We start from the raw sequence: 115,343 nt of genomic DNA on the forward strand, positions 1-115,343 counted from the left end.
CGGCGGCCCCGGCCCCGGCGGCCCCGGCCCCGGCGGCCCCGGCCCCGGCGGCCCCGGCCCCGGCGGCCCCGGCCGAGGGCGGCCTCCTGCCGGGGCAGGCCGGCTCCGGTGCGGGGGCGTCCCCTGGGCCCGCCGCCTCTCCCCGGCCCGTCCCCGCCTCGGACGGGTCGGCGCCCGGCCCCGCGGCCCCCGCTCCGGCGGGGCCGGACCTTGCGCACCCCTCGGCCCCTGCGGCGGTCGGGGAGCGGGAGCCGGCGCCGGGAGGCGCGGCCGCCGCCGGGTACGTGCAGGGCGACGCCGAGGTGCGGGCGGCCGTGGCGTGGGTGCTGCGCGACCACGTCGTGGTCGGGACGCTGGACGAGGCGGAGGAACTCGTCGCCGAGCGGCCCGACGCGGTGGCGGTGACCGTCGACGGCGACGTGCTCGGGGCGCACCTCGCGTCCGGGGGCTCCGCCGGGGTGCCCAGCCTGATCGAGGTGCAGGCCGCCGTCGACGAGGCCTCGGGGGAACTGACCCGGCTGGACGGCCGGTGCCGGGAGCTGGCCGGGGCGCTGGAGGCCGCGCAGGAGCGCCGGCGGGACGCCGCAGCCCTGGTCGAGGAACTCGGCGAGCGGCGGCGGGCCGGGGAGCGGGCCCGGGCGGGGGTCGCCCAGCAGCTCGGCCGGCTCGCCGGTCAGGCCAAGGGGGCCTCCGGCGAGGCCGAGCGGAGCGTCACGGCGGCGGCCAAGGCCCAGGACGCGCTGGAGCAGGCCCTGATGGACGTGGAGGAGTGCGCGGAGCAGCTGGCCGCGGCCGAGGAGAGATCCCCGGGCGGGGAGGGAGAGGAGGAGCTGGACACCTCCGGGCGGGACCGGCTCGCCGCCGACGGCGCCAACGCCCGCCAGACCGAGATGGAGGCCCGCCTCCAGCTCAGGACCCACGAGGAACGGGTCAGGGCGCTGGCCGGCCGGGCGGACTCCCTCGACCGCGCGGCCGGGGCCGAACGCGAGGCCAGGATCCGCGCCGAGCGGCGCCGGGCCCGGCTGCGCCACGAGGCCGAAGTGGCCGGCGCGGTGGCCGACGGCGCCCGGCAGCTCCTCGCGCACGTGGAGGTGTCCCTGCTCAGGGCCGACGAGGAGCGCACCGCGGCCGAGTACGCCAAGGGCCTGCGCGAACGGGAGCTGGGGGAGGCCAGGAACCGTGGGCGGGACCTGCTGGGCGAGCTGGACAAGCTCACCGACTCCGTCCACCGCGGCGAGGTGCTCGGGGCCGAGAAGCGGCTGCGCATCGAGCAGGTGGAGACCAGGGCGCTGGAGGAGTTCGGCGTGGAGGCGGCCGGTCTCGTCGCCGAGTACGGCCCCGACCAGCCGGTGCCGCCCTCCCCGCCCGCCGACGGCGAGAGCCTGCCGCAGGACCCGGAGCATCCGCGCAACCGGCCGGGCCCCTACGTCCGTGCCGAGCAGGAGAAGCGGCTCAGGGCGGCCGAACGCGCCTACCAGCAGCTCGGCAAGGTGAATCCGCTCGCGCTGGAGGAGTTCGCGGCGCTGGAGGAACGCCACCGGTTCCTCAGCGAGCAGCTGGAGGACCTGCGCAAGACCCGGGCCGACCTGCTTCAGGTGGTGAAGGAGGTCGACGCGCGCGTCGAGCAGGTCTTCACCGAGGCCTACCGGGACACGGCCCGGGAGTTCGAGGGGGTGTTCTCCCGGCTGTTCCCCGGCGGTGAGGGCCGGCTGGTCCTCACCGATCCCGACAACATGCTCGCCACCGGCGTCGACGTCGAGGCGCGCCCGCCCGGCAAGAAGGTCAAGCGGCTCTCGCTGCTGTCCGGCGGGGAGCGTTCGCTGACCGCCGTGGCCCTGCTGGTGTCCATCTTCAAGGCGCGTCCCAGCCCGTTCTACGTGATGGACGAGGTGGAGGCCGCGCTCGACGACACCAACCTGCAGCGGCTCATCCGGATCATGGAGGAGCTGCAGGAGAGCTCGCAGCTGATCGTGATCACCCACCAGAAGCGGACGATGGAGGTCGCCGACGCCCTCTACGGCGTCTCCATGCAGGGCGACGGGGTCTCCAAGGTCATCAGCCAACGGCTGCGCTGAACCAATTCGTTCAGGAAATGAACACGCTCTCTCTATTCTCCATGGATTGACGCGCTCCTGTCCCCCTGTTGACTTCATAAGATGAAGTCATAAGCTCTGCTGTGCCGCGTCTGACTTCAGGTGGTGGTGCGCAGTTTGCTGTGCGCCACTGGAGGAACACGAACCAGCGGCACGAGCACAGACGGACCCCCCACCCGCCCGCCCCCGGCGCCGGGCCCAGGAGCGCACCTTGACCAGCACAGCGAACGCACCCGCAGGCGGTGGCCGGGCGGCAGCCCCCGACCATCTCGGGCACGTCATCTTCATCACCGCGGCCGCCGCCATGGGAGGTTTCCTCTTCGGCTACGACAGCTCCGTCATCAACGGTGCCGTCGAGGCCATCCGCGACCGCTTCGACGTAGGCTCCGCCACCCTCGCCCAGGTGATCGCCGCCGCGCTCATCGGGTGCGCCCTCGGCGCCGCCACCGCCGGCCGCATCGCCGACCGGATCGGCCGAATCCGCTGCATGCAGATCGCCGCCGTCCTGTTCACCGCGAGCGCCATCGGATCCGCCCTGCCGTTCGCCCTGTGGGACCTCGCCCTGTGGCGGGTCATCGGCGGCTTCGGCATCGGCATGGCCTCGGTGATCGGCCCCGCCTACATCGCCGAGGTCTCCCCGCCCGCCTACCGCGGCCGGCTCGCCTCCTTCCAGCAGGCCGCCATCGTCATCGGCATCGCCGTCTCGCAGCTGGTCAACTGGGGCATCCTCAACCTCGCCGACGGCGACCAGCGCGGCACCATCGGCGGCCTGGAGGCCTGGCAGTGGATGCTCGGCGTCATGGTCGTCCCGGCCGTGCTCTACGGCCTGCTGTCCTTCGCCATCCCCGAGTCCCCGCGCTTCCTCGTCTCGGTCGGCCGCATGGAGAAGGCGAAGACGGTCCTGCGTGAGGTCGAGGGCGAGGGCATCGACGCCGACGCCCGGGTCCGCGAGATCGACCGCGCCATCCACTCGGAGCACAAGTCGACCTTCAAGGACCTGCTCGGCGGCCGGGGCGGCTTCCTGCCGATCGTCTGGATCGGCATCGGCCTCTCGGTCTTCCAGCAGCTCGTCGGCATCAACGTGATCTTCTACTACAGCTCCTCGCTGTGGCAGTCGGTCGGCATCGACCCGAGCGCCTCGTTCCTGTACTCCTTCGAGACCTCCGTCGTGAACATCGTCGGCACGGTGATCGCGATGCTCCTGGTGGACCGGATCGGCCGCAAGCCGCTGGCCCTCATCGGCTCCGCCGGCATGGCGGTCTCCCTCGCGCTCGCCGCGTGGGCCTTCTCCTACAAGTCCGGCACGGGCGACGACATCGCCCTGCCGCACGCGCAGGGCATCGTGGCCCTGGTCGCCGCCAACTGCTTCGTGCTCTTCTTCGCCCTGTCCTGGGGCGTGGTGGTCTGGGTGCTGCTCGGCGAGATGTTCCCGGGCCGGATCCGGGCCGCGGCCCTCGGCGTCGCCGCGGCCGCCCAGTGGATCGCCAACTGGGTCATCACCGTCTCGTTCCCGTCCCTCTCGGACTGGAACCTGTCCGGCGCCTACGTCATCTACACGGTCTTCGCCGTGCTCTCGATCCCCTTCATCCTCAAATGGGTGCCGGAGACCAAGGGCAAGGCGCTGGAGGAGATGGGGTAATCATCCCCGCCAACGCCCCGCTCCTCGATACTGCCCCGGCTCAGTCCCTGAGCCGGGGCAGTACCTGTTCGCACAGCAGGTGCAGGCTGCGCCACCCCTCGTCCACGGGCATCCCGCCGCACAGCGGGTGCAGGACCAGGTTCCCCGCCTCGCCCGCGCCCCGGGCGTACGCGACCGCCTCGTCCGGGGTGAGCACCCGGTACACGCCCTCCGCGCGCAGCTCCGCCACCGAGCGCGCGGCCGACCGTACGGCGCTGCGGATGTCCTTGGACTGCCAGGACGCGTACATGCCCGCCTCGTGGAGGAAGTGCTCGCCGTACTCCGCCCACACCCGGTCCGGGTCCTGCGCGAGGTGCAGCAGGGGGGTCTCGGCCGCGGGCATCATGCAGAAGCCCTCCGTGCCGTACTCCGCCAGCTTCGCCTGGTAGTACGCCTCCAGCTCCGGCAGGTGGGCGCTGGGGAAGAACGGCAGCCCCAGCCGGGCCGCCCGCCGGGCGGCCGCCTCGGAACTGCCGCCGACCAGGAGCAGCGGGTGCGGCCGGGTGAAGGGCCGCGGGGTGACCCGTACGGTGCGGCCGCGGTACGCGAACGGTTCGCCGGTCCACGCCTTCAGCAGGGTCTCCAGCAGCTCGTCCTGGAGCCGGCCGCGCCGGCCCCACTCCACCCCGTGCTGCTCGTACTCCTCCGGCCGGTAGCCGATGCCCGCGACCGTCACGAGGCGGCCCCCGCTCAGCAGGTCCAGGACGGCGATGTCCTCGGCCGCCTTCAGCGGGTCGTACAGCGGGCCGATGATCGCCGAGACGGTGACCGCGATGCGGCGGGTGGCGCCGAAGACGGCGGCCGCGAAGGCGAAGGGCGAAGGCAGCCAGTTGTTGGGGGTGCCGTGGTGCTCCTCGGTCTGGACGGTGTCGATCCCGCGGTCGTCCGCGTACCGGGCCATCTCCAGTGCCGCCTTGTAGCGCGCGGAGAGGGACTCGGGGGTGCCGTGCGGGTCGACGAGATTGAACCGGGCCACGGTGACGGGCATGGAGAGGTCCCCCTTCGCCGGATGTGGGCGGGCGAAGGGGGACGTTAGCTGACGCAGCGTCAGTTGGACAGGGATCCCGCGAGCTCCTGCTCCTCCGCCGGCGCGGCCGCGGCCGGGTCCGCGGTCCGCGGCAGTACGGCGTACAGCAGGCCCGAGGTCAGGATCCCGGCCGCCCAGCCGAGGCCGTTGCGGCCGGTCCAGGTGCCGGAGAGCGGTCCGCTGAACCAGTCCACCGAGGTGAACAGCAGGCCCACCACCAGGGCGAGGGCCCACGCGGTCATCGCCTGCCAGGCGAAGCCGCCCCGGTACCAGTAGGCGCTGGTCCGCGTGGTGTCCAGCAGGGCGGGGCCGTCGTAGGCCGTGCGGCGCAGCATGTCCACGCCGAAGACGCCGATCCACGCGGAGAAGGCCACGGCCAGCAGGGTCAGGAAGGAGATGAAGGAGCCGAAGAAGCTGGTCGCGACCACCATCAGCAGGAAGCCGAAGACCAGGCTGATGACCGCGTTCACGCTGACCGCCCACGCGCGCGGGACCTTGATGCCCAGGGTCTGCGCGGTGAAGCCGGCCGAGTACATGGACATCGAGTTGATCAGCAGCATGCCGACGAGGGCGATGAGCAGGTACGGGACCGCGATCCACGTCGGGAGCAGCTCGCCGATGAAGGAGACCGGGTCCTGGGCGGTCGCCAGGTCCGGCGTGCCGACGGCCATGACCGCGCCCATCAGGACCATCGGCAGGACCACGACCCCGGCGCCGCCGATGGTCGCCCCGACCATGCCCCTGGAGGAGGCGGTGCGGGGCAGGTACCGGGTGAAATCGGGGCCGGAGGGAACCCAGCTGATGCCGCCGGCCGCGATGGTGCCGATGCCCGCGATCATCATCGCCGTGGAGCCGGCCGGCTTGCCGAAGACGGCGGCCCAGTCCGTGGTGACGACCAGGTACCCGAGGACGAGGACGCTGAACCCGCCGAAGAGGTACGTCGACCACTTCGAGCAGACGCGCAGGGCATTGATGCCGAGGCCCGAGACCACGAAGGTGCAGCCCACGAAGAAGAGCAGGGTGACGACGATGAGGGCCGTGTTGCTCTTGATGCCGAAGAGCAGGTCGAGGACGGTCAGGACGGCGTAGGCACCGCTGACCGCGTTGATCGTCTCCCAGCCCCAGCGGGCCACCCAGATCAGCGCGCCCGGGAAGAGGTTGCCGCGCTGGCCGAACACCGCCCGCGACAGGGCCATGCCCGGGGCTCCGCCGCGCTTCCCGGCGATCGAGATCAGGCCGACGATCCCGTACGAGAGCACCGGCGCGGCGGTCGCCACGACGAGCACCTGCCAGATGTTGAGCTTGTTGAAGATCACCAGACCGGCGCCCATGGTGAGCAGCAGCACGCTGATGTTGGCGGCGACCCAGGTGGGGACCAGCTCGCGGACCCGGCCGCCGCGCTCGCTGTCCGGAACGGGTTCCAGGCCGCGGGTCTCGACGGTGCTCTCGGCCGGGGCTGCTATCGCGCCTTCGGCGGGCTCGGCAGGCATGCGTACTCCGTAGGGGCGGGGGAGGGGAGTCGCCCATCATCGTAGATGTGCCGTTAAAACCTCAAATAGAGGCTTCGGACCCTGCCCGGCGGCCCGGGGGCGCAGAGGCTGCCCGTCGGCACGCGTCCCCGCCAGGGAAACGAAGGGCCGAAGGTCAGGTCGCGCATACTGGACGGGCTATGGAAATCCTCATCCTTGTCGTAGTCATCGCCCTGGTCGCGGTCGGCGCGATCAGCGGGCTCGTGGTCGGCAGCCGCAAGAAGAAGCAGCTGCCGCCCCCGGCGCCGCCGAGCACGCCGACCATCACTGCCCCGCCCGCCGAACCCCAGGTGGGGGAGGACGCCGCACCGACGGCCGAAGAGCCGCGCCGCACGATCGAGGAGGTGGGCCTCCCCGACGCGGAGGCCGCCCTCGCCACGCCGGCCGCCGTCGAGGACCCGGTCGTGGAGGCTCCGCCCGCGCCCGTCATCGAGGTGCCCGAGCCCACCGCCGGCCGTCTCGTGCGGCTGCGCGCCCGCCTCGCCCGGTCGCAGAACTCCCTCGGCAAGGGGCTGCTCACGCTGCTCTCCCGCGAGCACCTCGACGAGGACACCTGGGAGGAGATCGAGGAGACCCTCCTCATCGCCGACGTCGGCGTCGTCCCGACCCAGGAGCTGGTCGACCGGCTCCGCGAGCGGGTCAAGGTGCTCGGCACCCGCACCCCCGCGGACCTGCGCACCCTGCTGAAGGAAGAGCTGCTGACCCTGGTCGGCACCGACTTCGACCGCGCCGTGAAGACCGAGAGCGGCGTGGACACCCCCGCCGTCGTGATGGTCGTCGGCGTGAACGGCACCGGCAAGACCACCACCACCGGCAAGCTGGCCCGGGTGCTCGTCGCCGACGGCCGCAGCGTGGTGCTCGGCGCGGCCGACACCTTCCGCGCCGCCGCCGCCGACCAGCTGCAGACCTGGGGCGAGCGCGTCGGCGCGCGGACCGTCCGCGGCCCCGAGGGCGGCGACCCGGCGTCGATCGCCTACGACGCGGTCAAGGAGGGCATCGCCGAGGGCGCCGACGTGGTGCTCATCGACACCGCCGGCCGCCTGCACACCAAGACCGGCCTGATGGACGAGCTCGGCAAGGTCAAGCGCGTCGTCGAGAAGCACGGCCCGCTGGACGAGATCCTGCTGGTCCTGGACGCCACCACCGGGCAGAACGGCCTGACCCAGGCCCGTGTCTTCGCCGAGGTCGTGGACATCACCGGCATCGTGCTGACCAAGCTCGACGGAACCGCCAAGGGCGGCATCGTCGTCGCCGTCCAGCGCGAGCTGGGTGTCCCGGTCAAGCTCGTCGGTCTCGGCGAGGGCCCCGACGACCTGGCCCCCTTCGAGCCGGAGGCGTTCGTGGACGCCCTGATCGGCGACTGAGGTACGGCCCGCACGCAGGTGCCCCCGTGTTCCGGACGGCTGGAACACGGGGGCACCTGCGCGTACGGGGCCGTCTCAGCGGCGGAATCGGTGGCACAGATAGGCGAGCGTGCCCAGCAGCAGCCGGGCCTGCGGCGGGCCCCCGGGGGTGTCGAGCGCCGGAGGGCGGAGCCAGCAGACCGGGCCCAGCCCCGCCCGGTCGGAGGGCGGGGCCGTCACGGACGTCCCCTCGCCGAGGGCCCGCAGGTCGAGGTCGGCGTCGTCCCAGCCCATCCGGTACAGCAGCTGCGGCAGCCCGGCCGCGGCGCCGGGGGCCACGAAGAACTGCGCCCGTCCGTCCGGGGTGCCGATGACCGGGCCCAGCGGCAGGCCCATCCGCTCCAGCCGGACCAGGGCGCGCCGCCCGGCCTCCTCGGAGACCTCGATGACGTCGAAGGAGCGGCCCACCGGGAGCAGGACCGCCGCGCCCGGGTACTCGCCCCAGGCCTCGGTGACCTCGTCCAGGGTGGCGCCCGCCCGGACCGTCGGGGCGAAGGCCAGCGGATGCGCTCCGGGGGCCGGGCACCCCCGGTCCCCGCAGGAGCAGTCGCGGGCGGGTGCCGCGGCGCGGGCGCCGGGCACCACGTCCCAGCCCCACAGTCCGGTGTACTCCGCCACCGCCGTGCATTCCGTGGTCCGTCCGCGGCGCCGGACGCCGGAACGGAACTCCCTGGTGCCGCGGCTGCCGCCGATCGTGAAGCCCATGCCCATGTCCCCTCCAACGGGTCGGACGCGCCGGTGGTTACGACGCCGGCGGGACCTGCTGCCGGAGCTTCCCCGAGGGGTGGCTCCCGGTGCCTCCCGGCGCACTCCTCGCCGCGCACGCCCCGGGGTGCACTCCAGTCCAACCGATCCGGTTCCGCCTTGCTGTCAAGTGAATCGCGCCTGGCCGGTGGCGCGTTCATTCGAAGGGGTGGCGAATGGTGGCGTTTGTGGAATCGACCTCGCCGAGGGGGTGATCGTAGGATTACTTTCGGTGCACGAAGCCCGATGGCGGGCCCGACCGTGGGTATGCCGGTGGCAACGGGTGAAGGACCTGTGAAGGTCCTGACGGCGCTCGTCGTCCCCGCCAGGGTTCCGTGTGAAGAGGCTGAGCGGATGGGGGCGTTCCAGTGGGCGGCAGCGGCGCAAGCGGAACGGGCGGGGAACCAGTCGACCGGAACGCCCAGCTGACCTCGTGGTTCGTCCGCAGCGGTTGGTCCAAGGGGGAGCTCGCCCGCCAGGTCAACCGCCGGGCCCGCCAGATGGGCGCCCACCACATCAGCACGGACACCTCCCGCGTCCGGCGCTGGCTCGACGGGGAGCAGCCGCGCGAGCCCGTTCCGCGCATCCTCTCCGAGCTGTTCTCCGAGCGCTTCGGCTCCGTCGTCGCCATCGAGCAGCTGGGCCTGCGCACCGCCCACCAGACCCCCTCCGTCTCCGGCGTCGACCTGCCCTGGGCCGGCCCGCAGACCGTCGAACTGCTCGGCGAGTTCTCCCGCAGCGACCTGATGCTGGCCCGCCGCGGCTTCCTCGGGACCTCCCTGGCCCTCTCCGCCGGCCCCGCCCTCATCGAGCCCATGCAGCGCTGGCTCGTCCCGGCCCCGGCCGCCGACCCGGGACCGCGCGAGGCGGGGCCGGCGGGCGCCCTCGGCGGCCACCGCCCGCCCCGGCTCTCCGAACCGGAACTCGACCTCCTCGACGCCACCACCGTCATGTTCCGTCAGTGGGACGCCCAGTGCGGGGGCGGACTGCGCCGCAAGGCCGTCGTGGGCCAGCTGCACGAGGTCACCGACCTGCTCCAGGAGAACCACCCGGCCCCGGTCATGAAACGACTCTTCAAGGTCGCCGCGGAACTGGCCGAACTGGCCGGCTGGATGAGCTACGACATCGGCCTGCACCCCACCGCGCAGAAGTACTTCGTCCTCGCCCTGCACGCCGCCAAGGAGGCCGGGGACAAGCCGCTGGGCTCGTACATCCTCTCCGGCATGAGCCGTCAGATGATCCACCTCGGCCGCCCCGAGGACGCCCTGGAACTCGTCCACCTCGCCCAGTACGGCAGCCGCGACTGCGCCGGCCCCCGCACCCAGGCCATGCTGTATGCGATGGAGGCCCGCGCCTACGCCAACATGGGCCAGCCCAGCCGCTGCAAGCGGGCCGTGCGGATGGCAGAGGACACCTTCGGCGACGTCGGCTTCGGCGGAGAGCCCGAACCCGACTGGATCCGCTTCTTCTCCGAGGCCGAGCTCAACGGGGAGAACTCCCACTCGTACCGCGACCTGGCCTACGTCGCCGGGCGCAGCCCCACGTACGCCTCCCTGGCCGAACCCGTCATGGAGCGGGCCGTCTCCCTCTTCGAGAAGGACGAGGAGCACCAGCGCTCCTACGCCCTCAACCTCATCGGCATGGCCACCGTGCACCTGCTCCAGCGGGAGCCCGAACAGGCTGCCGTCCTCGTCGGCCGGGCCCTCGACGTGGCGGGAAAGGTGCGGTCCGAACGGGTGAACACCCGGCTGCGCAAGACCGTCGACTCCGCCGCCCGTGAGTACGGCCACGTCGCCGAGGTGGTCCGGCTCACCGACCACCTCGCCTCCCGCCTCCCCGAAGCCGCGGAGGCCGTCTGACGGCCCTCGCGGCCCCAGGCCCCGGCCGCGGCAGCACCCCGTGAAGCCCGATCAGGCTCCCCCAGCCAGGACATCCCGGGTACTGCCGCGGTCGGCTCCCCCCTTGTGCCCCCGACCGGCGCCGCTCGAGCGGACAGCTGGTTGCGCGTTCACCACGTCGTAACACCACGGACGCCTTCGTCATCGGCGCGAAACACCGAGCGGCGCCGCCGGAAACCGGCCTGCGCGAATCTCAAGGCCAATAACCGGCCAGTCCCGGCCGGCCCCCATCCGGCCCGGACACCCCTTACGCCGCTCAGGCCCCACGATCGCCCGCACGCGAACGTACCGACGACGAGGAGACGCCGATGGCATCAGCCATCACGACCCTCGCGGCAGACGCCCCGACGCTGTCTGCCGCGAACACCGGGTTCATGCTCATCTGCTCCGCCCTGGTCATGCTGATGACCCCGGGACTCGCCTTCTTCTACGGAGGCATGGTCCGCGTCAAGAGCAGCCTCAACATGCTCATGATGAGTTTCATCAGCCTCGGGATCGTCACGATCCTGTGGGTCCTCTACGGTTTCAGCCTCGCCTTCGGCACCGACTCCGGCTCCCTCATCGGCTGGAACTCCGACTACGTCGGCCTCAGCGGCATCGGGATCACCGAGCTGTGGGACGGCTACACCATCCCGGTCTACGTCTTCGCCGTCTTCCAGCTGATGTTCGCCGTCATCACCCCCGCCCTGATCAGCGGCGCACTGGCCGACCGCGTGAAGTTCGGCGCGTGGGCCCTGTTCACCGCCCTGTGGGTGACCGTCGTCTACTTCCCCGTGGCCCACTGGGTCTGGGGCGCCGGCGGCTGGCTGTTCGAAATGGGCGTGATCGACTTCGCGGGCGGCACGGCCGTCCACATCAACGCCGGCGCGGCCGCCCTCGGCGTGATCCTCGTCATCGGCAAGCGCGTCGGCTTCAAGAAGGACCCGATGCGCCCGCACAGCCTCCCCCTCGTGATGCTCGGTGCCGGCCTGCTCTGGTTCGGCTGGTTCGGCTTCAACGCGGGCTCCTGGCTCGGCAACGACGACGGCGTCGGCGCGGTCATGTTCGTCAACACCCAGGTCGCCACCGCCGCCGCCATGCTCGCCTGGCTCGCCTACGAGAAGCTCCGCCACGGCTCCTTCACCACCCTCGGCGCCGCCTCCGGCGCGGTCGCGGGCCTCGTCGCCATCACCCCCGCCGGCGGCGCCGTCAGCCCCCTGGGCGCCATCGCGGTCGGCGCCATCGCCGGCGTGCTCTGCGCCATGGCGGTGGGCCTCAAGTACAAGTTCGGCTTCGACGACTCCCTCGACGTGGTCGGCGTCCACCTCGTGGGCGGCATCGCCGGCTCCCTGCTGGTGGGCCTCTTCGCCACCGGCGGAGTCCAGTCCGACGTGGCCGGCCTCTTCTACGGCGGCGGCCTGGAGCAGCTCGGCAAGCAGGCCGTGGGCGTGTTCTCCGTCCTCGCCTACTCTCTCGTGGCGTCGGCGCTGCTCGCCTTCCTCCTCGACAGGACGATCGGGATGCGGGTCAGCGAGGACGACGAGGTCGCCGGCATCGACCAGGTCGAACACGCCGAGACCGCCTACGACTTCAGCGGAGCCGGAGGCGGAGCCTCCTCGCGGAGCACCGCCGCACCCGTCCCCTCCGCCGCAGCGAGCAAGAAGGTAGACGCATGAAACTGATCACCGCGATCGTCAAGCCGCACAAGCTGGACGAGATCAAGGAAGCCCTCCAGGCCTTCGGGGTCCAGGGACTCACCGTCTCCGAGGCCAGCGGCTACGGCCGCCAGCGCGGTCACACCGAGGTCTACCGCGGCGCCGAGTACCAGGTGGACCTCGTACCGAAGATCCGCGTGGAGGTCCTCGTCGACGACGCCGACGCCGAGGAGCTGATCGCGCTCATCGTGAGCGTCGCCAGCACCGGCAAGATCGGCGACGGCAAGGTGTGGAGCGTCCCCGTGGACTCGGTGGTCCGGGTCCGCACCGGCGAGCGCGGCGCTGACGCGCTCTAGGTGACGGGAGCTCCTGGGTGACGAGCGTCGAAGACACCACGACCGGCGAGTCCGGCGATCCGTCCGGCTCGGGACCCAGCGGTTACGCCGCGGCCCGGCTGCGACTCCTCCAGGAGGGGTCGCGGTCCGGGCCTTCGCGGCGTTCCGCCCTGGCCGCCCTGACCGACGACTGGCTCGGTGCGCTGTTCCGCACCGCCGTGCGCGAGAGCGGCGTGCAGGGCGCCGCCCTGGTGGCCGTCGGCGGCTACGGCCGGGCCGAGCTCTCCCCGCGCAGCGACCTCGACCTGGTGCTGCTGCACGACGGCAAGGCGCAGCCGCGGGCCCTGAGCGCGCTGGCCGACCGCCTCTGGTACCCCGTCTGGGACCTGGGCCTGGCCCTGGACCACTCGGTACGGACCCCCGCCGAGGCCCGCACCACGGCCGCCGAGGACCTCAAGGTGCACCTCGGACTGCTGGACGCGCGGGCCGTCGCCGGGGACGCCGGCCTGCTCGCCGGACTGCGCACCTCCGTACTGGCCGACTGGCGCAACCAGGCCGTCCGCCGCCTGCCCGAGCTGCACTCCCTGTGCCGGGAGCGGGCCGAGCGGGCCGGGGAGCTGCGCTTCCTGCTGGAACCCGACCTCAAGGAGGCCCGCGGCGGGCTCCGGGACGCCACCGCGCTGCGGGCCGTGGCCGCGTCCTGGCTGGCCGACGCCCCGCGCGAGGGGCTGGCCGAAGCCCGGCGGCGGCTGCTCGACGCCCGCGACGCACTCCACCTGGTGACGGGCCGCGCCACCGACCGGCTCGCCCTCCAGGAGCAGGACCAGGTCGCGGCGCACCTCGGGCTGCTCGACGCGGACGCGCTGCTGCGCGAGGTGTACGAGGCCGCGCGCGTCGTCGCGTACGCCGGTGACGTGACCTGGCGGGAGGTCGGGCGGGTGCTGCGGGCGCGCGCGGCCCGTCCCAGGCTGCGCGGACTGCTGGGCGGCCGGGGGGCGCCGGCGGTGGAACGGGCGCCGCTGGCCGAGGGCGTCGTCGAGTCGGACGGCGAGGCCGTGCTGGCGCTGGCCGCGCGGCCCGACCGCGACCCGGTCCTGGCGCTGCGGCTCGGCGCGGCCGCCGCCCAGGCGGGCCTGCCCGTGTCGCTGCACGCCCTGCGCAGGCTGGCGGCGCAGGCCAGGCCGCTGCCCGTGCCCTGGCCGGCCCAGGCCCGCGAACAGCTGCTCACCCTGCTGGGGGCGGGGGAGCCGATGGTCGGCGTATGGGAGGCCCTGGAGGCCGAAGGCCTGATCACGCGGCTGCTGCCCGACTGGGAACGGGTGCGGTGCCGCCCGCAGCGCAACCCCGTCCACACCTGGACCGTGGACCGGCACCTGATCGAGACGGCCGTTCGGGCCGCGGCGCTCACCCGCCGCGTCGGCCGCCCCGACCTGCTGCTGATGTCCGCGCTCCTGCACGACATCGGCAAGGGCTGGCCGGGGGACCACTCGGTGGCCGGCGAGACCATCGCACGCGACGTCGCCGCCCGGGTGGGCTTCGGCCCGCAGGACGTCGCCGTGCTCGGGACGCTCGTACGCCACCACCTGCTGCTGATCGACACCGCGACCCGGCGCGACCTGGACGACCCCGCGACGGTCCGCTCCGTCGCCGAGGCCGTGGGATCCGTCGGCACGCTGGAGATACTGCACGCCCTGACGGAGGCGGACGCCCTGGCCACCGGCCCGGCGGCATGGAGCGCCTGGCGGGCCTCCCTGGTCCGGGACCTCGTCGCGCGGGTCGCCGCCGTCCTGCGGGGTGCGGCGCCGGCGGCCACGGAACCCGAGGTCCCCACGGCCGAGGAGGAACGCCTGGCGGTGGAGGCCCTGCGCACGGGCGAGCCGGTGCTGGCCCTGCACGCCCGCGAGGAGGAGGACGCGGTCGGGGTGGAACTCGTCGTGGCGGTCCCGGACCAGCCGGGGGTCCTCCCGGCGGTGGCGGGGGTGCTCGCCCTGCACCGGCTCACCGTACGGGCGGCGGAGCTGCGGTCCCTGGACCTCCCGGACCGGCTCGGCGAGGTCCTGGTGCTCCGCTGGCGGGTGGCCGCGGAGTTCGGTTCCCTGCCCGAGGCCGCCCGGCTGCGCACCGACCTGGTCCGCGCCCTGGACGGCTCGCTGGACATCCCGGCGAGGCTCGCGGACCGCGAGGCCGCCTACCCGCGCCGCCGCGGGGTGGTACCCCCGCCGCCCCGGGTCACGGTGGTCCCGGCCGTGTCCTTGCTGGCCACGGTCCTGGAGGTACGGGCCCCGGACGCGGTCGGCCTGCTGCACCGCATCGGGCGGGCCCTGGAGGCGGGGGCCGTGCACGTACGCAGCGCGCACGTCTCGACGCTGGGCGCGAACGCGGTGGACACCCTGTACGTGACCACCCCGGAGGGCAAGCCGCTGGATCCGGCGGAGGCGGTGGCCCTGGCCACGGCGGTGCAGGCCGCCCTGTCGTAGCCCGCGGGGCCGTCCCGGGGCCGGTGCCGCGGGACGGCATCGGCCGGATCCGGCCCCGCAGACGATTCGGACCGCCGGGTCCATCCCCGCGGCGCGGCCCGATACCCTGGGGGACGACCACCACGCCCCCGACCCGAGGAATCGCGACCACCGTGTTCGATACGCTCTCCGACCGCTTGGCGAATACCTTCAAGGGCCTGCGCGGCAAAGGCCGGCTGTCCGAGGCTGACATCGACGCAGCGGCCCGGGAAATCCGTATCGCCCTCCTCGAGGCCGACGTCGCCCTTCCGGTCGTCCGCTCCTTCATCGCGAACGTCAAGGAGAGGGCCCGCGGCGAGGAGGTCAGCAAGGCGCTGAACCCCGGCCAGCAGGTCCTCAAGATCGTCAACGACGAGCTGGTCACGATCCTCGGCGGCGAGACCCGGCGCCTGCGGTTCGCCAAGACCGCGCCCACCGTGATCATGCTCGCGGGTCTCCAGGGTGCCGGTAAGACCACCCTCGCCGGCAAGCTCGGCCTCTGGCTGAAGGGGCAGGGCCACGCCCCGCTCCTCGTCGCGTGCGACCTCCAGCGCCCCAACGCGGTCAACCAGCTCTCCGTCGTCGCCGAGCGCGCGGGCGTCGCGGTCTACGCGCCCCAGCCCGGCAACGGCGTCGGCGACCCGGTCCAGGTCGCGAAGGACTCCATCGAGTACGCGCGCACCAAGCAGTACGACATCGTCATCGTCGACACCGCCGGCCGTCTCGGCATCGACCAGGAGCTGATGCAGCAGGCCGCGGACATCCGCGACGCCGTCAGCCCCGACGAGATCCTCTTCGTCGTCGACGCCATGATCGGCCAGGACGCGGTCAACACCGCCGAGGCCTTCCGTGACGGTGTCGGCTTCGACGGCGTGGTGCTCTCCAAGCTCGACGGCGACGCCCGCGGCGGTGCCGCGCTGTCCATCGCGCACGTCACCGGCAAGCAGATCATGTTCGCCTCGAACGGCGAGAAGCTCGACGAGTTCGACGCCTTCCACCCGGACCGCATGGCGGGCCGGATCCTCGACATGGGTGACATGCTCACCCTCATCGAGCAGGCCGAGAAGACCTTCAGCCAGGCCGAAGCCGAGAAGATGGCGGCCAAGCTGCAGAAGGGCCCGAAGGAGTTCACGCTCGACGACTTCCTGGCCCAGATGGAGCAGGTCCGCAAGATGGGCTCCATCTCCAAGCTGCTCGGCATGCTCCCGGGCATGGGGCAGATCAAGGACCAGATCAACAACATCGACGAGCGCGACGTGGACCGCACCGCCGCGATCATCAAGTCGATGACCCCGGCCGAGCGCCAGGACCCGACGATCATCAACGGCTCGCGCCGTGCCCGTATCGCCAAGGGCTCCGGCACCGAGGTCAGCGCCGTCAAGTCGCTGGTCGAGCGGTTCTTCGACGCCCGCAAGATGATGTCCCGCATGGCCCAGGGCGGCGGGATGCCCGGCATGCCGGGCATCCCCGGGATGGGCGGCGGCCCCGGCCGGCAGAAGAAGCAGGTCAAGCAGGCCAAGGGCAAGCGCAAGAGCGGCAACCCGATGAAGCGCAAGGAAGAGGAGGCCGCGGCTGCGGCCCGCCGCGAGCAGGGCCCGCAGGCGATCGAGCCTCCGGCCGGCGGCAGCCCCTTCGGCCTCCCGGCCGGTGGCCAGGGCCAGGACTTCGACCTCCCGGACGAGTTCAAGAAGTTCATGAAGTAGCAGGTGGTACGCGCGCGGGTGCGCGGACGCCGGGCCCCGGCCGGGGACGTGACCAGCAGCGTCACGCGGCCGGGGCCCGTCCGTGTCCTGCGGGGGCGATGATCGGATTTGTCCCTTATGGTCGGCCGGGAGGACGGCTGAAGGAGGCGCTCGTGCCCAGTCCCACGCCCGTACCGCCCCGCGACCGGGCCGACAGGCCCTGGCGTTCGGAGGGGGCACCGTCCGGCCCCGCGCCGAAGAAGCGGATGCCCGGGGGCTGGCGGGGGCTGATCCTCACCGCCCTGATCGTCTACCTGCTGGCCAACCTCGTCCTGTCCTTCTTCAACGAGGGCGACGAGCCCACCGTCTCGTACACCGAGTTCAGCAAGCAGGTCGCGAGCGGCAACGTCTCGAAGATCTACTCCAAGGGCGACGCCATCCAGGGCCAGCTGAAGGCCTCCCGGCCGCGGCCCGACGGGGACAAGGGCACGTACACCAAGTTCGTCACCCAGCGCCCGGCCTTCGCCGAGGACGACCTGTGGGCCGAGCTCACCCAGCAGAACGTGAACGTGACGGCCTCCCCGGTCGTCGTGCAGCGCAGCTTCCTGGCCAACCTCCTGCTCTCCCTCGCCCCCATGCTGCTGCTGGTCCTGCTGTGGGTGTTCATCGCCCGCCGCATGTCCGGCGGGATGGCCGGCGGCATGGGCGGACTGGGGCGCAAGGCCCCGCCCAAGCCGGTGGAGCTGGAGACGGGCGACCGGCGCACCACCTTCGAGGACGTGGCGGGCATCGACGAGGTCGAGGGCGAGCTCAACGACGTCGTCGACTTCCTCAAGAACCCGCAGCAGTACCGGGACATGGGCGCCCGCATGCCCCGGGGCGTCCTGCTGTCGGGACCGCCGGGAACCGGCAAGACCCTGCTCGCCCGGGCGGTCGCGGGCGAGGCCGGGGTGCCGTTCTTCTCGGCCTCCGCCTCCGAGTTCATCGAGATGATCGTCGGAGTCGGCGCCTCGCGGGTCCGCGAACTCTTCACCGAGGCGCGCAAGGTGGCCCCCGCGATCATCTTCATCGACGAGATCGACACCATCGGCCGGGCCCGGGGCGCGGGTGCGGGCATGGGCGGCCACGACGAACGCGAACAGACCCTGAACCAGATCCTCACCGAGATGGACGGCTTCACGGGCTCGGAGGGCGTCGTCGTCCTGGCCGCCACCAACCGGGCGGACGTCCTGGACCCGGCCCTGACCCGGCCGGGCCGGTTCGACCGCACGGTCGTCGTCTCCCCGCCCGACCGCGGCGGCCGCGAGGCCATCCTGCGCATCCACACCCGTGAGATCCCCCTCGCCGAGGACGTGGACCTGGCCCAGGTGGCCCGCAGCACCCCCGGCATGACCGGCGCCGAACTGGCCAACCTGGCCAACGAGGCAGCGCTGCTGGCCGTCAAGCGCGGGCAGCGGGCGGTCACCCGGGCCGACCTGTCCGACGCCCTGGAGAAGGTCCAGCTGGGCGCGGAGCGGTCACTGGTCATGCCGGAGGAGGAGCGCCGCCGTACGGCCTACCACGAGAGCGGGCACGCCCTCCTGGGGATGCTCCAGCCCGGCGCCGATCCGGTCCGCAAGATCACGATCGTGCCGCGGGGCCGCGCGCTCGGCGTGACCCTGTCGACCCCGGACGCCGACCGCTACGCCTACACGGAGCAGTACCTCCAGGGCCGCATCATCGGCGCCCTCGGCGGCATGGCGGCCGAACACGTGGTCTACGACGTCATCACCACGGGCTCCGAGAGCGACCTCGAACAGGTCACCGCCATCGCCCGGGGGATGGTCGGCCGCTGGGGCATGAGCGAACGCGTCGGCCGCCTCACCGCCATCCCGTCCGACGGGCAGAGCCCGTACGGCCTGTCCGCCGCCCCCGCCACCCTCGACGCGGTGGACCACGAGATGCGGCGCGTCGTGGACGACTGCTACGTGGAGGCCTGCCGCCTCCTGCGCCAGCACCGCCCGCAGCTCGACGCCCTCGCCGAGGCCCTCCTCGCGGCCGAGACCCTCGACGAGGCAGCCGCCTACGCCGCCGCCGGGATCCCCCGGCTGACCAAGGGCCACGAGAAGGACTGAACCGGGCCGGGGCCGACCGCCCCGGCCCCCTTACGCCACCCGGGCGATCACGTACCGGAAGATGTTCGGCAGCCAGACGGCCCCGTCGGGCCGCTCGTACGGGTGAAGGGCCTCCGCCAGCTCCTTCTCCGCCACGGCGGGGTCGGCCGCCCCGAAGGCCGCGCCGCCGGCGGCTCCGGCCGAGCCGCCGCACGCACCGGAGTACAGCCCGGTCGACAGCAGCCCGCGCACCGCGCTGTCCACGTCGGCGTACCCGAACGGGCAGAAGACCCGGCCCGACCCGTCCGGCCGCAGCCCGGCCCGCTCCACGAGCGCGTCCAGGTCCCGCGGGGCCGGCCCGCCTCCCAGGACCGCGGGCACCGTACAGCGCTCCGCCGGGCCCCAGTCGGCCAGCACCACGGCGCCGCCGCGCCGGACCGCGGGCAGGGCCGTGGCCAGGACCGCCGGATCCGGGGCGAAGGCGAGCAGCGTGTCGTAGGCCGAGGCCGCGGCGGGCGGGGCCGCCAGTACGTCCAGCAGCCGCTCCCGGGCCAGTTCCCGCCGGGCCGGATCCGCCTCCACACCCGTGGCCACGGCTCCCCGCCCGGCCGCCAGCAGCAGGGCCAGGCCGGCCCCGCAGTCGAGGTCGAGCAGCCGGTCTCCCGGCCCGACCTCCAGCCGGTCGTAGACCGCTTCGTACAGCGGTACCAGCATCCGTTCCTGGATCTCCGCCCAGTCCCGGGCGACGAGCGTCGCCGTCGGCGTCGGTGTCATCGAAAGAGCGCTCCTGATTCCGTCTCGCCCCCTTGCCCCCGTTGCCAGGGAACTCCCCATTCGCGCCCGCGTCCAGAGGAGTGCGCCACCCGATTCACGCTCGGTGCGCCCGGCGCCGTACCATTCGCGCCATGGCAAAGGCACCCGTTCTCACCCCCCAGGCGGAGGATTTCCCCCGCTGGTACCAGGATCTGATCAACAAGGCCGAGCTGGCCGACAACGGTCCGGTACGCGGCACCATGGTCATCCGGCCGTACGGATACGGTCTGTGGGAGCGGATGCAGCAGGAGATGGACGCGCGCATCAAGGACGCGGGCGCCCAGAACGCGTACTTCCCGCTCTTCATCCCGCAGTCTTACCTGACGAAGGAAGCCGAGCACGTCGAGGGCTTCGCCCCCGAGCTCGCGGTCGTCACGCACGGCGGCGGCAAGGAGCTGGAAGAGCCGGTCGTCGTCCGGCCCACCTCCGAGACGATCATCAACGACTACTTCTCCAAGTGGGTCCAGAGCTACCGCGACCTGCCCCTGCTCATCAACCAGTGGGCCAATGTGGTGCGCTGGGAGATGCGCCCGCGCGTGTTCCTCCGTACGAGCGAATTCCTCTGGCAGGAGGGCCACACGGCCCACGTCACGTACGAGGAAGCCCGCGACTACGCCGCCCGGATCCACCGCGACGTCTACGGCGACTTCATGACGAACGTCCTCGGCATCGACGTCGTGCTCGGCCGCAAGACCGCCAAGGAGCGCTTCGCCGGGGCCATCAACACCCTCACCCTCGAGGGCATGATGGGCGACGGCAAGGCCCTCCAGCTGGGCACGAGCCACGAGCTCGGCACCAACTTCGCCAAGGCCTTCAACACCCAGTACCTGTCCAAGGAGGGCAAGCAGGAGCTCGTCTGGCAGACCTCGTGGGGCGTCTCGACCCGCATGGTCGGCGGCCTGATCATGTCCCACGGCGACGACAACGGCCTGCGCGTCCCGCCGCGGCTGGCGCACGTCCAGGTCGTCGTCATGGCGATCAAGGGTGACGAGGCCGTGGCGAAGGTCCGCGAGCTGGGCGCACAGCTGAAGGCCGCCGGCATCCGCGTGCACGTCGACGACCGCGTGGACACGCCCTTCGGGCGCCGCGCCGTGGACTGGGAGCTCAAGGGCGTACCGGTCCGCATCGAGATCGGCCCCCGCGACCTGGAGGCCGGCACCGCGATGCTGGCGCGCCGGATCCCCGGCGGGAAGACCCCGGTGCAGATCGACGCGCTCGCCGACCTGCTGCCCAAGGTGCTCGAAGAGGACCAGGCGCAGCTGCTGCGCGAGTCCCGCGAGCGCCGTGAGGCCCGTACCACCGACGTGGCGACCATCGAGGAGGCCGGCGAGGCCGCGGTCGCCGGCGGCTGGGCCCGGATCCCGTGGGCCGACCTCGGCCCGGAGGGCGAGGCCAAGCTGGCCGAGCAGGCCGTCTCCGTACGCTGCCTGATCGCCGAGGACGGGTCGGTGCCGGAGGCGGACGACGCTCCCGGTACGCTCGCGATCGTCGCGCGCTCCTACTGAGCGAGTTCACCGGCCCCGGCGTGCGGCACCGACCGCGCGCCGGGGCCGATGCATGCCGGTCGACGTTACGTACCGACTCCTCCTGAGATCGGCGCACCCGTCCTCGTCCGGACGCATCAGACTGAACTGACTGGTACGTGCAAAAAATTTGGAATGGCCCGGAATCGGAACACCGGGGCCCCTCGGCTCGTTGTCACGACGTGAGCACGACACCACCTGTTCTCGCCGCAGAGCTGGCGCAGGCGTGGGCCGATATTCAGCGGTACCACCCCGAGCTGCCTGACCTTGCCGCGCCCGAGTCCCTGATCGGAGAGTCCTCGTCCGCCTGCGGCGCCGAGCTCTCCTTCGAGCGACTGCTGCACGAGGCAGTCCACGGCATCGCCGCCGCCCGCGGAGTCCGCGACACCTCGCGCGCCGGCCGCTACCACAACCGCAGATTCCTCGCGATCGCCGAGGAGATGGGGCTGAACCACTCCGAGGATCCGCACGCCAGCAGCGGCTTCTCGCTGGTCACGCTCAATCCCGAGGCGAAGAAGCGCTACCGCCCCACCATGGAGCGGCTGCAGCGCGCCCTGAAGGCGCACACGGCCGCGACGGCCGCCGACACCAAGCGCAGCTTCCGCGGACCGGCCGCCCGGCACGGTTCCTCCGGCGGCGGCGTACGCGTGAAGGCGGTCTGCGACTGCGGGCGCAACGTACGGGTGGTCCCCTCCGTGCTGGCCCAGGCGCCGATCGTGTGCGGGGGCTGCATGAAGCCCTTCCGCATCCCCGAGGTGACCGTCGCGGCAGCCTCCTGACCGTCCGGCCCCACCACCCCCGGAGCCCGGACCGCCCGGGCCACCCCCACCGGGGGCCGCGGCCGGGCCTCGCGCCGCCGGCGGACCGACCCGCCCGGCTGAGCGCGCCGCGGGCGTATGGCACAATGGCTAGCTGTACTCGACAGTCGCATAGGACCCCTCTCTCCTCCGGCTGACGCGTCCATCGGGCATCCGAGTACCGCAACCCCACGTGGCATCTCATGTGCCCAACCACGTCAAGTTCAGGAGACACCACTCCAGTGGCAGTCAAGATCAAGCTCAAGCGCCTCGGCAAGATTCGCCAGCCGCACTACCGCATCGTCGTCGCCGACGCCCGTACCCGTCGGGACGGTCGCGCGATCGAAGAGATCGGTATCTACCACCCGACCTACAACCCGTCGCGCATCGAGGTCAACGCCGAGCGTGCGCAGTACTGGCTGTCGGTCGGCGCCCAGCCCACCGAGGCCGTGCTCGCCATCCTGAAGCTGACCGGTGACTGGCAGGCCCACAAGGGCCTCCCCGCCCCCGCGCCGCTGCTCCAGCCGGTGACGAAGGAAGACAAGCGTCGTACCTTCGACGAGTTCGCCAAGGCCCTCGAGGGTGGCGACGCCAAGGGCGAGGCCATCACGCAGAAGGCGAAGAAGGCCGACAAGAAGGCGGACGAGGCTGAGGCCGCCGCCGAGTCGACCGAGGCCTGAGCATGCTCGAGGAGGCTCTTGAGCACCTCGTGAAGGGCATTGTGGACAACCCCGACGAAGTGCAGGTCGCCTCGCGCAACCTGCGCCGCGGGCAGGTGCTCGAGGTCCGGGTCCACCCCGACGACCTCGGCAAGGTGATCGGCCGCAACGGCCGCACCGCACGTGCTCTGCGTACCGTCGTGGGCGCCATCGGCGGCCGGGGGATCCGCGTCGACCTCGTCGACGTGGACCAGGTCCGCTGAGAAATTGAAGTACCGGCACGGGCCGGGGAGGGCGTTCGTCGCCCACCCCGGCCCGAGTCGTTTCTGCCCGCGGGCAGAGCAACCATGGATCGTGAACGCACGACGGAGAGGCGCCACCCGCGAGAGCGGCGGCGGTTCCCGGCCGCTAGAAGGGCAGAGACACACAGTGCAGCTGGTAGTCGCGCGGATCGGCCGCGCCCACGGCATCAAGGGTGAGGTCACCGTAGAGGTGCGCACGGACGAGCCGGAACTGCGGCTCGGTCCCGGCGCCGTGCTCCGGACCGAGCCCGAGTCGGCGGGCCCGCTGACCATCGAGACGGGCCGGGTCCACAGCGGACGGCTGCTGCTGCGCTTCGCGGGGGTCAAGGACCGCACCGGCGCCGAGGCGCTGCGCAACATCCTGCTGATCGCGGAGGTGGACCCGACGGAGCTGCCCGAGGAGCCCGACGAGTACTACGACCACCAGCTGATGGACCTGGACGTGGTCCTCGCCGACGGCACCGAGATCGGCCGGATCACCGAGATCTCCCACCTGCCCTCGCAGGACCTCTTCATCGTCGAGCGGCCCGACGGCTCCGAGGTGATGATCCCCTTCGTGGAGGAGATCGTCGCCGAGATCGACCTGGAGGAGCAGCGCTGCGTCATCACGCCGCCGCCCGGGCTGATCGACGAGCGCGAAGCGGTCATCGACTCGACCCGTGACGAGGACTCCGGGGACCGGGCCTGATGCGTCTCGACGTCGTCACGATCTTCCCCGAGTACCTGGAGCCGCTGAACGTCTCCCTGGTCGGCAAGGCCCGCGCCCGCGGCCGGCTCGACGTGCACGTCCACGACCTGCGGGACTGGACGTACGACCGGCACAACACGGTCGACGACACCCCGTACGGCGGCGGTCCCGGCATGGTCATGAAGACCGAGCCGTGGGGCGAGGCCCTGGACGCGGCACTGGCCGACGGGTACGAGAAGGGCGCGCGCGGACCCGTGATGGTCGTGCCCACGCCCAGCGGCCGCCCCTTCACCCAGGAGCTGGCCGCCGAACTCTCCGAGCGGCCGTGGCTGATCTTCGCGCCGGCCCGGTACGAGGGCATCGACCGCCGCGTCATGGACGAGTACGCCACGCGGATGCCGGTGTACGAGGTCTCCATCGGCGACTACGTCCTGGCCGGCGGCGAAGCAGCCGTCCTGGTCGTGACCGAGGCCGTGGCCCGGCTGCTGCCCGGGGTGCTGGGGAACGCCGAATCGCACCGCGACGACTCCTTCGCGCCGGGCGGGATGGCCGACCTGCTGGAGGGCCCGGTCTACACGAAGCCGCCGCTGTGGCGCGGCCGCGACATCCCCGAGGTGCTGCTCAGCGGCCACCACGGCAAGATCGCCCGCTGGCGCCGCGACGAGGCGTTCCGGCGGACCGCGCAGAACCGCCCGGACCTGATCGAGCGCTGCGAGGCCTCCGCCTTCGACAAGAAGGACCGCGAGATCCTCTCCGTCCTGGGCTGGAAGCCGTCGCCCGACGGTCGATTTTGGCGCAGGCCGGAGGTCGTGGAAGAATAGGCGGCTGCTGTACGCCCGCGAGCGCCCCTGCCACAGGGGGACCGTCGCCCGCAGGGTGGAACAGCTCCCGAATTCTCTACGGAAACCCGCCCGGCGGCCTGTGGCGTCGTGCGAAGAAAGCAGACGAAGAACATGTCTCACCTGCTCGATGGCGTCAACGCCGCCGCGCTCCGCTCGGACGTCCCGGCCTTCCGCCCGGGTGACACGGTCAACGTGCACGTCCGCGTGATCGAGGGCAACCGCTCCCGTATCCAGCAGTTCAAGGGTGTCGTCATCCGCCGTCAGGGCGCGGGCGTCTCCGAGACCTTCACGGTTCGCAAGGTCTCCTTCAGCGTCGGCGTGGAGCGTACCTTCCCGGTGCACTCCCCGATCTTCGAGAAGATCGAGCTCGTCACCCGCGGTGACGTGCGCCGCGCGAAGCTGTACTACCTCCGTGAGCTCCGCGGCAAGGCCGCGAAGATCAAGGAGAAGCGCGACAACTGAGGTCCCCTCCGGGGTCCCGGGGCGGCCGGATAGGCTCGCTCCCGATGGACACCGAAGCACCTCACACGCAGCGCGGCCACTCTTCCCCCGACGAGGGGGAGGGGCGGCCGCGTTCTGCGTTCTCCGTCCGGCGCCGACGGCGTCCGGCCGAGCGGCCGGGCGGCCTGCGGCGGGCGGGTGTGCTCGGCGTGCTCTGCACCGTCTTCCTGCTGCTGTTCAGCAACTTCGTCGTGCAGCCCTTCCTGATCCCGAGCCGGTCCATGGAGCCGGCGCTCCAGGTCGGCGACCGGGTGCTGGTCAACAAGCTGGCGTACCGTTTCGGCGATCAGCCGCGCCGCGGTGACATGGTGGTCTTCGACGGCAGCGGCTCCTTCGTACGGGAGCGCGCGGACCGCGGCCCGGTCGGCGACGCCCTGCGGGGCGCGGCCTCGGCACTGGGGCTGGCGGAGCCCTCCGACACCGACTTCGTGAAGCGGGTCGTGGGCGTCGGCGGCGACGACGTGGTCTGCTGCGACGCGGGCGGCCGGATCGAGGTCAACGGCGTGGCGCTGGACGAGCCGTACCTGTATCCCGGGGACGCACCCTCGAAGGTGCCCTTCCGAATCGTCGTACCCCTTGGGACCCTGTGGGTCATGGGTGATCATCGTTCCCAGTCCCGGGACTCACGGGACCACCTGGGAGAACCGGGCGGGGGGATGGTGCCGGTGGAGAAGGTGATCGGGCGGGCCGACTGGATCGGCTGGCCGGTCTCGCGCTGGGGTTCGGCCGGCGGCGGGCGTGGGTAGCCGGGGCCGGCCGCGGGGGGCGAGGGAACCGGAGCCGGAGCCCGAACCGGAACAGGTCCCGGTGGTGGAGGGCGGCCGGGCGGAGCGCAGACGGACCGCGCGCCGGGTGCGGCGGCGCCGCCGCACCCGGCGGGTCGGCGAGGTCCCGCTGCTGGTGGTCGTGGCGCTGTGCATCGCCCTGGTCCTCAAGACCTTCCTGGTCCAGGCGTTCTTCATCCCGTCCGGCTCGATGGAGCAGACCATCCGGATCGGCGACCGCGTCCTGGTGGACAAGCTGACCCCGTGGTTCGGCTCCCCGGTCGAGCGCGGCGACGTCGTCGTGTTCAAGGACCCGGGCGGCTGGCTCAGGGGCGAGAGCGCCCGCCCTGCCCCGGACCCGGTCGGCGTCAAACAGGTCAAGCAGGCGCTGACCTTCATCGGCCTGCTGCCCTCGGCGGACGAGCAGGACCTGATCAAGCGCGTCATCGGGGTCGGCGGGGACACCGTCAAGTGCTGCGACGCCAAGGGCCGGGTCACGGTCAACGGCGCGGCGCTCGACGAGCCGTACGTGAACCCGGGCAACGCCCCCTCCGAGATCCGCTTCGAGGTGCGGGTGCCGGCCGGGCGGATCTTCGTGATGGGCGACCACCGGGCGAACTCCGCGGATTCCCGTTACCACCTCGACGAGCCCTTCGAGGGGACGATCGACGAGGACGAGGTCGTGGGCGAGGCCGTGGTGATCGCGTGGCCCTTCGGGCACTGGCGGCGCCTGGAGACCCCCGACACCTTCCGCATGGTCCCCGACCAGGCACGGCAGGAGCGGCGGGGCGCTGCACGGTCCGAGGCACGCGGGCGGCGGAGGCGCGGCGGGGGCGTCCCGTTCGCATAGTGTGTCCTGGGTCTCCCGCGCCTTAGGGAACTCCCGCTCGTTAAGGGAGGGGAGGGCCCGTGTCCGGTCGGAGCGGGCGGCGATCTCGATTGAGGAGTGGATGTGGGGGATGTGGCGGTGGGCGCACGATCCGGACGCGACGAGGGCGAGGAGCGGCCGGACGACGATGCCGTCGAGCGCGAGGCCGAGGAGGACGGTGCCAAGGCCCACGCGCACCGGTCCTTCTGGAAGGAGCTCCCGCTCCTCATCGGTATCGCCCTGCTGCTGGCCCTGCTGATCAAGACCTTCCTGGTCCAGGCGTTCTCCATCCCGTCCGACTCGATGCAGAACACCCTGCAGCGGGGGGACCGGGTGCTGGTGGACAAGCTGACCCCGTGGTTCGGATCCGAACCCGAGCGGGGCGAGGTCGTCGTCTTCCACGACCCCGCGAACTGGCTGTCCGGGGAGCCCACTCCCGAGCCGAACCTCTTCCAGAAGGCGCTCAGCAAGATCGGCCTGATGCCGTCGGCCGACGAGAAGGACCTGATCAAGCGGACCATCGCGATCGGCGGGGACACGGTCGAGTGCAAGAAGGGGGGACCGGTCGTCGTCAACGGCAAGGAGCTGGACGAGCCCTACGTCTTCCCCGGGAACACCCCGTGCGACGACAAGCCCTTCGGTCCCATCACCGTGCCCCAGGGCAAGATCTGGGTCATGGGTGACCACCGGCAGAACTCCCAGGACTCCCGCTTTCACATGGAGGACCTCACCCAGGGCTTCGTCCCCGTCGACAAGGTCGTCGGACGGGCCGTGGTCGTGGCGTGGCCGCTGACCCGCTGGTCCACCCTGCCGGTCCCGGACACCTTCGACCAGCCGGGCATCGGCAAGCAGGCAGGGGCCACCGCCCTCGGCCTCGACGCCTCCGGGCCGGCGCCGGCCGGGCTCGGTCCGGCCGCGCTGGGGCTCACCGGCGCGGTTCCGCTCGTGCTGTGGCGCCGGCAGAGGCTGACCCGCGGGCGTACCGCCGGGTAGGGTGCCGCCCAGGTCGACGATCTCCGAGGTGTGGGGGCGCTGGGATGGGCGGGACACAAGCAATACGCAGTGGCAGGGACGGCCACGGCGGTCTCGGCGACGTGCTGTCGGGGATCGCCGTGGCCGTCGGCTTCGCGCTCTTCCTCGGCGGTTTCGTGTGGGCGGCGTTCCTCTACCAGCCCTACACGGTGCCGACCGACTCGATGATGCCCGGCGTGCGCCCCGGTGACCGGGTGCTGGCACAGCGCATCGACGGCGACGAGGTGCGCCGCGGGGACGTGGTCATCTTTACTGATTCCATGTGGAGCGATTCGCCCATGGTCAAGCGGGTCGTCGGCATCGGCGGCGACACCGTGAAGAGCACCGGCGCGGCCGGCGCGCTGACGGTGAACGGCGTGCCGCTGGACGAGCCCTTCATCGACGCCACCCAGCCCGGTACGGGCCTGCCCACCCCGGCCGGGGAGCCCCCGGCGCCTGGCAGCCCCTTCGAGGTGACGGTGCCCGAGGGGAACCTCTTCCTGCTGGGGGACCGGCGGGGCGCCTCGCTCGACTCCCGCGCCCACCTGCAGGAAGCCGGCCAGGGAACCGTGCCCCGCACCGCCGTCAGCGCCCGCGTCGACGCCCGGGCGTGGCCCTCCATGCGGATGCTGGAGCGGCCGCAGACGTACGCCGCGCTGCCCGGCGGGATCTCGCAGCCCGGCCCGCTGCGCCTCCAGGTGGTGATGGTGGTGGCCGGAGCCGCCCTCGTGCTGCTCGGAGCCGCGTACGGGCCGCTCGTACGGGTCCTGGGGCGGGGGAAGCGGCGGGAGCGGGCCGGTGCCCGCTGACCGGGCCGGCGCGACGGCGCCCGGGCCCGCGGGACCGCCGAGCGTGCGGAAGGTGTCCCGGGTGATCCTGCTGGACCCCGCGGACCGGATCCTGCTGCTGCACGGCTTCGAGCCGGCCGACCCCGCGGACGACTGGTGGTTCACCCCCGGCGGGGGCCTGGAGGGCGGCGAGAGCCGGGAGCAGGCAGCGCTGCGGGAACTCGCCGAGGAAGTGGGGATCAGGGACGTCGAGCTCGGGCCGGTGCTGTGGCGCCGGTACTGCTCCTTCCCCTTCGACGGGCGGCGCTGGGAACAGGACGAGTGGTACTTCCTCGCCCGTACCGCCCGGACGGTGACGGATATGAGCGGGCTCACGGAGCTGGAGCGGCGCAGCGTCACCGGAGCCAGGTGGTGGACCTCCGAGGAACTTCTCGCGGCCCATGAGACGGTGTACCCGACCAGACTCGCCGAGCTGCTGCGCACGCTGCTCGACGACGGCCCTCCGGGTACGCCGGTGGTCCTGGCCCCGGACATCGTCCAGGGGCGCGGGGGCCTGGCGCACAATAGGGGGACGCACGGCTGAAGGGGAACATGCCATGAGTGCCGAGGACCTCGAAAAGTACGAGACCGAGATGGAGCTGAAGCTCTATCGGGAGTACCGCGACGTCGTCGGGCTGTTCAAGTACGTGATCGAGACCGAACGCCGTTTCTACCTCACCAACGACTACGAGATGCAGGTGCACTCGGTGCAGGGGGAGGTCTTCTTCGAGGTCTCGATGGCAGATGCCTGGGTCTGGGACATGTACCGGCCGGCCCGCTTCGTGAAGCAGGTCCGCGTGCTGACCTTCAAGGACGTGAACATCGAGGAGCTCAACAAGAGCGACCTGGAACTGCCCGGCAGCTGAGGTCCGGCCCCCTCAGGGTGACGGGGTCGTCCACAACGGCGGAGTTGTCCACCAAGATCCACAGGGTGGGCGGGGGTGCGCGATCGTCGGTGCCGGAGGTGGTGCCCGATGAACGCGAAGGGCGTGGCACAGCAGGCATTGGGGCGGTACGGCGAGGAACTCGCGGTCCGGCGGCTGACCGAGGCCGGGATGACCGTGATCGCCAGGAACTGGCGGTGCCGCAGCGGGGAGATCGACATCGTCGCGCGCGACGGTGACGCCCTCGTCGTGTGCGAGGTCAAGACCCGGCGGGAAGGCCCGTTCGAACACCCGATGGCCGCCGTACGGCCGGGGAAGGCCGAGCGGCTGCGCCGGCTCGCCGGGCGCTGGCTCGCCGACCACGGCGGACCGCCCCGCGGCGGGGTGCGGATCGACCTCGTCGGCGTCGTGCTGCCCCGGCGCGGTGCGCCCGTGGTGGAACACGTCAGGGGCGTGGCCTGATGGGGTTCGCACGGGCCTGTTCGGTGGCCCTGGCGGGCGTCGACGGGGTGGTCGTGGAGGTCCAGGCCGACCTCGAACCGGGGGTCGCGGCCTTCACCCTGGTGGGGCTGCCCGACAAGACCCTGGTCGAGAGCCGGGACCGGGTGCGGGCCGCCGTAGTCAACTCGGGGGCGGCCTGGCCGCAGAAGAAGCTCACGGTCGGACTCAGCCCGGCCTCCGTACCGAAGTCGGGGGCCGGCTTCGACCTGGCCGTCGCGGCAGCCGTGCTCGGCGCCGCCGAGGTGATCGACCCCGGCGTCATCGCGGAACTCGTGCTCGTCGGGGAGCTGGGGCTCGACGGCCGGGTGCGTCCCGTCCGCGGGATCCTGCCGGCGGTGCTCGCCGCGTCGGAGGCCGGGTACCGGCAGGTCGTGGTGCCGCAGCAGTGCGCCGCCGAGGCCATGCTCGTCCCCGGCGTCTCGGTGCTCGGCGTCCGCAGCCTGCGCCAGCTGATCGCCGTGCTCACGGACGGGGAGGTGCCCGAGGAGGATCCGCCCGGCGTCCCCGGCCGGCCGGACCCGATACTGGCAGGCCTGCTGCTCCCGGGGGCGGGGCCGGGAGCGGGCCTCACCGGCGCCGGCGGATGGGACGCACCGGACCTCGCCGACGTCGCGGGACAGCGGGCCGCTCGGCGCAGCCTGGAGGTCGCCGCGGCCGGAGGCCACCACCTCCTGCTCAGCGGCCCGCCCGGCGCGGGCAAGACGCTGCTCGCCGAGCGGCTGCCCGGCATCATGCCGCCGCTCACCCGGCAGGAGTCGCTGGAGGTGACCGCCGTCCACTCCGTCGCGGGGATCCTGCCGCCGGGGGAGCCGCTGGTCACCGTCCCGCCGTACTGCGCTCCGCACCATTCGGCGACCATGCAGGCCCTGGTCGGGGGCGGCAGCGGACTCCCGAGGCCCGGCGCCGTCTCGCTGGCCCACAAGGGGGTGCTCTTCCTCGACGAGGCCCCGGAGTTCCGGCCCCAGGTGCTCGACGCCCTGAGACAGCCCCTCGAATCGGGGCAGATCGTGCTGGCCCGGGCCGCCGGCGTGGTGCGGCTGCCCGCCCGGTTCCTGATGGTGCTGGCGGCCAACCCCTGCCCCTGCGGGCGGTACAGCCGGCACGGTGCGGGCTGCGACTGCGCGCCCTCGTCGATCAGGCGCTACCAGGCGCGGCTGTCCGGCCCCCTGCTGGACCGGGTGGACCTGCGCATCGAGGTGGAGCCGGTCAGCCGTTGCGACCTGCTCGGCGACGGCGCCCGCGGCGAGGACAGTGCCACCGTCGGCGCCCGGGTGGTGGAGGCCAGGGCGCGTGCCGCCCGGCGCTTCGCCGACACCCCGTGGCGCATCAACAGCGAGGTGCCCGGGCGGGAGTTGCGCACCCGGTGGCAGCCCGCGCCCGGAGCGCTGGGCCAGGCCGAGCGCGATCTGGAGCGGGGCCTGCTCACCGCGCGCGGACTGGACCGGGTGCTGCGGGTCGCCTGGACGGTGGCCGACCTGGGCGGCAGGGACCGCCCCGGGCCGCTCGACGTGGCCGTGGCGCTGGAGCTGCGTACCGGGATCCCGCGCGGTGTACCGCTCCTGACGGGGCAGAGGCCGTGACCGGGGAGGTGGCGGCGCGGGCGGCCCTGACCCGGGTGCTGGAGCCGGGGGACGAGCACGGAGGGCGCTGGCTGCGGGAGTTGGGCGCCGTGGAACTGATGGGGCGGCTGACCGGAGGCGGGACGGAGCCGGCGGCCTTGACGGGGGTGGGCCCGGAGCGGCTGGCCGGATACCGCCGACGGGCGGCGCGGGCCGACCCCGGGCGGGACCTGGCGGCGGCCGCCGAGGCCCAAGTGCGGTTCGTCGTACCCGGGACGCCGGACTGGCCGACGCAGCTCGACGACCTCGGCGACGCCCGCCCGGTCGGCCTGTGGCTGCGGGGCGCGGCGGACCTGCGGGCCTGGGCGCTGCGTTCGGTGGCCCTCGTGGGCGCCCGGGCCTGCACGCCGTACGGGGCACACATGGCCCAGAGCCTGGCCGGCGGGCTGGCCGAGCGCGGCTGGGTGGTGGTCTCCGGGGCGGCGTACGGGATCGACGGCGCGGCCCACCGGGGCGCCCTGGCCTCGGGCGGTGCCACCGTGGCGGTGCTCGCCTGCGGGGTGGACGTCGCCTACCCGCGCGGCCACGCCGGACTCCTCGGGCGGATCGCGGGCCAGGGACTGGTCCTGGGCGAGCTGCCGCCGGGCAGCCATCCGACGCCGAGCCGCTTCGTCCTGCGCAACCGGGTCATCGCCGCCCTCACCCGGGGCACGGTCGTGGTGGAGGCCGCCCACCGCAGCGGATCCCTCGTCACCGCCCGGAGGGCGCAGGGCCTCGGCCGGATCACCATGGGCGTCCCCGGGCCCGCCACCAGCGCGCTCTCGGCCGGGGTGCACGAACTGCTGCGGGGCGAGGCCTTCCTGGTGTCCGACGCGGCGGAGGTGGTGGAGCTGGTGGGCGGCATGGGCGAGCTGGCTCCCGAGCGGCGTGGGCCGGTACTGCCCAGGGACCTGCTCCGCCCGGCCACCGCCCGCGTGCTCGAAGCGCTCCCCGCCGGGCGCCCCGCCCAACTCGACGCGGTGGCACTTGCCTCCGGCATCGGCGTCGATGAAGTCATCGGCAGACTGTACGAACTTCACTCTCTGGGGTTCGTCGAACGGCAGGGCGACGGCTGGCAGTTGAGCAGGCAACGGCCCGGTGGGAGCACGCAAACCGGAGGCTCCCGGCGAGGCGGTCGTTGACCTGGGGCGTTCCGGTGAAAGAGTGAAACCGATGAGAGACGCGGTCTTCCCGGTGGCAGTCGCCGGGACCGAGCGCCAGGCGCCGGTCCCGGGTCGCCCGCGCGAGTCGGGACGCCCCTGCGCCCCCGCGCGATCCCGTACTCTTCGCGCACCGCGACACTTCCGTCACGCTACGCTCCCAAGGAATCCGGCTCCGGCAAAGGCGAAGCATGCCCCAGCACACCTCAGGGTCTGACCGCGCTGCGGTGCCCCCCGCCGCCCGTGGCAGTGTGCGGTCCACCGCGCCCTCGTCCCTGGAGGTGCTGTGGCGCTCGTACAAGGAGTCGGGTGACGAGCGGCTGCGGGAGCAGCTGATCCTGCACTACTCGCCGCTGGTGAAGTACGTGGCGGGCCGGGTCAGCGTAGGTCTGCCGCCCAACGTGGAGCAGGCCGACTTCGTCTCCTCCGGGGTCTTCGGGCTGATCGACGCCATCGAGAAGTTCGACATCGACCGCTCCATCAAGTTCGAGACGTACGCGATCACCCGCATCCGCGGCGCGATGATCGACGAGCTGCGGGCACTGGACTGGATCCCGCGCTCCGTCCGGCAGAAGGCGCGGGCGGTGGAGCGGGCCTACGCCACGCTGGAGGCCCAGCTGCGCCGCACCCCCACCGAGGGCGAGGTCGCCGGCGAGATGGGGATCGGCGTGGAGGACCTGCACGCCGTCTTCAGCCAGTTGTCGCTGGCGAACGTGGTGGCCCTGGAGGAGCTGCTGCACGGCGGCGGGGAAGGCGGCGACCGCCTCTCGCTGCTGGACACCCTGGAGGACACCGCGGCCGACAACCCGGTTGAGGTCGCGGAGGACCGGGAGCTGCGGCGTCTGCTGGCGCGGGCCATCAACACCCTGCCCGAGCGGGAGAAGACGGTGGTCACCCTCTACTACTACGAGGGCCTCACGCTGGCCGAGATCGGCAACGTGCTGGGCGTCACCGAGAGCCGGGTCAGCCAGATCCACACCAAGTCGGTCCTCCAACTCCGGGCCAAGCTGGCGGATGTCGGGCGGTGAGCTTGCGGTACCTCCGTAGAGTGGATGCGTGCCCAGGATTCGAGCGGCCTCCGTGGCCGAGCACCGGTCGATGCAGCGCGGCGCCCTCTTGGACGCTGCGCGTTCCCTGTTGTCCGAAGGCGGGACGGAGGCGCTGACCTTCCCCGCCCTCGCGGAGCGGACCGGGCTCGCCCGATCCTCCGTGTACGAGTACTTCCGGTCCCGCGCGGCCGTGGTCGAAGAGCTGTGCGCGGTGGACTTCCCCGTGTGGGCCGCCGAGATCGAGGCGGCCATGGAAGAGGCCGACTCGCCCGAGGGCAAGATCGAGGCCTACGTGCGCAGCCAGCTGGGGCTGGTCGGGGACCGCCGCCACCGCGCGGTGGTGGCGATCTCGGCCAGTGAGTTGGACGCGGGGGCCCGGGAGAAGATCCGCGCGGCTCACGGAGGCCTCGTGGCGATGATCGTCGAGGCTCTCGGCGCCCTGGGGCAGCAGGAGCCGAAGCTGGCCGCGATGCTGCTCCAGGGTGTCGTCGACGCGGCGGTCCGGCGGATCGAGCTCGGCGCGGCCGAGGACCCGGGCGTGGTGACGGACGCCGCCGTCGCGATGGCCCTGCGGGGCGTCCGGGGCTGACCTGCCGGGGACGCGCCCCGCGCCGCCCCGCGTCTCAGCCTCCGCCCGGCGGGGCGGGAGGAACCGGCAGGAGCCGGGGGGCCGGGGGCGGGAGGAGGCCGAGCGGGTTGAGGTAGGTCTCGCCCTCCAGCAGCCCCCAGTGCAGACACGGGGCCGGACAGTGCGAGCCCTCCGTGAGGACCGCGACCACCTGGCCCGCCGTGACCGCCTCGCCCTCCGAGACCAGCGGGCGGACCGGCTCGTACGTCGTGCGCAGCCCGTTCGGCAGCGCGATCGACAGGACCCCCCGTCCGGCCACCTGCCCGGCGTGGTGCACCCGGCCCGCGGCGACCGCGCGCAGCTCCGCCCCCACCGGGGCGGACAGGTCCACGCCGCGGTGCCCGGCGGCGTACGGGGTCGGGGGCGGGTCCCACCAGCGGGCCACGACCAGGGGCGCGGGCAGCGGGCGGACCCCCGGCAGGCCCGGGGCCGCCTGGGCCAGGAGCAGCAGCAGGCTGAGCAGCAGTGTCGTCATGGACCCAGGGTGGCGCGGGCCGGGCGGGCGGCGGCCGGGCCTGTGGACGGGCCGGGCGGTGTGGACAAGTGCGTCACCCGGCATACCAACCGGTCCCGTACACTTCTTGTGGCGATCCGGGTCACCGGGTCGACTTCGCACGCCCCAGCACCAGCCCGAAAGGGCCAGGTGAAAGCGTCTCTCGGTCCCTCATGGGGCAGGACGCGGCCGGGGCGTCAGGAACCAAACCGAGAAACCAAGGAGATGGCCATGGCCGTCGTCACGATGCGGGAGCTGCTGGAAAGCGGCGTCCACTTCGGTCACCAGACCCGCCGTTGGAACCCGAAGATGAAGCGCTTCATCTTCACGGAGCGCAACGGCATCTACATCATCGACCTCCTGCAGTCGCTGTCGTACATCGACCGCGCCTACGAGTTCGTGAAGGAGACCGTCGCGCACGGCGGCTCCGTCATGTTCGTCGGTACCAAGAAGCAGGCGCAGGAGGCCATCGCCGAGCAGGCGACGCGCGTCGGCATGCCGTACGTCAACCAGCGCTGGCTGGGTGGCATGCTCACCAACTTCTCCACCGTCTACAAGCGCCTCCAGCGTCTGAAGGAGCTTGAGGCGATCGACTTCGAGGACGTCGCCGCCTCGGGTCTCACCAAGAAGGAGCTCCTGGTCCTCTCCCGCGAGAAGACCAAGCTGGAGAAGACCCTCGGTGGTATCCGCGAGATGTCGAAGGTCCCCAGCGCCGTCTGGATCGTCGACACCAAGAAGGAGCACATCGCCGTCGGTGAGGCGCGCAAGCTCCACATCCCGGTCGTCGCCATCCTCGACACCAACTGCGACCCCGACGAGGTCGACTACAAGATCCCGGGCAACGACGACGCGATCCGCTCCGTCACCCTGCTCACCCGCGTGATCGCCGACGCCGTCGCCGAGGGCCTCATCGCCCGTTCCGGCGCTGCGACCGGTGACTCGAAGCCGGGCGAGAAGGCCGCCGCCGAGCCGCTCGCCGAGTGGGAGCGCGACCTGCTCGAGGGCGACAAGAAGGCCGACGACGCCGCTGAGGCCGCTCCGGCCGAGGCCGCCGCCGAGACCGTCGAGGCCCCGGCCGCCGACGCCACCGAGGCCCCGGCCGCCGAGGCGACCGAGGCCCCGGCCGCCGACGCCGAGCAGGCCTGACCCACTACGAGCGCCCGGCGTTCACGCGCCGGGCACTCGCAGCACGGACGATGACGGCGGGGGAGCCGCGCCACAAGCGCGGCGCCTCCGCCGTTCACCCGTAGATCTACGACTTCGAGAGAGAATCACAGACTCATGGCGAACTACACCGCCGCTGACGTCAAGAAGCTCCGCGAGCTCACCGGCGCCGGCATGCTGGACTGCAAGAACGCGCTCGTGGACGCCGACGGTGACGTCGAGAAGGCTCAGGAAGCGCTCCGCATCAAGGGTCAGAAGGGCGTCGCCAAGCGCGAGGGCCGTTCTGCCGAGAACGGTGCCGTGGTCTCCCTCATCGCCGACGACAACACCTCCGGTGTCCTCGTCGAGCTGAAGTGCGAGACGGACTTCGTCGCCAAGGGCGAGAAGTTCCTTGCCGTCGCCAACCAGCTGGCCGCCCACGTGGCCGCCACCTCCCCGGCAGACATCGAGGCGCTCCTCGCGTCCGAGATCGAGCCCGGCAAGACCGTCACCGCTTTCGTCGACGAGGCCAACGCCAACCTCGGCGAGAAGATCGTCCTGGACCGCTTCGCGCAGTTCACCGGCGGTTACGTGACCTCGTACATGCACCGCACGATGCCCGACCTGCCGTTCCAGATCGGCGTCCTGGTCGAGCTGGACAAGGAGAACGCGGACGTCGCCCGCGGCGTCGCGCAGCACATCGCCGCGTTCGCCCCGCAGTGGCTGTCCGCCGAGGACGTCCCGGCCGAGAAGGTCGAGTCCGAGCGTCGCATCGCCGAAGAGGTCACCCGCGCGGAGGGCAAGCCCGAGGCTGCCATCGCCAAGATCGTCGAGGGTCGCGTCAACGGCTTCTTCAAGGAGGCCACCCTCCTCGGCCAGCCGTACGCGCTGGACAACAAGAAGTCCGTCCAGAAGGTTCTGGACGAGGCCGGTGTCACCCTGAAGCGCTTCTCGCGCATCAAGGTCGGCATCTGATTCTGTCCGTACGCCACGGACGCCGGACCCCGGTAGGGTCTGAAGCAGTCGTCCGCGCTTGCGCGAGGCGACCGCAGATCTGACGAGGAGGCCATTGCCGCAGAGGGAACCGCGAGGACCCACCGGCAATGGCCTTCTTCGTATGTGCACGAGGAGATCTCCATGAATCAGGGCGTGGACCCCCACACCGCATCCGACGACAAGAGCGACCAGGACAAGAAGGGCCGCCGCTTCATGCTGAAGCTGTCGGGCGAGGCCTTCTCCGGTGGCGGAGGGCTCGGCGTCGACCCCGACGTCGTCCACGCCATCGCGCGTGAGATCGCCGCGGTGGTCCGCGACGGCGCGGAGATCGCCGTCGTGATCGGCGGCGGCAACTTCTTCCGCGGCGCCGAGCTCCAGCAGCGCGGCATGGACCGGGCCCGGTCCGACTACATGGGCATGCTCGGCACCGTGATGAACTGCCTCGCCCTCCAGGACTTCCTGGAGAAGGAGGGCATCGACTCCCGCGTGCAGACCGCGATCACCATGGGCCAGGTCGCGGAGCCGTACATCCCGCTGCGCGCCGTGCGGCACCTGGAGAAGGGCCGCGTCGTCATCTTCGGCGCCGGCATGGGCATGCCGTACTTCTCCACCGACACCACGGCCGCCCAGCGCGCCCTGGAGATCGACGCCGAGGCCCTGCTCATGGGCAAGAACGGCGTCGACGGGGTCTACGACTCCGACCCCAAGAAGAACCCCGACGCGGTGAAGTTCGACGCGCTGGAGTACGGCGAGGTCCTCTCCCGCGACCTCAAGGTCGCGGACGCCACCGCCATCACCCTCTGCCGCGACAACAAGCTGCCGATCCTCGTCTTCGAGCTGCTCGCCGCGGGCAATATCGCCCGCGCCGTCAAGGGTGAGAAGATCGGCACGCTCGTCAGCGACCAGGGCACCCGGGCCTGAGCGGTCCGCTGCCCGGCCGAGCCCTGCCCGGCTCCGCCCGTCCCGCCCGCCCGAACCATCCATTCAAGACATGCAGGAGCACGTGGTGACCGAAGAGATCCTCCTCGAGGCCGAGGAGAAGATGGAAAAGGCCGTCGTCGTCGCCAAGGAAGACTTCGCCGCGATTCGCACCGGCCGTGCGCACCCGGCGATGTTCAACAAGATCGTGGCGGACTACTACGGCGCCATCACGCCCATCAACCAGCTCGCCTCCTTCTCGGTGCCCGAGCCGCGCATGGCGATCGTGACCCCGTTCGACAAGAGCGCGCTGCGCAACATCGAGCAGGCCATCCGCGACTCCGACCTCGGCGTCAACCCGAGCAACGACGGCAGCATCATCCGGGTGACCTTCCCCGAGCTGACGCAGGACCGCCGCAAGGAGTACATCAAGGTCGCGCGCACCAAGGCCGAGGACTCCAAGGTCTCGATCCGCGCCGTCCGCCGCAAGGCCAAGGACGCCCTCGACAAGCTCGTCAAGGACAAGGAAGCCGGCGAGGACGAGGTGCGCCGCGCCGAGAAGGAGCTCGACGACACCACCGCGAAGTACGTCGCGCAGGTGGACGAGCTGCTGAAGCACAAGGAAGCCGAGCTCCTCGAAGTCTGATGAACGACTCTTCCTGGCAGCCGGAGCCGGTTCCGGCGGGTCCCGCATACGATGCGCAGGCGGGCCCGCACACTCGGCCCATGCCCATCGTGCCCGATGCCGCCGGCCGTGACTTCGACGACCGGGAAGCACGCGATCGGGGGGCCGCCGCGGACCGCGGCCCCCTCTTCCGCGACGAGACGCCGCCGCAGGAGCCCATGCCCAGCCCCCCGCCTCCGCCTGCCCCGCAGCCGCAGGACGCCCCGCCCCCGCCGCCCAGGAAGCGCGCCGGGCGGGACCTGCGGGCCGCCATAGGGGTGGGCGTCGGCCTCGGCGCGGTGATCTTCGCCTCGCTCTTCGTCGTCAAGGCGGTCTTCGTCGGCGTCGTCGTCGTCGCGGTCGTGGTGGGCCTGTGGGAGCTGACCTCCCGGCTGCACGAGAAGAAGGGCATCAAGGCCCCGCTGGTACCGCTCGCGGTCGGTGGCGCGGCCATGGTCATCGCCGGCTACGTCCGGGGGGCCGAGGGCGCCTGGGTGGCCATGGCCCTGACCGCGCTCGCGGTCCTGGTCTGGCGGATGACCGAGCCGCCCGAGAACTACCTCAAGGACGTCACGGCCGGTGTCTTCGCGGCGTTCTACGTGCCCTTCCTCGCGACCTTCGTCGCGATGCTGCTCACCGCCGACGACGGTCCGCAGCGCGTGGTCACCTTCCTCGTCCTGACCGTGGTCAGCGACACGGGGGCCTACGCGGTGGGCTGGCGCTTCGGCAAGCACAAGCTCGCACCGCGCATCAGCCCCGGGAAGACCCGCGAGGGCCTGCTCGGCGCGGTGGCCTTCGCGATGGCGGCGGGTGCGCTGTGCATGGAGTTCCTCATCGACGGCGGAGCCTGGTGGCAGGGTCTCCTGCTGGGACTCGCGGTCGCGGTCAGCGCCACGCTGGGCGACCTCGGCGAGTCGATGATCAAGCGGGACCTGGGCATCAAGGACATGGGCACCCTGCTGCCGGGCCACGGCGGCATCATGGACCGGCTGGACTCGCTGCTGCCGACCGCCCCGGTGGTGTGGCTGCTGCTGGTGGCGTTCGTCGGCACCGGCTGAGCCGTTGACCTGCGAAAAGGCGCCGTGATACGCAGGGCGGTTACTCTTGGAAGGCGCGCTGCTTCTGCGGCGCGCCTTTCGTCTTACAAGGAGTACCTGCCATGGCCCGCCCTGTTCCGGGAGAGCTCACCTTCGTCGCCCCGCGCGGAGCCAAGAAGCCGCCCCGGCACCTCGCCGACCTCACTCCCGAGGAGCGCCGCGAGGCGGTCGCCGCGATCGGCGAGAAGCCGTTCCGGGCCAAGCAGCTCTCCCAGCACTACTTCGCCCGGTACGCGCACGACCCGGCGGAGTGGACGGACATCCCCGCCGCGTCCCGCGAGAAGCTCCAGCAGGAGCTGCTGCCGGACCTGATGAACGTCGTCCGGCACATCAGCTGCGACAACGACACCACCCGCAAGACCCTGTGGAAGCTGCACGACGGCACGCTCGTCGAGTCCGTGCTGATGCGCTACCCCGACCGGGTCACCATGTGCATCTCCTCGCAGGCCGGCTGCGGGATGAACTGCCCGTTCTGTGCCACCGGCCAGGCGGGGCTGGACCGCAACCTCTCCACCGCCGAGATCGTGCACCAGATCGTGGACGGCATGCGCGCCCTGCGCGACGGCGAGGTCCCCGGTGGTCCGGCCCGGCTCTCGAACATCGTCTTCATGGGCATGGGCGAGCCGCTGGCCAACTACAAGCGCGTCGTCGGCGCCATCCGCCGCCTCACCGACCCCGAGCCGGACGGCCTGGGCCTGTCGCAGCGCGGCATCACCGTCTCCACCGTGGGCCTGGTCCCGGCCATGCTGCGCTTCGCCGACGAGGGCTTCAAGTGCCGTCTCGCCGTCTCGCTGCACGCGCCCGACGACGAGCTGCGCGACACCCTCGTACCCGTGAACACGCGGTGGAACGTCCGTGAGGTCCTGGACGCGGCGTGGGAGTACGCGGAGAAGTCCGGCCGCCGGATCTCGATCGAGTACGCGCTGATCCGCGACATCAACGACCACGCCTGGCGCGGCGACCTGCTCGGCAAGCTGCTCAAGGGCAAGCGCGTGCACGTCAACCTCATCCCGCTGAACCCGACGCCCGGTTCGAAGTGGACCGCCTCGCGGCCCGAGGACGAGAAGGCCTTCGTGGAGGCCATCGCCCGGCACGGGGTGCCCGTGACCGTACGGGACACCCGGGGCCAGGAGATCGACGGCGCGTGCGGTCAGCTGGCCGCATCGGAACGCTAGCCTCCATTTACGGCCGGTGACATTCGGCCGCGGGGTACCCTGTGGCCGAACCAATTTCATATTCCGACAGGGGAGCGCCACAGCGCTGAGAGTGCGGGACCGTCATCCGCAGACCCTCTGAACCTCGCCCCGGTCATTCGGGGTAGGAAGTTCGGTCATCACTCAAGCTGTTGCGCCCTGCCCAGGCGACCGCTCCCACCAGAGCGCCGGGCAGGGCCGCGTCTTCTCCTGGTCATCCCAGGAGGAATACACCAGTGAGCACCACCAGGAAGTTCGCGGGGGCCGCACTCGCGGCTGCCCTCGGCGTCACCACACTCAGCGCGTGCGGAGGCGGCGGGGCCACGGACAAGTCCGCGGGCGACGCCCCCGCGTCCAAGACCGTCACGCTCGTCTCCCACGACTCCTTCAACGCGACCGAGGCGGTCCTGAAGGAGTTCGAGCAGCAGAGCGGCTACACCGTCAAGGTGCTCAAGTCCGGGGACGCGGGCGCGGCGCTCAACCAGGAGATCCTCACCAAGGGCTCCCCGCGCGGCGACGTCTTCTTCGGCGTGGACAACACCCTCCTCTCGCGCGCCCTCGACAACGGCATCTTCACGCCGTACGAGGCCAAGGGCCTGGGCGAGGTGAAGCCGGAGTTCCAGCTCGACAAGGAGCACCGGGTCACCCCGATCGACTCCGGCGACGTCTGCGTCAACTACGACAAGGCGTACTTCGCCGAGAAGAAGATCGCTCCGCCGCAGACGCTGGACGACCTGATCAAGCCCGAGTACAAGAACCTGCTGGTCACCGAGAACGCCGCGACCTCCTCGCCCGGGCTCGGTTTCCTGCTCGCCTCCGTCGGCAAGTACGGCGAGGACGGCTGGAAGGACTACTGGAGCAAGCTGAAGGCCAACGGCGTCGAGGTCGTCGACGGCTGGGAGCAGGCCTACAACGAGCGCTTCTCCGGCTCCGCGGGGGGCAAGAAGGCCAAGGGCGACCGCCCGCTGGTCGTCTCCTACGCCTCCAGCCCGCCGGTCGAGGTGCTGTACGCCGATCCGCAGCCGGCCGAGGCCCCGACGGGCGTCGCCACCGGCACCTGCTTCCGCCAGATCGAGTTCGCGGGTCTGCTGAAGGGCGCGAAGAACGAGGAGGGCGGCAAGGCGCTCCTCGACTTCCTGATCGGCAAGAAGTTCCAGGAGGACATGCCCCTCCAGATGTTCGTGAACCCGGTGGCGAAGGACGCTGCCCTGCCGGAACTGTTCACGAAGCACGGTGTGGTGATCGAGAAGCCGGAGAACGTCACGCCGGACACCATCGCCAAGAACCGTGAGCAGTGGGTCAAGGCATGGACCTCGCTCGTCGTGAAGTAGGCGGTACCGCGGGTGCGGGCACGGCGCCGGGGGGCGCCGTGCCCGCACCCGGGCCGGGCTCCGGCTCCGGACCGGGACGCGGGTCCCGGCAGCGGCGCCGGGCCGCCGGGGCGCGGCTCGCCCTGATGGCCGTGCCCCTCGCCTTCTTCGGGCTGTTCTTCGCCTACCCCGTCGCCGCGATCGTCGGGCGCGGACTCAAGAACGGCGAAGGCTGGCAGTTCGGCCGCTTCGGCGAGGTGCTGGCCCGTCCCGACATCGCCGGCGTGCTGTGGTTCACCACCTGGCAGGCACTCGCCTCCACGGGGCTCACCCTGCTGATCGGGCTCCCCGCCGCGTACGTCTTCGCGCGGCTCGAATTCCCCGGCAAACAGCTCCTGCGCGCCGTGGTCACCATCCCCTTCGTACTGCCGACCGTGGTCGTCGGCACCGCCTTCCTCGCGCTCGTCGGACGCGGCGGGCTGCTGGACGAGCTGTGGGGCGTCCGGCTGGACACCACCGTCTGGGCGATCCTGCTCGCGCACGTCTTCTTCAACTACGCGGTCGTCGTACGGACCGTCGGCGGCCTGTGGGCGCAGCTGGACCCGCGCCAGGAAGAGGCCGCCCGGGTCCTGGGAGCGGGACGGTTCGCCGCCTGGCGGCGGGTGACGCTGCCCGCGCTGGTCCCGGCGGTCGCCGCCGCCTCGCTGATGGTGTTCCTCTTCACCTTCACCTCCTTCGGCGTCGTGCAGATCCTGGGCGGACCCTCGTACTCCACCCTGGAGGTGGAGGTCTACCGGCAGACCGCGCAGCTCCTGGACCTGCCCACCGCCGCCGTGCTGACGATGGTGCAGTTCGCGGCCGTCGGCGCGATCCTGGCCGTCCACGCGTGGACGGTCCGCAAACGGGAGACGGCGCTGCGGCTGGTGGATCCGGGGCGCACCGCGCACCGGCCGGCCGGCTGGGCCCAGCGGGCGCTGCTCGGCGGGGTGCTGCTGACGGTGGCGCTGCTGATCCTGGCGCCGCTGGCCGTCCTCGTGGAGCGGTCCTTCGACGCACCCGGCGGGTACGGCTTCGGCTTCTACCGGGCGCTCCAGGACGAGGCCGCCGGGGGAGGAACCTTCCTGGTGCCGCCGCTGGAGGCGATCTGGAACTCCCTGCAGTACGCGCTCGCCGCCACCGCCATCGCGCTGGTCGTCGGCGGGCTCGCCGCCGCGGCGCTGACCCGGCGCGGCGGCCGCTTCGTACGCGGTTTCGACGCCCTGCTGATGCTGCCGCTCGGGGTGTCCGCGGTGACGGTGGGCTTCGGCTTCCTGATCACCCTGGACGAACCGCCGCTGGACCTGCGGACCTCCTGGATCCTGGTGCCGCTGGCACAGGCCCTGGTGGGCGTGCCGTTCGTCGTGCGGACCATGCTGCCGGTGCTGCGGGCCGTGGACGGACGGCTGCGGGAGGCGGCCGCCGTGCTCGGCGCGTCTCCGCTGCGGGCGTGGCGCGAGGTGGACCTGCCGCTGGTGCGGCGGGCGCTGCTGATCGCCGCGGGCTTCGCCTTCGCCATCTCCCTGGGCGAGTTCGGCGCGACCGTCTTCATCGCCCGGCCGGACCAGCCGACGCTGCCCGTGGCGGTGGCCCGGCTGCTGGGGCGGGCCGGTGAGCTGAACTACGGGCAGGCGATGGCCCTGAGCACGATTCTGATGCTGGTGTGCGCGGTGTCCTTGCTGGCGCTGGAGCGGCTGCGTCCCGACAAGACCTCCGGAGAGTTCTGATGACACTGCTCCAGCTGGAAGGGGTGTCGGTCCGCTTCGGTGGACGTGCGGACGGGCACGCCCTGGACGGCGTGGACCTCGCGGTCGCCGAGCACGAGATCGTGTGCGTGCTGGGTCCGAGCGGAAGCGGGAAGTCCACCCTGCTGCGGGTCGTCGCCGGCCTCCAGCAGGTGTCCGGTGGCCGGGTACTGCTGGGCGGCGCCGACCAGGCCCGGGTGCCCGTGCACCGCCGGGGCGTGGGCCTGATGTTCCAGGACCATCAGCTCTTCCCGCACCGGGACGTCGGCGCCAACGTCTCCTTCGGGCTGCGGATGCGGGGCGCCGCGCGCGCCTCGTACGAGGCCCAGGTCGAGCAGCTCCTCGCACTGGTCGGCCTGCCCGGGGCCCGGGGCCGGGCGGTGGCCTCGCTGTCGGGCGGTGAGCAGCAGCGGGTCGCGCTGGCCCGTGCGCTGGCGCCCTCGCCCCGGCTGCTCATGCTGGACGAGCCGCTGGGGCAGCTGGACCGGGGGCTGCGGGAGCGGCTCGTGGTGGAGCTGCGGGGGCTGTTCAGCCGGCTGGGCACCACCGTGCTGGCCGTCACCCACGACCAGGGCGAGGCCTTCGCGCTCGCCGACCGGGTGGTGGTGATGCGCGACGGGCGCATCGCCCAGGCCGGGACCCCGCTGGAGGTGTGGCAGCGGCCGGCCTCCGAGTTCGTGGCGCGGTTCCTGGGCTTCGAGAACGTGGTCCCGGCGGCGGTCTCGGGCGACGCCGCGGCCACCCCGTGGGGCAAGGTGCCGGTCCCCGCCGGGTCCCCGGAAGGGGAGCGGCAGCTGTTGATCCGGCCCGCCGGGGTGCTGCTCGGGGAGGACGGGCTCGCCTGCGAGGTGCTGTCGCGGACCTTCCGGGGGACGCACGTCGCCCTGCTCCTGCGGCCGGAGTCGGGCCCGGAGCTGGAGGCCGAATGCGGACTGGCCGGCGCCCCGGCCGCGGGGGACCGGGTCCGGGTCTCCTTCGCCCCGTCCGAGGTGGTGCTCCTGCCGGAGGCGCGGTCCTAGGCGCTGTCGTCGAAGTGGCGCCCGGCGGGTCTCCCGGCAACACCTCCGAGCCTCCACGGCGGGTCCCGCTGCTCCTGGACGTCCCTGATGTGGCGTCAGAGGCCGTTCGGGGCCGGGTGCGGTGCTCCCCGACCAAGTGCGGCGAGGGCGAACACCAGGCCGGCCCCCGGCCCGCGGTTCGCCGGCGGCGGCGAACTCGCCGTTGGCATCCGCCCCTTAGGAGCGGATGCCGTCGCAGGAGATCGGCAGGTGCCGGGGGCCGCGCAGGACGGCGTTCTGCCGGTACGGGGGCGGGTCCTCCAGCAGTTGCGGGTTCTCCAGCCTGCGGGCCAGTTCGCTCAGCGCCAGATGGGCCTCCTGCCGGGCCAGCGGGGCCCCGAAGCAGCTGTGGATGCCGCTGCCGAGTCCGAGGTGCTGGATGTCCTTGCGGTCCGGGTCGAAGCGGTCCGGGTCCTCGAAGCGCTTCGGGTCCCGGTTTCCGGACGCCAGGATCAGCCACAGGGACGCGCCCTCGGGGATCGTGACCCCGGAGACCTCGATGTCGCAGAGGGTGCTGCGCTGGGGCAGCAGCTGCACGGGAGGCTCGTACCGCAGGAGTTCCTCGACGATCGGCACGGCCAGCTCCGGTGCCCCGCGCAGCCGCTGGAGGACGTCCGGGTGGCGCAGCAGGGTCAGCATGCCGTTGGTGATCAGGTTGACGGTGGTCTCGTGGCCCGCGATCAGCAGCAGCGCGGAGGTGCTCAGCACCTCCATGGTGGTCATCGACCCGTCCGGGCCGTCCGCCGTCGCCAGCTGGGACAGCATGTCCTCACCGGGGTCCTTGCGGCGTTCCTCGATCAGCCCGGCCAGGTACATGCCGAGTTCCATGCGGGCGTCCATGGCGCCCTTGCCGTGCTGGGCGGGGTCCGCGTCCGGGTCGGGGTCCAGGCTGGCGGCGAGGGTCTCCGCCCACACGTGGAACCGCGGCTCGTCCTCCCGGGGCACCCCGAGCAGCCGGCAGATCACCGACACCGGGAACGGGTACGCGAACTGGTCGACCAGGTCGATCCGGTCCAGGTTCCCCGTCCCGGCGATGCCGTCGATCAGCCCGGAGACGAGGCCGCCGAGCTCCCCCCGCATGTCGTGCACCCGGTGGGGGGAGTGCGGCGGCCCGAACGGCCGGTTCGTCATGCGCCGCAGCCGGTCGTGGTCCGGCGGGTCGAGCTTGAGGAACGACGGGGGCAGGGTCGCGCCCCCCTCCCCGGCCTGACCGAGCGGATCCTCCCCGGTGGTCTTCAGGCTGCGCGCGTCGGAGCTGATCCGGGGGTCGTGGAGGAGGCTCTGGATCTCGTAGTACGTGCTGACGACGTACGGGCCGTCCCCGTCGTGGGAGACCGGCGTCCTGCGGAGCTCCTCGTACAGCGGGTACGGGTTCGCGCGGTTCGCGTAGTCGATGATCTCCCGCAGGATGGCTTGTGTCATGACGGGTCCTCGTGATCCTCGGGGGAGGGCGCGGTGGTCAGTGGCGCGCGGGGGTGAAGGTCATCTTCCGGTCGGCCGGCGAGTAGCCGCTGAGGGTGATGGTCGGCCCGTGGCTCGGCACCGAGGGGTCCGGGAAGTCCGCCGGCATCGGCTTGGTCCCCTCCGGCCTGCGGTCCACCGTGGCGAAGGGCGGCGGGAACGGCGCGGTCGACTCGATCTGCTGCTCGTAGAACGGGAGCCACCGGCACTGGTCGAAGGTGACGGCGGCGATGACGCGTCCCTGGTAGCCGTAGACGGCCGCGAACCTGCGCTCGGCGCGCGAGCCCTGGGTGAAGAGGATCTCGGTCCCCATCGGCGGCACCCCGACGGACTTGATGTTCACGCCGAACTGGGAGGACCAGAAGGCCGGGACCCACAGATGGGGGCGGCGGTCCGCGCTCTCGCTGAGCATGTTGTGCGCCGCGGTGTCGGCCTGTGCCACCGCGTTGCCCCAGTGCTCCAGCGACAGGAACTGGTAGCCGAAGAGGGCGTGCGGGGAGCGTGCCACGTCACCCGCCACATAGATGTCGTCGGTGACGATGCCCCGGATGTCGAAGGCCCGGCAACCTGCGTCGCACGCGATGCCCCGGGGGCCCGCGCCGAGGCCCGAACCGGAGAGCCACTCGGTGTTGCGCTGCGCGCCCAGGCAGACGACCACCACCTCGGCCTCCACGGTGGAGCCGTCGGAGAGGTGGGCGGCGCGGACCCGGCCCGAGGGGTCGCCCTCCAGCCGGGTCACCATGACCCCGGTGCGCAGGTCCACCCCGTGCTCGCGGTGCATCTCGGCCGCGACCTCACCGATCACCCCGCCGAGCGCGCCGACCAGCGGCGCGGCGCCCCGTTCGGCGACGGTGACCTCCAGGCCGCGTTCGCGGCAGGCGGAAGCGATCTCGGAGCCCGTGAAACCGGCTCCGATGACGAGGACCCGGCGGGGGCCGGCGGCCAGGGCCCGCTGGAGCCCTTCGCCGTCGTCCCGGGTGCGCAGGACGAAGACCCCGTCGAGGGCGCCCTCGTCCTCGACGGGCCACGGCCGGGCCCGTACGCCGGTCGCGATGAGCAGCCGGTCGTACTCGACCTCGTCCCCGTTGCCGAGCCGGACCCGCCGCGCGGCCATGTCGAGGCCGGTCGCGGGGACCCCGAGCCGCCAGTCGGCGTCGACGGCCCGGCGGCGGGGGAGCGCGGTGTGGTCCGCGACCGCGTTGCCCAGCAGGACCTGCTTGGACAGCGGAGGCCGGTCGTACGGCTCGTACGGTTCGTCGCCGATCATCGTGAGCGAACCGGCGAAGCCCTTCTCGCGCATGGTCTCAGCGGCCCGCAGACCGGCCAGCGAAGCGCCGACGACGACGATGCGGCCCTCCCGCTTGAGCCGCTCCAGGGCCCCGTCGTGCGCTCCCGCACCGGTCACCGCGCGCCTCCGGAACCGGCTCCGGCCCCGGCCGTCCGGGGGACCCTGTCCTCGTCCGTGGCCTCCACGAGGATGGCGCCGACCGGACAGGCGGCCACGGCGCGGGCGACGTTCTCCCGTTGCTCCTCGGCCGCCTCCGGGTTGTACAGCAGCGACTCGTCGCCGTGCATGGCGAACACGTCGGGAGCCAGGAAGGCGCACTGCGCGTACCCCTGGCAGCGGTTGAGGTCGACGACAAGCCTCATGACGGCTCCGCCTTTCGTCGGCGTGACTCGCCCCCGTCGCCCCCGACCCCCGCCCCTCCCTTTCCACCAGCATGCGCGCGGGCCGCGGCGACCGCTTGCTGGACTGGAAAGCAGCAGGTCACATGAGGTCGGGGCGGTTCGGGCCGGTCCCTGCGGACGGTCCGCGCCGGGCTCGCAGGATGTGGATGCTGAGGACCAGTGCCCAGGCCGGGAACAGCAGCTCGGACCACGGCAGTCCGGAACCGACGACGATCAGGACCAGGCCGACGAGCGTGCCCAGGAGGGCCAGCGAGCGGGGGAAGACGCCGAGCATCCGGCCGATCGTCGAGGTCGCGAGGACGAAGACGGCGGCCATGCGCATCGCGTAGGTGGACAGCAGCGTGTAGGCGTAGTGGCGGCCGAAGCCCGAGGGCGTGCCCTCCGCCAGTACGGTGCCCGCCGCCGCGGCGGCGACGAACAGGGTGGCCACGAAGACGAAGCCGCTGCCGAGGAACACGGTGGCGACGAACCGGTCCTCGGCCTCGCCCGTGTGCGCGCGCAGGGCGCCCATGAACCACAGGAAGAAGATGCCCGCGAACGGCACGATCTCCAGAGCCACCTGGATCGCCCAGCGCCGGTCCGGGTCGACGGGGGCGTCGGCGGCGTCCCCCGAGGGGATGGCGATGCGCATCAGGACGATCGCCGCCGCGAGCAGGAGGGCGAAGGCGATCCCGGCCGTCCCGGCGGCCCGCGGTGTCTTCAGCCGGTCGGTGCTGGGCTCCACGGGCCCCTCGCTCTCTCCCCCGGTCCAGCAAGCAGCAGTCACCGCCGCGCCACCACCGGGGACGGCCGGCCGGGTGAAGCCCCCGGCCGGCCGCCGGGTCAGCCGACCGGCTCGGGGACGCGGGCCGGGGACTCCTCCTCGGCGCCGTCGTGATTGCCGAACCAGGCGACGGCCACCGCGCCCGCCACCGCCAGCACGAAGCCGAGCACGGCCAGCCAGGCCAGGCCCGGCCGGGAGGCGTCACCCAGCCACAGGACGCCGATCGCGCCCGGGAGCACCGTCTCGCCGACCACCAGGGCCGCCGTGGCGCCGTTCACCGAGCCGATCTGCAGGGCGACCGTGTGCAGGTACATGCCGCCGAAACCCGCCACGAGGATGGCGTAGAGGGCCGGGTCGGTGAGGAGGGCGCCCAGGTCGAAGGGGTCGATCCCGTTCAGGATGCGGACGCCGACACCCAGGGCGCCGAAGGCCAGGCCGGAGAGCAGACCCGCGAGGACAGCGGCCCGGGCGCCCAGGAAGCGTACGGCGACGGTGCCGCCCACGATGATCAGCAGGGTGACGGCCAGCAGCCACCAGTGCGTGGACATCGGCGCGTGGTGGCCGCCCTCGTGGCCCGCGGCCGTCGCCAGCAGCACCAGGGCCGTGCAGACGACGCCGATCGAGGCCCATTCCTTACGGGTGAGCCTGATGCCGAGCATCTTCACGCTCAGCACGGCCGTGATCACCAGGTTGGCGCTGATCACGGTCTGGGAGAGGAAGAGGGGCAGCATCCGGGCGGCGAGCGCGCCCAGCCCGAACCCCACGAAGTCCAGGATCGTCCCGACGATGAATTCCCAGGTCATCGCCGCCTTGGCGGTGGACGACAGGTTGGGGCCGCCGTGCGCGGTCACCCCGGCGGCGGGCGGCGACATCCGGGCGGCGCGGCGCGATCCCACGGCTTGCAGGACGGACCCCGTGCCGTAGCAGATGGACGCCGCGACAGCGGTCAACAAACCTATGAGCACCGAGGGCTCCGTTCACGTCTGGCAGGTTGTGCAGTACCTCTGCCAGACGTGTGAATCGGCCAGGAAGTTGCCTCTGCGGGTCAACGCATTCCGGCGAGTGCCCCCGGGACCTCGTCCACCGAGTCGACGAGCGCGATCCGGGACTCCATCGCGCGGCCCCGTGCCAGGGCCTGGAGCAGGGGCCACGCCGGCAGGTGCTCCGTCCAGTGGGTGCGGCCGACCAGAACCATCGGCGTCGCCTCGCCGCGCGACCCGTAGTAGTTCGGCGTCGCGTTGTCGAAGATCTCCTGGACGGTGCCGGCGGCGCCCGGCAGGAAGACCACGCCCGCGGTGGACCGGGCCAGCAGCCCGTCCTCCCGGGTGGCGTTCGCGAAGTACTTGGCGACGTGGCCGGCGAAGGCGTTCGGCGGCTCGTGCCCGTAGAACCAGGTCGGGATGCCCACGGAGTCGCCGCCGCCGGGCCAGCGGTCCCGTACGTCGAACGCCGCCCGGGCCCAGTCGGACACCGACGGCACGAAGGAGGGCGTCTTGGCGAGCAGTTCCAGCGCCTCCGGGAGGGCCTCGTCGGGGGCCGGGGCCAGGTAGGCGCCGAGGTTGGCCGCCTCCATCGCGCCCGGGCCGCCGCCGGTGGCGACCGTCAGCCCGGACCGGGTCAGGGCCCGGCCCAGTTCCGCCGCGCCGCGGTAGTCCGTACCGCCGCGGGACATCGCGTGGCCGCCCATCACGCCCACGACCGGGGCGCCCGCGAGGTGCTCGTCGAGGGCGTCGGAGACGGCGTCGTCGTGGATGGAGCGCAGCATCGAGGAGAAGACGTCCCCGTCGGACACGGTCTCCTGGAACCAGGCGTACGCCTGGGCGTCCGGGGTCGCCTCGTACCCGGCGGCCAGACCGGCGAAGAGCTCCTCCGGCGTGTAGAGCAGACCGCGGTACGGGTTGAACGGCAGGTCCGGTACGGGAGGGAAGACCAGGGCCCCGTCGGCGCGGACCTTCGCCGAGGCGTCGGGCTCCATGGCGCAGCCCAGGAACACGGCCACCGAGGTGTCGGCGGACAGCAGCGCGAAGGTCCGCTCCAGCAGGTTGACCGACTGGATCCGGTAGCCGCTGAGCGAGCCGCGGGCGGCGACCTGGTCGAATTCGGCGAGCGTCTCGATCTCGATGTCTGGGTTGACCATTCGGCCCACCCTAAGCGCTGCTTCCGTCAGCGGGTCAACGCCAGCGACGTCAGCTGCGCCACACCCCAGCTGACCGGTACGCACACCGCGATCAGCGCCGTGGCCCGCAAACTCGCGGCCGTACGCAGGACCTTGGCCGGGGCGCCCAGGTCGAGCAGGGCGTCGCGGCCGGCGGCGCGGGCCTGGCGTGCCTCCACCGCGGATGTGAGAAGGGTCGCGGCGGCGCACAGCGCGACCAGCGCGGCGGCCGGCCCGGACAGCGGACCCAGCGGAAGGAGCAGCCCGCCCCGGTCCCGCAGGGCCAGGGCGCTGAGCGCTCCGGCGCCGATCGCGCAGAGCACGCCCAGCGGCGGGCCCAGCCGCGGGGCCTCCTCCTGCAGGGTCCGCCCGGCCAGCAGCCGCAGCCCGCCCGGCCGGGCCGCCGCCATCAGGGTCCCGCCCGCGTAGGCCAGGCCCGGTCCGGCGAGGGCGAGCCCGATCGCGGTCAGGCACCAGCCGGTCAGCATCCCGGCGCCGCCCCGGCCGGCGTACGCCTCGACGGCCAGGCCGCACGCGGTGAGGGTGATGCCCCAGGGCAGCCCGGACTGCGGGGCGAGCGGGCGCCGGGTGCCCGGGCGCAGGGCGAGGGCGGTGGCGGCCGAGGCGGTCAGCGGGACCAGCGCGAGCAGGGTGAGGGCGGCCGCCAGGGGCAGCGGCCGGCCGGCGTGGAGCAGCGGGCCCCCCGCTCCGTCGAAGGGCAGCCCGGCCAGGTCACCGCGCAGGTGGAGGAAGGCGGCCAGGGCCAGGGCGCTGCCGAGGGTGCAGGCGACGGCGGTGGAGATCGCCGCGACCAGGGTGAGCCGCACGGGCCCCAGCCCGGCGGCGTCGAGCCCTTCCCGGGGCCGTGTCGCGGGGTCGGTCCGGGCCACGGCGACGGCGAAGTGGACGGTGGCGGCCAGCGGGACCAGGGCCCACAGCAGGCGAGGGAACGATCCGGCGGGCCGGTCCAGGGCCTCCGCGAGCACGTACAGCAGCAGGAAGCCGGTACCGGCCGAGGCCGCCGCCACCAGCAGCCGGCGCAGCTGGACGAGCGGACGGGAGCCGCGGGCTAGACGGAGAGCCAGCACGCGGCCTGCCCCTCGGTGGTCTCGGAGGCGGTCGGCTCCGCTCCCGCCGTGCCCAGCGCGGCGGCGGCCGCGGCGGGCCTGCCGTCGAGCAGCGGCAGGCGGCGGTCGGCGGCGGCCGCGCTCTCCTCGTCGTGGGTGGCCAGCAGCACGGTGATGCCGTGCGAGCGGGCGGCGGTGGTCAGCGTACGCAGCAGCCGGGAGCGTTCGGCCCGGTGCAGGGGGGCTGTGGGCTCGTCGGCGAAGACCACCGCGGGCTCGTTGACGAGGGCCCGTGCCAGGGCCACCCGCTGGGCCTCGCCACGGGTGAGGGCGGTGGGGCGCTTGCGGGCGAAGCCGCCGATGTCGAGCCGGTCCAGCCAGGCGAAGGCGGCGTGCCGGGCGCTGCGGTGGGAGGCGCCGGCCATCAGCAGCGGCAGGGCCGCGTTCTCCCACACCTTCAGCTCGGGCAGCAGCTGGGGCTCGGGGCCGATCCAGCCGAACCGGTCGCGGCGCAGCCGCTCGCGGGCCGCGGGGGCCATGGTGTGCACGGGGACGCTGTTGAACCAGACCTCGCCCTGCTCGGGCAGCAGCTGCCCGGACAGGCAGCGCAGCAGGGTCGTCTTGCCGCAGCCGCGGGGGCCGGTGAGCGCCAGGATCTCGCCCTGGCGGACTCCGGCGGAGACGCCGACGAGGCCGGGCGAGCCGCTGTGGGAGTAGTGCAGGGACCGCGCCCAGAGCAGGTCTTCCTGGGGTGGGGCGCTGTCGGGCGGGGCATTGTCCGTGGGAGCCACCATGGCGTACACCTCCGTCCGGGGGAACGAAGCGGAACCGGTTCGGTCACTGGCGCCGCACTGAGATGTAAAGAGATGAACGTCTTGGATGCTGACAGCACACGGCCCGGACCCCCGCGTTCTCACTCGAACGGAGGATCCGGGCCGTGTTTCGGGCCGTCGGGCCGGGGCTGAGGGGACCGCTTACAGCTTGGTCCACGCCTCGGTGAGCACGCTCCGCAGGATGCCCTCGATCTCGTCGAAGGTGCCCTGGTCGGCGATCAGCGGCGGCGCGAGCTGGATGACCGGGTCGCCGCGGTCGTCGGCACGGCAATACAGGCCGTTCTCGAAGAGCGCCTTGGAGAGGAAGCCGTAGAGCACGCGCTCCGTCTCCTCGTCCGTGAAGGACTCCTTGGTGGCCTTGTCCTTGACGAGCTCGATGCCGTAGAAGAAGCCGTTGCCGCGGACGTCGCCGACGATCGGGAGGTCGTGCAGCTTCTTCAGGGTGTCGAAGAAGTTGCCCTCCTGGTCCAGCACGTGCTGGTTCAGGCCTTCCTTGTCGAAGATGTCGAGGTTGGCCAGCGCCACCGCGGAGGACACCGGGTGGCCGCCGAAGGTGTAGCCGTGCAGGAAGGTGTTGTCGCCCTTGTAGAAGGGCTCCGCGAGGCGGTCGGAGATGATGCAGGCGCCGATCGGGGAGTAGCCCGAGGTCATGCCCTTGGCACAGGTGATCATGTCCGGCACGTAGTCGAACTTGTCACAGGCGAACATCGTGCCGAGGCGGCCGAAGGCGCAGATCGTCTCGTCGGAGACGAGCAGCACGTCGTACTCGTCGCAGATCTCGCGGACCCGCTGGAAGTATCCGGGCGGCGGCGGGAAGCAGCCGCCGGCGTTCTGCACGGGCTCCAGGAAGACGGCCGCGACGGTGTCGGCGCCCTCGAAGAGGATCTCCTGCTCGATCTGGTCGGCGCACCAGCGGCCGTAGGCCTCGGGGTCGTCGCCGTAGATCGGGGCGCGGTAGATGTTGGTGTTCGGCACCTTGTGCGCGCCGGGGACCAGCGGCTCGAAGGGGGCCTTCAGGGCCGGCAGGCCCGTGATGGACAGGGCGCCCTGCGGGGTGCCGTGGTAGGCGACCGCACGCGAGATGACCTTGTACTTGGTGTGCTTGCCCTGGAGCTTGAAGTACTGCTTCGCGAGCTTCCAGGCGGTCTCGACGGCCTCGCCGCCACCGGTGGTGAAGAAGACCTTGTTCAGGTCGCCCGGGGCGTAGTGGGCGAGGCGCTCGGCGAGCTCCACGGCCTTGGGGTGCGCGTACGACCAGATGGGGAAGAACGCGAGTTCCTGGGCCTGCTTGTAGGCGACCTCGGCCAGTTCCTTGCGGCCGTGACCGGCGTTGACCACGAACAGTCCGGCGAGACCGTCGAGGTAGCGCTTGCCCTTGTCGTCCCAGATGTAGGTGCCCTCGCCCCGGACGATGGTGGGGACGGGGGAGTTCTCGTAGGACGACATGCGGGTGAAGTGCATCCACAGGTGGTCGTACGCGGTTTTGGAGAGGTCCTGGCTCACGGTTATCGGGTTCCCCACATGTAGGTCTGCTTCTTCAGCTTCAGGTAAACGAAGCTTTCGGTGGATCGCACGCCGGGGAGCGTGCGGATCTTCTTGTTGATCGTCTCGAGCAGGTGGTCGTCGTCCTCGCAGACGATCTCCACCATCAGGTCGAACGATCCGGCGGTCATCACCACGTATTCGCACTCCGCCATCGCGGTGAGTGCGTCCGCCACCGGGTCGAGGTCTCCCTCGACGTTGATCCCGACCATGGCCTGGCGTCGCAGGCCCACGGTGAGCGGGTCGGTGACGGCGACGATCTGCATGACGCCCTGGTCGAGGAGCTTCTGTACGCGCTGGCGTACGGCGGCCTCCGACAGGCCGACCGCCTTACCGATCGCTGCGTAGGGACGGCGTCCGTCCTCCTGCAGTTGCTCGATGATCGCCAGGGACACAGCATCGACCGAAGGGGACGGTTGTCTGTTCCTGGAATCTGCGCTTCGACTGACCACGACCTCACTGTGCACGAGGAGTCGTCTGTTCCGCAAGACGGAATCGATGAAATCCGTTGTTTGGGAGTCGGGATCTCACTGATTTCGTAGTTCGTGGCGTCCGGCCCTGTCGAAAGCGTCGGCGGACGAGCTAGGCTGGGGAGTCGTCTCAACCATTGGACATGTGATCAGGAGTGTGGCTGGAGTGACCACCGAACTGCGTCGTCTGCGCAACTACATCGGCGGGGAGTTCAAGGACGCCGCCGACGGGCGGACCACCGAGGTGGTCAACCCCGCCACCGGCGAGGCGTACGCCACCGCCCCCCTCTCGGGCCAGGCCGATGTGGACGCCGCCATGGCGGCCGCCGCGGCCGCCTTCCCGGGCTGGCGCGACACCACCCCCTCGGAGCGGCAGAAGGCCCTGCTGAAGATCGCGGACGCCTTCGAGGCGCGCGCGGACGAGCTCGTCGCCGCCGAGTCGGAGAACACCGGCAAGCCGCTGGGCCTGACGGCCAGCGAGGAGCTGCCGCCGATGGTGGACCAGATCCGCTTCTTCGCGGGTGCCGCCCGGCTGCTGGAGGGCCGCTCGGCCGGCGAGTACATGGAGGGGATGACCTCGATCATCCGCCGTGAGCCCGTCGGTGTCTGCGCCCAGGTCGCGCCGTGGAACTACCCGATGATGATGGCCGTCTGGAAGTTCGCCCCGGCCATCGCCGCGGGCAACACCGTGGTGCTCAAGCCCTCGGACACCACCCCGGCCTCCACCGTCCTGATGGCGGAGATCATCGACTCGGTGCTGCCCAAGGGCGTCTTCAACGTCATCTGCGGTGACCGCGAGACCGGCAAGGCCATGGTCGAGCACTCCACCCCGGCGATGGCCTCCATCACCGGTTCGGTGCGTGCGGGCATGCAGGTCGCCGAGAGCGCCTCGAAGGACGTCAAGCGCGTCCACCTGGAGCTCGGCGGCAAGGCGCCGGTCGTGGTCTTCCAGGACGCCGACATCGCCAAGGCCGTCGAGGACATCGCGGTCGCCGGCTACTTCAACGCAGGCCAGGACTGCACCGCCGCCACCCGCGTGCTCGTGCACGAGTCGATCCACGACGAGTTCGTCTCCGCGCTCGCCAAGGCCGCCGCCGACACCAAGACCGGCCAGCCGGACGACGAGGACGTGCTCTACGGCCCGCTGAACAACCCGAACCAGCTCAAGCAGGTCGCGGGCTTCATCGAGCGTCTGCCCGCCCACGCCAAGGTCGAGGCGGGCGGCCACCAGGTCGGCGAGAAGGGCTACTTCTACGCCCCGACCGTCGTCTCCGGCCTCAAGCAGGACGACGAGATCATCCAGAACGAGGTCTTCGGCCCCGTCATCACCGTCCAGTCCTTCACGGACGAGGCCCAGGCCGTGGAGTACGCGAACGGCGTCGAGTTCGCCCTCGCCTCCTCGGTGTGGACCAAGGACCACGGCCGCGCGATGCGCATGTCCAAGAACCTCGACTTCGGCTGCGTGTGGATCAACACCCACATCCCGCTCGTCGCCGAGATGCCCCACGGCGGCTTCAAGAAGTCCGGCTACGGCAAGGACCTCTCCGCCTACGGCTTCGAGGACTACACGCGCATCAAGCACGTGATGACCTCGCTCGACGGCTGACCGGCAGCACCGGTCACAGCACAGCGCCGAAGGGGCGGGCAGGAGACAACATGTCTATTGCCCGCCCCTTCGGGTTCCCCCGAGGCTGGGCCCATGCCTCAACTCGCCTTCTCCCGCCGTGCCGTGCTGCGCGGCCTCGGTGCCACGGGTCTGCCGGCCGCCCTGACCGGCTGCGGAGTACCCGCCGCGTACGTCCCCGAGGACCGGCGTGAAGGACCCGACCGGTCCGAGCGGGACCGTACGGTCTCCTTCTCCAACTGGCCGCTGTACATCGACACCGACGAGGAGGACGAGGAGCGCAGGCCGACGCTGGAGGCCTTCTCGGAGCAGACGGGCATCGAGGTCCGGTACACCGAGGAGATCAACGACAACGACGAGTTCTTCGGCAAGGTCGGCCCGGCCCTGATGAACCGCCAGGAGACGGGCCACGACCTGGTCGTGGTCAGCGACTGGATGGCCGCCCGCTTCGTCCACCTGGGCTGGGCCCAGAAGATGGACCGCCCGGCGCAGTCCAACGTGACCCGGTACCTGGACCCGCAGCTGCGCTCGCCCGCCTTCGACGAGGGCCGGCTCCACACGGTCCCCTGGCAGTCGGGGATCACCGGCATCGCCTACAACCGCAAGGCACTGGGCCGGGAGATCAAGTCGGTCCAGGACCTGTGGCGGCCCGACCTCGCGGGCAAGGTCACCCTCTTCTCCGGCCTCGACGAGTCCTTCGCCCTGCTCATGCAGGGCAACGGCGTGGACGTGACCCGCTGGACGGATGCCGACTTCCACCGGATGTGCGACCAGGTCGAGGCCATGGTGCGGAAGAAGCACATCCGCCGCTTCACCGGCAACGACTACACCTCCGACCTGAGCAAGGGTGACGTCCTCGCCTGCCAGGCCTACTCCGGCGACGCCATCCAGCTCCAGGCGGACAACCCGGACATCGAGTTCGTGGTCCCGGAAGAGGGCGCCGAACTCTGGGCGGAGAGCCTGCTCGTGCCCAACCTCGCCCGGCACAAGGCCAATGCCGAAGCCCTGATCGACCACTACTACGCCCCCGAGGTGGCTGCCGAGCTGGCCGCCTCCGTCAACTACGTGTGCCCGGTCCCGGCCGCGCGCGAGGTCCTGGCCGGCTCCGAGGACAGGGAGACCGCCGAACTGGCCGAGCATCCGCTGATCTTCCCCGACGAGGACATGCGCCGGCGGCTCGTCGTGGCCCGGGACATCTCCTCCGCCGAACGCCGCTCCCTCGCCAAGCGCTGGAACGCCGTCGTCGGACTCTGACCACGGCCGCCACCACGGGACTGAACAGACTGAACAGGTTCAGGAATATTGCTGAACGCGTTCAGAAACTGCCGTACGCTGTCTCCCATGAGCGAGAGAAGCGCCCTGAAGCGGCGGATCCGTGCCTGGTTGGTCCTGTTCCTCGTCTGCTTGGTACTCAGCGGACTCACGGCCTTCCCCCTGGTCAGCGAGATCCGCTGGGCCAACGCCCTGGTGGACAACGCGTGGCTGCGCCGGGTCGGTGACGGGCTGGACCGGGCCGATGCCGAGTACCCCTTCCTCCTCTACGGCACCGACTGGCTGGCCTTCGCGCACCTCTGCATCGCCGTCTTCTTCTACGGGGTCCACCGCGACCCCGTCCGCAACATCTGGATCGTCGAGGCCGGCATGATCGCCTGCGCCGGCATCATCCCGCTGGCCCTGATCTGCGGCCCGATCCGAGGCATCCCCGTCTGGTGGAGCGTCATCGACATGTCGTTCGGCGTCTTCGGGGTGATCCCGCTGCTGATCCTGCGCCGCATGATCAAGCGCCTGGAAGCCATGCCGGAACCCGGGGCCACGGCCATGGCCGGGCCGGGGCCCCGGACCGCCGTCGCCGCCTGACCCGGTTACTTCGCGAAGGCCGCCATGACAACACCGAGGGCGACCCGGTTCATGTCCTTGCCCTTGGCGTCGGTGGAGTTCACCGAGTAGACGAGGGTCCGCGACCCGTCGAGCGTGCCGCCTATCGCCGTGTTGTAGCCGTGGCGGCCGCCGGCCTTGCCCCAGATCTCCGTACCGTCGGGCAGGACGATCCGGGAGAAGCCGGCTGTGAGCGCGGCGGGCCTGCCGGTCTCGAAGTCGTTCACCGCCGGCACGGCGAACATGGTCTCCTTCAGTAGGGCCTTCGGCACGATCCGCCCGTCGAACAGGGCGACGGTGAAACGCTCCAGATCGGCCGTCGTCGAGATCATGTCGCCCGCCGCCCAGCGGTCCGACGAGTTCCACACGGTCACGTCGCGCAGCTCCCGCGAGCCGTCCGCCCGGGTCAGCGCCTGGTACCCGTGGTTGTGCGGCCCCGGTATGCGGGTCCCGAAACGGCCCGGGAACGAGGTGCCCCGCAGCCCCAGCGGCTTCAGGATGCGCTCCGAGACCGCCCGCTCGTACGTCGTTCCCGTCAGCTCCTCGATCAGTACGCCCAGGATCGTGTAGTTGATGTTCAGGTAGCGCTGGGCCTCGCCCGCGGGGAACTCCGGCCCCTTGGCCAGGGCTTCGGCGATCTGCCGGCGGGGATCGGTCACGTCGAACCGGTGGTCCCACTGCGCCTCGAAGGAGTCGCCCGGCCCGTCCGCCGCCCGGACACCGCTCGTGTAGTTCAGCAACTGCCGCACCGTCACCGGCTTTTCGAAGCTCGCGGGAAAGAGTCCCGGCAGGTACTCCCGCACCGGACGGTCCAGCTCCACCCGGCCTTCGGCCGCCAGCTGCAGCACCACCGCCGAGGTGAACGTCTTCGTCACCGAACCGGCACGGAACCGGCCGTGCTCGATCGCCGCGCGCCCGCTGCGGATGTCCGCGACACCCGAACTCCCCTGCCAGCTGCCGCTCGTGCCACCCACCCGGACCAGCGCGGCGGTCGCGTCCCCGTGCTGCGCGCCGAGCCCCGCGATCGCCTTCTCCAGCGCCCTCGCGTCCGGCGGCGCCGAGAACACGGGCACTCCGGCCGAGACACCGGGCCCGGAGGGTCCCTGGGCGGCGGCCGCCGGGGCCGTCCGTTCCGGTGCCGCGTGTGCGACAGCCGGGCCGGACGCGATCCCCAGGACCAGAGCGGCGGCGATCAGCGTGCGCGTCTTCGCGTTCATGGTGTCCTCCCCCTGTGAGTCATCGGGGCCGTGCCGCCCCGATGACTCAATGCTGCAGGTCACCGGGGTGCTTGCGGATCACCCGCGGGAGGGGTCTTCGCCGGTACGACAACTCCCTCCCGCGAGGGAGGCGCCACGCCGCCCCTCACTCCCCGGCGGGAGTACCCGCCGCGATCAGACCCGTTTCGTACGCGCAGATCACCGCCTGGATCCGGTCCCGCAGCCCCAGCTTCGCCAGCACGTTCCCCACGTGCGACTTCACCGTGTGCTCGCTGACCACCAGCGCGGCCGCGATCTCCGCGTTCGACAGCCCCCGCCCCAGATGGAGCAGCGTCTCCCGTTCCCGCGCCGTCAGCACCTCCAGTACCTCCAGCCGCTCCGCCGCAGGCAGGGAGGGCCGCACCGCCGTCGCCGCCGTGTACTCCTCGATCAGCCGCCGTGCCACCGAAGGCGCCAGCAGGGACTCGCCCGCGGCCACCACCCGTACCGCGTGCACGAGATCGTCCCGCCGGACGTCCTTGAGCAGGAACCCGCTCGCCCCCGCGTGCAGCGCCTCGTACACGTACGCGTCGGAATCGAACGTCGTCAGCATCACCGTCCGGCAGCCGCTCCGCGCCGCGATCGCCCGGCAGGCCTCGATCCCGTCCAGCACCGGCATACGGATGTCCAGCAGCACCACGTCCGGGGCGAGCCGGGCCACCGCCTCCACCGCCGCCGCGCCGTCCCCCACCTCGGCCACGACCTCGATGTCCTCCTGGGCGTCCAGGATCATCGCGAAGCCGCTGCGCACCAGCTCCTGGTCGTCGGCCACCACCACGCGGATCGTCAACTCCCCACCTCCTGGCGCGAGGTTACAAGCACGGCGCTGAGGCAGAAGCCGCGCCCGTCGGGTCCGGGGCCCGTGGTGACCGTCCCCCCGTGCGCGGCCGCCCGCTCCCGGATCCCGGTCAGCCCGTGCCCGCCGACGCCGTCCCCGCCCCCGTCACTGCCGAGGCCGGCCCGCGGCCGACCCCGCCCGTCGTCCGCGACCGTGACCGTCACGTCCCGCGCCGTGTGGTGGAGCCGTACGGACACGCGGCCCGCGGCCGCGTGCTTGACCACGTTCGTCAGGGCCTCCTGCACGATCCGGTAGACGGCCGTGTCCACCGCCGGGGCCAGCGCCCGCACCGCGCCCGTCTCCTCGTACACGATCTGCTGCCCGCCCCGGCGCACCCGGTCCAGCAGCCGCGGGAGCGCGGCCACCCCCGGCTGCGGTTCGCGCGGCGCGGGACCGTCCTCCCGGAGCAGCCCGAGCATCGCGCGCAGCTGCACCATCGCCTCCCGGCCGGTCTCGGAGATGGCCTCGAAGGCCGCCTCGGCCCGCTCAGGGGCCCGTCGCACCGCCACCGGCCCGGCCTCCGCCTGCACGATCATGATGCTGACGGCGTGGGAGAGGATGTCGTGCATCTCCCGCGCGATCCTGGCCCGTTCGCGCGCCACGGCCTGCTCCGCCTCGATCCGGTTGGCCCGTTCCAGCTGCGCCGCCCGGTCCTCGACGGCCGCGGTGTAGGCCTGCCGCGTGTACTGGAGCCGGCCGAGGGCGTAGGCGGCGCCCGCACAGAACAGGGTGAAGGACAGCTCCCTCGCCGCCCCCGTCTCCAGCCCCGTGGCTGCGGACACGGTCAGCACCGACAGGACCCCGACGGCCATCCGCACCCGCGCCGTGCACACCAGGGCGACCGTGTAGAAGGCGATCAGCCCGGCGTAGGGCAGTGGCTGCCCCGGCCCGTCCATGGCCAGCCGGTAGAACGCGCCGACGAGCATGATCACCGCCAGCACGGCGACCGGCCGCCGGCGGCGCCACACCAGCGGCAGCACCGACAGCGTGGTCACCGCGTACGAGCCCCAGGTCGCGGGCGGCAGCGTGGGTTCCCGGGGCAGCACGAAGGGCATCGAGACGGCCAGCTGCACCAGCAGGGTCAGGCCCAGGTCCACGGTCCACGGCCTTGCCCGGCCCAGCCGCGCGGCCAGGGCCCGTATCACCGTCCGAGCTCGGTCCGTACGGCCGCCAGCGCGTCCATCCGGTTGGTCGTGACCGAGTCGACCCCGGCCCTGAGCAGACTGCGCATCGTCCGCTTGGTGTCCGCAGTCCAGGCCGACACCAGCAGCCCGTCGCGGTGGAGGGCGTCCGTCAGCTCGCGGCTGACCAGCCCGAAGCGGTAGTTGAGCCAGCGCGGAGCCACCGCGTCCGTCAGCACCCTGCGCGGCGGAGACAGCGTGGTCCAGGTCAGCGCGATCTCCGCCCCCGGGTCGGCGGCGCGCAGGGCCAGCATGCTCCGGGGGCCGGCGCAGTAGTACGTCCGCTCGCGTGCCCCGCACTCCCGGACCTGGCCGACGACGGTCCGTACCGCCTCCTCCGTGGCGCCGGGCAGGTCGATCATCAGCCGGCCGGGTCCGGCGGCCATCAGCGCGGCGCGCAGGGTCGGGATCCCGCCCTGCGTCAGCTCGTCGAGCTGTGCGGCGGTGACCTCGTCGAGCCGCACGTCGTGACCCCACAGCCGCTGGAGCGACTCGTCGTGGAGCAGGACCGGCACTCCGTCCCGGGTCAGCCGTACGTCGATCTCGACCGCGTCCGCCCCGCGGGCGAACGCGGAGCGGACCGAGGCCAGGGTGTTCTCACGGACACGGTAGGGGTCGCCGCGGTGGGCGACGGCAGTCAGGGTGCGCATGATCCCATTCTCAGGGTGCGCGGGGCCGATCGGGCGTCAGCGCGCGAGCCATTGCGCGGTGTACGTGTCGATCTCCGCGCTGAGCCCGGCCTTGCCGGCCTCGTCCAGGAAGGAGGCCTCGACCGCGTTCTTGGCGAGCTGGGCGAGACCGCGCTCGTCGAGACCGAGGAGGCGGGCGGCCACCGCGTACTCGTTGTTGAGGTCGGAGCCGAACATCGGCGGGTCGTCACTGTTGATGGTGACGAGGACGCCCGCGGCCACCATCTCCTTGACGGGGTGTTCGTCGAGGTCGGCGACCGCGCGGGTGGCGATGTTGGAGGTCGGGCAGACCTCCAGCGCGATGCGGTGCTCGGCGAGGTACGCCAGCAGCTCCGGGTCCTGTGCCGCGCTGGTGCCGTGGCCGATGCGCTCCGCGCCCAGCTCGCGGATGGCGTCCCAGACGCTCTCGGGCCCGGTGGTCTCGCCGGAGTGCGGCACGCTGTGCAGGCCGGCGGCGCGCGCCCGGTCGAAGTACGGCTTGAACTGCGGGCGCGGGACGCCGATCTCGGGGCCGCCGAGGCCGAAGGAGACCAGGCCCTCGGGGCGCAGGTCGACGGCGAGGCGGGTCGTCTCCTCGGCCGCCTCCAGCCCGGCCTCGCCCGGGATGTCGAAGCACCAGCGCAGGATGACGCCGAGTTCGGTCTCGGCGGCCCTGCGGGCGTCCTCGATGGCCTCCATGAAGGCCTTCTCCTCGATGCCGCGGCGGGTGGAGGAGTACGGGGTGATGGTCAGCTCGGCGTAGCGGATGTTCTGCCGGGCCATGTCGCGGGCCACTTCATAGGTCAGCAGCCGCACGTCCTCGGGGGTGCGGACCAGGTCGACGACCGACAGGTAGACCTCGATGAAGTGGGCGAAGTCCGTGAAGGTGAAGTAGTCGGCCAGCGCCTCGGGATCGGTGGGCACCTTCGAGTCCGGGTGCCGGGAGGCGAGTTCGGCGACGATGCGCGGCGAGGCCGAGCCGACGTGGTGGACGTGCAGTTCCGCCTTGGGCAGCCCCGCGATGAAGGGGTGCAGATCGGTCATGGGGGGTGCCTCCGGGCCGGTGAGGATGTGGGTGGTCCGGCCTCATCGTAGGCAGGCCCGGGACTGTCGGCGCCAACGCTTAGCATGGCCGGGAGAGAGGGGGGCCGCATGAGCGAGAACAGTCCCGAGCAGCGAGACCCGTGGGCACCGCCCGAGCGTCCCGCAGGGGGTCGGGGCACGCCGGCCGCGTCAGGTCCGCCGTCCGTGCACGACCAGCCGACGCTCGCCGGGATACCCGGGGCGGATTCCGGCGCTCCCGCCACGCCGCCCCTGCATGCGGACCCGGCGCATCCGAACCCCGGGCAGCCGCCCGCCTCGGCCGCGTACGGCTACCCGGCCCAGCCGGACCCCGGCGGCTACGGCTTCCCCGGCGCACCGCCCGCCCAGCCGGGGTACGGATACCCGGGCGACGCGGGGTACCCCGGCCCGCCCGGCTATCCGGGCCCCGGCGGTTACGCCTCCTACCCGTACGCCGGCCGCCCGCTGAGCAACGGCTTCGGCATCACCGCCCTCGTCCTCGGCGTCCTCGCCGTGGTCGTGGTGTTCGGGTGCATCACCGCCTTCCTGGCGGTCCCGCTGGGCATCGGGGCGATCGTCTACGGCGTGCTGGGCCGCGGCAAGGCGAGCCGTGGCGAGGCGGACAACGGCGGGATGGCGCTGGCCGGCCTCATCACGGGCTCGGTGGGCCTTGCCCTGGGCGCCCTGGTCACGACCGCGATGCTCGCCGGGTTCTGGTTCGACGACTGGGACAGCGACCCCGCCCACGACTACGACGACGGCAGCTCCTACTCGAACTCCCGGTCCTACGAGCGGGTCTGAGCGGCCGGGTCCCCGGCGGCCCACGGCCAGTCGGCGTTCCGGCCGCCCTCGATCAGGGACACCATGCGGAAGGCCGCATCGGTGAGTCCGCCGAAGGTGTGCCGGTTCGCCGAGCCCGAGGGCGCGTGGCCCACCCGGTAGCCGGCCAGGTTCCAGGTGTAGACCGGGACCGACTCCGGCACCCGGGCCGTCGGGTCGCCTCCGTAGTGGTAGTCGGCCTGCTCGTCGGTGACGATCAGGACCCGGTCGTGCCCCTTGAAGTGCTGCCGGACGGCCTCGGAGGTGTTGGTGCCGCCGAGGTCCCCGAACCGCTCCAGCACCTTCAGCACGGACTCGCCGCGCCGGTACGCAACCGCGTGGCTCTTCGTACCGAACTGCACGAGGTCCGCGCGCTCGGCCCGCTGGGCCAGCGCCGCGCCGAAGACCGCGGCCGCGTCCGCCCGGTTGAGCTGGGAGCGGTCCGAGAGCGGGCTCCACATGGACCCCGAGCGGTCGACGAGGATCAGCGTCCGCCCGGGCAGCGCCGGGACGTTGCCCAGCGAGTGGCCGAGCGCCTGTTCCAGCGGGTACGCCCAGCGCAGCGAGGGCGCGTGCTGATAGGCGGCCAGGTAGCGGAAGGGGAACTGCCGGGACCGGGCCACGACCTCCGGGTCGGAGACCTTCGCCGCCACCTGGGCCGCGACCGCGTCCGAGACCCCCGCCTCGTCGAAGTTGCGCAGGTTGCGCAGCAGCGCCATCGGCCCCATGGACGGGATGACCGCCTCCCAGGCGGCCGCGTCCATCGGGCCCTGGAGCCATCCGGCCAGTGCCTCCCAGGTCATGCCCGCCGCGGCGAACCGCTCCGCGCCCTCGGGGGAGACGACCACGGCCCGACGCTCCTCCACCGGCAGGTCCATCAGGGCCCGGTGGGCGACGAGGGTGCGGTTGCCCTCCGGGACCCGCGCGGTCTCCGGGTGGTGCCGCCGGTCGAGGGCGTACCGGAACAGCTCGCCCTGCCAGGCCTTGGCCGGGTCGGGGGAGGCGTGCACGAGGTTGAGGACGTCACCGAAGCGGTATGCCCGCCGGCCCGAGGGGGAGTCGTACTTCAGCAGCGAGGCGCCGTTGTAGAGCCTGCGCACGGCGTCGGCGATGCCTCGCTTGACCGGCTTGGGCACGTTGCGCCCGTACGTGGCCGTCCAGTAGGCCAGCAGTTCGCCGGGCTCGTCCGCGCGCCGCAGTACCGAGTCCACGACCTGGCGGTTCGAGGGCCCGTCGGTGGCACCCGCGTCGAGGCGCGCCTTGACGTACTCGGCTGCTCCGACCAGCGAGGCGGTGCGCATGTTGCCCTCCCCGCGCAGCCAGCCCAGCAGGCCGGCGGTCCACTGCGGGTCCTCGACGGCGAGGGTGCGCACGAGCGCCGCGAAGCGGTCGTCGCGGGCCTCGCCGCTCTCGTAGGCGGTCCGCTGCGTCACGAAGTTGGCGACGGCGAGCAGGAACAGCTCGGATCGCGGATCGCGCAGGTGTCCCCGGCTGCCGTGGTGGTTGGCCGCACGGGCACCGGTGGAGCGGACGGGCGAGGTCGGCGAAGTGGGCGATGCGGGCGCCGCCTTGGAGCGGAGCAGGTTGAAACGAGCCATGTGAATCCCCCCGAATTCATAGGAAGCAGGGGGAGGCGTGACGTGCGGGAGGCCCGAGATCGGAGTCGGCGACGGACTTGTGTCAGCTGCTCTACGCGTCTGAGCTACCGGCCGGAGCCGGGCGGGACTCGAACCCGCGACCCGCTGAACCCGGTGAAGTAACCGTTGCCTGCGCACCGGGCCTCCCGCACGCGTGCCTCCCGAGATCAAGGTGGCGGCGGCATGGTTTCGTGGAAGAAGGAGCCGCAGCCTGCGCACCGGGAGGTGCGTGACGAGTGTCCAGAGATCAGGTTCGGCGAAACCACGTGGTGCTCTACCGACTGAGCTACACCGGCACGAAGCCGGTGACGGGACTCGAACCCGCGGCCGCCCCATTAACAGTGGAAGTAGGTCTCACCTGCGCACCTGGACAAGGATCACGTTAGGGGGCCGGGCCGCGCCGACGCCAGGCATTTACTTCAGGCGCCGTCCTCTTCATCTCGTGCGCGGTCCTCGCGCAGCTCCTCGCGCAGCTCCTCGCGCAGCTGCTCCCGGGCCTCCATCAGGGCGAAGCCCAGCAGGTTCAGACCGCGCCAGCGGGCCGGGTCCAGAGCACGCTGGTCGTCGGCCGCCAGGCCGATGCCCCAGATCCGGTCCATCGGGCTGGCCTCCACCAGCACCCTGTTCCCGGTGGACAGCAGGTAGGACCGCAGCGCCGGGTCGGAGCCGAACTTGTGCACGCTGCCCTCGACCACGAGGGCGAACCGCTCCCGCGCCCAGACCGCGTCGTCGAAGCCGCGCACGAGCCGCCCGGCCTTCTTCGCGGCCGCCGGAGTCGTCGCCTCCAGCGCGGCGCGTTCCGCCTCGGGGTCCCCGAACAGCCGGGCCTTCCCGGCCATCATCCAGTGCTCGGCCGTGGCATAACGGACGTCACCGACAGTGAAAGCGGACGGCCACCACTGGCTCAGGCAGCTGGGGCCGAGCCGGCCGTCCGGCTGCGGGCGATGCCCCCAGAACGGCAGGAACTTCACCCGCTCACCGCGGCTGACCTGCTTGATCAGGTCGTCGATCATTTCCATGCACGCGAGTCTGACAGTCGCCACTGACACTTCGTACGGGATTTCGGGCGTGCCTCGACACATGGTCGACCGATTCCGTCGCGTAATCAAAAGGCAACAACGGAATCACTTGGCCGAGGGCACCACCTCTGCCAGGATCGGCACTCAATTCGAGCTGTAGCTCGAACTGTAGCTACGGAGAGCGTGAGAGCGTGATGGGCAATCGCTTCCAGGTCAAGGACCGCTTCGCGGACGGCGCGCAGTACATCGACGGGCGTCTGAGGCCCGGCACCTCCGGCCGGTCACACACCGTGGTCGACCCGGCCACCGGGGACGAGGTCCTCACCTACGAGCTCGCGAGCACCGCGGACGTCGACGAGGCCGTGGCCGCCGCCGTACGGGCCTTCCCGGGCTGGTCCGGCGCCACCCCCGGCGAGCGCTCGGACGCCCTGCACCGGCTGGCCGCCGTACTGGCCGAGCAGGCGGAGGACTTCGCCGGCGCCGAGTCGCTCCAGTGCGGCAAGCCGATCAAGCTGTCCACGGAGTTCGACGTGCCGGGGACCGTCGACAACACGGCCTTCTTCGCCGGGGCTGCGCGCCACCTCCAGGGGCAGGCGGCCGCGGAGTACTCCGGGGACCACACCTCCTACGTGCGCCGCGAGGCCATCGGAGTCGTCGGGTCCATCGCACCCTGGAACTATCCGCTCCAGATGGCCGCCTGGAAGATCCTCCCGGCCATCGCCGCGGGCAACACCGTCGTGCTCAAGCCCGCCGAGCTGACCCCGCTGACCTCCCTGATGTTCGCGCAGGCCGCCAAGGACGCCGGCCTGCCCGACGGAGTGGTCAACATCGTCACCGGCACGGGCCGGGAGGCCGGGGAGCACCTGGTCGGCCATCCCGACGTGGTCATGACCTCCTTCACCGGCTCCACCGCCGTCGGCAAGCGGGTCGCCGAGATCGCCACCGCCACCGTCAAGCGGCTCCACCTCGAACTCGGCGGCAAGGCCCCCTTCCTCGTCTTCGACGACGCCGACCTGGAGGCCGCCGCGCACGGCGCCGTCGCCGCCTCCCTGATCAACACCGGCCAGGACTGCACCGCCGCGACCCGCGCCTACGTCCAGCGCCCCCTGCACGACGCCTTCGTCGCCCGCGTCGCCGAGCTGATGGAGAGCGTGCGCCTGGGCGACCCCTTCGCACCCGGCACTGACCTCGGCCCGCTGGTCTCGCACGCCCAGCGCGACCGGGTCGCCGGTTTCGTCGAGCGGGCCCGCGGCTACGCCACCGTGGTCACCGGCGGCGAGATCCCGGGCGGCGAACTCGCCGCAGGCGCGTACTACCGGCCCACCCTCATCACGGGCGCCGCGCAGGACAGCGAGGTGGTCCAGTCCGAGATCTTCGGCCCGGTCCTGGTCGTCCTGCCCTTCGACACCGACGACGAGGGCATCGCGCTGGCCAACGACACCCCCTACGGACTCGCCGCCTCCGCCTGGAGCCGGGACCTGTACCGCGCGAACCGGGCCACCCGCGAGATCAAGGCGGGCTGCGTCTGGGTCAACGACCACATTCCGATCATCAGCGAGATGCCCCACGGCGGCTACAAGGCGAGCGGCTTCGGGAAGGACATGAGCGCCTACTCCTTCGAGGAGTACACGCAGGTCAAGCACGTGATGTACGACAACACGGCGGTCGCCGCGAAGGACTGGCACCGCACGATCTTCGGGGACAGATAGCCACCCTGCCGCCGGACCAGCGGCCAGCACCCATCCCGAAAGGGCAACGCGCATGGAGCAGTTCGAGCCCGACCACCTCTCGGCGGCGCAACTCGCCGCGATGCGGCGCAGCCTCACCAGCGGGCGCGGCGCCCTCACCCGCCGCTCGCTGCTGCGCGCCTCCGGAGTCGGAGCGCTCACCGTCGCAGGCCTGTCCTCCCTGACCGCCTGCGGCATCCCGCCCGCCAGGCGCGACGGAACGCCGGTGGCCTCCGACGACCACTCGGAGCAGGAGAAGGAGATCAACTTCTCCAACTGGACCGAGTACATGGACACCAGCGAGGACGAGAAGACCCGCCCCACGCTGGACGAGTTCACCCAGCGGACCGGCATCAAGGTCAAGTACACCGAGGACATCAACGACAACGTCGAGTTCTTCGGCAAGATCCGCCCGCAGCTCGCGGCGGGCCAGGACACGGGCCGCGACCTGATCGTCGTCACGGACTGGCTCGCCGCCCGCATCATCCGGCTCGGCTGGGCGCAGAAGCTGGACCCCTCCCACCTGCCGCACGCCTACGCCAACCTGATCCCGCAGTTCCGCACCCCCGACTGGGACCCGGGCCGCTCCTACAGCTATCCCTGGACCGGCATCGACACCGTCATCGCCTACAACACCAAGGCCACCGACGGGAAGAAGGTCGACTCCGTCACGCAGATGCTCGACGACCCCTCCCTCAAGGGCCGGGTCGGCTTCCTCACCGAGATGCGCGACAGCGTCGGCATGACCCTGCTCGACCAGGGCAAGGACCCGGCGAAGTTCACCACCGCCGACTTCGACGGGGCGATCGGCCGGCTCCAGAAGGGCGTGGACACGAAGCAGATCCGCCGCTTCACCGGCAACGACTACACGGCCGACCTCGACAAGGGCGACCTCGCCGCCTGCCTGGCCTGGGCGGGCGACGTCATCCAGCTCCAGGCCGGCAACCCGGACATCCAGTACGCCATCCCCGCCCCCGGCTACATCACCTCCAGCGACAACCTGCTCATCCCGGTCAAGGCCCGCCACAAGGCCAACGCGGAGAAACTGATCGACTTCTACTACGAGCCCCCGATCGCCGCGCAGCTGGCCGCCTTCATCAGCTACGTGTGCCCGGTCGAGGGCGTCAAGGAGGAGCTGGCCAAGATCGACCCCGCGCTCGCGGACAACCCGCTGATCGTCCCGGACAAGGCGATGGCCGCCAAGGCCCGCGCCTTCCGCTCCCTGAGCAGCGAGGAAGAGACGGCGTACGAAGAGAAGTTCGCCAAGCTCATCGGTGCCTAGCGCTGCCCGGCGCGACAGCGCCCGGCGCCTCCCGCCCGGCGCCCGGCCGGCGCCCGTCCGGAGACCTGCTCCGGGCCGGCGCCCGCCGCGCAGCGCCCGGCCCGCCCCGGCGACCGAGTCCTTGACCCTTCCCCAACCACCCCCGGGACCCACCCATGACTGACAAGACCGCGGGCGGCGACGTCCGCCTCACCGGGATCAGCAAGCACTACGGCACCTTCACCGCCGTGCACCCGCTGGACCTGACCATCCCCCAGGGCTCCTTCTTCGCCCTGCTCGGCGCCTCCGGCTGCGGGAAGACCACCACCCTGCGCATGATCGCCGGACTGGAGGAGCCCTCCACCGGCACGGTCCACCTCGGCGACCGGGAGGTCACCGACCTGCCGCCGTACAAGCGCCCGGTCAACACGGTCTTCCAGAGCTACGCGCTCTTCCCGCACCTGAGCATCTACGAGAACGTCGCCTTCGGGCTGCGCCGGCGCGGCATCAAGTCCGTCAAGAAGCAGGTCGACGACATGCTGGAGCTGGTCCAGCTCGGCCAGTTCGCCCAGCGCCGGCCGCACCAGCTCTCCGGCGGCCAGCAGCAGCGCGTCGCCGTCGCCCGGGCCCTGATCAACCACCCGCAGGTGCTTCTCCTCGACGAGCCGCTGGGCGCCCTCGACCTCAAGCTGCGCCGCCAGATGCAGCTGGAGCTCAAGCGGATCCAGACCGAGGTCGGCATCACCTTCGTGCACGTCACGCACGACCAGGAGGAGGCCATGACGATGGCCGACACGGTCGCCGTGATGAACGGCGGCCGCGTCGAGCAGCTGGGGGCCCCGGCCGAGCTGTACGAGAACCCGGGCACCACCTTCGTCGCCAACTTCCTCGGCACCTCGAACCTGATCGAGGCCGCGGTGGAGTCCGCCGGCTCCGAGGTGGTGGTCTCCGCCTCCGGCACGACGCTGCGGCTGCCCGCGGGCCGCTGTGCGACCACCCCTTCCACCGGCGGGAAGCTGCTGGTCGGGGTCCGCCCGGAGAAGATCTCCCTGGTCCACGCCGACGAGGAGCACACCCTCGCGGCGGGCCGCAACAAGATCCCCGGACGCATCGCCGCCTCCTCGTTCATCGGCGTCTCCACCCAGTACGTCATCGACAGCCCGGTCTGCCCCGAGCTGGAGGTGTACGCGCAGAACATCGAGCGGGACGCCCGGCTCGTCCCGGGCGCCGAGGTGATCCTGCACTGGAACCCGGAGCACAGCTTCGGCCTCGACGCGGCCCAGGACATCGACGCGGGCATCGAGACGGTCGAGGAGTCCGCGTGACCGTGACAGCCGCGCCGCCCCAGGCGCCCGCCCCCGCCGAACCCCCGGTCCACAAGCCGGCCCTGCGCAAGCGGCTGGTCCCGTACTGGCTGCTGCTGCCCGGCATCCTGTGGCTGCTGGTCTTCTTCGTCCTGCCGATGGTCTACCAGGCCTCCACCTCGGTGCAGACCGGCTCCCTCGAAGAGGGCTTCCAGGTCACCTGGCACTTCCAGACCTACTGGGACGCCTTCACCGAGTACTACCCGCAGTTCCTGCGCTCCCTGCTGTACGCGGGCACCGCCACCGCGCTGTGCCTGCTCCTCGGCTACCCGCTGGCCTACCTGATCGCCTTCAAGGCGGGCCGCTGGCGCAACCTGCTGCTGGTACTGGTCATCGCCCCGTTCTTCACCAGCTTCCTGATCCGCACCCTCGCCTGGAAGACGATCCTGGCCGACGGCGGCCCGGTGGTCGCGGTGCTGAACAGCATCGGCTTCCTCGACGTCACGAGCTGGCTCGGCATGACCCAGGGGGACCGGGTGCTGGCCACACCGCTCGCGGTCGTCTGCGGTCTGACGTACAACTTCCTGCCCTTCATGATCCTGCCGCTGTACTCCTCGCTGGAGCGCATCGACACCCGCCTCCACGAGGCCGCCGGGGACCTGTACGCCCGCCCCGCCACGGTCTTCCGGAAGGTCACCTTCCCGCTGTCCATGCCGGGCGTGGTCTCCGGGACGCTGCTCACGTTCATCCCGGCGAGCGGCGACTACGTCAACGCCGAGCTGCTCGGTTCGACGGACACCCGGATGATCGGCAACGTCATCCAGTCGCAGTACCTGCGGATCCTCGACTACCCGACGGCGGCCGCGCTGTCCTTCATCCTCATGGCGATCGTGCTGATCATGGTCACCATCTACATCCGCCGAGCGGGGACGGAGGACCTGGTCTAGTGTCCAAGCCCATCACGCGCAGCCCACTGGCCTGGATCCGGCGCAACCTGGTCGTCATCGCGGGCCTCGGCACGCTCGCGTACATGATCCTGCCGAACCTCGTCGTGACCGTCTTCTCCTTCAACAACCCCTCGGGGCGGTTCAACTACGCCTGGCAGGAGTTCTCGCTCGACGCGTGGAAGGACCCCTGCGGGGTCGCCGACCTGTGCGGCTCCCTCTCGCTCTCGCTCCAGATCGCCCTGTGGTCCACCCTGGCCGCGACCGCTCTGGGCACCGCGATCGCCTTCGCGCTCGTCCGCTACCGCTTCCGGGCGCGCGGCGCGGTCAACTCGCTGATCTTCCTGCCCATGGCCATGCCCGAGATCGTGATGGCGGCCTCGCTGCTGGCGCTCTTCCTCAACATGGGCATCCAGCTGGGCTTCTGGACGATCCTGATCGCCCACATCATGTTCTGCCTCAGCTTCGTCGTCGCCGCCGTCAAGGCGCGGGTCCTGTCCATGGACCCCCGGCTGGAGGAGGCCGCCCGCGACCTCTACGCGGGGCCGGTGCAGACCTTCGTACGCGTCACCCTGCCGATCGCCGCCCCGGGCATCGCGGCGGGCGCGCTGCTCTCCTTCGCGCTCTCCTTCGACGACTTCATCATCACCAACTTCAACTCGGGCAACACCGTCACCTTCCCCATGTTCGTGTGGGGATCGGCCCAGCGCGGTACGCCCGTGCAGATCAACGTCATCGGCACGGCGATGTTCGTCATCGCGGTGCTGGTGGTCCTCGCCGGCCAGATGGCCGGCAACCGCCGCAAGAAGGCACAACCGAAGTAGACCCCTGTAGGGAGTTGGAAGCCATGGCCCCAGTCGCCATGCGTAGTGTTGCGAAATCCCTTTCCGAAGCGAAGCCGGTCCCGTACTGGCTGGACGACCCCGGCAAGCCCGCCGCGCAGCCGGCGCTCACCACCGACGAGCGGTGCGACCTGCTGGTGATCGGGGCCGGCTACAGCGGCCTGTGGACCGCGCTGCTGGCCAAGGAGCGCGACCCCGGCCGGGACGTCGTGCTGATCGAGAGCAAGGAGGCGGGCTGGGCCGCCTCCGGCCGCAACGGCGGCTTCTGCGCCGCCTCCCTCACCCACGGGTTCGCCAACGGGCTGTCCCGCTGGCCGGACGAACTCGCCCGGCTGGAGGACATGGGCGCCCGCAACCTCGACGCCATCGAGGAGGCCGTCGCCCGCTACGGCATCGACTGCGACTTCGAGCGCACCGGCGAGATCGACGTCGCCACCGAACCCCACCAGGTGGAGGAGCTGCGCGAACTCCACGAGGAGGCCCGGCGCCTCGGCCTCGCCGGCGGCTCCGAGTGGCTGGAGGGCGAGGCCCTGCGCGCCGAGGTCGACTCCCCGACCTTCCTCGCGGGCCTGTGGGACCGCGACGGCGTCGCCATGCTCAACCCGGCGAAGCTGGCCTGGGGCCTGAAGCAGGCCTGCCTCGACCTCGGGGTGCGGATCTACGAGAACACCCGCGGCCTCAAGCTGGCCTCCGCGGGCCGCGGGATGACCGTGCAGACCCCGTACGGGACGATCCTCGCCCGCCGGGTCGCGCTGGGCACCAACATCTTCCCGTCGCTGGTCCGCCGCATCCGCCCGTTCACCGTGCCGGTCTACGACTACGCGCTGATGACCGAACCGCTGACCGAGGAGCAGCTCGCCGCCGTCGGCTGGAAGAACCGGCAGGGCCTGGGCGACAGCGCCAACCAGTTCCACTACTTCCGCATCACCCCCGACCACCGGATCCTGTGGGGCGGTTACGACGCCGTCTACCCCTACCGGGGGAAGCTCGACTCCGAGTACGACCACCGCCCCGAGACCTACCTCACGCTCGCGGAGCACTTCTTCACCGCGTTCCCGCAGCTGGAGGGCGTGAAGTTCAGCCACGCCTGGGGCGGGGCCATCGACACCTGCTCGCGCTTCTCGGCCTTCTTCGGCACCGCGCACTCCGGGAAGGTGGCCTACGCGGCCGGCTACACGGGGCTCGGGGTCGGCGCCACCCGCTTCGGCGCGGACGTGATGCTGGACCTGCTCGACGGCCTCGACACCGAACGCACCCGGCTGGAGATGGTGCGGTCCAAGCCGATGCCCTTCCCGCCGGAGCCGTTCGCCTGGACCGGGATCACCCTGACCAAGTGGTCCCTGGCCCGCGCCGACACCCACGGGGGGCGGCGGAACCTGTGGCTCAGGACCCTGGACCGCCTCGGCCTCGGATTCGACAGCTGACCCGTTCATCCGCCGACCCGTTCATCCCCTGTCCGGTTCCTCCCCTGTCCGGCGCCCGCACGCCGGGCGCCCTCCCGTCGATCACCGTGTGACCCGATTCACTGCCACGGAGTAACGGAACCCGCGTCATAGCCGCCCCCGGACCCGCTCTCTCCCGGTGAGAACCCTTCACCGGAGCGCGAGACGAACGGAGGCCGGGCGATGACCGACCCGGAAGCCAGGGTGGCAGTGGAATGGCTGGTGACGGCGGCGCCGGATCCCGAAGCCTGCCGGTGGGAGTGGGAGCGCAACCCCCACGGGGTCGCCCTGCTGCCCGCCGGCCGGCGCTGGGACGTGCTGATCCTGCCCGGGGGCCTCGGGCAGGCCACCCTCGACGTGCTGTACCTGCTCCTCGACCGGCCCGGCCCGGTGCTCGCCGACTTCGGCGACTCCCGGCTGGGCTTCTTCGTACCGGCGGGGACGGCCTCAGGCTGGATCGGCACCGGCGTACGGGGAGCCGGCCGCGGGAGCTGGATCGTGGTCCCGTACCCCGGCCGGGCGACCGGCGGGGTGCGCTGGGTGGTGCTCCCGGACGCGTGGGGGACGCTCACCGACCCGGCCGTACTGGAGCTCGCCCTGCACGAGGCGGCCGCGCGGGTGCTGGCGGAGGAGGGCCGGACGTCTTGACAAGGGCATTGGTCTGGACCATGTTGGGCGCCGCTGACCCCCTCCATCCCCCCACGCCCCGGAGGCAGTTGTGCGCAGAGCCTGGTCCCTCCTTACGGCCGCCGCCCTGGCGGCGGCCGGATTCCTCGCCGCGGGACCGCCCGCCGCGGCGGCCGACGCCGACCTCGTGCGCAACGGCGGCTTCGAGGCCGGCCTCGACGGCTGGAACTGCTCGGGCGGCAGCGGAGCCCCCGTCACCACGCCCGTCCACGGAGGGAGTTCGGCCCTCCGGGCCACCCCGGCCGGCCAGGACAACGCCCGCTGCTCCCAGACCGTCACCGTCGCACCGGACTCCGCCTACACCCTCGGCGCCTGGGTGCAGGGCGACCACGTCTACCTCGGTGCGGCCGGGACCGGTACCACCGACGTGTCGACCTGGACGCAGAGCCCGGGCGCGTGGAAGCAGCTGACCACCAGCTTCCGCACCGGCCCGGCCACCACCTCGGTGACCGTCTGGACCCACGGCTGGTACGGCCGGCCCGCCCACTTCACCGACGACCTCAGCCTGGTCGGCCCCGACCCGGGCGGCCCCGGCCGCCGGCGGCCCCCACCGGCCTGACCGCCTCCGGCGCCACGGTGAGCAGCGTCGGCCTCTCCTGGACGGCGTCCCCCGGCGCCACCTCGTACAGGGTCCACCGGGACGGCGTCGCGCCGCTCACCGTCACCGGCACCACCGCGACGGTGACCGGCCTGGCCGCCGCCACGACCTATGCCTTCCAGGTCAGCGCGGTGAACGCGGCGGGCGAGTCCCCCAGGAGCGCGACCGTCCCCGCGACCACGGCGAGCAGCCCTGGTGACCCAGGTGACCCGGGCGGCGGCCTCCCGGCGCACGCCCTGGTCGGCTACCTGCACACGAGCTTCGCCAACGGCTCGGGCTACGTCCGGATGGCCGACGTCCCCGCCTCCTGGGACGTCATCAACCTCGCCTTCGGCGAACCCACCTCGGTGACCTCGGGCGACATCCGCTTCCAGCTCTGCCCCGTGGCCGAATGCCCCGAAGCCGAGACCCCGGCGGAGTTCAAGGCGGCCGTCAGGGACAAGCAGGCGGCGGGCAAGAAGGTGCTGATCTCGATCGGCGGCCAGAACGGACAGGTCCAGCTCGCCACCACGGCCGCCCGCGACACCTTCGTCTCCTCCGTCAGCAAGATCATCGACGAGTACGGGCTCGACGGCCTGGACATCGACTTCGAGGGGCACTCCCTCTCCCTGGCCACCGGCGACACCGACTTCCGCGCCCCCACCACCCCGGTCGTCGTCAACCTGATCTCGGCCGTGAAGACCCTGAAGGCCAGGTACGGCCCGGACTTCGTCCTGACCATGGCCCCGGAGACCTTCTTCGTCCAGCTCGGCTACCAGTTCTACGGCTCAGGCCCCTGGGGCGGCCAGGATCCGCGCGCGGGCGCCTACCTCCCCGTCATCCACGCCCTGCGCGACGACCTCACCCTGCTCCACGTCCAGGACTACAACTCGGGCCCGATCATGGGCCTCGACAACCAGTACCACTCCATGGGCGGCGCCGACTTCCACATCGCCATGAACGACATGCTGCTCACCGGCTTCCCGGTCGCGGGCAACACCTCCCGGGTCTTCCCGCCGCTGCGACCCGGGCAGATCGCCATCGGGCTCCCGGCCACGACGAACGCGGGCAACGGCCACACCCCGCCCGCCGAGGTGAACAAGGCCCTGAACTGCCTGACGAAGAACACCGACTGCGGCGGCTACCGGACCCACGGCACCTGGCCCGCCCTGCGCGGCCTGATGACCTGGTCGATCAACTGGGACCGCTTCGGCGGCTGGGAGTTCAGCCGGAACTTCGACGGCTACTTCGGCGGCTGAACCACCGCACCGACAGCAGCAGCGGCACGCACAGGAACAAGCTGGCCACGACGTCCGAGGGCCAGTGGAAACCTCGCAGCACCAGCCCCGCGGCCGTAGCCCCCGTCAGCGCGAGGGCTACGGCCGCAGGCCAGTTCCGGCGGGTGTACGGGGAGACGAGCAGCGCCGCCCCCGCGTAGGCGACGACAGCGGTGGCCGTGTGGCCCGACGGGTAGTAGCCGGCCGCCCAGGGCTCCAGCGGCCCCGGCCGGGCGGTCCACGCCTTGAGCGGCACGACCAGGGCCGGCACCAGGGCCATGGCCAGCCCCGCCGCCAGGGCACCGCGCCGGTCGCCGCGCCAGGCCGCGTACGCCATGGCCAGGACGAGGACGGGCACGGCGACCGGGATGTTCCCGAGGTCCGCGAGGCGTTCGGTGACCGCGTCGGGCGCGCTGCGCACCAGGGCGCGGCTGAGGCGCTCGTCGGCGGTCAGCAGGGGGCCCGTGACCAGGACCTGCCAGGTGATCAGGGAGAGGGCCAGCAGGCAGAACGCCGCCGGGAGGATGGCCGGCCGTCCCGGAACAGGGGGGATGGTTCCGGGACGGCCGCCCGGATCGGGTCGCCGTCCGCCCCGGGGGGTTTGGGGCCGACGACCGTCCGATCGGTGAGGAGTGTGCGCGAACGCAGGCCCAGTGCGGCGCTGGGGAAGCCCGGTACTGGTGTCGCCCCCGGTCTCCCGGGAGCGGGGTGTCTCACTCATCTGCAGAAACCGTACGGCAGCGAAAGAGGGACCGACAGCAGGATCGCGTTCCCGCCATCGGCCCCCCACACTCTCTTCACAGCGCCCGCCCGTTACCGGTGGTAGAGGCGGCGCGCCGCGAGCGGGTGTTCTACCCGTTCGCTCAGATGCCCGCGAACGCGGCCTCGATGATGTCCAGGCCCTCGTTCAGCAGGTCCTCGCCGATGACGATCGGCGGGAGGAAGCGGAGCACGTTGCCGTAGGTGCCGCAGGTGAGGACGAGCAGGCCCTCGGCGTGGCAGGCCTTGGCGAGGGCGCCGGCCGCCTCCGGGAACGGGGTCTTGGACGCAGGGTCCTTGACCAGCTCGATCGCGATCATGGCGCCGCGGCCGCGGATGTCGCCGATGATGTCGTACTTCTCCTGCATGGCCGTCAGGCGGGCCTTCATGACGGACTCGATCTTCTTCGCCGCGGCGTTGAGGTCGAGCTCCTTCATGGTCTCGATGGAACCGAGCGCACCGGCGCAGGCCACCGGGTTGCCGCCGTAGGTGCCGCCCAGGCCACCCGCGTGCGCGGAGTCCATGATCTCGGCGCGGCCGGTCACGGCGGCGAGCGGCAGGCCGCCCGCGATGCCCTTGGCGGTGGTGATCAGGTCGGGGACGATGCCCTCGTCCTCGCACGCGAACCACTGGCCGGTGCGGCAGAAGCCGGACTGGATCTCGTCGGCGACGAAGACGATGCCGTTGTCGTTGGCGAACTTCACGATCGCCGGCAGGAAGCCCTTGGCCGGCTCGATGAAGCCGCCCTCGCCGAGGACCGGCTCGATGATGATCGCGGCGACGTTGTCGGCGCCGATCTGCTTGGTGATCTGGTCGATCGCCTGGGCGGCGGCCTCGGGGCCGCAGTTCTCGGCACCGGTGGGCCAGCGGTAGCCGTAGGCGACCGGGACGCGGTAGACCTCGGGGGCGAACGGCCCGAAGCCCTGCTTGTACGGCATGTTCTTCGCGGTCAGCGCCATCGTCAGGTTGGTACGGCCGTGGTAGCCGTGGTCGAAGACGACGACCGCCTGGCGCTTGGTGTACGAACGGGCGATCTTGACGGCGTTCTCGACGGCCTCGGCACCGGAGTTGAACAGCGCCGACTTCTTCGCGTGGTCGCCCGGGGTCAGCTCGGCGAGGGCCTCGCAGACCTCGACGTAGCCCTCGTACGGCGTGACCATGAAACAGGTGTGCGTGAAGTCCGCGAGCTGCGCGGAGGCGCGGCGCACGACGGCCTCGGCGGAGGCGCCGACCGAGGTCACGGCGATGCCGGAGCCGAAGTCGATCAGGCGGTTGCCGTCGACGTCCTCGATGATGCCGCCGCCCGCGCGGGCCGTGAAGACGGGGAGCACGGAGCCCACGCCGCCGGCCACCGTCTCGAGGCGGCGGGCCTGCAGCTCCTGCGACTTGGGGCCGGGGATCGCGGTGACGATGCGGCGCTCCTGCGGGACAGCGGTCATAGAGGGCTCCTGGGGGGTGTTTTCGGACGCACTTGTGTCTTTGTCCGCAGGCTAGGCCCGGGGGAGGGGGTACTGCATGCTCCGTTCGGGAGTGGTGCCCGCGTGTCCTTGTCCGTGACGGCCATAGGAAGGCCGGGCGCCTGTCTTGTGGACAGTGCCCCGCCGGGGGCCCTGCCGCCGGGCACCGGGCACTAGATTGAGCGCCGCAGCGCACGGCACGGTCAGGGGGCAGGGGTTTCATGGACACCGAGGGCACGCACGACGCACGGACCACCCGCGCAGGCCACGTCCCGAGGCCCGCCGACCCGCCGGCCGCGTCTCCTCCGCCGCCCGTGCCCGGCTCCGCCCCGCCGAAGCCCGCCCACGCGCCGGCCGTCGGGCCGTCGCTGGCGGACTGGCTGCGCGCCCCGCGCCCGCAGGCGGAGCCGGGCGTCTGGAGGTTCCGCCACAAGCCCAGGGAGGGCGAGGAGGCGGAGTCTGTCACCGACCGATCGCTGCTGACCGGAGCGGTCATCTCGTTCCTGGCGTGCGTACTGGCCTGGTCCCTGCTGACCAACAACTACATCCCCTACGCCGACCTTCCTTTGAAGCTCTTCACCCCTCGGGACTGGTGGTCGTTCGGCGGTGGAGCCGCCGACCGCCGGGGTATGGCAGCCATCCAGGCCTATGAGCTGCTGCTGACGGGGGCGCTGGTCTTCTGGTTCAGTCGGCTTGGCTCCTGGGGCCTGGCCTTCGGACGTCTCGTCGCGGCGCACGGTGGCGGACCCCGCGTCGCGGGCGCGGCGTTCGTGGCCCTCTTCGTGGCGATGCTGATCTCGACGAAGACCCTCCCCGCGGACCCTCTGGTCTTCGGGTACGTTCCCTTCCGTGAGCTGAGCCCGGTGGTCGGGCTCGTGGTGAACCTGCTGCTGTACGTGGTGCTGTACGGGCCCGTCGTCTACCTCTTCCTCCGACTGGCCGACGGGCGGGGCCCGCGCGGCTCTGCCCAGGGGGCGGCCCACCCCGCCACGGAACAGCCAGGCCAGCACGTCGAGGACCCCGCCGGATGGCCGCAGGTGCGGGCCGCCGGGCTCGGGGAGGTGGCCGAGAGGCTGGGTGGGGAGATCGCTGCCGGGCGGATGAACGACGTGGACTACGCGCGGATCCGGCGCGCCTGGGAGTCCGTGCGCGTCGACCCCGCACGGCTGCGGGCCTTCGCCGAGGCCGTCCGGGACAAGGGCGCCGGCGCCTGCGTCCACCCCTCCGGGGACCGGGACCTGCCCGCCCGGGCCGCCCGGCACGACCTGCTGGCCCGCCAGGTGCTGCTGGGCTCCGCCGTGGACGGGGCGCGGAACCCCTACGCCCGCCGCGGCACCGGCCTGGCCCTGGACCCCGACGTCCTGGGCACCTCCCTGCTGGCCGTCGGTCCCTCCGGCACCGGCAAGACCTCCCGGCTGGTACGGCCCGTCGTGGAGTCCCTCGCCCTGCAGGCGCTCGCCGGCCAGGCCGCCGTCGTGGCCGTCGGCGCGGCCGGGGCCCGGCTCGGCCCGGACTCCGCCTACGACGTCGTGGTCCGCGTCGGGGACCCGGCCTCCGTCTACGACCTCGACCTCTACGGCGGCACCACCGACCCCGACGAGGCGGCCACCCTGCTGGCCGAGGCCTTCGTCGGAGACCTCCCGGGCGTCGACGTACGCCGCGCCGCGACCGCCCTCGCCCAGCTGCTCGGGCCGTTCCGCGCCGCTTACGGCCGCTTCCCCGCCGTGCCCGAGCTGCGCGAACTGCTCGACCGGGTCCCGCCCTCCCTCGCGGGGCTGCGGCGCGCCCTGGAGGACGCCGGGCAGCTCTCCATGCTGCGCGAGCTCGACGCGCGGGAGCGCCAGCACGGCACCGCCGCCGACCCCGGACCGGCTCTCGCCGACCGGGTGGCCCTGCTCGACCGGCCCGCCTTCGCCGCGTTCTTCCACGTGGGCGACGTCGAGGGCACCGGCCGGGGACGCCCCTTCTCGCTGCGCGCCCTGGAACACCCGATCCGGGTCCGCGTCGACCTGCCGGAGCGCGGCCACGCCGACGCCTCCCGCATGCTGGCCCGGCTGCTGCTCGCCCAGTTCAACGCCGCGGCCGCGGCCCGCACCGACCGCTCCCTCTTCGCCTTCCTCGCCATCGACGACGCCTCGCACACCCTGACCCCGGAGACCGTCCGGGGCGTGCAGCGGCTGCGTTCGGCGAACGCGGGCGTCCTGCTGACGCTGCGCACGCTGGACGACGTACCGGAAGCCCTGCGGACGCCCCTGCTCGGTGCCGTCGGCTGCCGGATGGCCTTCTCGGGGGTCACCACCTGGGACGGCAAGCGCTTCGCGGAGGCCTGGGGCACCGAATGGGTGGAGACGCGGGACGTCACGCACCGGACCGTCTTCGCCGACCAGCCGCTGACCCGGGCCATCCACGCCTTCCGCAAGCTCGTCACGGGCAAGGCGGTGACCACGGACGCGGTCACCGTGCGGCAGGTGGAACGGGAGCGCTGGTCCGCCTCCGACCTGGCGCACGCCGTGCCGCCCGGGCACGCCGTGCTGTCGCTGACCTCGATCCGCGGGGAACGGGCCGCTCCGCTGCTCGTCGAGCTGACCGGGACGATCTGAGCCGGGGGCGGCCCCGGACAGCCCCGACCCGTACGGGGTGGCAGAATCGAGGGGAGCCGTTCATACGTCACGGCGAAAAGCGCAGACGGCTGGCGCTTGCTCCTCCCCGACCTCCAGCACCTCAGCACTTCCAGCACCTCCGGCGCCTCCTGCACCTCCGCCGTCCCGCCGCCCCCTCCCGCTAAGGCCCCTGGTAACCGATGCCGCTCACCCTCGCCTCGCTCGTCCAGCACTCGGCGCTCAAGCTCAGCGTCCGGGCGGGGGAGAGCCGCCTCGACACCCCGGTGCGCTGGGCCCACGTCAGCGAGCTGGCCGACCCCGTCCCGTACATGGAGGGCGGGGAACTGCTGCTGATCACCGCCATGAAGCTGGACGCCGAGGACCCCGAGGAGATGCGCCGGTACGTACGCCGCCTCGCCGCGGCGGGGGTCGTCGGCATCGGCTTCGCGATCGGCGTCAACTACGAGGCGGTCCCGGAGGCGCTGGTCCAGGCCGCCCGGGCCGAGGACCTGCCCCTGCTGGAGGTGCCGCGCCGCACCCCCTTCCTCGCGATCAGCAAGGCCGTCTCCGCGGCCCTCGCCGCGGACCAGTACCGGGCCGTGACCGCCGGCTTCGAGGCGCAGCGGGAACTGACCCGGGCCGCCCTGTCCGCCGACGGGCCCGCCGACCTGGTGGCGCGGCTGGCGGCGCACGTGCACGGCTGGGCCGCGCTGTACGACACCTCCGGCGCGGTCGTCGCGGCCGCCCCCGACTGGGCCGCCCGGCGGGCCGCCCGCCTCACCCCCGACGTGGAGCGGCTGCGGGAGCGGCCCGCGCCCGCCAGCGCCGTGGTCGGCGGCTCCGACGACCGGGTCGAGCTCCAGTCGCTGGGCACCGGCCGCCGGGCGCGGGGCGCGCTCGCCGTGGGCACCGGGGCCCCGCTGGGCACGGCCGAGCGGTACGCCGTGCACTCCGCGGTGGCCCTGCTCACCCTGACCACCGAGCGCTCGCGGTCCCTGCACGACGCCGAGTCCCGGCTGGGCGCGGCCGTGCTGCGGATGCTCCTCGCCGGCGAGGCCGAGCACGCCCGGGCCGTGGCCGGGGATCTGTACGGGGCCCTGCTGGAGGCGCCGTTCCGGCTGATCGTGGCCGAACCGGCGCTGGCGGGCACGGCCCAGCCCGAGGGGCTGGCGCTGCTCGCCGACGCGGTGGAGTCGGCGGCCGCCCGCACCGGCGAGGCGCTGCTGGTGGTGCCCGAGCCCGGCCGGCTCGTGGTCCTGGCCGCAGACGGGGGCTCGGCCGTACACGCCTGCGCGGACCACGCGGAGGCGCTGGAGTCGCGGCGCGGGCGCGAGGCCACCGGGCCGGAACCGGACGAGCTGGTGGTCGGCCTGTCCGCCCCCGCCGGGCCCCCGGGCGTGGCGGCGGCCATGAAGCAGGCCGACCAGGCCCTGGCGGTGGCCCGGCGCCGCGGCCGGCCGCTGGTCGAGCACGAGGAGATGGCAGCCGGCTCCGTCCTGCCCCTGCTGGCCGACGAGGCCGTACGCGCCTTCGCGGACGGCACGCTGCGGGCCCTGCGCGAACACGACGCGGTGGGCCGGGGCGACCTGGTGGCCTCCTTGCAGGCGTGGCTCTCCCGCCACGGCCAGTGGGACGCGGCCGCGGCCGACCTCGGCGTCCACCGGCACACCCTGCGCTACCGGATGAAGCGGGTCGAGGAGATCCTGGGCCGCTCGCTCGACGACCCGGACGTCCGCATGGAGCTGTGGCTCGCCCTGAAGGCCGCCTCCACCCCCGGCTGAGCGGTCCGCCGCCCGGGGCACCGGCGCCGCCGGGCACGACACTGACAAACCGGCGCGGCGCGGACGGCGTGTACTACACGCCGGACAAACGCCGAATCCCCGGCGGAGTCCTACGGTGGAGGGGACAAGGACCCGCCCCCAGCCACCGCTGGGAGGTACCGCCAGCACACTCCGAAGGGCCGGGATTCGCATGACTTCCACCCACGCCTTCTGGCTCGCCGGCCGCCAGGCCACCGGCGAGGACAGCTTCGACGTCCACTCCCCGTGGGACGGCCGCCTGGTCGGCACGGTCAGCGTGCCCACCGACGCGCAGGTCGAAGAGGCTGTGGCCGCGGCGTACGCCGTGACGGCGGAGTTCTCCGCGACCCCCGCCCACGTACGGGCCGCCGCCCTGGACCACGTGTCCAAGCGGCTCGCCGAGCGCACCGAGGAGATCGCCCAGCTGATCTCCGCCGAGAACGGCAAGCCGGTCAAGTGGGCGCGCGGTGAGGTCGGCCGTGCGGTGTCCGTGTTCCGCTTCGCCGCCGAGGAGGCCCGCCGCTTCAACGGCGGAGAGGCCCAGCGCCTCGACACCGACGCCGGCGGCGTCGGCCGTCTCGCCCTCACGCGCCGCTTCGTCAAGGGGCCGGTCCTCGGCATCGCGCCGTTCAACTTCCCGCTGAACCTGTGCGCCCACAAGGTGGCCCCGGCCATCGCCGTCGGCGCGCCGATCATCCTCAAGCCGGCCCCGGCCACCCCTCTCTCCGGGCTGATCCTGGGCGAGCTGCTCGCCGAGACCGACCTCCCGGTGGGCTCCTGGTCGGTCCTGCCGGTCGCGAACGACAAGATGCCCGCCCTGGTCAAGGACGAGCGCCTCCCCGTCATCTCCTTCACCGGCTCCGACACCGTCGGCTACGCCATCCAGCAGTCGGTGCCCCACAAGCACTGCACCCTGGAGCTCGGCGGCAACGCCGCGGCCGTGGTCCTGGACGACTGGGCCTCCGAGGCCGACCTCGACTGGGCCGCGACCCGTATCGCGACCTTCTCGAACTACCAGGCCGGCCAGTCCTGCATCTCCGTGCAGCGCGTGATCGCCGACGCGACCGTCTACGACCGCCTCGTCGAGAAGGTCGTCGCCAAGGTCCAGGCGCAGGTCACCGGTGACCCCTCCGACGCGGCCACCGACGTCGGCCCGCTCGTCTCCGAGGCCGCCGCCCAGCGCGTCGAGTCCTGGGTGGACGAGGCGGTCTCCGCCGGAGCCAAGCTGCTCACCGGCGGCAAGCGCGAGGGCGCCTCGTACGAGCCCACCGTCCTCGCGGAGGTCCCGGCGGGCGTCAAGCTCGCCACCGAGGAGGTCTTCGGACCGGTCCTGACGCTGACGAAGGTCGAGAACACCGACGAGGCCTTCGCCGCCGTCAACGACTCGAAGTTCGGTCTGCAGACCGGCGTCTTCACCCGTGACATCCAGGTCGCCTTCCGCGCGCACCGCGAGCTCGAGGTCGGCGGTGTGATCATCGGTGACGCGCCGTCCTACCGCGCCGACCAGATGCCGTACGGCGGCGTCAAGCAGTCCGGTGTGGGCCGCGAGGGTGTCCGCTACGCGATGGACGACTACACGTACGAGCGAGTCCTGGTCCTGACCGGCCTCGACATCTGATCTCGTACGGCCAAAAAGCCGACGGCCGGAGCCTACTGTGCGGGGGCTCCGGCCGTCCCCCTTTTCCACCTCGCCCAGAACGGGTACGACTGACAGGCAGCACCGGCCGGCAGGCCGGTACCACCGACTCCGGCGGCGAGGTGAGCCCCCTCATGTCCGCAACACAGCCCGCACAGCCCGTACAGCCCGGCACGCAGCCCAAGGTGACCGAGCGCGAGGCACGGCAGGTCGCGGAAGCGGCCCGGGAACAGGACTGGCGCAAGCCCAGCTTCGCCAAGGAACTGTTCCTGGGACGGTTCCGGCTCGACCTGATCCACCCCCACCCCCTCCCCGCGGAGGAGGACGTCCGGCGCGGCGAGGCCTTCCTGGCCCGGCTGCGGGAGTTCTGCGAGACCTCGATCGACGGGGCCCTCATCGAGCGCGAGGCGAAGATCCCCGACGAGACGGTGCGCGGGCTCAAGGAGCTGGGCGCCCTCGGCATGAAGATCGACCCCAAGTACGGGGGCCTCGGCCTCACCCAGGTCTACTACAACAAGGCGCTCGCCCTCGTCGGCTCGGTCAGCCCCGCCATCGGCGCCCTGCTCTCCGCCCACCAGTCGATCGGCGTGCCCCAGCCGCTGAAGATGTTCGGGACCCAGGAGCAGAAGGACGCCTACCTGCCCCGGTGCGCCACCACCGCCATCAGCGCCTTCCTGCTCACCGAGCCCGACGTGGGCTCCGACCCGGCGCGCCTGGCCACCACGGCGGTCCCCGACGGGGAGGACGCGTACGTCCTCGACGGCGTGAAGCTGTGGACCACCAACGGGGTCGTCGCCGACCTCCTCGTCGTCATGGCCCGGGTGCCCAGGAGCGAGAACCACCGGGGCGGGATCACCGCCTTCGTCGTGGAGGCCGACTCGCCGGGGATCACCGTCGAGCACCGCAACGCCTTCATGGGCCTGCGCGGCCTGGAGAACGGCGTGACCCGCTTCCACCAGGTACGGGTCCCCGCCGCCCAGCGGATCGGCGCCGAGGGGGCCGGGCTGAAGATCGCCCTGACCACCCTCAACACCGGCAGGCTGTCGCTGCCCGCCATGTGCGTCGGCGCGGGGAAGTGGTGCCTGAAGATCGCCCGCGAGTGGTCCGGCGTCCGCGAGCAGTGGGGCAGGCCGGTCGCGAAGCACGAGGCGGTCGGCGCCAAGATCTCCTTCATCGCCGCCACCACCTTCGCCCTGGAAGCCGTCGTGGACCTCGCCTCCCAGATGGCCGACGAGGACCGCAACGACATCCGCATCGAGGCGGCCCTCGCCAAGCTGTACGGCTCCGAGATGGCCTGCCTGATGGCCGACGAGCTCGTCCAGATCCGCGGCGGCCGCGGCTTCGAGACCGCCGAGTCCCTCGCGGCGCGCGGCGAACGGGCCGTCCCCGCCGAGCAGATGCTCCGCGACCTGCGCATCAACCGGATCTTCGAGGGCTCCACGGAGATCATGCACCTGCTGATCGCACGCGAGGCCGTCGACGCCCACCTGTCGGTCGCCGGAGACCTCATCGACCCCGAGAAGGACCTGGGCGACAAGGCGAAGGCGGGCGCCCGCGCGGCCGGCTTCTACGCCCGCTGGCTGCCGAAACTGGCCACCGGCGCGGGCCAGCTGCCGGGCACCTACCGGGAGTTCCACCCCGGCGGTCACCCGGACCTGGCCACCCACCTGCGCTACGTGGAGCGCAGCGCCCGCAAACTGGCCCGGTCCACCTTCTACGCCATGTCGCGCTGGCAGGGCCGCATGGAGACCAAGCAGGGCTTCCTCGGCCGGATCGTCGACATCGGCGCGGAACTCTTCGCGATGAGCGCCGCCTGCGTCCGCGCCGAGCACCTGCGGGCCACCGGCGACCACGGCCGCGAGGCCTACCAGCTGGCCGACGCCTTCTGCCGGCAGTCGCGGATCCGCGTCGAGGAACTCTTCGGACGGCTCTGGACCAACACCGACGACCTCGACCGCACGGTGGTCCAGGGCGTCCTGTCCGGTACCTACACCTGGCTGGAGGAAGGCGTCCTCGACCCCTCGGGCGACGGCCCGTGGATCGCCGACGCCACCCCCGGCCCCTCCACCCGCAAGAACGTCCACCGCCCCCTTCGCTGATCCCCGCCCGCCTGCGATCATCGCCGCACGCCGACAGGCGTACGCGAGCGGTGACGGGGAATCGGATGCATGTGGACGCTGACCGGGAGAGCAGGCGGCTGGCCTGGTGCGTGGCGCTGCTGCTGCGCCACGCACCGGACGCCGTGGCGGCCGCCCTGCTCGGCCGCCTCGACGCGGCCACCCGCCGCTACCTCTGCCGCGACGAGTACCTGCCGGCTCCCGTCGTCACCCTTCTGCTGCGCGGCGGCAGCGACGAGGACCGCCGCACCATCGCCCGCAACCCCCAGGTGCTCGGCCGTCCTCTGGCCGGGCTGCCGGGCCCGGCGCGGTACGCGGCCCGGCCCGGCCCGGGGCCCGGGCTGCTCGCCACCCTGGGCGCCGAGCTGGGCCGCGGGACCGGGCCCGGGACCCCGCCCCTGACCGGCGCGGAGCTGATCGCCCTGCTGCGCCGCCACGGCCGCCGGCGCCCGCGCGTCCCGCTCGACGTGCTCACCCTGCCGTACGCGCTCGACCCCGCGGCGCTGCTCCGCGAGCACGCCCGCGATCCGCTGCCGCCCGGCTCCGTCGAGGCCCTGCTGCTCGTGGCCGGGCTGGACCGGCGGGACTGCCTGGCCCTGCTCGACACGCGTGCGCAGGGCTCGTACGGCCCCGGCTGGCACCGCCCCGCCGTGCGCGCGGTGCGGACCGGCAGCCTGACCTTCGACGAGCTCGCGGCGGCCGTGGCGCCGGCCCACCGCACCCTGCTGCTCGGCCAGGCCCACGGCACCGGCGGGCTCGCCTGGAACCTGGCCGAGTGGGCCGGGATGCGCTCGGCCCTGCAGCGCGTCCTGCGCCCCGCGCTGGGCGACGACCCGCGCCTGTGGGCCGAGCTGCAGCGGCACGCCCCGGGCTTCACCGGCACCCTGCCCGAGCTGGCGGCCGCGGTGGCGGCCGGGACCGCGCCCGGGCCGCCGTCCGCGTCCACGGCCGGCGCCGGGCCGGACCTCGCCGAGGCCGTGGCGGCGCTGGCTCCGGCCTCCCCGGAGCCCGTCGGCGGCGTGCAGCGCGAGCTGGCCCTGGCCAGCCTGGCCGTGCCCAACGCCATGGGCGACCTGCGCGAGGACGTGCGGTGGGTCCGCGCCTGCCTCGACGCGGGCCTGCTCACCGGCACCGACGTGATCGACCACAAGGCCCCCGCCGCCTGGGCGCTGGACGAGGCCCACTGGCTGGGGGACGTGGACCACCCCGACCGCCACGACCGGCCGCGGGCCGTCCTCGCCGCCCGGGCCGAGGCGGACCGGCTGTTCGCCGACGCCCTCGGCACGGACGCCGACGCCTGGTGGGGCGCGGCCCGCTCCCTGCCCGAGTTCGCCGGGACGCTGCCCGAACTGCTCGCCGGGGTCGTTCACGGGGACTCCGTGTCCAACCGCTCCTGACTTGCGGCAACAATGGGGGCATGAGCGACCGCCAAGCCCCCCTTGCCGATCCGCACCTCCTCTTCGACGGCGCGGGCGGCACCCGGGACATCGTCATCCTCGGCTCCACCGGGTCCATCGGCACCCAGGCCATCGACCTCGCCCTGCGCAACCCGGACCGGTTCCGGGTGACCGCGCTGTCCGCGGCGGGCGGGCGGGTCGGGCTGCTGGCCGAGCAGGCCCGGCTGCTGCGGGTCAGCACCGTGGCCGTGGCACGCGAGGACGTCGTACCGGCCCTGAAGGAGGCGCTGAGCGCCCAGTACGGCCCGTCCGAGCCGCTGCCCGAGATCCTGGCCGGTCCCGGCGCGGCGACCGAGCTGGCGGCCTCCGAGTGCCACACCGTCCTCAACGGGATCACCGGTTCCATCGGCCTCGCGCCCACCCTGGCCGCACTGCGGGCCGGCCGGACCCTGGCCCTCGCCAACAAGGAGTCGCTGATCGTCGGCGGCCCGCTGGTCAAGGAGCTCGCGAAGCCGGGCCAGATCATCCCGGTGGACTCCGAGCACGCGGCGCTCTTCCAGGCGCTCGCCGCCGGCACCCGGGCCGATGTGCGCAAGCTCGTGGTCACCGCCTCCGGCGGCCCCTTCCGCGGCCGCACCCGCGCCGAGCTCGCGGGTGTCACCGTCCAGGACGCGCTCGCCCATCCCACCTGGGCCATGGGTCCGGTGATCACCGTCAACTCGGCCACGCTGGTCAACAAGGGGCTGGAGGTCATCGAGGCGCACCTGCTCTACGACATCCCCTTCGAGCAGATCGAGGTCGTGGTCCACCCCCAGTCCTACGTGCACTCGATGGTGGAGTTCACGGACGGCTCCACCCTCGCCCAGGCCACCCCGCCGGACATGCGCGGGCCCATCGCGATCGGGCTCGGCTGGCCCGAGCGGGTCCCGGACGCGGCCCCCGCCTTCGACTGGACCAAGGCGTCGGCCTGGGAGTTCTTCCCGCTGGACACGGAGGCGTTCCCCGCGGTGGGCCTGGCCCGGCACGTGGGTGCCCTGGGCGGTACGGCCCCGGCGGTGTTCAATGCGGCGAACGAGGAGTGCGTCGAGGCGTTCCTGGCCGGTCGGCTGCCGTTCACAGCAATCATGGATACGGTCTCTGCCGTGGTCGATGAGCACGGCACGCCGGACGCGGGAACCTCCCTCACCGTCCTGGACGTCCTCGAAGCGGAGACCTGGGCCAGGGCCCGGGCACAGGAGATGGCGGCTCGCGCCGCCGTGGAGGCGGGCGCATGACGATACTGCTCACGGCGATCGGCGTGGTCATCTTCGTGATCGGGCTGCTGTTCTCCATCGCCTGGCACGAGCTCGGCCACCTCTCCACGGCCAAGCTCTTCGGGATCCGCGTACCGCAGTACATGGTCGGTTTCGGCCGGACCATCTGGTCGCGCCGGCGGGGCGACACCGAGTACGGGCTCAAGGCCATCCCGATGGGCGGCTACATCCGCATGATCGGGATGTTCCCGCCAGGCGAGGACGGCAAGGTCACCGCCCGCTCGACCTCGCCCTTCCGCTCGATGATCGAGGACGCCCGCTCGGCGGCGTACGAGGAGCTGCGACCCGGCGACGAGTCGCGGCTCTTCTACACGCGCAAGCCGTGGAAGCGCGTGATCGTGATGTTCGCCGGCCCCTTCATGAACCTGGTGCTGGCGCTGGCGATCTTCTTCGGCGTGTGGATGACCTTCGGGATCAGCCAGACGACCACCCAGGTCGCGACGGTCTCGCCCTGCGTCATCAAGCAGAGCCAGAACCGCGAGGTCTGCAAGGACGGGGACCCGGCGGCCCCCGCCAAGGCGGCCGGCCTCCAGGTGGACGACCGGATCGTCGCCTTCAACGGCCGCAAGGTGGAGGACTGGACCGCCCTCCAGCAGAAGATCCGCGACACCGTCGGCCCCGCCACCGTCACGGTGGTCCGGGACGGCCGGGAGCTGACCCTCCCGGTGAACCTGATCGCCAACCAGGTGGCCAGGACGGACGGCCACGGCGGGTACGTCAAGGGCGAGTACGTGACGGCCGGCTGGCTCGGCTTCACGCCCCGGAGCGAGATCGCCGCACTGTCCTTCGGCCAGTCCGTGGACCACATGGGCGAGATCGTGGCCAACAGCGTGCAGGGGCTGGTCCAGCTCCCGGCCAAGGTCCCCGCCCTGTGGGACGCCGCCTTCAACGGCGGCGAGCGCGAGCCCGACTCCCCGATGGGCATCGTGGGGGCGGCCCGGATCAACGGGGAGATCGCCACCCTGGACATCCCGGCCGAGCAGCGGATGTCGATCATGCTCAACGTCCTGGGCATGTTCAACCTCTCGCTGTTCCTGTTCAACATGCTGCCGCTGCTGCCGCTGGACGGCGGGCACATCGCGGGCGCCCTGTGGGAGTCGGTCCGGCGCAACGTGGCGCGGCTCTTCCGGCGCGAGGACCCGGGCCCCTTCGACGTGGCGAAGCTGATGCCCGCCGCCTACGTGGTGGCCGGGGTGTTCGTCTGCTTCACGCTGCTCGTGCTCGTCGCGGACGTGGTGAACCCGATCAAGATCACGTAGTCGCGGCGGCTACCACGGCCGGCCGGGGCCGGGCACGCATCGTGCCCGGCCCCCTACGTTCGGGTGGCACGGCCGTCCGGATGCGTGGGGGCGGCGGCGCTTGGCGTAATCTCGGAGGCTGGAGCCCGCGCCGGTCTCGGGACCTTGATCCACACCTTGGGGTTGCACAGCAGATGACTGCCATCTCTCTCGGAATGCCGTCCGTGCCGACGAAGCTTGCCGACCGCCGGGTCAGCCGCAAGATCCAGGTCGGTTCCGTGGCCGTCGGAGGCGACGCACCCATCTCGGTGCAGTCGATGACCACCACCCGCACCTCCGACATCGGCGCCACGCTCCAGCAGATCGCCGAGCTGACCGCCTCCGGCTGCAACATCGTCCGCGTGGCCTGCCCGACCCAGGACGACGCCGACGCGCTCTCCGTGATCGCCAAGAAGTCGCAGATCCCGGTCATCGCCGACATCCACTTCCAGCCCAAGTACGTCTTCGCCGCGATCGACGCGGGATGCGCCGCGGTCCGTGTGAACCCGGGCAACATCAAGCAGTTCGACGACAAGGTCAAGGAGATCGCGAAGGCCGCGAACGACGCGGGCACCCCGATCCGGATCGGCGTGAACGCGGGCTCCCTCGATGCCCGGCTGCTGAAGAAGTACGGCAAGGCCACTCCCGAGGCGCTCGTCGAGTCCGCGCTGTGGGAGGCCTCCCTCTTCGAGGAGCACGGCTTCAGCGACATCAAGATCTCGGTCAAGCACAACGACCCGGTCGTCATGGTCAACGCCTACCGCCAGCTGGCCGCCGCCTGCGACTACCCGCTGCACCTCGGCGTGACCGAGGCCGGGCCCGCCTTCCAGGGCACCATCAAGTCCGCCGTCGCCTTCGGCGCCCTGCTCTCCGAGGGCATCGGCGACACCATCCGCGTCTCCCTCTCCGCCCCGCCGGCGGAGGAGGTCAAGGTCGGTATCCAGATCCTGGAGTCGCTGAACCTCAAGCCGCGCCGCCTGGAGATCGTCTCCTGCCCGTCCTGCGGCCGGGCCCAGGTCGACGTGTACAAGCTGGCCGAGGAGGTCACGGCGGGCCTGGAGGGCATGGAGGTCCCGCTGCGCGTCGCGGTCATGGGCTGCGTCGTCAACGGCCCGGGCGAGGCCCGCGAGGCCGACCTCGGCGTCGCCTCCGGCAACGGCAAGGGCCAGATCTTCGTGAAGGGCGAGGTCATCAAGACCGTTCCCGAGTCGAAGATCGTGGAGACCCTCATCGAAGAGGCGATGAAGATCGCCGAGCAGATGGAGAAGGACGGCGTGATGTCCGGCGAGCCCACCGTCGCCATCGGAGTCTGATCTTCCACGGCCCGGCCCCGCTCCCCGTCCGGGGAGCGGGGCCGGGTTTTTCGCGGTCCGTGGGACGCGGCATCCTCCAGTGGTGCCGGGTACAGTGCGGAGACCAGCAGACTTGTACGGTGAGGCCCCAGTGTTGACGCAGACCACCACCCGGGTCCTTGAGCCCAGTGATCTCGACGCCGCGCTCGAAGTCCTCGGACGCGAGCCGGTGGCGAACGCCTTCGTCACCTCCCGGGTCCAGGTCGCCGGCCTCGATCCGTGGCGCCTGGGCGGCGAGATGTGGGGCTGGTACGCCGACGGCGAGCTGCGCTCCCTCTGCTACGCCGGTGCCAACCTGGTCCCCGTCTGCGCCGTACCAGACGCCGTGCGCGCCTTCGCCGAGCGGGCCCGCCGCACCGGTCGCCGCTGCTCCTCCATCGTCGGCCCCGCCGACGCCACCCGGCTGCTGTGGCACCTCCTGGAACCCAGCTGGGGCCCGGCCCGCGACGTCCGCTCCCATCAGCCCCTCATGATCATCGAGGAGCCGTCCGCCACCGTCCGGCCCGATCCGCAGGTCCGCCGGATCCGCAAGGACGAGATGGACCTGATCATGCCCGCCTGCGTGGCCATGTTCACCGAGGAGGTCGGCATCTCGCCGATGGCCGGCGACGGCGGGCTGCTCTACCAGGCCCGGGTCGCCGAGCTCGTCGGCAGCGGCCGTTCCTTCGCCCGCGTCGAGGACGGCAAGGTCGTCTTCAAGGCGGAGATCGGCGCCGCCACCGCACGGGCCTGCCAGATCCAGGGAGTGTGGGTGGACCCCGCATTCCGCGGCCGGGGCCACTCCGAGACCGGGATGGCCGCCGTCGTCGCGTACGCCCTGCGGGACGTGGCACCCGTGGTCAGCCTCTACGTCAACGACTTCAACACCGCCGCGCGGGCGGCCTACCGGCGGGTCGGCTTCCGGGAAGTCGGCGCGTTCATGAGTGTCCTGTTCTGACCGGACACCGGCCCCCGCCGCCATACCGGAGCGGCACTACCCCGCAGTAAGGTCGCGGCATGCTGCCAACTCCCGGGGGCGACGACCCCGTCCGCCCCGCCGGCCTCCGGATCGGCCCCCTCGACCTCGCCGCCCGCGTGGACGAGGCCCTGCGCGTGCAGGCGGTCGCCTTCGGCCTCAGCGAGGAAGAGGTCGGCATCCGGCGCTACATCGTCCAGCGCCACATGGCCTGCGGCGGAGCCCGCGCGCTCGGGGCCTTCACCGAGGACGGGTCGCTCACCGGGTTCGTGTACGGGATGCCGAACGACCGCACGTACTGGTGGTCCACCGTCGTCGAGCCCTACCTGCGGGCCGACGGCCTCGACGGCTGGCTCGACCACTCCTTCGTGATCACCGAACTCCACGTCCACCCCGGCTTCCAGGGCCACGGAGTCGGCCGCGCGCTGATCACCCGCATCACCGACGGCGCCGCCGAGCCGCGCTCGATCCTCTCCGCCATCGACACCGACAGCCCGGCCAGACGGCTCTACGGGGCCCTCGGCTACACGGACCTCGCCCGCCGGGTCCACTTCCCGAGCGCGAGCCTCCCGTACGCCGTCATGGGCGCCCCGCTGCCGCTGCGCCGGCCCTGAATCCGGTACCGGGGCCCGGAGCACCCCCGGTAACCTCCCGGTATGTCAACGCAACACGTGCAGCGCATGTCCCGCCTCCTCGCCAAGACCCTCCGCGAGGACCCGGCCGACGCGGAGACCGTCAGCCACCGCCTCCTGGTCCGCGCCGGGTACGTGCGGCGCAGCTCGGCCGGGGTGTGGACCTGGCTGCCGCTGGGCAAGCGGGTCCTGGAGAACGTCTCGCGCATCGTCCGCGAGGAGATGGATGCGATCGGCGCCCAGGAGGTGCTGCTGCCGGCGCTGCTGCCGAAGGAGCCGTACGAGGTCAGCGGGCGCTGGTCGGAATACGGCGACCTGCTGTTCCGGCTCCGGGACCGCAAGGGCGCGGACTATCTGCTCGGCCCGACCCACGAGGAGATCTTCACCCTGCTGGTCAAGGACCAGTGCACCTCGTACAAGGACCTGCCGGTCATGCTCTACCAGATCCAGACCAAGTACCGCGACGAGGCGCGGCCCCGGTCGGGCGTGCTGCGGGGGCGCGAGTTCCAGATGAAGGACTCGTACTCCTTCGACGTGTCCGACGAGGGCCTGGAGGAGTCGTACCGGCTCCACCGAGAGGCGTACGTCCGGATCTTCGAGCGCCTCGGGCTGGATCACCGGATCGTCTCCGCGGTGTCCGGCGCCATGGGCGGATCGGCGTCGGAGGAGTTCCTGGCACCGGCGCCGGCCGGCGAGGACACCTTCGCGGACTGCCCCTCCTGCGCCTACGCGGCCAACACGGAGGCCGTCACCTTCGCCCTGGCGCCGGTCGCCGGGGAGCACCCGGCGCTGGAGGAGGTGGACACCCCCGACACCCCGACGATCGAGACGCTCGCCGCGCACCTGGGGGTCCCCGCCTCGGCGACGCTGAAGAACCTGCTGGTGAAGGTGGACGGCGAGATCGTGGCCGTCGGCGTGCCGGGCGACCGGGAGGTGGACCTCGGCAAGCTGGGCGAGCACCTGGCGCCCGCGGTCGTGGAACTGGTGACGGCGGAGGACTTCGAGGGCCGCTCCGACCTCGTACGGGGCTACGTGGGCCCGCAGGGCCTGGAGAAGGTCCGCTACCTGGCCGACCCCCGCGTCGCCCCCGGCACCTCCTGGGTCACCGGGGCCAACCGGGCCGACACCCACGCCCGGAACGTGGTCTGCGGCCGCGACTTCGAGGTGGACCAGTACCTCGACGTGGTCGTCGTGGAGCCGGGCGACCCCTGCCCCTCCTGCGGTACGGGCCTGCGGCTCGACCGGGCGATCGAGATCGGGCACATCTTCCAGCTGGGCCGCAAATACGCGGACGCCTTCGGGCTCGACGTCCTGGGCCGCGAGGGCAAGCCGGTCCGGGTCACCATGGGCTCGTACGGCATCGGCGTCTCCCGCGCGGTGGCGGCGCTGGCCGAGCAGACGGCCGACGAGCGCGGGCTGTGCTGGCCGGCGGCCGTGGCCCCGGCCGACGTCCACGTGGTGGCGGCGGGCAAGGCGGTCCCGCTCGCGCTGGCGGAGGAGGCGGCCACGGCGCTGGCCGCCAAGGGCCTGCGGGTGCTGTTCGACGACCGCCCGGGCCTGTCCCCGGGGGTGAAGCTCACGGACGCGGAGCTGATCGGCGTCCCGTGGATCCTGGTCGCGGGCCGCCGCTCCGCGGAAGCGGTCGTCGAGCTCCAGGACCGCGCGACGGGAACCCGCGAGGAACTGCCGCTGACGGAGGCCCTCGCCCGCCTGACGTAGCCGGCGGGCCGGGCCCCGGGACGGGCCGGCGGCCGGCCCCGCGCAGCCGGCCGGGCCCGGTCCGGCCGGTCACGCGCGGAGCCGGGCGGCGGCGCTGCGGCTGCGACGGTGGTCGCCAGGGCCCGGCCCGGGCCGCCACGGCTCGGCCGGCCGGTGCCGGGGGCAGTGATCGGCCGGACCCGCCCTAACGGCGCCGGCCGTCCGGGTCCGGCGGGGGCGGCGACGGGGCGTCCAGGTACAGGCCGTCGGCCGGGCCGCCCGGTGCGGCGGCGGGCGGGGACCCACCCGGAAGCAGCTCCGCCGGGGGCGCCGGCGGAGCGTCCGCGGCCCGGCCGGCAGCCTGCGGTCCGTCGACCACGGCCGGCCCGGGGCCCTCGGTGGCCGGGCCGGCCGGGGCCGGGTCCTCGTGCGGGACGGGCGCCGCGGGCGAGGGCGCGGAGCGCTCCAGGAAGCGCAGCAGTTCCACCGGGAACGGCAGGACCAGGGTGGAGTTCTTCTCCGCGGCCACCGCCACCACCGTCTGCAGCAGACGCAGCTGGAGCGCCGCGGGCTGGTCGGACATGACCCCGGCCGCCTCGGCCAGCTTGTGCGAGGCCTGCAGCTCCGCATCCGCGTTGATCACACGGGCGCGGCGCTCGCGGTCCGCCTCCGCCTGCCGGGCCATCGACCGCTTCATCGTCTCCGGCAGGGACACGTCCTTGATCTCGACGCGGTCGATCTGCACGCCCCAGCCCACCGCCGGGCTGTCGATCATCAGCTCCAGCCCCTGGTTGAGCATCTCCCGGTTGGACAGCAGGTCGTCCAGGTCCGATTTCCCGATGATCGACCGCAGTGAGGTCTGCGCCATCTGCGAGACGGCGAACCGGTAGTCCTCCACCGCCACGACCGCGTTCGCGGGGTCGACGACCTTGAAGTACACGACGGCGTCCACGCGGACCGTGACGTTGTCCCGGGTGATGCCCTCCTGGGCGGGCACCGGCAGCGTCACGACCTGCATGTTCACCTTCCGCAGGCGATCCACGCCGGGGACGATCAGGGTGAATCCGGGGCCCCGCACGTCCTCGCGCAGCCGTCCGAGGCGGAACACCAGGCCCCGCTCGTACTGCTTCACCACCCGCGCGGCGGCGCCCACGTAGAGCGCGACGCCCGCGCCGGCCGCGATCACCGCTGTCAGGAGTTCCTCGACCATGACGGCCCCCTGCCGGACATCCGTCCGTACCCACGGTATGCCCTAAAGCCAGGCGGCGAACTCCAGCAGCATCTCCGCGTCCCGGTGCCGCCCCGCGGCCAGCGCCCGGTTCCCCGACTCGACGGCCCGGAACAGCGTCCAGCCCCGCAGCCGGTCCCGGTCCACCTCCAGGGCGTCGGCCAGCTTGTTGACGCGGCGCCGGGCACCCGCCGCCCCCGTCGAGGAGGCCACCTGGTCGTCCAGCCGGTCACGGACCAGCCGGGCCAGGTCGTACGCGCGCTCGCCGACCAGCGGGTCCGGGCCCACCGTCAGCCACGGCGCGCGCTCGCCCGCCAGCACCTTGCCCTGCCGGAAGTTCCCGTGCAGCAGGAGCTCCTCCGGCGGCGCGGCGACCAGCTCGTCCCGGAAGGCCAGGGCGGCCTCGGCCAGCGTCCGGACCTCCGCGGGCGCCGCGCGCAGCGCACGGGACTGGCGGTCCGTGCGCTGGTCCACCGTCTCCCAGCGGTGTCCGGCCGCCGGCGCCACCCAGAGCCTGCGCAGGGTGCCGCAGGCCTCCAGCAGCGCCTTCGCCTCCGGCAGCGACCTCAGCGAGACCTCGGGGTGCAGCCGCTCGAGCAGCAGCGCCCCGTCCTCCTCGTGGTGGCGCGTGTCGAGGACCCGTACGGCCCCGAAGCCGCCCCAGTGGGCCAGCGCGGCCAGCTCCCGGTCCGGGCGGGCGTGCGGCGGGGCGAGCTTCAGCGCGGCCGGGGTCCCGTCGGCGTACCGGACGAGGACGACCAGGCTGCTGCGCCCGCCCGGGGCCTGCACCCGCTGGGCCTGTACCTGGCGCCGGGCCAGCGCGGCCTCGGTGAGCCCGGGCAACTGCCCCAGCCAGTCCGCGTCCTGCGCCGATTCCGGCGTCTCGCCGAGCGCCCGTACGAGCCGCTGCGGCGGTTCGAAAGCCATGCGTGCGTGGTCCCTTTCAGCCGTGCCGGGGCCCCTGCGGCGTGGTCAGCGCTTTTCCGTGAGCCCAGGGAAGGCTACGCCGACACCGCGCCAGCGTGCCGCGCGCACGGCCGAGGCGCTCAGCGCGTCGGCCGCCATGCGGCGCAGCGGACCCTCCGCAGCGCGCACCAGGTCCGAGTACGCGCCCGCCACCCGGTCCTCGATGTCGGCGGCCAGCCGCTCGGCGTCGGCGGGGGTGCGCACCTCGAACGGCAGGGCGTACGCCGCCTCCGAGGGCCGGGGCGCACCGCCCAGCTCCCGCACGGTACGGACGAGCGCGTCCCGCCGCGCCAGGTGGCCGCTGTACGCCTCCCGGGCCTCGGTGGCACGGGCGCCCGCGGTCCGGGCGCCGATCACCCCGTAGCCGTACGCGGCCGCGTGCTCGGCGGCGAGGGCGGCCTGCGCGGCCTCCAGGGCGCCTGCGGAGGAGGCGGACGGCTGGGGCTTCACGACGTGGCTCCGGGGGTCGAGGTCAGCAGGTAGGTGTGGACGGCGCCGCAGGCGGCCACGGAGGCCAGCAGCCGGGCCAGCTCCCCGGGGGCGCCGGCCAGCTCGACGGTCCGGGTCTCCGACAGGCTCCGCTCCGCGTCCGCGAGGGCGGTCAGGGCGTCGGCCTCCCCGGCCGGTACCGGCGCGGGCACCCCGGCCGGGGTCACGCCGGAGGGCGTCGCCGAGGGGGATCCCGAGAACGATCCGGGGGCCGGCTCCGGCCCGGCCAGGGCCGTCACGTGCGCGGCGACGGCGGTGCGCAGCGGCGCGAGCCGCTGGGCCAGGGCCGGATGGGCGGCGGTGGTGGCGTCGTAACGTTCCAGCAGCCGCGCACTGTCACGGACGGCCGCTTCCCGCATCTGCCGTTCGGGTGGAACCGCGGCGCCGGCGCCGCGTGAGTCCCCGCCGGAGCACCCGGTGAGGAGTGCGGCGCCGGCCGATCCGGCGAGGCCGGCGAGCAGGCTCCTGCGCGAGGGGCTCGATGGCAGAGTCCAGGGCACGGCGACGTCCTCGGGGGTGATGGCGGGACAGGGTGTGATCACGGTACCCGGGGCCCCGCCCCGAGGGCGGACGGCAACACCCTCCGCGACCGGATACCCTTTGACCTGACACACGACGGAAAACCACAACAGCACACGCGGCCGAGGAGTCACCCGGATGAGCACCACCCAGAGCGACAGGCTGCGCGGACTGCTGGAGCCGCTCGTCGCCGCCAAGGGCCTGGACCTCGAAGAGATCGAGCTGTCCAAGGCGGGCAAGCGCCGGATGCTGCGGATCATCGTGGACTCCGACGAGGGTGTGGAACTGGACGCGTGTGCGGAGCTGAGCCGTGAGGTCTCCGACCAGCTCGACGCATCCGACGTGATGGGCGAGGACGAGTACGTCCTCGAAGTCAGCTCCCCGGGCGCCGACCGCCCGCTGACCGAGCACCGTCACTACGTACGGGCGACCGGACGTCTCGTGAAGTTTCAGCTCACCGCCGAGGGTGAAAAGGGTGCCGGGGAACTGGTCGCCCGCATCCTCGACGTGGACGACGAGGGTCTGGACCTGGAAGTACCGGGCGTGAAGGGCCGCAAGGCGACCGCCCGCCGCATCGCATTCACCGACATCGCCAAGGCGCGTGTCGAGATCGAGTTCAACCGCAAGGACAAGAAGGAAGAGGAGGCGTAGCCGTGGACATCGACATGAGTGCCCTGCGGGGTCTGGTCCGGGAGAAGGAGATCTCCTTCGACCTGCTGGTCGAGGCGATCGAGTCGGCCCTCCTCATCGCGTACCACCGGACCGAGGGGAGCTTCCGCCGCGCCCGCGTCGAGCTGGACCGCACCAACGGTCACGTGGTCGTGTGGGCGACGGAAGACCCGAGGGACCTCGAAGAGGGCCAGGAGCCCAAGGAGTTCGACGACACCCCGTCGGACTTCGGCCGGATCGCCGCGACGACCGCCAAGCAGGTGATCCTCCAGCGTCTGCGCGATGCGGAGGACGACCTGACCTTCGGCGAGTTCGCGGGCCGTGAGGGCGACGTCATCACCGGCGTGGTCCAGCAGGGCAAGGACCCCAAGAACGTCCTGGTCGACATCGGCAAGCTGGAGGCCATCCTGCCGGTGCAGGAGCAGGTCCCCGGTGAGGAGTACACGCACGGCCTGCGCCTGAAGGCGTACGTCGTGCGGGTGGCGAAGGGCGTCCGCGGTCCGTCCGTGACCCTCTCGCGGACCCACCCCAACCTGGTGAAGAAGCTCTTCTCGCTGGAGGTCCCCGAGATCGCCGACGGCAGCGTCGAGATCTCGGCGATCGCCCGCGAGGCCGGCCACCGCACCAAGATCGCCGTACGGTCCACCCGCTCCGGCCTCAACCCGAAGGGTGCCTGCATCGGCCCGATGGGCAGCCGCGTGCGCAACGTCATGGCCGAGCTGCACGGTGAGAAGATCGACATCGTCGACTGGTCGGACGACCCGGCGGAGATGGTCGCGAACGCCCTGTCACCCGCCCGGGTGAGCGAGGTCGAGGTCGTCGACTGGGACTCCCGCTCCGCCCGGGTGACCGTCCCCGACTACCAGCTGTCGCTGGCCATCGGCAAGGAGGGCCAGAACGCCCGCCTCGCCGCCCGGCTCACCGGCTGGCGCATCGACATCCGTCCCGACACCGAGACGGCCCCCGACGGGGACCGGGCGCGGGACGGGGAATAAAAGCGTTGCCGTCCGGGGCTGCCCGGACGGTAGACAGGTGTCATGACCGCACTGCCGCCCGGGCCGGAACCGGTCCCCGCGGCGGGTCGTGACACGGCAGATCAAGACAAAACGACAGCCGTTCGATCTTTCGCCCGCGACTTTTCGGGGGAAGGGTCGGTGCGGGGAGGTAGACTTAGGCGTGTCTGGCCGGACGCAAGCCCGCGCATGCCCCGAACGCACCTGTGTGGGGTGTCGGGAGCGAGCGGCCAAGAGCGATCTGCTGCGCATCGTGGCGATCGAGGACGAATGCGTCCCCGATCCTCGCGGTACGCTGCCCGGCCGGGGTGCCTACGTGCACCCTGCCGTGGTCTGCCTCGACCAGGCGGTCCGCCGCCGAGCGTTTCCCCGGGCCCTCCGGTCCGCCGGAGCGCTCGACACGGCGGAACTGCGCAAAGCCCTGGCCGCTGAGGCCGGGGCCACACGTAAGACGTAGAACGGCACGGATACCCCGTGCGGTCAGGTACCTCGCGAGTTGGAAGTAGGTCGAGATTGCGATGAGCACTCGATGAGTACGCGATGAGTACGCCCATGAAGTAGCAACGGTCCGGCGTAACCCGGACCTAAAAGGAGCGAAGTGGCTAAGGTCCGGGTATACGAACTCGCCAAGGAGTTCGGAGTGGAGAGCAAGGTCGTCATGGCCAAGCTCCAGGAACTCGGTGAGTTCGTCCGTTCGGCGTCCTCGACGATCGAGGCGCCGGTTGTACGCAAGTTGACTGACGCACTGCAGGGGCCCGGCGGCAACGCCGGCAAGTCCGCTGCAAAGCCGGGCGCGCCCCGCAAGGCCGCGCCCGCCAAGCCCGCGGCGCCCTCCCCGGCCGCCGCGGCACGTCCCGCCGCCCCGAAGCCCGGTGTGCCGGCGGCTCCCAAGCCCGCCGTCGCCGAGGCTCCGGCCGCTGCGACCCCGGTGACTCCGGCCGCCTCAGGCCCGCGTCCCGGTCCGAAGGCTCCGGCCGCCCCGAAGCCCGCTCCGGCGGCTCCCGTGGCGACCGAGTTCTCCGCGCCTCCGGCGGCTCCGGCCGCCCCGGCGCGCACCGAGCGCCCCGCCGCGGCTCCCGGTCCCCGTCCGGCGCAGCAGCGTCCGGCCGCGGCCCAGGGTGGCCAGGCCGGCGCCCGTCCCGGCGCCCCGCGTCCGGCCGGCACCGCTCCCGGTGCCGGGTCGCAGCGTCCCGCGGGCCCCGGCTCGCAGGCCCCGCGTCCGCAGGGTGCCCGTCCGGCGGGTCCCCGTCCGGGCAACAACCCCTTCACCTCCGGCGGCTCCACCGGCATGGCGCGCCCGCAGGCGCCCCGTCCGGCCGGCGCCCCGCGTCCCGGTGCCCCCGGCCCCGGCGGCCAGGGTGCTCCCCGTCCGCAGGGCGGCCCCGGCGGCGCCCCGCGTCCGCAGGGTCAGGGCGCAGGCCGTCCGACCCCGGGCGGCATGCCCCGTCCGCAGGGCGGCGCCCCGCGTCCGGGCGGTGCTCCCGGTGGTAACCGTCCCAACCCGGGCATGATGCCGCAGCGTCCCGCTGCCGGTGGTCCCGGTCCCCGTCCCGGTGGCGGCCCCGGTGGCCGTGGTCCCGGTGCGGGCGGTCCGCGTCCCGGTGGCGCCGGTCGTCCCGCGGGCGGCGGCTTCGCCGGCCGTCCGGCCGGTCCGGGCTCGCGTCCCGGCGGCGGTGGCGGCTTCGGCGGCCCGCGTCCCGGTGGCGGCGGCTTCGGCGGCGGTCCGGCGGGTGCCGGTGGCGGCGGTCGTCCCGGCTTCGGCGGGCGTCCCGGTGGTCCCGGTGCCCGTGGTGGCACGCAGGGCGCCTTCGGCCGCCCCGGTGGTCCGGCCCGTCGTGGTCGCAAGTCCAAGCGTCAGAGGCGCCAGGAGTACGAGGCCATGCAGGCCCCGTCCGTCGGCGGCGTGATGCTGCCCCGCGGTGGCGGCGAGACCGTTCGCCTGTCGCGCGGTGCCTCCCTCACCGACTTCGCGGAGAAGATCAACGCCAACCCGGCGTCGCTCGTCGCCGTGATGATGAACCTCGGCGAGATGGTCACTGCCACGCAGTCCGTCTCGGACGAGACGCTCGAGATGCTGGCCGGCGAGATGAACTACGTCGTCCAGATCGTCAGCCCGGAGGAAGAGGACCGCGAGCTCCTCGAGGGCTTCGACATCGAGTTCGGCGAGGACGAGGGCGGCGAGGAATACCTCATGCCGCGTCCGCCGGTCGTGACCGTCATGGGTCACGTCGACCACGGTAAGACCCGACTGCTCGACGCCATCCGCAAGACGAACGTCGTTGCGGGCGAGGCCGGCGGCATCACGCAGCACATCGGTGCGTACCAGGTCGGTACCGAGGTCAACGGTGAAGAGCGCAAGATCACCTTCATCGACACCCCGGGTCACGAGGCGTTCACCGCCATGCGTGCCCGTGGTGCCAAGTCGACCGACATCGCGATCCTCGTGGTCGCGGCCAACGACGGCGTCATGCCGCAGACGATCGAGGCGCTGAACCACGCCAAGGCCGCCGGCGTCCCGATCGTCGTCGCGGTCAACAAGATCGACGTCGAGGGTGCCGACCCGGTCAAGGTGCGCGGTCAGCTCACCGAGTTCGGTCTGGTCGCCGAGGAGTACGGCGGCGACACGATGTTCGTCGACATCTCCGCCAAGCAGGGTCTGCACATCGACTCCCTGCTCGAGGCCGTCGTCCTCACCGCCGACGCCTCGCTCGACCTCCGCGCCAACCCGGAGCAGGACGCTCAGGGTATTGCGATCGAGTCCCACCTCGACCGCGGCCGCGGTGCCGTCGCCACCGTCCTCGTCCAGCGCGGTACCCTCCGCGTCGGCGACACGATGGTCGTGGGCGACGCCTACGGCCGCGTGCGCGCCATGCTCGACGACAAGGGCAACAACGTCGAGGAAGCGGGTCCGTCGACCCCCGTCCTGGTCCTGGGTCTCACCAACGTCCCCGGCGCCGGCGACAACTTCCTCGTCGTCGACGAGGACCGTACGGCCCGTCAGATCGCCGAGAAGCGTGCTGCGCGTGAGCGCAACGCCAACTTCGCCAAGCGCGTCCGTCGCGTGTCCCTCGAGGACCTCGACTCCGTGCTCAAGGCCGGTCTGGTCCAGGAACTCAACCTCATCATCAAGGGCGACGCGTCCGGTGCGGTCGAGGCTCTCGAGTCCTCGCTGCTCCAGCTCGACGTCGGTGAAGAGGTCGACATCCGGGTCCTGCACCGCGGTGTGGGTGCGGTCACCGAGTCCGACATCTCGCTGGCGATGGGCTCCGACGCCATCGTCATCGGTTACAACGTCCGTGCGGCCGGCCGTGCCGCGCAGATGGCGGACCGCGAGGGCGTCGACGTGCGCTACTACTCGGTGATCTACCAGGCCATCGAGGAGATCGAGGCGGCCCTGAAGGGTCTCCTCAAGCCGGAGTACGAAGAGGTCGAGCTCGGTACGGCGGAGGTCCGCGAGATCTTCCGCTCGTCCAAGCTGGGCAACATCGCCGGTGTCCTCATCCGGTCCGGCGAGGTCAAGCGCAACACCAAGGCGCGGCTCATCCGCGATGGCAAGGTCATCGCGGAGAACCTCACCATCTCCGGTCTGCGCCGCTTCAAGGACGACGTCACCGAGATCCGCGAAGGCTTCGAGGGCGGTATCAACCTCGGTTCCTTCAACGACATCAAGATCGACGACGTCATCGCGACGTACGAGATGCGCGAGAAGCCCCGCGCGTAAGCGCGAGGCGGTTCGCACCGTGTCGTAACGCGTCACACCGGGGCCGGTCGGCGGAATATCCGTCGATCGGCCCCGGCCGTTGCGTGTACGGTTCTGATGACCCTGCCGAGCGACGGCCGGCAGGCCACCGAACCCGCACCGGCGGGATATCCGGAACTGCATGTACGTGGGGACTCTGTCCTTCGATCTGCTCCTCGGCGACGTCCACTCGCTGAAGGAGAAACGCTCCGTCGTCCGGCCCATCGTCGCCGAGCTCCAACGCAAGTTCTCCGTGAGCGCGGCCGAAGTGGGCGACCAGGACCTGCACCGGAGGGCCCGCATAGGGGTGGCTCTGGTGAGTGGGGACGCGGGGTTCCTCTCGGACGTACTGGACCGCTGCGAGCGGCTGGTCGCGGCGCGTCCCGAAGTGGAGCTGCTGTCCGTACGGCGGCGCTTCCACGGTGATGAAGACTGATTGCTTGTCTGCAAGAAAAGAAGGAGACGGACCAGTGGCCGACAATGCGCGGGCGAAGAAGCTGGCGGACCTCATCCGGGAGGTGGTGGCCGAGAAGCTGCAGCGCGGCGTCAAGGACCCCCGCCTCGGTACGCACGTGACCATCACGGACACCCGGGTCACCGGCGACCTGCGGGAGGCCACGGTCTTCTACACGGTCTACGGCGACGACGAGGACCGGGCCAGTGCGGCGGCGGGCCTGGAGAGCGCCAAGGGCGTACTGCGCTCCGCCGTCGGCCGGGCGGCGGGCACCAAGTTCACGCCCACCCTGACCTTCGTCGCGGACGCCCTCCCGGAGAACGCCAAGACCATCGAGGACCTCCTCGAAAAGGCGCGCACCTCCGATGCCCAGGTGCGCGAGGTCTCCTCCGGCGCCAAGTACGCCGGCGAGGCCGACCCGTACAAGAAGCCCGATGAGGACGACGACTCCGACGAGGACGCAGCCGCCCAATGAGCGACAACGCAGGCAAGACTCCGGACGGCCTTGTCATCGTCGACAAGCCGTCCGGTTTCACTTCGCACGACGTGGTCGCGAAGATGCGCGGGATCGCCAGGACCCGCCGCGTCGGCCACGCCGGCACGCTCGACCCGATGGCGACGGGCGTGCTGGTCCTGGGCGTGGAGAAGGCCACGAAGCTCCTGGGCCACCTCGCGCTCACGGAGAAGGAGTACCTCGGCACGATCCGCCTGGGCCAGAACACCCTGACGGACGACGCCGAAGGCGAGATCACCTCCTCCACGGACGCCGCCGGGGTCACCCGGGACGCCGTGGACGCGGGTATCGCCAAGCTGTCGGGCGAGATCATGCAGGTCCCGTCCAAGGTCAGCGCCATCAAGATCAAGGGTGTGCGCTCCTACAAGCGCGCCCGCGACGGCGAGGACTTCGAGATCCCGGCCCGTCCGGTGACCGTCTCCTCGTTCCAGGTGTACGACATGCGCGAGGCGGAGGCCGAGGACGGCACGAAGGTCGTCGACCTCGTCGTCTCCGTCGTCTGCTCCAGCGGTACGTACATCCGCGCCCTGGCCCGTGACCTCGGCGCCGACCTGGGCGTCGGCGGACACCTGACCGCGCTGCGGCGGACCCGGGTGGGCCCGTACAAGATCGACCGGGCCCGGACGCTGGACCAGCTCCAGGAGGAGCTGACCGTCATGCCGATCGGCGAGGCGGCCGCCGCGGCCTTCCCCCGCTGGGACCTGGACGCCCGGCGGGCTTCGCTGCTCGCCAACGGCGTGCGGATCGAGATGCCGGAGGCGTACGAACCCGGCAAGGCGGTGGCGGTCTACGGTCCGCAGGGACAGCTGCTCGGGCTCGTGGAGAGCAAGGGCGGGAAGGCGAAGTCCCTCGCGGTCTTCGCCTGACCGGCTGGCGGCATCCGCGGTCCTTCTCGGCCTCGACGTGGAGCGGTGAGCGCTCATGGACCGCTGCTCACCGCTCCACGACCCCCCTCGGGTAGGTCTTTATCCACCCGGGCCCCCTTATTCACCCGTCCGAGGAGGCGCTCGGAGTGAATGGAGGGAGCGTAGGGGGGCGCGTTCGTCTTGCGTCCTTTTCGTCCTGATCTTCCTCTGCCTACCGTCGTGAGGACGGTGCGTGGCGGGGGAGTGGTGCGGCTGTGGCGACGGACGGGGTCGGTGAGGCGAGCGGTGACGCCGGTGCGGAAGCGGTGGAACTCGTCAGGATCTGCGATCCCGCCGGGGTGTCGCGCGGCAGCGGATTCGTCGCGGACCACGCGGGGACGGTCGTCACCGGCCGGGAGGCCGTCGAAGGCCTGACCGGCGGGGTGCTGCTGCGCGGGCCGGAACCCGGGGGGCGGAGCTGGCTGGCCGGCCCGGACGACGTGACCGTGCTGCCGGGGCTCGCGCTGGCGCTCGTACGGACCGACGGACTCGGGGTGCGGCCGCTGCCGGTGGCGGCGCGCGGGACGATCGCCCCCGGGACCTACGTACGGCTGGCCGCGCGGGGATGGCGGCAGGCACGGGTGCTGGGCGGCGCGGTGGTCGGCTACCCGGCGGGGGGCCGGGACCGGAGCCGTGCCGTACCCGTCGAGCAGGCCGTGGAGCTGGCGATCGGCACGGACGGCCGGGACGCGCTGCGGCTGGGCGGGGAGGCCTGCGGGGGGCCGGTCCTCGATGCCGGAACCGGAGCGGTCCTCGCGGTGCTGGGCACCGCTCTGTGCGCGGAGCACCGGTCCGGGGACTTCGCCGTGGCCCTCGGGGCAGCGGCCGCAGCCGACCCAGCGGGCCCGCTGGCCGCGCTGCTGGAGCGCAATGCCGCGACCGTGCCGGGCCGCGGCGCGGACCTCAACCTCGCCGGCGCCCTGGAACTGACGGCGACCGCCCTGGGCGCCGCCCGCCCGCCGGGCGCCCCCGCAGCCCACCCCGTCGAGCGGCCCGGCATCGCTGCCGCACTGGCGGACTTCACGTCGGCGGACCGTCCGGTCCTCGCCCTGGTGGGCGAACCGGGCACGGGCCGGACCACGGCCCTGGCAGCCCTGGCCGCCGCCCGGGCACAGGGCCCCAGGCCGGCACCCACCCTGTGGCTGCGCGGCTGCGACCTGCGGACCGGGGACCGCTCGGTGGCCGACGCGGTGACGCGCGCGCTGGCGGAGGCGAAGGCGGCCCGCACGGGGGACCGGGCGGCGGGGGTGGCCGCCGCGCCCGCACCCTGCGGCCCGGGAGCCGCGGCCGTCCCGGTGGCGGTACCGGTCCCGGCCCTGTCCGGCGGCCGCACCCCGCACCCCGTCACGGGAGCCGGGGGCCCGGGCCTCGGCGGGTGGGCCTCGCCCGATCCGGCGGGCGTGCCCAGGGCGTCCGCTCCGCCCCAGGGCGACCCCCGGACCGCCGCCGCGGGCGCCGGGCCGGGGGTCGCCGAGCGGGTGGCGCGGCTGGGGGCGGAGGCCGGGCGGGCGCTGCTCGTGGTCCTGGACGCCGCGGAGGAGATGCCGCCGGAGCCGGCGCACCGGCTGGGGCCCTGGACCGCGGCCACCACGGCATGGCTCCGCGCGACGGGCACCCGCATGATCGTCGTCGCCCGCCCCGAGTACTGGGAGCGGGCCGGGGCCCTCTACCCGCCCGAGGCGCTGCACCGCCCGGCCCGCCCGGCCCGGCGGCTGCCGCCCGCCCTCCTCGTCGGTGACCTCGGCGCCGCCGAGGCCGAAGCCGCCCGCGCCCGTCTCGGCGTCCCCGACGGGGCCGTGCACGAGGCCGACGCCCGCCATCCGCTCACCCTCGGCCTGCTCGCCGGGATCCGCGCGGCCGGGGTCACCGACGGCCGCCCCGGCCGCGACGAGGTCTTCGCCGCCCACCTGGACCTGCTCTGCCTGCGCACGGCCGTCCGGGTCGCCGCGGCCGGGGCGGGGGCCGGCTCCGGGCCCGGGTCCGCGGGGGTGCACGGTCCCGGGGTCCGGCGGCTGGCGGCCCGGGTGGCGGGACACGTGCACGAGGCGGCCCGCCGGTGCCTGGGGTCCGGGCAGGGGCAGCTGGACCGGGCCTGCTTCGAGGAGCTGTTCCCGTGGCGCACCGGCTGGGCCTCCGCCGTACTCGTCGAGGGGCTGCTGGTGCCCGCCGGGTCCGGCTACCGCTTCGCCCACGAGGAGCTGTCCGACTGGATCCAGGGCCACCACCTCGACGTCCCGACCGCCCTCGGCTCCCTCGTCCACGGCCCCGCGGACCCGGCCCCCGTGCCCCGGCACCGGATCGGGCCCGTCCTGGAAGCCTTGCGCAGGCTCCCGCAGGACGAGCTGGGCCGCGTGCTCATGGACCTGGTCCACCGCCTCAACGGCTTCGCCGAGCAACCCCCGGCGCAGGCCCCGGACCCGGGCTCCGCGGAACCAGGCGGCCACGACCCGGGCTGGTGGGCCCGCCGGCTGCTGCGCGGGAGCCTGCTCCGGGCTCCCGACGCCCGGCCGCACCTCCCCGTCCTGCACGCCCTCGCCGAGCACGTGGCCCGGGCCGGCCCCGGGGATTTCGGCGGCCGGTTCTGGAACCGGCTCCGGCTGCCCGAGCACGACCGCCTCGACCTGCTGCGCCGCCTGCTCCCTTCCGACCCGGCCGAGGCGCTCCCCGGCGACCGCTGCCTCGACGCCGCCGCCCGCCGGCTGGCCCGCGACCCGCTGCTCGTCCAGCCGCTGCTCTGCGGCTGGTTCACGGACGAGCGGCGGCTGCGCGGCCGCCCGGGAGCCACCGTGGCCGCCGCCGCGCAGGCCCTGCTCCACACCCACCGCGGCCTCGCCGTGGACGACCTGACCGAGGTGCTCGTCGCCGCCGCGCACCCGCGCGCCGACGAGCTGCTGGCCGCGCTCGCCGAGGAGGAGCCCTCCGCCCTGTGCCGGGCCGTCGACCGCTGGGCGCACGACGAACGGCCCGCCCGCCGGGTCGCGGCCGCCGTGTACGGGCAGGCCGCCGCCCCGCACGCGCGCACCCCCGCCGACCGCGACCTGCTGCGCCACGCCGCCCGGGCGCTGCTCGCCCGCCCCGCCGACGCGGCCCTGCACGGCAGCGCGCTCGCCGTGCTGCTGTGCGACCCGCAGGTGCGCGGCCGGTACCTGCCCGAGGCCCTGGCCTGCTTCCGCGACCCGGCACGCGGCTCCCGGCTCCCGGTGCGGACGCTGGTCGCGGCCCTGCCCGTCCTGCCCGACCAGGACGAGGTGTTCGCCGCGCTGCGCGAGCGGGCCGACGGGGAGGTGGTGCGGGCCCTGGCCGCGCTGACGACGCCGGCACTGGCCCGGCGCGCGGGGGACCTCGTACGGGACCACCTCGCGCGCCGCCCCGAGGACGCCCCGGCCGGCGCCGCCTTCGTGGACCGGCGCCTCGAACAGGGCCCGTCCGCGGCTCCCGTGCTGCGTCCGCTGGTCCTGGACCTGCTCCGGTCCGCCCCGGTGGACGTCCGGTGCGAGCTGGCCCGGGTGCTGGCCGCGCCGGGCGGCGCGTCCTCGTACCCGCTGCGGGGCGAGCTGGCCGACGTACTGCTGCGCGAGGAGACCGACGCCCGGGTGCTCGACGCCTTCCTCGGGGCCGTGGCGGCCGGCGCGGGCGCCCGGCCGCCCGGCCGGACGCGGGAGCTGCTGCGGCGCACCGGGCGGCAGCTGTTGCGGGCTCCGGGCGGGCGCGCGGTGTTCGAACGGCGGACGGTGGAGCTGGCCCGCAGCGACCCGGCCTTCGGCGCGTTCGTCGCCCGCTGGCTGGCCGAGGCGGCGGCGGAGGCGGCCGCGCTGCTCGGTCCGAGCGCCCGCAGGACGGTGGAGACGCTCAGCTCCGCGCCCCCCGACGTGACGTGACATGACGGACCCGGGCACGTCCCGGGTCCGGCGCGACGCCGATGCGGGGCACCGGCCACCGGCATGGCAGTCTTAGACCTGCAATCGGCAATCAGTTCAAGGACGACACGGGTTCGGGCGAGGAGCGGTCACAGTGCAGCGCTGGCGTGGCTTGGAGGACATCCCCCAGGACTGGGGACGCAGCGTCGTCACCATCGGCTCGTACGACGGCGTGCACCGGGGTCACCAGCTGATCATCGGACAGGCCGTGGCCAAGGCCCGCGCGCTGGGCGTCCCCTCCGTCGTCGTCACCTTCGACCCGCACCCGAGCGAGGTCGTCCGCCCCGGCAGCCATCCCCCGATCCTGGCCCCCTACGACCGGCGTGCCGAGCTGATGGCCGGTCTGGGCGTGGACGCCCTGCTGATCCTGCCGTTCACGGCGGAGTTCTCGCAGCTGTCCCCGGCCGACTTCATCGTGAAGGTGCTCGTCGACAAGCTGCACGCGCGGACCGTCATCGAGGGCCCGAACTTCCGCTTCGGCCACCGGGCCGCCGGCAACGTCGACTTCCTGCGCGAGCTGGGCTCCACCTACGACTACGAGGTCGAGGTCGTGGACCTGGTCGAGCGCGGCGCGGCGGGCGGCGGCGTGCCGTTCTCCTCGACCCTGGCGCGCAAGCTGGTCGCCGAGGGCGACATGGACGGCGCCGCCGAGATCCTGGGTCGGCCGCACCGGGTCGAGGGCGTCGTGGTGCGCGGCGCGCAGCGCGGGCGCGAGCTGGGCTACCCGACGGCGAACGTCGAGACGCGCCCGCACACCGCGATCCCGGCGGACGGGGTGTACGCGGGCTGGCTGACGGCGGACGGCGAGCGGATGCCCGCCGCCATCTCGGTGGGGACGAACCTGCAGTTCGACGCGACCGAGCGGACCGTGGAGGCGTACGCGATCGACCGCGTCGGTCTCGACCTGTACGGCATGCACGTGAGCGTCGACTTCCTCGCCTACGTGCGGGGGATGGCGAAGTTCGAGTCGCTGGACGGGCTGCTGGAGGCCATCGCGGACGACGTGAAGCGGTCCCGGGTGCTGACGGACGCGTACGACGCGGAGCGCTGACGCTCCACCTGAGGACACAGACGCAAACGGGGGAGGGCCCGTACCGTCCCGGATCGGCGATCCGGGACGGTACGGGCCCTCCTTGCTGCCGTGCGCGTCAGCCGAGGCGCGGGTCCCGAGGGTCCTGCGGCGGCTGCTGCGGGTGGGGCGGGTGCGGGTGCTGTCCCGGCTGCGGGGCCGGGGGCTGCTGCCAGGGCTGGCCGGGCTGCGGGTAGGGCTGGCCGTAGGGCTGCGGCTGCGCGGGCTGCTGCGGCTGGTACCCGGGCTGGTGGCCCGGCCGGCCCTGGGGGTGCCCGTACGGCTGCTGCGGCTGGTACCCGGGCTGGGGCTGCGGGGCTCCCCAGTGGCTCTGCGGGCTCTGCTGCTGGGCCCGGACGAAGTCCTCGGCCACGAGCGCGGAGAGGTTGAAGTAGGCCTCGCGGGTCTTGGGCCGCATCATGTCGAGGTCGACCTCGGCACCGGCCGCGAGGTGCTCGTCGAAGGGCACCACGACGACTCCCCGGCAGCGGGTCTCGAAGTGCTGCACGATGTCTTCGATCTTGATCATCTTGCTCGTCTCGCGGACCCCCGAGATGACGGTGAGCGAGCGGGAGACGAGGTCGGCGTACCCGTGGGCGGAGAGCCAGTCGAGCGTGGTGCTCGCACTGCTGGCGCCGTCCACGGAGGGGGTCGAGATGATGATCAGCTGGTCGGCCAGGTCCAGGACCCCGCGCATCGCGGAGTACAGCAGACCCGTGCCCGAGTCGGTGAGGACGATCGGGTACTGGCGGCCCACCGTCTCGATGACGCGGCGGTAGTCCTCGTCGTTGAAGGTGGTGGAGACGGCCGGGTCCACGTCATTGGCGATGATCTCCAGCCCGGACGGGGCCTGCGAGGTGAACCGCCGGATGTCCATGTACGAGTGGAGGTACGGGATCGCCTGGACGAGGTCCCGGATCGTGGCCCCGGTCTCGCGTCGGACGCGGCGCCCGAGGGTGCCGGCGTCCGGGTTCGCGTCGATGGCGAGGATCTTGTCCTGGCGTTCGGTGGCGAGGGTGGCACCGAGGGCGGTGGTGGTCGTGGTCTTGCCGACGCCGCCCTTGAGGCTGATGACGGCGATGCGGTAGCAGGACATCACCGGGGTGCGGATCAGTTCCAGCTTGCGCTGGCGCTCCGCTTCGGCCGCCTTCCCGCCGAAGCGGAACAGGCCGCCGCCGCCCCCTCCGCCTGCGCCGCCACCGTTGTTCCTGGGCTTCTGCTTGTTGCGCAGCAGACGGTCGGAGGACAGCTCGACGGCGGCCGTGTAGCCGAGCGGAGCGCCGCCGCCGGCCTGGCCGGCCCCGTAGCGGGGGTCGTGCGCCTGGGGCGGCTGGGGCTGCTGATGAGACGGCTGCTGCTGGGACTGCTGCGGTGCGGCAGACCAGGGAGCGGCCCCGTGCGGGTCGAACTGCTGTTGCTGTTGCTGTTGCTGTTGCTGTTGCTGCTGCTGAGCCGGAGCCTGCGGCTGGGCAGGGGCGGGGGCCTGCGGCGGGAACCCGTAGCCCTGCGGGGTCTGAGGCGGCTGGTGCTGCTGGGGCGGGGACTGCGGCTGCGGCTCTGCCGGGGCGGGCGGGAACCCGTAGCCCTGCGGGGCCGCGGGGGCCTGCGGCGGGGAGCCGTACCCCTCCGGCGCCGAGCCGGAGACCGCGAACGCGGGCGGCGGCGGGGGCAGTTCACCACCGGATCCGGCGAAGGGGGCCGGCGTCTGACCGGGGGCGGGCAGGAGCGGCACGCCGTCGGCGGGGGTGTCGTGCGGGGCGGCGGAGCCCGTCACCGCTTCGGGGCCGGCCGGTGCGGCGCCGGTTCCCCCGAAAGGGGTCTCCGCGGCGGAACCGGACACGGGCGCGCCCGGTCCCTCGGACCCGGCCTCCGCCCGAGCTGCCCCTGCCGCCTCGGCGGTGGGCGCCGGGGTGGCCCCGGCCTGCGCCGGCGAGGGCTGCGGCACGGCGTCGGCCGCGGCCGGGGCGGCGTACGGCGACGGCTGCGGGGCGGCGTCGGCCGCAGGCGTCCAGGGAGCCGCCGGGGCGCCGTAGGGCGCGGGCGGGGCGTCGGCCCGGGGTGCCTCGTCGGGGCTCGGCGCCGCGAACGGCGCCGGCACGGCCTCGGCCGGGGCGGGGGCTGCGGGCACCTCGGCCGGGCCGGGCGGGGCCGGCGGGGCGGCCGGGGCGGGCGGCGGTGCGTACGGCGAAGGGTCGGCCGCGGCCGGTACGGGCGCCGCGTGCGGGTCGGCCGGAGCCGCCCCGGCCGGACCCGGCACGGGGTACGCCGCGGGTGCGGCGTCGGCGGGGGCCGGCGGGGCGGTCGGCGCGGCCGGGGGAGCGTACGGCGCAGGCTCCGCCGCCGCGTCGGCCGGGGACGCGTACGGGGCCGCCGGAGCCGGGTACGGCGGGGCCCCCGCCTCGGCCGCGGCCGGTACGGGCGCCGCGTACGGGTCGGACGGGGCCGCCTCGTCTCCGGTGGGGCCTGCAGGGGTCACCGGGGCAGGCGGGGCCGGGGGTACGGCCTCGGACGGGAGCGGGGTCGGGGCGGGCTGCGCCGAGAACGCGGGGGGCAGGGCCTCACCGTCGTCCGCCGGGGTCCGCGGTGCGGGCGGAACCATCCGCATCGTCGGGGGCGAGGCCACGTCAGACGGGCGGTGCGGCTCGAACCCGCTGCCCTCCGGGAGCCCCGGTACCGACGCGGCGGGAGCCGCGCCCTGCGTGTACCAGGCCGGCGGGGTGTAGTCGATGGTGAACTCGCCCGTCAGTTCGGGCTCCGCGTCGGACTGATCGTCCGTCGGGACGTCCCACGTCCCGCCGCGCCTCTCGTTCCGATCGCCGGTCACTGGTCCTCCTGGTCTGTCGAACACCGGTCCGGCGCCCACCTCGACGCCGCGCCCGCACTCAGCCTAATCGCGACCGCGCCGCGCGTGTCCGCGCCCGTCGGCCCGAGCCGCCGGCGGAGCGTCCCCGGGGAAGTGCGGCACGTCTTCGCGCCGCCCGGGCAAGGCACTTCGTCGCCGCCCCCGGACCTCGTCCGGAGGCACCCCCAGGTGGTCGCCGTACCGGGGCACTGCTCCGCCTTGTGGTGCACGGCACGGGGCGACGCGCACACGCACCCCGCTTCCCCGAGGCCGCGAGTCCCGCAGCGGGTCAGTCGATGCGCCGGGACGGGCCCAGCAGACCCGTCTCCGCTTCCGTCCCCTGGGTCATCACGAACTGCCGGTCCCGCTGGTTGCACCACAGCGTCACCCCGTCGCCCAGGGTCGGCAGGGATTCCACCGCCGGCCGCGGCAGGTTCATCAGGCGGCCGATCTGCTCCGCCTCGTCCGGAGACACCCGCTGCACGCCCACCAGCGAGGACTGCTGGAGGAGCCGCGGCGCCGTCGGGCTCAGATAGGGCAGCAGGGTCAGGACCGACTGCCAGGGTCCGGCCACCACACGGCCGCGCGGCGGCCGCATCCCGCAGTCGCGGACGACGAGCACCGGGCTGCCCGCGGACGCGCCCTGCGGCGGCACCCGGCCCACCTCGTGCAGGGTGACGCACTGCTGTCCGCCGCCGGCCGCCTGGGCCAGCCCCGACCACGCCTGCCCGCGCCCGGTCTCCACCGCCACGCGTGCCCCGGTGGCCGCCGCGCGCAGCGCCAGCACCTGGGCCGTCCACAGACCGCCGATGAGCGTCACCTCGTACGGCGTGGGCCGGTTGATGCCGAGCACCGCCGGCCGCCCCTCGGCGTCCACGCCGATGACGACCCCGTCGTCCCCGACGGGCAGCGCCAGCGAGTCGAGGTCCGCCGCGAGCACCGCGTGGCGCTCCCGCCGGGGCCCGACCAGCCCGAATCCGCCCCTCATCGCGCCCCTCCCAGCGGCAGCGAAGCCAGCAGCCCCGGTACCTGTTCGCGGTCGAGCCGCACCAGCCCGGCCTTCACTCCCCGCGCCGTCCGCTCCAACTCCCGGCGGGCCGTCACCAGTTCCTCGTCGCTGCGCCCGGTCACCCGGACGTGCCCGGTCAGCGTCACACCGTGCCGCTCCGCGCGGGCCATCGTCAGGCTGAAGTTCGTCGCCAGCGCCGGCAGGGAGGTCAGCAGCGCCACGAACTGCGGCAGGGCCGCCCCGGCGCCGCCCAGCTGCGGCCAGCGGCCTATCCAGTACGTGGTGTGCCGCCGGTCGTCGCAGCGCCAGGTCCGCGGGG

The 115,343-nt window shown here is 72.7% G+C and carries 98 protein-coding genes, 1 tRNA gene, 1 pseudogene and 1 riboswitch (1 of these 101 running past the window's edge); of the genes and pseudogenes, 68 read left to right on the top strand and 32 right to left on the bottom strand.

Annotated elements, in window-relative coordinates; translation table 11 throughout:
- Positions 1-2,075: AAA family ATPase (locus ACFWUZ_RS25660; RefSeq protein WP_384377349.1), on the top strand; the 2,075-nt coding region annotated here is incomplete at its 5' end.
- A gap of 229 nt (positions 2,076-2,304) precedes the next feature.
- Complete coding sequence (locus ACFWUZ_RS25665; RefSeq protein ID WP_384377351.1) at positions 2,305-3,732, top strand: sugar porter family MFS transporter; 1,428 nt, start codon at positions 2,305-2,307, stop codon at positions 3,730-3,732.
- Between the two features lie 40 nt (positions 3,733-3,772).
- Here ACFWUZ_RS25665 and ACFWUZ_RS25670 read toward each other — a convergent pair whose 3' ends face one another.
- On the bottom strand, positions 3,773-4,759 hold the full coding sequence (locus ACFWUZ_RS25670) for an LLM class flavin-dependent oxidoreductase (RefSeq protein WP_384377354.1): 987 nt from the start codon (positions 4,757-4,759) through the stop codon (positions 3,773-3,775).
- Positions 4,760-4,818: 59 nt separating this feature from the next.
- Entirely contained in the window at positions 4,819-6,288 is a 1,470-nt protein-coding gene (locus ACFWUZ_RS25675) for a cytosine permease (RefSeq protein WP_384377357.1), read from the bottom strand.
- 179 nt (positions 6,289-6,467) lie between these two features.
- Here ACFWUZ_RS25675 and ftsY point away from each other — a divergent pair, with 179 nt between their 5' ends.
- Positions 6,468-7,691, top strand: coding sequence for a signal recognition particle-docking protein FtsY (gene ftsY, locus ACFWUZ_RS25680; protein WP_384377360.1), 1,224 nt, complete (start codon positions 6,468-6,470; stop codon positions 7,689-7,691).
- A gap of 75 nt (positions 7,692-7,766) precedes the next feature.
- Here ftsY and ACFWUZ_RS25685 read toward each other — a convergent pair whose 3' ends face one another.
- Entirely contained in the window at positions 7,767-8,435 is a 669-nt protein-coding gene (locus ACFWUZ_RS25685; protein WP_384377650.1) for a bifunctional DNA primase/polymerase, read from the bottom strand.
- Positions 8,436-8,842: 407 nt separating this feature from the next.
- Here ACFWUZ_RS25685 and ACFWUZ_RS25690 point away from each other — a divergent pair, with 407 nt between their 5' ends.
- From ACFWUZ_RS25690 to ftsH, 6 genes are all read left to right on the top strand, one after another.
- Entirely contained in the window at positions 8,843-10,333 is a 1,491-nt protein-coding gene (locus ACFWUZ_RS25690; protein WP_384377363.1) for a hypothetical protein, read from the top strand.
- A gap of 347 nt (positions 10,334-10,680) precedes the next feature.
- On the top strand, positions 10,681-12,027 hold the full coding sequence (locus ACFWUZ_RS25695) for an ammonium transporter (protein WP_384377366.1): 1,347 nt from the start codon (positions 10,681-10,683) through the stop codon (positions 12,025-12,027).
- Positions 12,024-12,362, top strand: a complete 339-nt coding sequence (locus ACFWUZ_RS25700; RefSeq protein WP_384377369.1) for a P-II family nitrogen regulator — start codon at positions 12,024-12,026, stop codon at positions 12,360-12,362. The genes ACFWUZ_RS25695 and ACFWUZ_RS25700 overlap by 4 nt, the downstream gene beginning before the upstream one ends.
- 17 nt (positions 12,363-12,379) lie before the next feature.
- On the top strand, positions 12,380-14,818 hold the full coding sequence (locus ACFWUZ_RS25705; protein WP_384377372.1) for a [protein-PII] uridylyltransferase: 2,439 nt from the start codon (positions 12,380-12,382) through the stop codon (positions 14,816-14,818).
- 152 nt (positions 14,819-14,970) lie between these two features.
- Entirely contained in the window at positions 14,971-16,539 is a 1,569-nt protein-coding gene (gene ffh, locus ACFWUZ_RS25710; protein WP_384377375.1) for a signal recognition particle protein, read from the top strand.
- Between the two features lie 152 nt (positions 16,540-16,691).
- On the top strand, positions 16,692-18,632 hold the full coding sequence (ftsH, locus tag ACFWUZ_RS25715; protein ID WP_384377378.1) for an ATP-dependent zinc metalloprotease FtsH: 1,941 nt from the start codon (positions 16,692-16,694) through the stop codon (positions 18,630-18,632).
- A 30-nt stretch (positions 18,633-18,662) separates the two neighbouring features.
- Here ftsH and ACFWUZ_RS25720 read toward each other — a convergent pair whose 3' ends face one another.
- Positions 18,663-19,385: a methyltransferase type 11 gene (locus ACFWUZ_RS25720; RefSeq protein ID WP_384377381.1), complete on the bottom strand. Its 723-nt coding sequence runs from the start codon at positions 19,383-19,385 to the stop codon at positions 18,663-18,665.
- Positions 19,386-19,516: 131 nt separating this feature from the next.
- Here ACFWUZ_RS25720 and proS point away from each other — a divergent pair, with 131 nt between their 5' ends.
- From proS to ACFWUZ_RS25810, 18 genes are all read left to right on the top strand, one after another.
- A complete protein-coding gene (gene proS, locus ACFWUZ_RS25725) occupies positions 19,517-20,929 on the top strand; it encodes a proline--tRNA ligase (protein WP_384377384.1) in 1,413 nt (470 codons plus the stop codon).
- Between the two features lie 200 nt (positions 20,930-21,129).
- Positions 21,130-21,726, top strand: coding sequence for a hypothetical protein (locus ACFWUZ_RS25730; protein WP_384377387.1), 597 nt, complete (start codon positions 21,130-21,132; stop codon positions 21,724-21,726).
- Between the two features lie 260 nt (positions 21,727-21,986).
- Positions 21,987-22,424, top strand: coding sequence for a 30S ribosomal protein S16 (gene rpsP, locus ACFWUZ_RS25735; RefSeq protein ID WP_384377390.1), 438 nt, complete (start codon positions 21,987-21,989; stop codon positions 22,422-22,424).
- Between the two features lie 2 nt (positions 22,425-22,426).
- Positions 22,427-22,666, top strand: a complete 240-nt coding sequence (locus tag ACFWUZ_RS25740) for an RNA-binding protein (protein WP_030011889.1) — start codon at positions 22,427-22,429, stop codon at positions 22,664-22,666.
- A gap of 166 nt (positions 22,667-22,832) precedes the next feature.
- Positions 22,833-23,393 carry a ribosome maturation factor RimM gene (rimM, locus tag ACFWUZ_RS25745; RefSeq protein WP_384377393.1) on the top strand — a complete coding sequence of 187 codons (561 nt, stop codon included), beginning with the start codon at positions 22,833-22,835 and terminating at the stop codon, positions 23,391-23,393.
- Positions 23,393-24,214, top strand: a complete 822-nt coding sequence (trmD, locus tag ACFWUZ_RS25750; RefSeq protein WP_384377396.1) for a tRNA (guanosine(37)-N1)-methyltransferase TrmD — start codon at positions 23,393-23,395, stop codon at positions 24,212-24,214. The genes rimM and trmD overlap by 1 nt, the downstream gene beginning before the upstream one ends.
- 132 nt (positions 24,215-24,346) lie before the next feature.
- Positions 24,347-24,697 (top strand): 50S ribosomal protein L19, encoded by a 351-nt coding sequence (gene rplS / locus ACFWUZ_RS25755; RefSeq protein WP_031144161.1) that lies wholly within the window; start codon positions 24,347-24,349, stop codon positions 24,695-24,697.
- A gap of 44 nt (positions 24,698-24,741) precedes the next feature.
- Positions 24,742-25,482 carry a signal peptidase I gene (gene lepB / locus ACFWUZ_RS25760; protein WP_384377399.1) on the top strand — a complete coding sequence of 247 codons (741 nt, stop codon included), beginning with the start codon at positions 24,742-24,744 and terminating at the stop codon, positions 25,480-25,482.
- A gap of 61 nt (positions 25,483-25,543) precedes the next feature.
- Complete coding sequence (gene lepB, locus ACFWUZ_RS25765) at positions 25,544-26,350, top strand: signal peptidase I (RefSeq protein WP_384377402.1); 807 nt, start codon at positions 25,544-25,546, stop codon at positions 26,348-26,350.
- Between the two features lie 111 nt (positions 26,351-26,461).
- Positions 26,462-27,361 (top strand): signal peptidase I, encoded by a 900-nt coding sequence (gene lepB, locus ACFWUZ_RS25770; RefSeq protein WP_384377653.1) that lies wholly within the window; start codon positions 26,462-26,464, stop codon positions 27,359-27,361.
- A 44-nt stretch (positions 27,362-27,405) separates the two neighbouring features.
- Positions 27,406-28,188 (top strand): signal peptidase I, encoded by a 783-nt coding sequence (gene lepB / locus ACFWUZ_RS25775; RefSeq protein ID WP_384377405.1) that lies wholly within the window; start codon positions 27,406-27,408, stop codon positions 28,186-28,188.
- Positions 28,178-28,750: an NUDIX hydrolase gene (locus ACFWUZ_RS25780; RefSeq protein WP_384377408.1), complete on the top strand. Its 573-nt coding sequence runs from the start codon at positions 28,178-28,180 to the stop codon at positions 28,748-28,750. The genes lepB (ACFWUZ_RS25775) and ACFWUZ_RS25780 overlap by 11 nt, the downstream gene beginning before the upstream one ends.
- Before the next feature lie 13 nt (positions 28,751-28,763).
- The gene (locus ACFWUZ_RS25785; protein WP_005311352.1) at positions 28,764-29,072 is read left to right on the top strand and encodes a DUF2469 domain-containing protein; all 309 of its coding nucleotides are present in this window, start codon (positions 28,764-28,766) and stop codon (positions 29,070-29,072) included.
- 108 nt (positions 29,073-29,180) lie between these two features.
- The gene (locus tag ACFWUZ_RS25790) at positions 29,181-29,552 is read left to right on the top strand and encodes a YraN family protein (RefSeq protein ID WP_384377411.1); all 372 of its coding nucleotides are present in this window, start codon (positions 29,181-29,183) and stop codon (positions 29,550-29,552) included.
- A complete protein-coding gene (locus ACFWUZ_RS25795) occupies positions 29,552-31,171 on the top strand; it encodes a YifB family Mg chelatase-like AAA ATPase (RefSeq protein WP_384377414.1) in 1,620 nt (539 codons plus the stop codon). Before ACFWUZ_RS25790 ends, ACFWUZ_RS25795 begins: the two co-directional genes overlap by 1 nt.
- The gene (gene dprA, locus ACFWUZ_RS25800; RefSeq protein ID WP_384377417.1) at positions 31,168-32,331 is read left to right on the top strand and encodes a DNA-processing protein DprA; all 1,164 of its coding nucleotides are present in this window, start codon (positions 31,168-31,170) and stop codon (positions 32,329-32,331) included. Before ACFWUZ_RS25795 ends, dprA begins: the two co-directional genes overlap by 4 nt.
- 209 nt (positions 32,332-32,540) lie before the next feature.
- Positions 32,541-33,377, top strand: a complete 837-nt coding sequence (whiG, locus tag ACFWUZ_RS25805) for an RNA polymerase sigma factor WhiG (protein WP_384377420.1) — start codon at positions 32,541-32,543, stop codon at positions 33,375-33,377.
- Positions 33,378-33,429: 52 nt separating this feature from the next.
- Positions 33,430-33,987 carry a TetR/AcrR family transcriptional regulator gene (locus ACFWUZ_RS25810; protein ID WP_384377656.1) on the top strand — a complete coding sequence of 186 codons (558 nt, stop codon included), beginning with the start codon at positions 33,430-33,432 and terminating at the stop codon, positions 33,985-33,987.
- Between the two features lie 34 nt (positions 33,988-34,021).
- Here the strand turns inward: ACFWUZ_RS25810 and ACFWUZ_RS25815 are convergent, their stop codons facing one another.
- A complete protein-coding gene (locus ACFWUZ_RS25815; protein WP_384377423.1) occupies positions 34,022-34,501 on the bottom strand; it encodes a M23 family metallopeptidase in 480 nt (159 codons plus the stop codon).
- 249 nt (positions 34,502-34,750) lie between these two features.
- On the opposite strand from ACFWUZ_RS25815, the gene rpsB reads away from it, so the two are divergent.
- The 9 genes from rpsB to ACFWUZ_RS25860 all read left to right on the top strand — a co-directional run bounded on the left by rpsB (position 34,751) and on the right by ACFWUZ_RS25860 (position 44,640).
- Positions 34,751-35,665 carry a 30S ribosomal protein S2 gene (rpsB, locus tag ACFWUZ_RS25820; protein WP_384377426.1) on the top strand — a complete coding sequence of 305 codons (915 nt, stop codon included), beginning with the start codon at positions 34,751-34,753 and terminating at the stop codon, positions 35,663-35,665.
- A 135-nt stretch (positions 35,666-35,800) separates the two neighbouring features.
- Entirely contained in the window at positions 35,801-36,637 is an 837-nt protein-coding gene (gene tsf, locus ACFWUZ_RS25825) for a translation elongation factor Ts (RefSeq protein ID WP_384377429.1), read from the top strand.
- Between the two features lie 162 nt (positions 36,638-36,799).
- Positions 36,800-37,579, top strand: coding sequence for a UMP kinase (gene pyrH / locus ACFWUZ_RS25830; RefSeq protein ID WP_384377432.1), 780 nt, complete (start codon positions 36,800-36,802; stop codon positions 37,577-37,579).
- Between the two features lie 85 nt (positions 37,580-37,664).
- On the top strand, positions 37,665-38,222 hold the full coding sequence (frr, locus tag ACFWUZ_RS25835; RefSeq protein ID WP_031144133.1) for a ribosome recycling factor: 558 nt from the start codon (positions 37,665-37,667) through the stop codon (positions 38,220-38,222).
- A complete protein-coding gene (locus tag ACFWUZ_RS25840) occupies positions 38,222-39,298 on the top strand; it encodes a phosphatidate cytidylyltransferase (RefSeq protein WP_384377435.1) in 1,077 nt (358 codons plus the stop codon). Before frr ends, ACFWUZ_RS25840 begins: the two co-directional genes overlap by 1 nt.
- A gap of 101 nt (positions 39,299-39,399) precedes the next feature.
- Positions 39,400-40,512, top strand: a complete 1,113-nt coding sequence (gene rlmN, locus ACFWUZ_RS25845; RefSeq protein WP_384377438.1) for a 23S rRNA (adenine(2503)-C(2))-methyltransferase RlmN — start codon at positions 39,400-39,402, stop codon at positions 40,510-40,512.
- Between the two features lie 58 nt (positions 40,513-40,570).
- A riboswitch (TPP riboswitch) is annotated at positions 40,571-40,679 on the top strand.
- Between the two features lie 87 nt (positions 40,680-40,766).
- A complete protein-coding gene (locus ACFWUZ_RS25850; protein WP_384377441.1) occupies positions 40,767-41,861 on the top strand; it encodes a thiamine ABC transporter substrate binding subunit in 1,095 nt (364 codons plus the stop codon).
- A 125-nt stretch (positions 41,862-41,986) separates the two neighbouring features.
- Entirely contained in the window at positions 41,987-43,603 is a 1,617-nt protein-coding gene (locus tag ACFWUZ_RS25855) for an ABC transporter permease (protein ID WP_384377659.1), read from the top strand.
- Positions 43,603-44,640: an ABC transporter ATP-binding protein gene (locus tag ACFWUZ_RS25860; RefSeq protein ID WP_384377444.1), complete on the top strand. Its 1,038-nt coding sequence runs from the start codon at positions 43,603-43,605 to the stop codon at positions 44,638-44,640. The genes ACFWUZ_RS25855 and ACFWUZ_RS25860 overlap by 1 nt, the downstream gene beginning before the upstream one ends.
- A gap of 216 nt (positions 44,641-44,856) precedes the next feature.
- On the opposite strand, the gene ACFWUZ_RS25865 is transcribed toward ACFWUZ_RS25860, so the two are convergent.
- The 10 genes from ACFWUZ_RS25865 to ACFWUZ_RS25910 all read right to left on the bottom strand — a co-directional run bounded on the left by ACFWUZ_RS25865 (position 44,857) and on the right by ACFWUZ_RS25910 (position 54,656).
- Positions 44,857-46,101, bottom strand: a complete 1,245-nt coding sequence (locus ACFWUZ_RS25865; protein WP_384377447.1) for a cytochrome P450 — start codon at positions 46,099-46,101, stop codon at positions 44,857-44,859.
- Positions 46,102-46,138: 37 nt separating this feature from the next.
- Positions 46,139-47,545 carry an NAD(P)/FAD-dependent oxidoreductase gene (locus ACFWUZ_RS25870; protein WP_384377450.1) on the bottom strand — a complete coding sequence of 469 codons (1,407 nt, stop codon included), beginning with the start codon at positions 47,543-47,545 and terminating at the stop codon, positions 46,139-46,141.
- Positions 47,542-47,790 (bottom strand): ferredoxin, encoded by a 249-nt coding sequence (locus ACFWUZ_RS25875; RefSeq protein WP_384377453.1) that lies wholly within the window; start codon positions 47,788-47,790, stop codon positions 47,542-47,544. The genes ACFWUZ_RS25870 and ACFWUZ_RS25875 overlap by 4 nt, the downstream gene beginning before the upstream one ends.
- A 118-nt stretch (positions 47,791-47,908) precedes the next feature.
- Complete coding sequence (locus tag ACFWUZ_RS25880; protein ID WP_384377455.1) at positions 47,909-48,553, bottom strand: hypothetical protein; 645 nt, start codon at positions 48,551-48,553, stop codon at positions 47,909-47,911.
- A gap of 98 nt (positions 48,554-48,651) precedes the next feature.
- Positions 48,652-49,557, bottom strand: coding sequence for a hypothetical protein (locus ACFWUZ_RS25885; RefSeq protein ID WP_384377458.1), 906 nt, complete (start codon positions 49,555-49,557; stop codon positions 48,652-48,654).
- A gap of 80 nt (positions 49,558-49,637) precedes the next feature.
- Positions 49,638-50,729: an LOG family protein gene (locus ACFWUZ_RS25890; protein ID WP_384377461.1), complete on the bottom strand. Its 1,092-nt coding sequence runs from the start codon at positions 50,727-50,729 to the stop codon at positions 49,638-49,640.
- 26 nt (positions 50,730-50,755) lie between these two features.
- The gene (locus ACFWUZ_RS25895) at positions 50,756-51,835 is read right to left on the bottom strand and encodes a hypothetical protein (RefSeq protein ID WP_384377464.1); all 1,080 of its coding nucleotides are present in this window, start codon (positions 51,833-51,835) and stop codon (positions 50,756-50,758) included.
- Complete coding sequence (locus tag ACFWUZ_RS25900) at positions 51,817-52,608, bottom strand: ABC transporter ATP-binding protein (RefSeq protein WP_384377467.1); 792 nt, start codon at positions 52,606-52,608, stop codon at positions 51,817-51,819. The genes ACFWUZ_RS25895 and ACFWUZ_RS25900 overlap by 19 nt, the downstream gene beginning before the upstream one ends.
- 180 nt (positions 52,609-52,788) lie before the next feature.
- The gene (locus ACFWUZ_RS25905) at positions 52,789-54,168 is read right to left on the bottom strand and encodes an aspartate aminotransferase family protein (protein ID WP_384377470.1); all 1,380 of its coding nucleotides are present in this window, start codon (positions 54,166-54,168) and stop codon (positions 52,789-52,791) included.
- Entirely contained in the window at positions 54,153-54,656 is a 504-nt protein-coding gene (locus tag ACFWUZ_RS25910) for an Lrp/AsnC family transcriptional regulator (protein WP_031144106.1), read from the bottom strand. Before ACFWUZ_RS25910 ends, ACFWUZ_RS25905 begins: the two co-directional genes overlap by 16 nt.
- A 169-nt stretch (positions 54,657-54,825) precedes the next feature.
- Here ACFWUZ_RS25910 and ACFWUZ_RS25915 point away from each other — a divergent pair, with 169 nt between their 5' ends.
- The 3 genes from ACFWUZ_RS25915 (at position 54,826) to ACFWUZ_RS25925 (ending at position 58,140) form a co-directional block, all read left to right on the top strand.
- Positions 54,826-56,265 (top strand): gamma-aminobutyraldehyde dehydrogenase, encoded by a 1,440-nt coding sequence (locus ACFWUZ_RS25915; protein ID WP_384377473.1) that lies wholly within the window; start codon positions 54,826-54,828, stop codon positions 56,263-56,265.
- Between the two features lie 93 nt (positions 56,266-56,358).
- Positions 56,359-57,537, top strand: a complete 1,179-nt coding sequence (locus ACFWUZ_RS25920) for a PotD/PotF family extracellular solute-binding protein (RefSeq protein WP_384377476.1) — start codon at positions 56,359-56,361, stop codon at positions 57,535-57,537.
- A gap of 87 nt (positions 57,538-57,624) precedes the next feature.
- Complete coding sequence (locus tag ACFWUZ_RS25925; protein WP_384377478.1) at positions 57,625-58,140, top strand: hypothetical protein; 516 nt, start codon at positions 57,625-57,627, stop codon at positions 58,138-58,140.
- Positions 58,141-58,145: 5 nt separating this feature from the next.
- Here ACFWUZ_RS25925 and ACFWUZ_RS25930 read toward each other — a convergent pair whose 3' ends face one another.
- The 5 genes from ACFWUZ_RS25930 to ACFWUZ_RS25950 form a co-directional block, all read right to left on the bottom strand.
- Complete coding sequence (locus ACFWUZ_RS25930; protein ID WP_384377481.1) at positions 58,146-59,375, bottom strand: serine hydrolase domain-containing protein; 1,230 nt, start codon at positions 59,373-59,375, stop codon at positions 58,146-58,148.
- Between the two features lie 145 nt (positions 59,376-59,520).
- Positions 59,521-60,204 (bottom strand): response regulator, encoded by a 684-nt coding sequence (locus ACFWUZ_RS25935; protein WP_384377484.1) that lies wholly within the window; start codon positions 60,202-60,204, stop codon positions 59,521-59,523.
- A complete protein-coding gene (locus tag ACFWUZ_RS25940) occupies positions 60,201-61,349 on the bottom strand; it encodes a sensor histidine kinase (protein ID WP_384377488.1) in 1,149 nt (382 codons plus the stop codon). The genes ACFWUZ_RS25935 and ACFWUZ_RS25940 overlap by 4 nt, the downstream gene beginning before the upstream one ends.
- Before the next feature lie 44 nt (positions 61,350-61,393).
- Entirely contained in the window at positions 61,394-62,083 is a 690-nt protein-coding gene (locus tag ACFWUZ_RS25945; RefSeq protein WP_384377491.1) for a glycerophosphodiester phosphodiesterase, read from the bottom strand.
- Positions 62,084-62,119: 36 nt separating this feature from the next.
- A complete protein-coding gene (locus ACFWUZ_RS25950) occupies positions 62,120-63,145 on the bottom strand; it encodes an adenosine deaminase (RefSeq protein WP_384377494.1) in 1,026 nt (341 codons plus the stop codon).
- A gap of 204 nt (positions 63,146-63,349) precedes the next feature.
- Here ACFWUZ_RS25950 and ACFWUZ_RS25955 point away from each other — a divergent pair, with 204 nt between their 5' ends.
- Positions 63,350-63,964 carry a DUF4190 domain-containing protein gene (locus ACFWUZ_RS25955; protein WP_384377497.1) on the top strand — a complete coding sequence of 205 codons (615 nt, stop codon included), beginning with the start codon at positions 63,350-63,352 and terminating at the stop codon, positions 63,962-63,964.
- Here ACFWUZ_RS25955 and ACFWUZ_RS25960 read toward each other — a convergent pair.
- The 3 genes from ACFWUZ_RS25960 to ACFWUZ_RS25970 form a co-directional block, all read right to left on the bottom strand.
- Positions 63,949-65,580 carry a TROVE domain-containing protein gene (locus ACFWUZ_RS25960; RefSeq protein ID WP_384377500.1) on the bottom strand — a complete coding sequence of 544 codons (1,632 nt, stop codon included), beginning with the start codon at positions 65,578-65,580 and terminating at the stop codon, positions 63,949-63,951. The genes ACFWUZ_RS25955 and ACFWUZ_RS25960 overlap by 16 nt on opposite strands.
- Positions 65,581-65,919: 339 nt before the next feature.
- Positions 65,920-65,981, bottom strand: a tRNA-Ser gene (locus ACFWUZ_RS25965).
- A gap of 57 nt (positions 65,982-66,038) precedes the next feature.
- Positions 66,039-66,638 (bottom strand): NADAR family protein, encoded by a 600-nt coding sequence (locus ACFWUZ_RS25970; protein ID WP_384377503.1) that lies wholly within the window; start codon positions 66,636-66,638, stop codon positions 66,039-66,041.
- Between the two features lie 194 nt (positions 66,639-66,832).
- Here ACFWUZ_RS25970 and ACFWUZ_RS25975 point away from each other — a divergent pair, with 194 nt between their 5' ends.
- The 8 genes and pseudogenes from ACFWUZ_RS25975 (at position 66,833) to ACFWUZ_RS26010 (ending at position 76,681) form a co-directional block, all read left to right on the top strand.
- Positions 66,833-68,347, top strand: coding sequence for a gamma-aminobutyraldehyde dehydrogenase (locus tag ACFWUZ_RS25975; protein ID WP_384377662.1), 1,515 nt, complete (start codon positions 66,833-66,835; stop codon positions 68,345-68,347).
- Between the two features lie 52 nt (positions 68,348-68,399).
- Complete coding sequence (locus tag ACFWUZ_RS25980) at positions 68,400-69,647, top strand: spermidine/putrescine ABC transporter substrate-binding protein (protein WP_384377506.1); 1,248 nt, start codon at positions 68,400-68,402, stop codon at positions 69,645-69,647.
- 155 nt (positions 69,648-69,802) lie between these two features.
- Positions 69,803-70,951 carry an ABC transporter ATP-binding protein gene (locus ACFWUZ_RS25985; protein ID WP_384377509.1) on the top strand — a complete coding sequence of 383 codons (1,149 nt, stop codon included), beginning with the start codon at positions 69,803-69,805 and terminating at the stop codon, positions 70,949-70,951.
- Complete coding sequence (locus tag ACFWUZ_RS25990) at positions 70,948-71,877, top strand: ABC transporter permease (RefSeq protein WP_384377512.1); 930 nt, start codon at positions 70,948-70,950, stop codon at positions 71,875-71,877. The genes ACFWUZ_RS25985 and ACFWUZ_RS25990 overlap by 4 nt, the downstream gene beginning before the upstream one ends.
- Before the next feature lie 83 nt (positions 71,878-71,960).
- Positions 71,961-72,698 (top strand): ABC transporter permease, encoded by a 738-nt coding sequence (locus ACFWUZ_RS25995; protein WP_384377665.1) that lies wholly within the window; start codon positions 71,961-71,963, stop codon positions 72,696-72,698.
- A 23-nt stretch (positions 72,699-72,721) separates the two neighbouring features.
- Complete coding sequence (locus ACFWUZ_RS26000; RefSeq protein WP_384377515.1) at positions 72,722-74,140, top strand: NAD(P)/FAD-dependent oxidoreductase; 1,419 nt, start codon at positions 72,722-72,724, stop codon at positions 74,138-74,140.
- Between the two features lie 201 nt (positions 74,141-74,341).
- A complete protein-coding gene (locus ACFWUZ_RS26005) occupies positions 74,342-74,806 on the top strand; it encodes a hypothetical protein (RefSeq protein WP_384377518.1) in 465 nt (154 codons plus the stop codon).
- A gap of 106 nt (positions 74,807-74,912) precedes the next feature.
- Positions 74,913-76,681: pseudogene (locus tag ACFWUZ_RS26010) on the top strand (chitinase).
- On the opposite strand, the gene ACFWUZ_RS26015 reads toward ACFWUZ_RS26010, so the two are convergent.
- On the bottom strand, positions 76,647-77,420 hold the full coding sequence (locus ACFWUZ_RS26015) for a phosphatase PAP2 family protein (protein ID WP_384377521.1): 774 nt from the start codon (positions 77,418-77,420) through the stop codon (positions 76,647-76,649). The pseudogene ACFWUZ_RS26010 and the gene ACFWUZ_RS26015 sit on opposite strands and share 35 nt — an antisense overlap.
- Before the next feature lie 142 nt (positions 77,421-77,562).
- Positions 77,563-78,897: a 4-aminobutyrate--2-oxoglutarate transaminase gene (gene gabT, locus ACFWUZ_RS26020; protein WP_384377524.1), complete on the bottom strand. Its 1,335-nt coding sequence runs from the start codon at positions 78,895-78,897 to the stop codon at positions 77,563-77,565.
- Positions 78,898-79,136: 239 nt separating this feature from the next.
- Here gabT and ACFWUZ_RS26025 point away from each other — a divergent pair, with 239 nt between their 5' ends.
- From ACFWUZ_RS26025 to ACFWUZ_RS26075, 11 genes are all read left to right on the top strand, one after another.
- A complete protein-coding gene (locus tag ACFWUZ_RS26025; protein ID WP_384377527.1) occupies positions 79,137-81,515 on the top strand; it encodes an ATP/GTP-binding protein in 2,379 nt (792 codons plus the stop codon).
- Between the two features lie 200 nt (positions 81,516-81,715).
- Positions 81,716-83,296: a PucR family transcriptional regulator gene (locus ACFWUZ_RS26030; RefSeq protein ID WP_384377530.1), complete on the top strand. Its 1,581-nt coding sequence runs from the start codon at positions 81,716-81,718 to the stop codon at positions 83,294-83,296.
- A gap of 190 nt (positions 83,297-83,486) precedes the next feature.
- Positions 83,487-84,932: an aldehyde dehydrogenase family protein gene (locus ACFWUZ_RS26035; protein ID WP_384377533.1), complete on the top strand. Its 1,446-nt coding sequence runs from the start codon at positions 83,487-83,489 to the stop codon at positions 84,930-84,932.
- A 152-nt stretch (positions 84,933-85,084) separates the two neighbouring features.
- Positions 85,085-87,049, top strand: a complete 1,965-nt coding sequence (locus ACFWUZ_RS26040) for an acyl-CoA dehydrogenase family protein (RefSeq protein ID WP_384377536.1) — start codon at positions 85,085-85,087, stop codon at positions 87,047-87,049.
- 65 nt (positions 87,050-87,114) lie between these two features.
- Positions 87,115-88,464 (top strand): hypothetical protein, encoded by a 1,350-nt coding sequence (locus tag ACFWUZ_RS26045; protein ID WP_384377539.1) that lies wholly within the window; start codon positions 87,115-87,117, stop codon positions 88,462-88,464.
- 20 nt (positions 88,465-88,484) lie between these two features.
- Positions 88,485-89,738, top strand: a complete 1,254-nt coding sequence (dxr, locus tag ACFWUZ_RS26050) for a 1-deoxy-D-xylulose-5-phosphate reductoisomerase (protein WP_384377542.1) — start codon at positions 88,485-88,487, stop codon at positions 89,736-89,738.
- Positions 89,735-91,036 (top strand): M50 family metallopeptidase, encoded by a 1,302-nt coding sequence (locus ACFWUZ_RS26055; protein WP_384377545.1) that lies wholly within the window; start codon positions 89,735-89,737, stop codon positions 91,034-91,036. The genes dxr and ACFWUZ_RS26055 overlap by 4 nt, the downstream gene beginning before the upstream one ends.
- A 173-nt stretch (positions 91,037-91,209) precedes the next feature.
- On the top strand, positions 91,210-92,367 hold the full coding sequence (gene ispG, locus ACFWUZ_RS26060) for a flavodoxin-dependent (E)-4-hydroxy-3-methylbut-2-enyl-diphosphate synthase (protein ID WP_384377548.1): 1,158 nt from the start codon (positions 91,210-91,212) through the stop codon (positions 92,365-92,367).
- Positions 92,368-92,500: 133 nt separating this feature from the next.
- Positions 92,501-93,343, top strand: coding sequence for a GNAT family N-acetyltransferase (locus ACFWUZ_RS26065; protein ID WP_384377669.1), 843 nt, complete (start codon positions 92,501-92,503; stop codon positions 93,341-93,343).
- A gap of 59 nt (positions 93,344-93,402) precedes the next feature.
- Positions 93,403-93,975: a GNAT family N-acetyltransferase gene (locus ACFWUZ_RS26070; protein ID WP_384377551.1), complete on the top strand. Its 573-nt coding sequence runs from the start codon at positions 93,403-93,405 to the stop codon at positions 93,973-93,975.
- A gap of 42 nt (positions 93,976-94,017) precedes the next feature.
- Positions 94,018-95,712 carry a proline--tRNA ligase gene (locus tag ACFWUZ_RS26075; RefSeq protein ID WP_384377554.1) on the top strand — a complete coding sequence of 565 codons (1,695 nt, stop codon included), beginning with the start codon at positions 94,018-94,020 and terminating at the stop codon, positions 95,710-95,712.
- A 184-nt stretch (positions 95,713-95,896) separates the two neighbouring features.
- Here ACFWUZ_RS26075 and ACFWUZ_RS26080 read toward each other — a convergent pair whose 3' ends face one another.
- The 4 genes from ACFWUZ_RS26080 to ACFWUZ_RS26095 are packed head-to-tail and all read right to left on the bottom strand — an operon-like array spanning position 95,897 to position 98,874.
- Positions 95,897-96,901: a slipin family protein gene (locus tag ACFWUZ_RS26080; RefSeq protein WP_384377557.1), complete on the bottom strand. Its 1,005-nt coding sequence runs from the start codon at positions 96,899-96,901 to the stop codon at positions 95,897-95,899.
- Between the two features lie 42 nt (positions 96,902-96,943).
- Positions 96,944-97,846 carry an aminoglycoside phosphotransferase family protein gene (locus ACFWUZ_RS26085; protein ID WP_384377560.1) on the bottom strand — a complete coding sequence of 301 codons (903 nt, stop codon included), beginning with the start codon at positions 97,844-97,846 and terminating at the stop codon, positions 96,944-96,946.
- A 45-nt stretch (positions 97,847-97,891) separates the two neighbouring features.
- Positions 97,892-98,335 carry a ferritin-like domain-containing protein gene (locus tag ACFWUZ_RS26090; RefSeq protein WP_384377563.1) on the bottom strand — a complete coding sequence of 148 codons (444 nt, stop codon included), beginning with the start codon at positions 98,333-98,335 and terminating at the stop codon, positions 97,892-97,894.
- Positions 98,332-98,874 carry a hypothetical protein gene (locus tag ACFWUZ_RS26095; protein ID WP_384377566.1) on the bottom strand — a complete coding sequence of 181 codons (543 nt, stop codon included), beginning with the start codon at positions 98,872-98,874 and terminating at the stop codon, positions 98,332-98,334. The genes ACFWUZ_RS26090 and ACFWUZ_RS26095 overlap by 4 nt, the downstream gene beginning before the upstream one ends.
- A 157-nt stretch (positions 98,875-99,031) precedes the next feature.
- Here ACFWUZ_RS26095 and rimP point away from each other — a divergent pair, with 157 nt between their 5' ends.
- The 9 genes from rimP to ACFWUZ_RS26140 all read left to right on the top strand — a co-directional run bounded on the left by rimP (position 99,032) and on the right by ACFWUZ_RS26140 (position 111,155).
- Positions 99,032-99,544, top strand: coding sequence for a ribosome maturation factor RimP (rimP, locus tag ACFWUZ_RS26100; protein WP_384377569.1), 513 nt, complete (start codon positions 99,032-99,034; stop codon positions 99,542-99,544).
- 2 nt (positions 99,545-99,546) lie between these two features.
- Positions 99,547-100,557, top strand: coding sequence for a transcription termination factor NusA (nusA, locus tag ACFWUZ_RS26105; protein WP_384377572.1), 1,011 nt, complete (start codon positions 99,547-99,549; stop codon positions 100,555-100,557).
- A 181-nt stretch (positions 100,558-100,738) separates the two neighbouring features.
- The gene (locus ACFWUZ_RS26110; RefSeq protein WP_384377575.1) at positions 100,739-101,032 is read left to right on the top strand and encodes a YlxR family protein; all 294 of its coding nucleotides are present in this window, start codon (positions 100,739-100,741) and stop codon (positions 101,030-101,032) included.
- 141 nt (positions 101,033-101,173) lie between these two features.
- The gene (gene infB / locus ACFWUZ_RS26115) at positions 101,174-104,296 is read left to right on the top strand and encodes a translation initiation factor IF-2 (protein WP_384377579.1); all 3,123 of its coding nucleotides are present in this window, start codon (positions 101,174-101,176) and stop codon (positions 104,294-104,296) included.
- A gap of 160 nt (positions 104,297-104,456) precedes the next feature.
- A complete protein-coding gene (locus ACFWUZ_RS26120; protein ID WP_030030358.1) occupies positions 104,457-104,750 on the top strand; it encodes a DUF503 domain-containing protein in 294 nt (97 codons plus the stop codon).
- Between the two features lie 34 nt (positions 104,751-104,784).
- Complete coding sequence (gene rbfA, locus ACFWUZ_RS26125; protein WP_384377583.1) at positions 104,785-105,243, top strand: 30S ribosome-binding factor RbfA; 459 nt, start codon at positions 104,785-104,787, stop codon at positions 105,241-105,243.
- Positions 105,240-106,148: a tRNA pseudouridine(55) synthase TruB gene (truB, locus tag ACFWUZ_RS26130; protein ID WP_384377586.1), complete on the top strand. Its 909-nt coding sequence runs from the start codon at positions 105,240-105,242 to the stop codon at positions 106,146-106,148. The genes rbfA and truB overlap by 4 nt, the downstream gene beginning before the upstream one ends.
- A 254-nt stretch (positions 106,149-106,402) precedes the next feature.
- Positions 106,403-110,065 carry a serine protease gene (locus ACFWUZ_RS26135; protein WP_384377589.1) on the top strand — a complete coding sequence of 1,221 codons (3,663 nt, stop codon included), beginning with the start codon at positions 106,403-106,405 and terminating at the stop codon, positions 110,063-110,065.
- A gap of 133 nt (positions 110,066-110,198) precedes the next feature.
- A complete protein-coding gene (locus ACFWUZ_RS26140) occupies positions 110,199-111,155 on the top strand; it encodes a bifunctional riboflavin kinase/FAD synthetase (RefSeq protein ID WP_384377592.1) in 957 nt (318 codons plus the stop codon).
- Positions 111,156-111,252: 97 nt separating this feature from the next.
- Here the strand turns inward: ACFWUZ_RS26140 and ACFWUZ_RS26145 are convergent, their stop codons facing one another.
- The 3 genes from ACFWUZ_RS26145 to eccE all read right to left on the bottom strand — a co-directional run.
- Positions 111,253-113,997: an SCO5717 family growth-regulating ATPase gene (locus tag ACFWUZ_RS26145; RefSeq protein WP_384377595.1), complete on the bottom strand. Its 2,745-nt coding sequence runs from the start codon at positions 113,995-113,997 to the stop codon at positions 111,253-111,255.
- A 307-nt stretch (positions 113,998-114,304) separates the two neighbouring features.
- Entirely contained in the window at positions 114,305-115,003 is a 699-nt protein-coding gene (locus ACFWUZ_RS26150) for a hypothetical protein (RefSeq protein ID WP_384377598.1), read from the bottom strand.
- Positions 115,000-115,343: the 3' portion of a type VII secretion protein EccE gene (gene eccE / locus ACFWUZ_RS26155; RefSeq protein ID WP_384377601.1), read on the bottom strand. The gene runs 928 nt beyond the window's last position; 344 of the gene's 1,272 nt are visible here — the last part of the coding sequence; the start codon falls outside the window, past its right edge; the stop codon is at positions 115,000-115,002. Before eccE ends, ACFWUZ_RS26150 begins: the two co-directional genes overlap by 4 nt.

Origin of the sequence: Streptomyces sp. NPDC058646 (genome assembly GCF_042716875.1) — a bacterium.
Taxonomy (GTDB): domain Bacteria; phylum Actinomycetota; class Actinomycetes; order Streptomycetales; family Streptomycetaceae; genus Streptomyces.

Bases quoted from the DNA above. Each gene is read 5' to 3' on its own strand.
- ACFWUZ_RS26150 (WP_384377598.1), bottom strand. From the start codon at position 115,003: ATGAGGGGCGGATTCGGGCTGGTCGGGCCCCGGCGGGAGCGCCACGCG.
- ACFWUZ_RS25950 (WP_384377494.1), bottom strand. From the start codon at position 63,145: ATGACCGATCTGCACCCCTTCATCGCGGGGCTGCCCAAGGCGGAACTG.
- rplS (WP_031144161.1), top strand. From the start codon at position 24,347: ATGTCTCACCTGCTCGATGGCGTCAACGCCGCCGCGCTCCGCTCGGAC.
- ACFWUZ_RS26075 (WP_384377554.1), top strand. From the start codon at position 94,018: ATGTCAACGCAACACGTGCAGCGCATGTCCCGCCTCCTCGCCAAGACC.
- ACFWUZ_RS25945 (WP_384377491.1), bottom strand. From the start codon at position 62,083: ATGCGCACCCTGACTGCCGTCGCCCACCGCGGCGACCCCTACCGTGTC.
- ACFWUZ_RS26035 (WP_384377533.1), top strand. From the start codon at position 83,487: ATGACTTCCACCCACGCCTTCTGGCTCGCCGGCCGCCAGGCCACCGGC.
- truB (WP_384377586.1), top strand. From the start codon at position 105,240: ATGAGCGACAACGCAGGCAAGACTCCGGACGGCCTTGTCATCGTCGAC.
- ACFWUZ_RS25980 (WP_384377506.1), top strand. From the start codon at position 68,400: ATGGAGCAGTTCGAGCCCGACCACCTCTCGGCGGCGCAACTCGCCGCG.
- tsf (WP_384377429.1), top strand. From the start codon at position 35,801: ATGGCGAACTACACCGCCGCTGACGTCAAGAAGCTCCGCGAGCTCACC.
- ACFWUZ_RS25795 (WP_384377414.1), top strand. From the start codon at position 29,552: ATGGGGTTCGCACGGGCCTGTTCGGTGGCCCTGGCGGGCGTCGACGGG.
- ACFWUZ_RS26045 (WP_384377539.1), top strand. From the start codon at position 87,115: ATGCATGTGGACGCTGACCGGGAGAGCAGGCGGCTGGCCTGGTGCGTG.
- ACFWUZ_RS25790 (WP_384377411.1), top strand. From the start codon at position 29,181: ATGAACGCGAAGGGCGTGGCACAGCAGGCATTGGGGCGGTACGGCGAG.
- pyrH (WP_384377432.1), top strand. From the start codon at position 36,800: ATGAATCAGGGCGTGGACCCCCACACCGCATCCGACGACAAGAGCGAC.
- ACFWUZ_RS25985 (WP_384377509.1), top strand. From the start codon at position 69,803: ATGACTGACAAGACCGCGGGCGGCGACGTCCGCCTCACCGGGATCAGC.
- ACFWUZ_RS25840 (WP_384377435.1), top strand. From the start codon at position 38,222: ATGAACGACTCTTCCTGGCAGCCGGAGCCGGTTCCGGCGGGTCCCGCA.
- ACFWUZ_RS25975 (WP_384377662.1), top strand. From the start codon at position 66,833: ATGGGCAATCGCTTCCAGGTCAAGGACCGCTTCGCGGACGGCGCGCAG.
- trmD (WP_384377396.1), top strand. From the start codon at position 23,393: ATGCGTCTCGACGTCGTCACGATCTTCCCCGAGTACCTGGAGCCGCTG.
- ACFWUZ_RS25685 (WP_384377650.1), bottom strand. From the start codon at position 8,435: ATGGGCTTCACGATCGGCGGCAGCCGCGGCACCAGGGAGTTCCGTTCC.
- ACFWUZ_RS25995 (WP_384377665.1), top strand. From the start codon at position 71,961: ATGATCCTGCCGAACCTCGTCGTGACCGTCTTCTCCTTCAACAACCCC.
- ACFWUZ_RS25930 (WP_384377481.1), bottom strand. From the start codon at position 59,375: ATGAACGCGAAGACGCGCACGCTGATCGCCGCCGCTCTGGTCCTGGGG.
- ACFWUZ_RS25740 (WP_030011889.1), top strand. From the start codon at position 22,427: ATGCTCGAGGAGGCTCTTGAGCACCTCGTGAAGGGCATTGTGGACAAC.
- ftsY (WP_384377360.1), top strand. From the start codon at position 6,468: ATGGAAATCCTCATCCTTGTCGTAGTCATCGCCCTGGTCGCGGTCGGC.
- ACFWUZ_RS26085 (WP_384377560.1), bottom strand. From the start codon at position 97,846: ATGGCTTTCGAACCGCCGCAGCGGCTCGTACGGGCGCTCGGCGAGACG.
- ACFWUZ_RS25815 (WP_384377423.1), bottom strand. From the start codon at position 34,501: ATGACGACACTGCTGCTCAGCCTGCTGCTGCTCCTGGCCCAGGCGGCC.
- ACFWUZ_RS26070 (WP_384377551.1), top strand. From the start codon at position 93,403: ATGCTGCCAACTCCCGGGGGCGACGACCCCGTCCGCCCCGCCGGCCTC.
- ACFWUZ_RS25920 (WP_384377476.1), top strand. From the start codon at position 56,359: ATGCCTCAACTCGCCTTCTCCCGCCGTGCCGTGCTGCGCGGCCTCGGT.
- lepB (WP_384377399.1), top strand. From the start codon at position 24,742: ATGGACACCGAAGCACCTCACACGCAGCGCGGCCACTCTTCCCCCGAC.
- ACFWUZ_RS26015 (WP_384377521.1), bottom strand. From the start codon at position 77,420: ATGAGTGAGACACCCCGCTCCCGGGAGACCGGGGGCGACACCAGTACC.
- rimP (WP_384377569.1), top strand. From the start codon at position 99,032: ATGAGCACCACCCAGAGCGACAGGCTGCGCGGACTGCTGGAGCCGCTC.
- rlmN (WP_384377438.1), top strand. From the start codon at position 39,400: ATGGCCCGCCCTGTTCCGGGAGAGCTCACCTTCGTCGCCCCGCGCGGA.
- ACFWUZ_RS25785 (WP_005311352.1), top strand. From the start codon at position 28,764: ATGAGTGCCGAGGACCTCGAAAAGTACGAGACCGAGATGGAGCTGAAG.
- ACFWUZ_RS26080 (WP_384377557.1), bottom strand. From the start codon at position 96,901: ATGGTCGAGGAACTCCTGACAGCGGTGATCGCGGCCGGCGCGGGCGTC.
- whiG (WP_384377420.1), top strand. From the start codon at position 32,541: ATGCCCCAGCACACCTCAGGGTCTGACCGCGCTGCGGTGCCCCCCGCC.
- proS (WP_384377384.1), top strand. From the start codon at position 19,517: ATGGCAAAGGCACCCGTTCTCACCCCCCAGGCGGAGGATTTCCCCCGC.
- ACFWUZ_RS25890 (WP_384377461.1), bottom strand. From the start codon at position 50,729: ATGGTCAACCCAGACATCGAGATCGAGACGCTCGCCGAATTCGACCAG.
- dxr (WP_384377542.1), top strand. From the start codon at position 88,485: ATGAGCGACCGCCAAGCCCCCCTTGCCGATCCGCACCTCCTCTTCGAC.
- ACFWUZ_RS25925 (WP_384377478.1), top strand. From the start codon at position 57,625: ATGAGCGAGAGAAGCGCCCTGAAGCGGCGGATCCGTGCCTGGTTGGTC.
- ACFWUZ_RS26025 (WP_384377527.1), top strand. From the start codon at position 79,137: ATGGACACCGAGGGCACGCACGACGCACGGACCACCCGCGCAGGCCAC.
- ACFWUZ_RS25855 (WP_384377659.1), top strand. From the start codon at position 41,987: ATGGCCGTGCCCCTCGCCTTCTTCGGGCTGTTCTTCGCCTACCCCGTC.
- ACFWUZ_RS25865 (WP_384377447.1), bottom strand. From the start codon at position 46,101: ATGACACAAGCCATCCTGCGGGAGATCATCGACTACGCGAACCGCGCG.
- rpsB (WP_384377426.1), top strand. From the start codon at position 34,751: ATGGCCGTCGTCACGATGCGGGAGCTGCTGGAAAGCGGCGTCCACTTC.
- ACFWUZ_RS26040 (WP_384377536.1), top strand. From the start codon at position 85,085: ATGTCCGCAACACAGCCCGCACAGCCCGTACAGCCCGGCACGCAGCCC.
- lepB (WP_384377405.1), top strand. From the start codon at position 27,406: ATGGGCGGGACACAAGCAATACGCAGTGGCAGGGACGGCCACGGCGGT.
- ispG (WP_384377548.1), top strand. From the start codon at position 91,210: ATGACTGCCATCTCTCTCGGAATGCCGTCCGTGCCGACGAAGCTTGCC.
- ACFWUZ_RS25700 (WP_384377369.1), top strand. From the start codon at position 12,024: ATGAAACTGATCACCGCGATCGTCAAGCCGCACAAGCTGGACGAGATC.
- gabT (WP_384377524.1), bottom strand. From the start codon at position 78,897: ATGACCGCTGTCCCGCAGGAGCGCCGCATCGTCACCGCGATCCCCGGC.
- ACFWUZ_RS25675 (WP_384377357.1), bottom strand. From the start codon at position 6,288: ATGCCTGCCGAGCCCGCCGAAGGCGCGATAGCAGCCCCGGCCGAGAGC.
- ACFWUZ_RS25860 (WP_384377444.1), top strand. From the start codon at position 43,603: ATGACACTGCTCCAGCTGGAAGGGGTGTCGGTCCGCTTCGGTGGACGT.
- ACFWUZ_RS26030 (WP_384377530.1), top strand. From the start codon at position 81,716: ATGCCGCTCACCCTCGCCTCGCTCGTCCAGCACTCGGCGCTCAAGCTC.
- ACFWUZ_RS25900 (WP_384377467.1), bottom strand. From the start codon at position 52,608: ATGGTGGCTCCCACGGACAATGCCCCGCCCGACAGCGCCCCACCCCAG.
- ACFWUZ_RS25670 (WP_384377354.1), bottom strand. From the start codon at position 4,759: ATGCCCGTCACCGTGGCCCGGTTCAATCTCGTCGACCCGCACGGCACC.
- ACFWUZ_RS25695 (WP_384377366.1), top strand. From the start codon at position 10,681: ATGGCATCAGCCATCACGACCCTCGCGGCAGACGCCCCGACGCTGTCT.
- ACFWUZ_RS26055 (WP_384377545.1), top strand. From the start codon at position 89,735: ATGACGATACTGCTCACGGCGATCGGCGTGGTCATCTTCGTGATCGGG.
- ACFWUZ_RS25970 (WP_384377503.1), bottom strand. From the start codon at position 66,638: ATGGAAATGATCGACGACCTGATCAAGCAGGTCAGCCGCGGTGAGCGG.
- ACFWUZ_RS26120 (WP_030030358.1), top strand. From the start codon at position 104,457: ATGTACGTGGGGACTCTGTCCTTCGATCTGCTCCTCGGCGACGTCCAC.
- ACFWUZ_RS26000 (WP_384377515.1), top strand. From the start codon at position 72,722: ATGGCCCCAGTCGCCATGCGTAGTGTTGCGAAATCCCTTTCCGAAGCG.
- ACFWUZ_RS25720 (WP_384377381.1), bottom strand. From the start codon at position 19,385: ATGACACCGACGCCGACGGCGACGCTCGTCGCCCGGGACTGGGCGGAG.
- ACFWUZ_RS25960 (WP_384377500.1), bottom strand. From the start codon at position 65,580: ATGGCTCGTTTCAACCTGCTCCGCTCCAAGGCGGCGCCCGCATCGCCC.
- ACFWUZ_RS26005 (WP_384377518.1), top strand. From the start codon at position 74,342: ATGACCGACCCGGAAGCCAGGGTGGCAGTGGAATGGCTGGTGACGGCG.
- ACFWUZ_RS25875 (WP_384377453.1), bottom strand. From the start codon at position 47,790: ATGAGGCTTGTCGTCGACCTCAACCGCTGCCAGGGGTACGCGCAGTGC.